We start from the raw sequence: 115,343 nt of genomic DNA on the forward strand, positions 1-115,343 counted from the left end.
TGGAAGGTTATCCTGCAACAAGAAGTATGTTAGTGATGGCGTTTTATCAAATGTTCTATAAACTAGAACAATTTAATGTGCCTTATGGTGCGACTGTGAGCGGTTTAACAGATAGTAATTTACTACAATTGAGAGAGACTGAGCCCCAAAGAGTTAAACTTAAATGGTCTGATAATATATTGAATGATGTTCAAAAGGTTCAAGCATTACCATTTAATTTACAGATAGCTATTGATGCTAACGAAAGTTTAACGGATAATGAACGAGATAAATTGCAGATTTTAAGTGAATCGGACATTCTTTATTTGGAGGAACCATTCGCAACGTTGGACCAATTAATGGCATATGACACTAATACGATTCCCACTGTAGCGATTGATGAAAAAGCGACATCGAAAGCAAATATAATAGATGCATTACATCGATATAATGTCGAGGTTATCATTGTCAAACCGTTTAGGTTAGGTGGTATTGATCGCGTAATCGAATTAATTGATGTTATTAAACAATATGGTGGTAAAGTGGTTATAGGTGGCATGTATGAATATGGATTAAGTCGCTATTTTACAGCGATGGTTGCTCAATGGGCAGATTTTCCAAGTGATATTACACCAGCTGGATATTACTTTGAGCAAGATGTGGTTGCAAATTCAGGCATATTAAAAGGAGGTTCTATTCAATTTGAACCTCCAACAGTACTGACATCAAGACTTAAACGTATATATTAATCTTTAGTTGACTTATTCTTCTTTAACGGAACTGGATCGAATCCGCCTTTATGCAGTGGATGGCATTTCAGTATGCGTTTGATTCCTAGCCATGTACCTTTAAATGGACCATAAACAACGATTGCTTCGCGTGTGTATTCAGAACAAGTAGGATAGAATCTACACGTTGCTGGTGTCAAGGGTGAAATATAATGTTGATAAATATAAATGAGTCCAAGGAAAATTTTTTTCATATAATTAGCCTCCAACTAAAATCATAGCATTGTTAGTTTAACATAGAAAGAGGAAGAGTGATGAGCGTGAAGTTTAAAGATAAAGAAAATGATAATGTATATTTAACGTATAAAGACGATTCAGATATTCCTGACGGTGAACACGTTCTAATCATTCCGAACTATCAAGGGAAATTATTATTCACACAACATAAAGTAAGAGGTATTGAATTTCCGGGAGGCAAGGTTGAACCTGGGGAAACCAGTTTAGTTGCTGCAAAAAGGGAATTGTTTGAAGAAACTGGTGGTGTTGGAGAAACATTTCATTATATTGCCCAATATTATGTAGAAAGAACTTGCGGTAAAAGATTTACTAAAGATGTGTTTATGGTCACCGTAGATGTCTTAGAGCAACAGTTAAATTATTATGAAACGCATGGCCCTTTATGCTTTAATGATGTTTCAGAAGTACCGAGCAACAAAAAGAGCTATTTATTGAAAGATGCAGCAATTTTACAATGCTTAGAAAGAGTGATGGAAATTGGCTTTTATAAATCATAAGCGCATGCCAGTCGAGAGTTTAGATCATATATTTGAAGAGGTTACGTACTTGGTTGATAATTTAAAGGTTCGTGGACTGATGATGCGACCAACACGTACTGTGAAACGCATAGTTATATATTTGCGCGGAGGTAAAGGACAGGTAGGGATGGTCCGTACAGGACGTTTGATGCAATTTTCTGATGCGCACACTTTAGTATTTGGTCCTTATTATCGTGGCAATAATGGTAGTGAAGGTAAAGATGAATTTTATGGCGGTGATTTGGATGATGTATGCGTTGCTGTTCGAATACTACATGACATGTATCCTGATGCACCAATACATATGGTTGGTTTTTCTAGGGGTGGCTTACAAGGTTTATTAACTTTCCAAGCATTGCCAGTTTCAAGCTTTATCATTTGGGGTGGCGTGTCGAATATACATTTAATGTATGAAGAACGTGTTGATTTAAGAGGAATGTTACGCAGAATGATTGGTCACCCAAAGAAAGATTATGCTGCTTATGCTAAGCGAGATGCATTGACATCAATAAACTCAGAGTGTCCGCCCATCTTCATTGTGCATGGTGGCAAGGATAAACAAGTAGGTATACATCAAGCATATCATTTAGAATGTAAATTGTCTGAAAGAAACGTGACATTTCGTACATTTTATCAAATGGATGAAGGTCATGTACCAAGACCGCCTGCAATTAAACATGCATTAAACGCTGTTAAGCAGTGGATGACGGATGTTGAAAATAATTGTATTCAGCAACACTACATTTAATATAATCGTCTTCTAAAATGAGTTGGAATATAATAGCCTGAATGTTTAAAAATATATTTATTTTTGTTAATTTATATAAAAAAAGACCGTGTGTTAGGCACACGGTCTTTTTTGGTATTATTTAAATCCACCATTTTTTGCTAGGTCAGATACTTCTTCACCAAACTTTTCAAAATTACGTTTGAAGCGGTCGATTAAATCTTGAGCTTGCGCTTTGTACTCATCTGATTTGCTCCAAGCGTTAATTGGGTTTAATAATGTTTGAGGTACATCTTCGACATGAATTGGAATATTTAATCCGAACATATCATCTTTAATGTATTCAGCATCTTTAAGTTTACCTGTAATGGCTTGGTTTACCATTTGTCTAGTGTAGTTTAAGCTGATTCTTCTACCAACACCATATTTACCACCAGTCCAACCAGTGTTTACGAGATAGACATCAACATCATGTTTATCGATTAGGTCTCCGAGTAAATCTGCATATACCTTTGCATTTAATGGCAAGAAAGGTGAGCCGAAGCATGTTGAGAATGATGGTTCAGGTTCTGTAACGCCACGTTCAGTACCTGCTAATTTAGCAGTGAACCCACTTAAGAAATGATACATTGCTTGATCTTTAGATAATTTGGAAATTGGAGGTAATACACCAAATGCATCTGCAGTTAAGAATATAATTGTATTAGGATGTGCAGCTTTTGATGGTGTTACAATGTTATCAATATGATTGATAGGGTATGCAGCACGTGTATTCTCTGTGTATTTATTATCATCGAAATCTACATCACCGTCTTCATCAACGACAACGTTTTCTAAAATTGTTCCATACTGGATAGCGTCGTAAATTTGTGGTTCCTTTTTATATGAAAGGTTAATTGCTTTTGCATAACAACCACCTTCAATATTGAAGATTCCGTTGTCATTCCATCCGTGCTCATCATCACCAATTAATTTACGTGTAGGATCTGCGGATAACGTTGTTTTACCTGTTCCTGAAAGACCGAAGAATAGTGCAACATCGCCTTTTTCGCCGACGTTAGCAGAGCAATGCATACTCATAATATTATCTTTCGGCAACAGGTAATTCATTACAGAGAAAATACCTTTTTTCATTTCACCTGCATATTCAGTACCACCGATTAAAATAACTTTGTGTTTAAATGAAGTAATGATAAATGTTTCAGAATTTGTACCATCTACTTCTGGATTAGCTTTAAAATGTGGCGCTGACACGATTGTGAAATTAGCTTTAATTTCTTGTGCTTCTTCTTTAGATTTTGGACGTATAAACATGTTTTGGGCGAATAAATTATGCCAAGCAAGTTCATTGATTACTGTTAACTTTAACTGTGATTCTTCGTCACTACCTGCATAACCATTAAAGACATAAAGTTCGTCCTTTTGATCTAGGTATTCAAGAACTTTGTCATATAATTTTAAAAATGTTTCCTCTTCGATAGGTTGGTTGATATTACCCCAATCGATAGAATCTCTATAAGATGGTTCTGTCACGATGAATTTGTCTTTAGGTGAACGTCCAGTATATTTACCAGTCTTTGCATTAATTGCTCCAAGTTCTGTTAATTCACCCTCACCATTATTTAAAATCTTGTTATACAATTGTGTTGTAGAAAGTTGGAATAATGATGACGTTTTGCCCAAAATGTTTTCGATTTTATTAGTGTATGTGTATGTATCTACAGCCATACTCAATCCCTCCAAAGTTATTTGTATTGTAAGCCTTTACAATTAAAAAGTATAACACATATGATTTATTAGTACACATCATTTTAAAGGGAATTTAAAATTTATATTAATAAATGTTAAATTGACATTATTACTTAACTTCGGTACTATAGTGATTAACGGATTCTCTTATCCTGAGAGGCGGAGGGACATGGACCCAATGAAGCCCAGCAACCTCTTCTTAATACGAAGAAAGGTGCCAAACCGTTTGCAGACAAATACCGTCTGAACGATAAGAGCGAATGGACGTATTAGGGCCTTCTCTCTATTTAATATAGTGAAAGGGCCCTTTTTTAATGAGCTCACAGTATAGAGAATATTCGTAATTTAAAACTAAAGGAGCAAATTATGACTTACAATAGAAGATTATTCACATCAGAATCTGTAACAGAAGGACATCCAGATAAAATTGCCGACCAAGTTTCAGATGCGATTTTAGATGAAATATTAAAGGATGACCCAAATGCACGTGTAGCTTGTGAAACGACAGTTACGACTGGTATGGCGTTAATTTCAGGTGAAATATCAACAACTACTTATGTTGATATTCCTAAGGTAGTAAGAGAGACAATTAAAGAGATTGGCTATACGCGTGCTAAATTTGGTTATGATAGTCAAACAATGGCAGTATTAACAGCGATAGACGAACAATCACCTGACATCGCTCAAGGTGTGGATACCGCATTAGAATATCGCGATGATTTATCTGAGGCTGAAATAGAGGCGACAGGTGCCGGAGACCAAGGCTTAATGTTTGGCTATGCAACAAATGAAACAGATACTTATATGCCGTTGCCAATTTTCTTATCTCATCAATTATCTAAACGTTTATCAGACGTAAGGAAGGATGGCATATTAGACTATCTTCGCCCAGATGGTAAAGTGCAAGTAACTGTTGAATATGATGAACATGATAAACCAAGCCGTATTGACACAATTGTAGTTTCTACGCAACATGCTGAAGATATTGAATTAGAACAAATTCAAAATGATATTAAAGAGCACGTTATTTATCCAACAGTTCAAAAAGATTTACTAGATGAACAAACAAAATTCTACATCAATCCTACTGGTCGATTTGTAATTGGTGGACCTCAAGGAGATGCGGGCTTAACAGGTCGTAAGATTATTGTAGATACGTATGGCGGATATGCACGCCATGGTGGTGGATGCTTTAGTGGTAAGGATCCTACAAAAGTTGACCGTTCAGCAGCATATGCAGCACGTTATGTAGCTAAGAACATTGTTGCAGCAGGATTATCTGATAAATGTGAAGTGCAACTTGCTTACGCAATTGGTGTTGCAGAGCCAGTTTCTATATCAATCGATACATTTGGTACAGGCAAAGTGAATGAAAGTGTGTTAGTTGAAGCGGTTAGAACTCACTTTGATTTAAGACCGGCAGGAATTATAAAAATGTTAGATTTAAAACATCCTATTTATAAACAAACTGCAGCATATGGTCATTTTGGTCGTACGGATGTGTTGTTACCATGGGAGAAACTTGATAAAGTCAACTTATTGAAAGATTCTGTACAAGCATAATAAATTGCCTTAAGTGTAGAGTTTACACTCGAATAAACAGATGATTTCCATTATAATAAAGTTACTGACACATAAAGGAGCGTTATTGTTATGAACTCATTGGGACCTTTAGAAATTGGTTTAATCGTGGCAATTATCGTAGCAATTATTTGTTTGATTTTATTTATTGCTGCTTTAAACAGTAAGAAGAAAGCACAGAAAAAGATTGAAGAACAATATCAATCTAAAGAACAAAAGTTAAAAGAAGCACACGAAGAAGAATTAGAAAAAGAAAGAATCGAAAATAAAAAGACTGTTACAAAACAAAAAGAAGAATATGATGCGACAGTCAATACTAAAGATAGAGAAATTGATGCACTGAAACTTTTCTCAAAAAATCATAGTGAGTATGTAACAGATATGAGATTGATTGGTATTCGGGAACGCTTAGTAAATGAAAAGCGAATTAGACCTGAAGATATGCATATTATGGCTAATATCTTTTTACCACGAAATGAATTTAGCGATGTGCAACATATCAGTCATTTAGTATTAACACGTACAGGGTTATATATAATCGATTCCCAATTGTTAAAAGGTCATGTCTATAATGGCATCAGTGCAAATCAATTCAAAGATCAACCAATGATTGAGCAAGTTTTCGATACATTAGATCTTGATAAGCAAAAGGCTCAAACATTAGTATTAGATCAAAATGATGATATGAAATCATTGAATTTTGTAAATTATACTGAGCATATTAATGATATTGAAAAGTTAGCAGGCGATATTCAAACAGAATTGAACTTGAAATTCACACCGACGACTATCTTGTACTTTAATCCGAAGAATGAAGGTGCTGTTACAATCACAAACTATGCACAAAGTTCAAATTCTAAAGTGCTTGTTGGTCCAGAACAATTGGATGAATTCTTTAATAAGTTTGTCTTCCATGGTCGTATTCAATACACTGTCGAAGATTTACAACGCATTATGGATGAAATCGAATCTTTTAATTAATATCTTTGCTAAAGTAACGTAATCAATTTTCTGAAATGAATAGAGTGGTTGGGACTTAAATCATCCATTCTCAAATAAAAGAGAGCTAATCCATTGTTGATTAGCTCTTTTTTTTTATATTTAAATTTGGTTCGTAATATATGTAGATAACAAAAAATAATAAATTCCGTGTAATTAATTGTAGCGTAGATAAATTTAATTTGAAGTTTTTGATTTAAAAATACATCATCATGTGGAGTATCTGGCGAGAGGCCTAAGTGAAAAATGCTAGGCAAAGACCAATGGTGAGATGACATGCTAGGAAAAAGAACTGAGAAAACTATGATAAATTAAAGTTTGGAAGTAGTAAATATGTGCAATACATATTAGTGATTAACGTAATAAATAGCTAATTTATTTGGTTATGAAGCTTTTTGATTTATATGACTTACGAAATTGTATATCATGTAAGATAAGTAAAGTAAAAAAGGGGATATGAACATTGGAAAATATTACGTTTTACAATGGCAATGAAATGCCGATACTTGGATTAGGTACATTTAGAGTAGATAATAGCGATCAATGTAAAGAAGCAGTAAAACATGCTATAGAGAGTGGATATCGCCATATTGATACAGCTATGATTTATGAAAATGAAGAAAAAGTTGGCGAAGGTATTGCTGAAGCGTTAGAATCTACTGGTATTGACCGAAGCGAACTATTTATTACTTCGAAGTTATGGTTAGCAGATTATGGTAGAGACAATGTTGCAGATGCTTATGCAACGAGTTTAAAAAAATTAGGATTAGACTATTTAGATTTGTATCTTATGCATTGGCCAGGTACTGATGAAGCGTTAATGATTGATACATGGCAAGGTATGGAAGATTTATATAAAGATAATAAAGTTAAAAATATCGGTGTTAGTAACTTTGAACCAAGTCATTTGGATGCACTATTAGCTCAAGTTTCAATTAAACCAGTGATTAATCAAGTTGAATTTCACCCATACTTACTGCAACAAAAATTAAGAAACTATCTAGAAGTTCAAAATATCCATGCTGAGTCATGGTCACCATTAATGAATGCACAAATCTTAGAAGATGAGACAGTGCAACAAGTTGCTACAGAAATTGGTAAAACACCAGCTCAAGTAGTTATTAGATGGAATATAGACCATGGTGTCGTTGTTATACCAAAATCTGTAACGCCATCTAGAATTGAAGAAAACTTAAATGTCTTTGACTTTAAATTGACTACAGAGCAAATTGAAAAATTAGACCAGTTAAATGAAGATAAACGTATTGGACCAAATCCATTAGAATTTACTGGCGAATAAACCATTTAAATTTAGAAATATTAATATTAAAAAGAACCTAGTAAATGCGTTTTTATAACAATTCATTTACTGGGTTCTTTATTTTGTCAATTAATATTGCTGATTACATTTATAAAATAATATACCCGATGAAACAGGCGGCGAATGAAACAACATATTGGAGTAAGGAATATCCAATAAAATGCCACAGATTTTGTTTATCTACTAACATCTTTACAAGTTCAGAAGATAAAGTAGAAAAAGTGGTTAATCCGCCTAGGACACCAATAATTAGCAATGGATGTATCCAAGATGTATGTATAGTCATTCCCATAATAAAGCCGATAAAGAAACTACCTATAATATTAACGAATGGCGTAGCAATTGGAAATGGGGAAGTGAATTTAGTAGCACAATAATTTGTAATAAAGCCTCTAATGACTGCTCCGATACCGCCACCTAACATTACAAATAAAATATTGATCATGCTATCTTCCCTCCAATTCGCACACCGATATAACAAACTATAATCCCAATGATATAACTCGTAATCGCATAAATAACTAATAATAAATAGTACTGGTGCGCTAACATAGATACTAATTCAAATTGGAAAGTAGAAAAGGTGGTAAAGGCTCCAATAAAGCCAGTAGTAATACCTTTTTTTAAATGTGCGTTATTGGCGAAATATTTTAGTGCTAAACTACCTAACAATCCCATTAAAAAAGAACCCATGATATTAGCTATGAAAGTACCGGTGGGAAAGCCACTATCAGGATTCATAAAAGAAAACCAATATCTTAAAAGTGCTCCAATTGAGCCACCAATAAAAATAAATAGATATTGCATCATTTATACGCTTCCTCTCAATAAAATAAAATACTACAAAAGTATTTTACCTTTTGTAGCATAATTTAGAAAATAATACCAAATGTTGAAAGCGAAGAAAGGATATGAATGATAATTACGATGAGTAATACAAACGGTAATATTTTACTCGCTTTTCTAATCCAATCTGATTTGTCTTGAGAATGTTTAATCGATTTATCTGCAAAAATAATAGAAATTATTAAAATAACAGCATTTATAATACTACAAACAAAAATTAGTTTAATTATAGAATTAAAGTGCATATTTAGAAGAGGATTTCTAGTATTAAAATAAAAACTGATAATAATCAATAAACTAGATAAATAAAAATAAAGTTTTGAACGTGCCATATTTACCTCCTAGTGCAATTCATCTAATAATGATACCATATTTTTACATAAAATTAACTAAATTTACAATTAAAAGAAAAAGCAAGATTTTTATTATGATGAAAATCTTACTATTGAGGCAAATTTACTACTGTAATTTGTAAAATTCTACTCTAAAAATTTTGACAATTTAAGCAAAAAATTAGAATTTCATGTTAAATGGTGGTATAAATGAGTTGAATGGTTAATAACCGTTATAAAAATAATTCTTTATAGAATTATTTATTTTAGTCAGGAGGAATTTTTAATGGCAAAATTAAATGTTGAAGTGTTTGCAGATGGTGCAGATATTGAAGAAATGAAAGCTGCTTATAAAAATAAACAAGTTGATGGTTTTACAACTAACCCTAGCTTAATGGCTAAGGCTGGCGTAACAGACTATAAAGCATTTGCTGAAGAAGCTGTACGTGAAATTCCAGATGCCTCTATTTCATTTGAAGTATTTGCAGATGACTTAGAAACTATGGAAAAAGAAGCTGAAATTTTAAAACAATATGGTGAAAACGTATTTGTTAAAATTCCAGTTGTAAACACAAAAGGTGAATCAACAATTTCTCTAATTAAAAAATTATCAGCAGACAATGTTCGTTTAAATGTAACTGCTGTTTATACTTTAGATCAAGTTAAAGAAATTACTGAAGCTGTTACTGAAGGTGTACCAACATATGTTTCAGTATTTGCTGGCCGTATTGCTGATACAGGTGTAGATCCATTACCATTAATGAAAGAATCAGCAGAAATTACGCATAGTAAAGATGGCGTTAAATTATTATGGGCAAGCTGTCGTGAAGTAATTAATGTTATTCAAGCTGATGAAGTTGGTGCTGATATTATTACTTGTCCAGCTGATGTAGTTAAAAAAGTTAACACAAACTTAGGTAGAGATATCGACGAATTATCTGTTGACACAGTTAAAGGCTTTGCAAAAGATATCCAATCTTCAGGTTTATCAATTTTATAATCAATATCCCCTATAAACTCAATGTTTATAGGGTTTTTTGTTCTTTTAAAAAATAAAAAGAGCAGAAAAAGGGCAGATGAGTCCGAATATATGACTAGCTTTGATACTTTGTAATAATATAGTGACCCCTTATAACATGATGCAATGTTATAAGGGTTCTTAATTGTAAAAATACATGCCATAAAATTAATTGATTTATTAGGTCGATTCATTAGCTATTGTGTGAATATTTATAAAAAATTCAAATTTATACTATGCAAGTTTATGAATTAATATATAATTAATCATTGTAGTTTTAATTTTTAAAACATTGTAGCTATTAGCGCGTGACATGCTAAAGGAGTATAAAAAATGAAAGTAAATATTTTTAAACAAAAAGTAAAAAAGCAATTGTGGTTTTTAAATAAGAAAGAGAAGCGAATATTAGATGAAGTATTACAAGCGAAGATAGACAGTGATGAATCTGGTGAATTAAATCGGCCAATCGCATTTTCAAATCAATTTTTAAAATCTTATATATTTAAGGAAAAGGTAACTTCAACGACACAATTATTTGTGATGTTAATTGGTATATTAGTTACATATATAGTGTTACTAGGTCTGTTTTTATTTGGCTTTTTAGCAAGTTTGTCTTCTGTTCAATACTTTATTAAACCAGAAGTACAGCTATCCACTGCAGTCGTTCTATTAACACTAGTAGGGTCAATACTATTAATCATTCTTTGTTTGTATGCAATAAAGCAAGTGACTGCTTACTTTACGAAGAAACTGCTTGAATATAAACATAATAAAGATTTATAAGAGTAATTAATATGAATGGTGGGAAAGTGAAATACTTTCTTGCCATTTTTTGTATACAAAAGTATATGGAATTGTAACTTCTATATATTTAGTATTTTCAAAATAAATGACTGTACCATATTGTAATGACTTTAATCCGGTTATAGCCATTGCATTGATATAGTATTGGATTGCTGAACGTTTCGTAGTTAAAGGGAATAAAATTGTTTCACTATTTATGTATAAAGGTAAGAATTTTCTAATGTTCAGAGTCTGTTTTGCTTTTTTAGTTTGCAAGGGGATGGATAATTGTTGTGTTTCGAAAAAGTAACGCAGTGTTTTGTCCATTGTAGCGGGATAGAGGAAATGGTGTGTTGAAAAGTGGCAGAGTGTAAGTATTTGTGCTGATATATATGTTTTAAAATACAATAATTTTATATTCATTTTCATGTTTTGATAACCTCTTTATTTGGTATAGTAAGATAAATATTTTATTTTGATACTTTTTTGATAGTTCTTTAATGTTGAAATAGAACAATTTAAAAATTTTGCTAATTCTTTTTGTTTGTATCCTGCTAATTTGAGCTTTAACCAATATTGTTCTTTACGGGACAAAGTGGTAAGAAAATGGTTGTAGCAAGTAAGTTGTTCTAGTGAACTTTCATGTATTTGACTATCGAGCGTAATCGTATTAAAGTCGATGGGTTCAGTTTTTTTAATTGAGCGGAATAGATCGATGAGGTAAAAGTTCAAGCGGGTAAATAGAAATGTTTTTAACGACATTTGTTGGTTGGGATTGTATTCTTGGATTAACTCCCACATGCGTATAAATAACAATTGTGCAAATTCATCATAATTGTACTTTATATGGTACTTATTTAACAATGTAGCTATAATATAATTATACTCTGTTAGTTTTGATTCAATCATTCAATTTTTACTCCAAAGTTATATATATAACAATTATTTCCGGATGGACATATTTTATAAATGAAAATAAAAATTTTCATTTGCTAAATATTAATAATAGGTGTTAAATAGTAGTCGTAGATAGTTAAATTTTAAGTTTAATGACACAAAAGCGTATTCAACTTAAAAATACTGCATTTTAAAGTATAATGTTAACTTCGGACTATATTCAGGAGGTTTATATGGATTACGCACATTTAAATTTAGAGCATTTTTTTGCTAAGCATAATGATTTAGATAGGATAAAAGATAAATCCGATTTTGTAATGATAAATAATGTTTCTAAAGAAATGAAATATCGAGATGGTGAGATTGAGGGAACAATTGATCTTAACCGATATTTTTATAAAAATAGATCACAAGCGATGAGTTTTATTATTATGGAATATAAAAGTCAAGAGTAATGAAATTAAAATTTCATTACTTTTTTTATGAATATGTAACAACCAATGTATAAAATTGTCTGTTCAACTATTTAGTGTTAAAATCTATTATCGGATAGCCTTAACTTATTTGTTTTTTGCACGATGATAGGGCTAAAATTTCAATTATTACCTATGAGGTGTGAACATGACGAAGCATAAAAAAGGGTCTTTGTTATCAATAATAGGATTATTGGTAGTTTTAGGCGTGGCTGCAGTCATTGTTTTTTCAATGATTTCAGATCAAATATTCTTTAAATCAGTTAATAAACAAGAAAGTGTTGAAAATCTAAAAGTGACTTTAGATAAAGCAGCTAAAAAGCAAATTGATAATTATACAAGTCAACAAGTGTCAAGCAAAGATAATAAGACTTGGAGAGATGCGTCTTCAACTGAAATAAAAGATGCCATGGATAGTAATAAATTTATAGATAGCGATACACAAAAATATCAATTTTTAGAATTAGATCGTTATCAAGGAATAGATAAAAACAGAATTAAACGTATGTTGTTTGATAATCCAACGCTATTAAAACATACGGATGCATTTATTAATGCAGCGAAAGAGAAACATGTAAATGAAGTATATTTGATTTCGCATGCACTTTTAGAAACAGGATCTGCTAAAAGTGAATTAGCAAGTGGCGTAGAAATTGATGGCAAGAAATATTATAACTTCTTTGGTGTCGGGGCATTGGATGAGGATCCGATTAAAACGGGTTCAGAATATGCTAAAAAACACGGTTGGGATACACCTGAAAAAGCGATTAGTGGTGGTGCCGACTTCATTCATAGTCATTTCTTATCTAACAAAGATCAAAATACTTTATATAGCATGAGATGGAATCCGAAAAATCCTGGTGAACATCAATATGCCACGGATATAAAATGGGCCGAAAGTAATGCTAGTATTATGGCCAATTTCTACAAAGATATGAAAACTGAAGGTAAATACTTTAAATATTTTGTTTATAAAGATGATGAAAAGCATAGAAAATAAGTGAATATATCATTATTAATGTATTATTAAAAGAGCCCTTAACTGATTGTAGTTATTCAGTTAAGGGCTTTTTTATATGTACGATTAAAAATTTGTAAAAGTATTATGGCGAGACTCCTGAGGGAACAGGACGAGTTGAAGACTATAGGCTGAGGCTGTCCCCTAGGAAAGCGAGCCGATAAAACGAGTTATTACAAAATAAATATCACAGTAAAAGTTTAAAAGTAAGTAGTCATTAAACTTAAAGATTTCTGTTTTAACACAAACACCTTAAATATAAAACAAAATGTATGATGAATAATTTTAAAGTAACAGTATGAAATTTGAGAAGTATTATGGCGAGACTCCTGAGGGAACAGGACGAGCTGAAGACTACAAGCTGAAGTTGTCCCCTAGGAAAGCGAGCCAACAATACAAAATGAAATTTAGTAAATATTAGCGTTTCTTTACAACTATAAAAAGCTATGAACAGTCTATCGGCATAGACATTTTCATAGCTAATCTGAATTTATTATTTTTGTTAACTTCAATCATTTGAATAGGGCGAATTAATTTTACTTAGCTTTGTTTTTTTGACTTAATAATATGAACATCATTAATGAAGAAACAAACACTTTTAACATAAACTTCATAAGTTCACTTCCTTTTTATATGCGTAACTTGCTTTTTTAGTTAGTGCCATCATCATAAGCGAAAAATTATTTTTTATCAAAATAATTGTGCTTCTTTAAAAAATCTTGTGCTACAATTGCTGGTTCTTTACCTTCACCGTCAGCTTCATAATTTAATTTTTGCATTTCTTTTGTGTTGATTTTGTTGTCTAATTTATTGATTGAGCGTTTAATTTCTGGATGCTTAGATAAAAGTTTATTAGGTGCAACTGCACTAGCATCGTATGGAGGGAAGAAATTTTTATCATCCCTTAGTACGACTAAATCATAAGCTGCAATTCTGCCATCAGTGGTATAACCCAGTGCAACATCTAATTTTTTGTTTTTGAGTGCATCATAGACCAAACCGATTTGCATCGGTTTTAAATTGTTAAATCCAAATCCATAGTGAACTTTAAATGGTTCGTAACCATCACCACCACGTTTTATCCACGTTGTATCCGTGCCCACCTTAACTTGATTTTTTACTTTTTCTAGATCTGATACTTTATGTAGATGATATTTTTGTGCTGTCTCTTTGGTAACCATAAAAGCGAATGTATTTTCAAAACCATAAGAATTAAAGAACGTTTGATCGAATTTTTTGTCGAAACCGTTTTGCGTAATGTGCATTGCTTTTTTAGAATCTGTAATAGGTTTTTGTTTTAAGACGCCAGTTAAATCAGTTCCAGTATAGCGTGTGCTTGATATATCTGCATCACCCTTTAGCAAAGCGTTATGTTGAATTGTTGCTGAACCTAAATTGTTAATAATTGAACCTTGAATTTTGCCTTTCGTATCGTGTTCGATTAAGTCTTTTAGCATATATGCCATAATTTGTGACTCACTCGTGGCAAGAGCTGATATTTTTACAGACTTGTTCGTTTGGCTACCACCTAAACCTGGTAAGTCGCAACCGGATACAAAAATAAGGCTACCTATACATAATAATAGAATATGCTTGATGAAATTCATGACTTTCCCCTTTAAATTTGAAATATCAAAAAATATAATTGTTATTATTTTAAGATTAACATATTTAATATAAAAGGGTAACTTAGCTTTTGAAGTATTAGTAATACATTAAAATGTTATTAGATCCGGTAGATTGTTATAATATATATAATTAATTGAATAGGTGGAGGGTAACTATGAGAATTGCAATAATAGGAATGGGAACTGCGGGTGTCACAGTACTAAAAGAATTGTCTAAATCAAGACGCTTTCAAGATATGCAAATTGATGCATATGATAATCCTATAAATATGGGGCAAGGTGTACCATTTCAAAATGATAGTGATCAATTACTTATCAACTTACCTGCCGAACAGATGTCGTTGAATTTAGATAATAAGCGTGAATTCTTTGATTGGTGTCAGGCGCAATCAAAATTTAAGTTTTCAAATCCTGAATATTTACCGAGATTTGTGTTTGGTCATTATATGAAGGCTTTTGTGGATAAAATTAATAATGCCAATGCTAATGTAACTCTCATAAAGGAAGAAGTTGCTGAAGTGTTCATTGAATCAAATATCGGTGAGACGGATGTGTTATATCATGTCTGTACATCAAATGATATGGAGCATTGCAAGACCTATGACATTGTCTTTTTAACGGTCGGAACATTATCATATCATGATCCATATCAATTAAAAGGAAAACCAGGTTATATTCACACACCATACCCAACTTACCATACATTAGACAATGTGAAAGATACTGATAATATCGCTATCATAGGAACTGGTTTAGCGAGTTTAGATGTTATTCGTTATGTTACCGAACATCACATCAATTTACCAATTACTGTAGCCAGTCGTAAAGGTGAATTACCAAGTGTTAGAGGTGAGATGCCAGAAATCACATTCCAATATTTAACCCCTAAAAAATTTAATGAACTAAAAGCAGAAAATTTTGGGAATGTACCATTGGATGATGCGATGGCACTATTTTTAAAAGAATGTGCCATTTATGAAATACCAGTGGAAACTTTGGTGCATCGAAAAGTTGGTAATCCTGTCGAAGATTTGAAATATGATCTAGAACATGCAGAAGACTTAGGTAAGTTTCAAAGTATACTTGAGTTAATAAAGGAAAATTTAAATTGGATTTGGAACAGTTTCAATAGGAATGATCAAAAGCGCTTCTTAGAACAATATCAACCCATATTGAAAGCAAATTCCAATCCAATGCCACCTAGAACAGCTAAATTATTGATTGAGCATATAGAAAATGAACAAATAAGAATTTATGATGGTTTAGAAAATATTGAATATAACAACCATCAGTTTAAATTGACATATGCAAATCATGGTGATGATTACTTTGATATAGTGATTAATGCCACAGGTTCTAAGACGCAACTTAAAGACCTTGATAGTGATGATCAACTTGTTATTAATTTAGAAAATAGGCAGGTCATACAAGCGCACCCATTAGGTGGTATTCAAATTGTAGCAGAAACCAACCAAGTCATAAGCCCTAGATATGGTACGTTACAAAATATGTTTGCATTAGGACAGCTTACTAATGGTATCAATCAATCTAGAAATGGTGTGACTATGATTGTAAGACAAGCGACTGGTATTATTCATAGATTGTTGGAAAATTAAATGCAAAGTACGTTATTACTATGTCATGTATTTTGATTTTAATGAATAAATATAAAAAGTATAATAATTTTTTTATAATTGCAAATGATGATGAAGTTGATTTGACGGGCTTTTTAATAGTTATAAAATGACGAAATTCAAAAAAATAAAGCCGACTTAAGTAATAAGAATTGTTATTTTTGAATTATTGTAGTATTATGTTCTTGTAACTTAATTAAAGTTGCTTGACTCAAACAGCAATTTACAATTTCATATATTCTTTCGGGGCAGGGTGAAATTCCCAACCGGCAGTAAATTAAGCCTGCGACCTGCATTTGTTTTCAAATGTGGCTGATCTAGTGAAAATCTAGAGCCGACAGTATAGTCTGGATGGGAGAAAGAATAACGTATAACTAATAAAAGGCACTAATGTAGTGTTTTATTTAGCATTCACTTATTTCTATTTTTGGATAAGTGTATTTAAATCTAAGTTTATAATGTTATAACGCATATATCCCACACCTGAAATGTACGATTTCAGGTGTTTTTTATTTTTTAGAGGTGATTAGCTTGAGTCAATATTTAAATTACGCAATTGAATTAGCGAAGATGGTAGATGGACAAACAGGATTAAATCCACCTGTCGGTTCTGTTGTAGTAAATGATGGACGCATCGTAGGTTTAGGTGCACATCTGAAGAAAGGCGATAAACACGCCGAAGTACAAGCCTTAGATATGGCACAAGATGCTGCAGAAGGTGGGACGATTTATATCTCACTAGAACCATGTACACACTATGGTTCGACGCCACCATGTGTTAATAAAATTATTGAGCATGGTTTGAAGAAAGTGGTGTATGCAGTGAAAGATACGACACTACCTTCAAATGGTGATGTAATTTTGAAAGAGGCAGGCATCGAAGTAGAATATAGACCTAATGAAGATGCTGCACTGCTATATAGAGATTTCTTTGAAGCTAAAAGGAAAGGTTTACCACAAGTTACTGTTAAAGTATCCTGCAGTTTAGATGGTAAACAAGCGACAGACTTTGGAGAAAGTAAATGGATTACAAATAAAGCAGTAAAGCAAGATGTCTTTAAATTACGTCATCAACATGACGCAGTAATAACAGGTAGAGGAACTTTAGAAGCGGATAATCCACAATACACAACACGTATTGAAAATGGTAAAGATCCTATTCGAGTCATTTTATCAAAAACTGGTGAGATAGATATGTCACTAGATATATTTAAAGATCCATCTACAGCAATTTGGATTTATACAGAAAATAAACAATTAGAAAGTAAACACGAGCAAATAACAGTTACGCAATTAGAACATTGCTCAATTGAAAATATATTAAAAGATTTGTATACAAGAGGTGTCGGTCGATTACTCGTTGAAGCAGGTCCGACCTTAACTACTACATTCTTACAAACAGAATTTATCAATGAACTTATCATATATTATGCCCCGAAATTAATAGGTGGTTCAGGTCACAATCAATTCTTCCACACAGAGCAAGTGGTTGATTTAGCTGATGTACCACAATTTGAAATTGTGAATTCCAATTTGCTTGAGCAAAATATTAAATTAGAATTGCGAAAGAAGTGAAATCAGTATGTTTACAGGTATCGTTGAAGAAGTAGGTACAATAAATAAAATATCGACACAACAATCTGTGGTTAATTTAACAATCGGCTGTAAAACGATATTGGCAGATATGCATATCGGCGATTCTATTAGTGTGAACGGCGCATGTTTAACAGTCGTTGGATTTGATGATCATTCATTTTCTGTACAAGTAATAAAAGGTACTGAAAATAAAACGTATTTAAATCAGTTAAACCAAGCACAAGAAGTTAATTTGGAAAGAGCTATGAGCGGACAAGGTCGTTTTGGTGGACATTTCGTGCTTGGTCACGTCGATGAAGTAGCAAAGATTACAAGAATACAAGCTTCAGATAATTCAAAAATAGTAACAATCAAACCCAATAACTCAAATTTAATTAAGCAAATGGTGCAACAAGGGTCTATTACGGTAGACGGTGTAAGTTTAACGATTTTTAAATTAAAGGATACGGAATTTGATATTCATCTTATTCCAGAAACTAGAAAATCGACGATACTGAATGATAAACGTGTTGGTGATCCAGTCCACATTGAAACAGATATGTTATTCAAATATGTTGAAAGAATAATGGAATCAACTGATTCAGGATTAACGTCTGACAAACTTAAAGCGTTTGGATTTTAGGAGGGCTATATATGAAATTAGATAAAATAGAGGATGCGCTACAAGCTTTAAAAGAAGGTAAAAGTGTAATAGTAGTAGATGATGAAAATAGAGAAAATGAAGGCGATCTTGTAGCAGTAACTGAATGGATGGATGATAATACGGTTAATTTTATGGCTACTTTTGGTAGAGGCTTAATATGTGCTCCCATAAGTAAACAAATAGCTGATAAATTGGAATTAGCACCAATGGTTAATCATAATTCAGATATTTATGGTACTCAATTTACCGTTAGTGTGGATCATGTTAATACAACGACGGGCATCAGTGCAGACGAAAGAATGATGACTGCAAGAGCTTTAATCGCAGAGAATGCTCAAGCAAATGACTTTAATAAACCGGGACATTTGTTCCCTTTAATTGCACAGGATAATGGTGTATTAGCAAGAAGAGGCCATACAGAAGCTTCTGTTGATTTAGCCAAATTAACAGGTGCCAAACCAGCGGCATTGATTTGTGAAATTATGAATGATGACGGGACTATGGCTAAGGGTGATGAACTTGAAGCATTTAAAGAAACGCATCAGTTGGTTATGATTTCTATTGAAGATTTAGAGCGTTATCGTAAAAATAATAATGATACTTCAATCGAAGCTAAGGCAAAAGTGAAAATGCCAACACAATTTGGCAACTTTGATATGTATGGCTTTACAACGAATCACAGTGATGAAGAACTTGTAGCAATTGTCAGTGGAGATATTAGAAAAACAGAAAATGTTCGTATTCACTCATCATGTGTCACAGGTGATATATTCCATAGCCAAAGATGTGATTGTGGTGAACAACTTGAGGCATCAATGAAATATATAAGTGAACACGGCGGTGTAATCTTGTATTTACCACAAGAAGGAAGAGGTATTGGATTAATTAATAAATTAAAAGCGTATGAATTAATTGAGCAAGGTTATGATACAGTAACAGCTAATATTGCTCTAGGTTTTGAAGAAGATTTAAGAGATTATGCCGATGCTGCACAAATTTTAAAATACTTTGGTATTGAGCAAGTCAATTTATTGAGCAATAACCCTAAGAAATTTGAAAGTTTACAAAACTATGGTGTTCAGATTGCACAAAGAATTGAGCTTGTTGTACCAACAAACAAATATAATCAAGATTATATGGATACAAAAAAAGTAAAAATGGGTCATTTAATATAGGAGGAAATTTGATATGAATTTTGAAGGTAAATTAATAGGTTCTGATTTAAAGGTAGCAGTAGTTGTAAGTAGGTTTAATGATTTTATTACAAATCGTTTGTTAGATGGTGCGAAAGATACACTCGTACGTCATGAAGTGGCAGCAGAGAATATTGATGTTGCTTATGTGCCAGGTGCATTTGAAATTCCGTTAGTTGCTAAAAAATTAGCACAAAAAAATGAATATGATGCAATTATTACTTTAGGTTGTGTTATTCGTGGTGCGACGACACATTACGATTATGTTTGTAATGAAGTGGCGAAGGGTGTTTCTAAAGCAAATGATGTATCGGATACACCAGTTATATTTGGTATTTTAACTACTGAAAATATTGAACAAGCAGTTGAACGTGCGGGTACAAAAGCAGGTAATAAAGGTTCAGAAGCTGCAGTTAGTGCAATTGAAATGGCAAACTTATTAAAATCTATTAATTAAGTTATAGCTTTTAATAAATGTCATTGTTCAATTGACTGTCAATTCAACTTTAAGGAAATAAAAAACAGTAATCTAGGCTATGACTTAGATTACTGTTTTTTTATTTTAATGGTTTAGACATTGTGAAGTACTTTCATAATGCATCATCCAAGTTTATTTATTGTAGTTACAAAATCACTTTAATACTGTGTTATTTTGAAGTGAACTTTTTGAAAAGTGCAATAGTTGCACCTAAAGCTGTTACACTTGCTGCAACAATACCAGCCTTTTTAAGCACTTCAGGTTTTGTAAATTCTTTGAACATTAAATTAAGGTTTTGTGGTCTTTCCGCTAAGCGTCTCATGAAATAACCAAACCAATCATCACCAAATGGTACATAAATACAGAAATTATAGCCATCTTTAGCGATTTCTTCAGCTAATTCAGTTCTAAATCCATATAACATTTGGAATTCATATCGATGTTTAGGTATATTATTATCCTTAATAAATTGTAAGATGTGAGTGATGACACGATCATCGTGCGTAGCAATTGATGTAACATTCTTAGCCGTCAATAATCTTTTCTTGATTAGACGTATGTAGTTTTCATCAATTTCCTCCTTGGTTTGGTAAGCAATATTATCAGCTTCTTTATAAGCCCCTTTAACCATTCTTAATCTAAGTTCTGGATATTTATCTACCAAAGCATCTGCTTTATATAAATATGCTTGAATAACAGTACCTACATTTTTAAATTCACCTTTTAAACGATCTAGCACTTGCGTGATATCGAATAAACTATCATACTTCTCAGTATCAATATTAATATGCATATTATTGAATTCATTGGCTTTCAATAATATTTCACGTAAATTACGATAAGCTAAATCAATATCAAATTCTGAACCTAATTGGCTCAGTTTAATAGACATATGGCCATTTAAATTATGATTATTAATCGCATACATCACTTCTAAGATTTGATCTTTTGCTTGTATCGCTTCGCCTTCGGTGTCCACAAATTCACCTAGGCAATCAACAGTAACTGTAATTCCTTTATCGTTTAAACGTTCAATTGTGTCTAACAAAGCAGGGATTGTGTTTCCTGCTACAACTTTATTCGCTCCTAACATGGGACCGATTTCTTTAGCTGCATTATTTAATAAAGTATTGTTAGATAGTCCTATAAAAAAATTTTTCACAATTGGCATATTAATTCCTCCCATTCTGCTAATAGCTTACCTTTCTATAATAGTGTAGCATGAATCAATTGTTAAAGAAATCGTTTACAATAAAATATATTACACTTTATATTTCATAGTACACTCATGTAATTGGTATAGAAGTGTTTTTATATATATAATGGCACAAAAATTAAATCATTCACGACAAACTACATGTTTAAAATGGAAATATCGTATACGATTTTGATACAATAAATGTAATGAATTAAATTTTTATATAGAAGGGGAAGTAGTAATTATGTGGAAATGGGAAACAGAAAATGAAGCTAAAGGCGTCATTGTGATCGCTCACAATATGCTAGAACATACAGGACGCTATGCATATGTTATTACCATGCTTCGCCGTAATGGATACCATGTGATTATGGGCGATTTACCAGGTCAAGGCCAAACTTCTCGTTCTAATAAAGGTCAAATTGAAAATTTTGACGTTTACCATGAGCATATACTTGAATGGATAAGAATCGCAAATGAATATAAGATTCCTACATATGTATTAGGTGTTGGATTAGGCGGCTTAATTATGTTGAATCTACTTGAAAAGGTCGACGTACCTATTGAAGGACTTATGTTAATTTCACCATTATTAGAATTTAAAAAAGGCAATAAAACACGTAAAGATAAAGTGATTTCAAACGTAGGGAAAATGGCCAAGGATAAACGCTTTAAAGTAGGTATAAAGGTTGAGGATTTAACACGTAATGAAGAGGTCATTGAAGAAACGATGAATGATCAATTGATGTTGCAAAAAGTTACATATAATTGGTACAAACAAATTACAGACATTATGAAAGAAACAGTGACACATTTAAAGGATATAGAATCTATACCTTTATTATTGATGTATGGTGATGCAGATAAGGTGGCAGATATCACTGCAATGAAACTAGTTAAAGATAAGGTCACAACCAATGAACTGTATTTTAAAGAATGGAAAGGTTTGTATCACGAGGTACACAATGAACCTGAACGTGATGAGGTAATGCGCTATATCTTAGCTTTCTTAAATAATAGTTCAAGTAATAATGGATTTGTAATTGATGATGAAAATGAACCTTCATAATGTGTCATGAATTAGTTATTTAGTTGAAAATTTATGATTGCTAGTTGGATTTTGAGTTGAAAGGTTATACGCCATATCTCAAGTTTTTGGTTTGGTTGATAATTTTCCCGCTCAAAATTAAAAAATACAAGTTGCTGTTGAGATACTCCGTTTAAAGTAGACACTGAAAAGTGAAGCCTTTGAAGGGAGTATTTTTATAATCTGCAATTCATTTAAAATGTAATACTTCTGAACTGTATGAATATATCAATAAAATATTGTGATTATTTTCACAAAAAATATTGCAAAAACTAAAATTGTTTGGTATATTTAATTTGTGAAAAAAATCACATAACAAACATAAATTAAATAAACTTTTGAATAGTATTTGAGGGAGGCAGTTTTAATATGGAAATGATTAAAGGAAACAAAGTTGTATTAGTTGGTGATGGAGCAGTTGGTTCTAGTTATGCATTTGCAATGGTTGCCCAAGGTATTGCTGATGAACTTGTTATTATAGATTTAGCGGAAGAGAAAGTGAAAGGTGATGTATTAGACTTAAATCACGGAGCACCTTATGGCGATTCCCCAGTTAATGTTAAAGCAGGACGATATAGTGATTGTAGCGATGCAGATTTAGTTGTTATAACAGCTGGTGCAGCACAAAAACCTGGTGAAACTAGACTAGATTTAGTTGAAAAAAATACTAAAATATTTAAATCTATCGTAAGTGAAATTATGGATTCTGGATTTGACGGTATATTTTTAATCGCAAGTAATCCAGTTGATGTATTAACTTATGTTACTCATAAAGTTTCTGGCTTACCTAAAGAACGTGTTATTGGTTCAGGAACAATCCTTGATACTGCACGTTTCAAATATGAATTAGCACAAGAATTTGGCGTATCTCCAAGTAGTGTTGAAGGTTCAATTATTGGAGAACATGGTGATTCAGAATTAGCTGTTTGGTCACAAACACGCATTGCAGGACAACCTTTATATAATATGTTAAAAGATGATCCTAGCAAACAACATAGAATTGATGAAATTTTCGTTAATACGCGTGATGCTGCTTATGATATTATCAAAGCTAAAGGTGCGACATACTACGGTATTGCAATGGGCTTATTACACATCACAAAAGCAATTTTGAAAAATCAAAATGTAGTTTTAACAGTATCTAGCTATTTAGAAGGTGAGTATGGACAAGACGATGTTTATATGGGTGTTCCTACATTAGTAAATAGAAATGGAGCAGTAAAAATATTTGAAACACCATTAAATGATGAAGAAATTAAATTATTTGAGCATTCTTCAAAAGTTTTGAAAGAAATGCAAAATAAAATCACGGATATAATTGCATAATTCATTGTTTATATTTAAACTGTAAATAAGATTAATTTTGTTTTAAAATCAAATATTTATAAAGAGTAGATTTACCACTCTTGGGGAATGTGATTTTACAAGTTAATCTAACATATATCATTTACTATGATTGGGGGAGTACTCTATGGGAAAGACACTTGCCGATAATGTTGATGGTGTATTGAGATTAGAATTAGTATTGCAAGACATCAATGATATCTTTAGCAAAGTTCAGAAGCAGTACAAAATGTCTAAAGAAGAAATCTTAATACTTCTTACTTTATGGAAAGAAGGATCAATGACTTTAAAGGAAATGGATGGTTTCGTTCAAATTAAATCATACAAACGTACAAGAACGTATAATGATTTAGTTGAAAAAGAGTGGATCTTAAAAGAAAGACCACAAAATGATGAACGTACAGTTATTATTCATTTCAATGAGAAATTGAAAGATCAAAGGGAAGATCTTTTGTCATTCTTTAAAGAAGAAATTGATTCAAAGTCATCAAGCATGCAAAACAGTCTTAAATCTATTTTAAATTTATAGGGAATGTTAAAGTAGGATGAATTATAACTTTTACTGTAACATTAAATGCGTGAAATAATTATATTTGCGTAAATAGAGATTGGGACATGAACTCCCAATCTCAAAGGTAAAGAGCTGATCTGTAATGGATTGGCTCTTTTTTTTAACTTTTACACTATAACACAATACACAAGACGGATTGTAGTTCAATGTGCGACCAATTATATAAAAGCAAAAAACGTTAATTTCTATATGTTCTAAATAGAAATTAACGTTTTTGTTAAAGCTGAGCGCTGTGTATGTGTACATGCTACCATATGAAATTCACAGTGTATCGATATATGACATTAATAAAGTCACTAACTTGACTGCTATAATTTTGATTAAGAAATTAAATTTATTTGCTTTAAATTTGTTATACGCCTTATTGTTTGAAGTGTTCGGTATTTATCTTTTTTCTATTGCGCATATAAAAGGTGGATTATTTTGTTGATTAATAAATTGATATTGTAATACATGGGCTTGTTCTTGGTCGATTTGTGTTAAATAGTCAAATAATGCATCCTTTTCGATTTTCCCTTCAGGATGTCCATGATAAATCACTAATATAATGATACCTTCTTTGGATAATATTTGAAAAATATCCTCAATAGCTGCAATCGTCGTTTGTGGTTTGGTAACAACTGATTTATCTCCTTTAGGTAGGTAGCCTAAATTGAAGATTGCTGCATCGATATGACCATAATCAGTAGGTGGTATATATGTTTGCACATGCTCATGGCCGTCTTGAATCAATGTTACATTATCAAGGTGTTTCGTACGTTCAAAGGTATTCTGAATTGCTGTTTTTTGTATATCAAATCCATAAACTTTACCATCAGGTACTTGCTCAGCTAAAAATAATGTATCATGACCATTACCACATGTAGCATCAATCACAATGCTTTCTGAATTAACATGACTGGTAATTAATGATTTGGCAAATGGTAAAATGCGTTCTACCTTCATGATTTTACAGTACTTTCAAAGTATTTACCTTGATAAGAATTTCTTCTTGCTAATTCATTATCAATTTCATTTAGTACTTCCCATTTATTGACACTCCACATAGGACCTACCATTAAATCTATCGGTCCATCTCCTGTAATTCTATGAACGATCATTTCTTGTGGGATGATTTCTAATTGGTCACATACCAAGTTTGTATATTCTTCTTGAGACATGAATTCTAACATACCCTTATCGTATTGTTTGACCATCGGTGTACCTTTTAACAAATGTAATAAATGTATTTTAATACCTTGAACGTCCATTTTTGCAACTTCTCGAGCTGTTTCCATCATCATATTGTAATCTTCGCCTGGTAAACCATTAATGATGTGTGTGCAAATGTTAATATTATGCTTTCTCAATTTTGCAACACCATCATGATACGTTTGCATATCATGAGCTCTGTTTATTAAATCAGATGTTTCTTGGTGTACGGTTTGTAATCCGAGTTCCACCCATAAATAAGTACGTTCGTTTAATTCTGCTAAATATTCAACCACGTCATCTGGTAAACAATCTGGACGTGTTGCTATAGATAAACCAACGACACCAGGTTCCTTTAATACTGCTTCGTATTTTTCGCGTAATACTTCAACAGGGGCATGTGTGTTTGTAAAAGCTTGGAAATAAGCTATATATTGACCTTCGTGCCATTTTTCATGCATGCGATCTTTAATTTGTTGGAATTGTACTTCTACTGGGTCTGCGCGATTCCCAGCAAAGTCACCACTACCTGCAGCTGAACAAAATGTGCAGCCACCATGTGCAACAGTGCCATCTCTATTAGGACAGTCGAATCCGCCATCGATTGCTACTTTAAATATTTTTTGTCCAAATTTATTTTTTAAGTGGTAATTCCATGTATGATATCTTTTGTTTTCAAATGCGTAAGGGAAAAATTGACCCATGAGACATTTTCCTTTCTAAATTCATTCTAGTTAAAGATTTTAACATATTTTAATGCTATAGTGTTTAGAGTGAAATGAGAAAATTTGAAAGAAAGGAGCCTTTTAAATGAAAATGCCTAAATCTGTTTGGTGGTTGGTAATTGGTATGGCATTGAATATAACTGGCTCAAGTTTCTTGTGGCCGTTAAATACAATATATATGAATGATGTTTTGCACAAAAGTTTAACAATGGCAGGATTAGTGTTAATGATTAATTCTATAGGTATGGTTGTGGGTAATTTACTAGGTGGTACATTATTTGATAAATTAGGCGGCTACCGCACGATTATATTAGGAACTATCATTTGCTTGATGAGTACGACGCTATTGAATTGTTTCCATGGTTGGCCTTGGTATGCAGTTTGGTTAGTTGCTTTAGGTTTTGGCGGTGGAATGATTGTGCCAGCAATTTATGCTATGGCTGGTGCTGTATGGCCCAATGGTGGTAGACAGACATTTAATGCAATTTATTTAGCTCAAAATTTAGGTGTTGCGATTGGTGCTGCATCAGGTGGATTTGTTGCTGAGTTGAGCTTCAACTATATATTTATTGCGAATTTACTGATGTATGTGTTATTTGCAATTGTAGCAATAACACAATTCAATATTAAAATAGATGTCAAAGTTAAATCACCAGAAGCATTAAAGTTATTTTCTAAGTCTTATAGATTGTACTTTAAAGCGTTGATTGCATTATGTGTCTTATTCGCTATTTGTTGGATTGCTTATATTCAATGGGAGAGTACAATTGCTTCCTTCACACAATCTTTAAATATTACGATGGGTCAATATAGTTTGTTGTGGACAGTAAATGGTATTTTGATATTAGTGGCACAACCTCTGATTTATCCATTTATTCGGCTGATGAAAGGTAATTTAAAGAGACAAATGTTTGTAGGTGTCTGTATTTTTATAGTTTCATTTTTTGTAACAAGCTTTGCAGAACAATTTTCAGTATTTATGATAGGAATGATAATTTTAACATTTGGAGAAATGTTTGTGTGGCCTGCAGTTCCAACGATTGCAAACAAATTGGCTCCAGAGGGTAAACAAGGTTCGTTTCAAGGTTATGTAAATTCAGCATCTACAATAGGAAAAGCGATTGGACCATTGTTAGGTGGCATGATTGTAGATATTTATGATATTCAAAAAATGTTTCTAATTATGATGTGCTTATTATTCATCGCTATAATTTGTATATTTATCTTAAGTCACTATTTGAATAAGATAAATGCTTCATAACTTAAAAGTTTAGTAATTACAATGAACAATGAATCAAGCGAATAAAGCTTTAAATACATTTTACTACTTGAAATAAAGTGTTATTTAAAATATTATTAGTAATGTATAGGAGTAGTAACTTAAATACTTATCATCAGAGAGCTAGGGGATGGTGAAACCTAGTGTTAAGTGTTAAGTGAACTTACCAGAACGTAAAGTGAATTGATAACATCTCAAACTATTAATTGAAACGAGTGCACAAGATTTGTGAAGCAGGGTGGTACCGCGGCTGATTTAATTTGTCGTCCCTTTGAATTAAATAATAGTTAGGGATGTTTTTTTATTGAATAGGAGGAAAAGTAGTGAATTACAATCATAATAAAATCGAAAAAAAATGGCAGGATTTTTGGGAAGAACATAAAACATTTAAAGCAAGTGATAATCTTGGACAAAAGAAATTCTATGCATTAGATATGTTCCCGTATCCATCAGGTGCAGGTTTGCATGTTGGACACCCAGAAGGATATACTGCTACAGATATTGTTTCTCGTTATAAACGAATGCAAGGCTACAATGTTTTACATCCGATGGGGTGGGATGCATTTGGGTTGCCTGCAGAACAATATGCATTGGATACAGGCAATGATCCTAGAGAATTTACTAAGCAAAATATAGCAACTTTCAAGCGTCAAATTAAAGAACTTGGTTTTAGTTATGATTGGGACAGAGAAGTAAACACAACGGATCCTCAATATTATAAATGGACGCAATGGATTTTTATTCAATTATATAATAAAGGGCTAGCATACGTAGATGAAGTAGCGGTTAACTGGTGTCCAGCATTGGGAACTGTATTATCGAATGAAGAGGTAATTGATGGGGTATCTGAACGAGGAGGACACCCAGTTTATAGAAGACCAATGAAACAATGGGTCTTAAAAATAACTGAATATGCTGATCGTCTACTAGAAGATTTAGATGATTTAGATTGGCCAGAATCATTAAAAGATATGCAAAGAAATTGGATTGGAAGATCTGAAGGTGCAAGTATTAACTTTGATGTTGAAAATAGTAATGCCCAAATCGAAGTATTTACCACACGTCCAGATACAACTTATGGTACAACATTCTTAGTGCTTAGTCCTGAACATGAGTTGGTTGACGAAATTACTACCGATGATAAAAAGGAAGCTATTAAGCAATACCAAGAAGAAGCGGCGAAAAAATCTGATTTAGAACGTACTGGTTTATCAAAAGAAAAATCAGGCGTCTTTACAGGGGCATATGCAATTAATCCTTTATCAGGTGAGAAGGCTCAAATTTGGATTGCAGATTATGTACTTTCAACTTATGGGACAGGTGCGGTTATGGCTGTACCAAGTGGTGACCAACGTGACTATGAATTTGCTAAAGCATTTGATTTACCGATTGTTGAAGTCATCGAAGGTGGCGATTTAACTAAAGAAGCTTATACTGGTGATGGACCACATATTAATTCAGGTGAGTTAAATGGTCTTTATAACGAAGCTGCCATTAAAAAAGCGATAGAGTTATTAGAAGAAAAAGGTGTTGGAACTAAAAAAGTCAATTACAAACTAAGAGATTGGTTGTTCAGTAGACAAAGATACTGGGGTGAACCAATTCCAGTTATTCATTGGGAAGATGGTTCAATGACTACTGTTCCTGAAGAAGAATTACCATTATTGTTACCAGAAACAGATGAAATCAAACCATCAGGAACAGGGGAGTCGCCATTAGCGAATATTGATGAGTTTGTAAACGTTGTTGATGAAGAGACAGGAATGAAGGGACGTCGCGAGACAAATACAATGCCACAATGGGCTGGTAGCTGTTGGTATTATTTGAGATATATTGATCCAGATAATGAAAAAATGCTTGCTGATCCTGAAAAGCTTAAGCACTGGCTGCCTGTTGATTTATATATTGGTGGAGTAGAACATGCAGTATTGCACTTATTATATGCAAGATTTTGGCATAAAGTATTGTTTGATTTAGGCGTTGTTCCAACAAAAGAGCCATTCCAAAAATTATACAACCAAGGTATGATTTTAGGTGAAGGTAACGAAAAAATGAGTAAGTCAAAAGGTAATGTAATTAATCCTGATGATATTGTACAATCACATGGTGCAGATACATTACGCCTATATGAAATGTTTATGGGACCACTAGATGCTGCAATTGCTTGGAGTGAAAATGGACTCGACGGTTCACGTAGATTCTTAGATCGTATTTGGAGACTCTTGGTAACAGAAGATGATACGCTAACTGACAAAGTAGTAGCTCAAAATAATAAATCATTAGACAAAACTTATCACCAAACTGTGAAAAAGGTAACCGAAGACTTTGATACATTGAACTTCAATACCGCAATAAGTCAGTTAATGGTATTTATTAATGATTGTTACAAAGCTAATGAAATCTATAAACCTTATATTGAAGGTTTCATAAAAATGTTAGCTCCAATTGCACCACATATTTCTGAAGAGCTTTGGGCGAAACTTGGACATGAGGAAACAATCACTTATCAACCATGGCCATCATTTGATGAAGCGATGTTAGTTGATGATGAAGTAGAGATTGTGATTCAAGTTAATGGTAAGGTGAGAGCTAAGCTTAAAATTGCCAAAGATGCTACAAAAGAAGAAATGGAACAACTTGCGTTAGAGAATGACGTAGTTAAATCAGAAATTGAAGGTAAAGACATCAAGAAAGTGATAGCAGTACCACAAAAGTTAGTGAATATAGTAGCGAAATAATTTTAGGAGGGTTCAACATGGAAACAATTACAGTTGATGAATTAAAGGAAAAGGTACTCAGTTCAGAACCAGTAAAAATAATTGATGTTAGAACTGATGAAGAAACAGCAATGGGTATTATTCCTGGTGCTGAAACAATTCCTATGAATGATATTCCTGACAATGTAAATCATTTTAACAGTGATGAAACATATTATATTATTTGTAAAGTTGGGGGTCGTAGTGCACAAGTTGTACATTATCTTGAACAACAGGGTGTCAATGCCGTTAACGTTGAAGGCGGCATGGATGCTTGGGGAGACGAAGGCCTTGAAAATAATAGTATTTAAATAAATATATTAAAAAAAGCACGTACATGAGTGAGTAATTTTAATACTCAAAGTACGTGCTTTTTTATATGATTTAGAAACTCAATGAGGCTTATAGGTTTATGAATTAGTAGTGATTTTTGTAATTTAACTACAATTTATATGATGTTAATCTATTGTTGTGGAAAATGAACCTGCATTTAAACCAGCTACATGTCCGGTAACTAATGCACTTGTAATATTGTAACCACCGGTATAACCATGTATATCAAGTACTTCTCCGCATAAAAATAATCCTGGGACTAACTTAGACATCATCGTTTTAGGTTGTATTTCCTTTAAACTCACGCCGCCGCCAGTTACAAATGCTTTATCAATGGGTAATGTTCCGTTAACTTTAAAGGTAAAGCCTTTAAATAATGCTACAAGCGTATTTATTTGCGTATTAGAAATATGATGTGCGGTTAAGTCTTCGTCAATTTCTGCGCAGTCAATCATAAATTGCAAATATCTTTCTTCTATTAAACCATGTAAACTATTTTTCACATATTTATCTGGTGCCGCATTCAATAATCCTCTAATTTCTTGTTCTAAAGCATCAGTTGTTAGTTGTGGGAAGGCATCGATTTGCATGTCTATGTCTTGTTTCTTTTGATTTTTTTGTTCTTTATAGACAAATTGGCTACATCTTAACGCAGCAGGGCCACTTATACCGAAATGGGTGAAAATCATATCCATTTGATGTGTAATTCTCTTCTTGCCATTTTTTTTAAGAACTGACACGCCAACATCTTTCAAACTTAATCCTTTTAATCTTTTATCTTTAATAAATGGCTCGGCAGAGGTGATTGGGACTTCAGTAGGGAATAGTTCGGTAATTGTATGGCCTAATGAAGTCGCAAATTTGTATCCGTCACCAGTTGAACCAGTTTGTGGGACGCTTGTACCGCCTGTAGCAATTATTAATGATTTACTTTGATATTCCTTTTGATTATTCAAAGTCACTTTAAATGAATCTGTTGAAGTATATTCCACTTTTTCAACTGTGGATTCCTCTTTCACCTCAACTTTGTTTTGGTGTAATGTTGTAACAAGTGTATCTACAACGTCTTGTGCTTTATTAGACACAGGAAACATCCTGCCGTGATCTTCTTCCTTTAGTTTGACACCGCGTGATTCGAAAAAAGCTATAATTGATTCATTATCAAAAATTGAAAAGGGACTATATAGAAACTTTCCGTTTCCAGGAATATTCTTGATAATTTCATCATAAGGTAAGCGGTTAGTCACATTACAACGTCCTCCGCCAGATATTTTTAATTTTCTACCTAAACCTTTTTTCTTTTCAAGCAGTAAAACACGTTCTCCATCAGCACTTGCAGCAGCTGCAGCCATTAGACCACTAGGTCCGCCACCTATAATGATTATTTGATACATTTTATTGCCTCCCTTTACTATATAGTGTTATTTTATATGAAGAAATATTATTTTACGATTAACACTTTAAACACATGTTTCCCACACGTTATATAACAACATTATATTTTAAAGGATAGATATTAAAAGGGCAAAGCTTTATTATTTAAATGGTTTAATAGGTTTTACATCATTTTAAAGATGATTAAATACATATAAGTTATTTGATTTATGCTTAACTTTAAGATTCATCATGCTTTCATTATATTTACTTTTGAAAAATAATTGTTAAAACGTTATGATAAAGTTTACGAGTGTAAAAATTAAATTTGAGATAGGAAGATCTGAATGAGTGAAAGTAAAGAATTAGTGCGGGGGACCTTCTTGATTACATTAAGTATTTTAATAACAAAAATACTGGGTGTAGTTTATATTATCCCGTTTTACGCAATTATAGGTGGCGAAGAAAAATTAGCACCTTTTAACTATGCGTATACTCCATATAATATTGCAATTGCAGTTGCAACTGCCGGCGTACCATTAGCGGCTTCGAAGTATGTCGCAAAATATAATGCGCTAGGTGCATATAAAGTCAGTCAGAAATTATACAAATCTAGTTTTATGGTAATGTCTATAACCGGTGTAATTGGTTTCTTATTACTTTATCTATTAGCACCAAGCATAGCGACGATTACATTAGCAAATGAATCAGGTGGCAAAGGTGCATGGACAGTTGCTGATATTACTTGGATTATTAGAATTATAAGTATGGTTGTAATCTTTATCCCGTTACTAGCTACGTGGCGAGGCGTCTTCCAAGGTTATAAATCTATGGGGCCAACAGCTGTATCGGAAGTGCTTGAACAAGTAGCTCGAATATTATTTATTTTAATAGGAAGTTATTTAGTATTAAATGTATTTAATGGATCAATTCTATCTGCGAATGCTGTTGCGACGTTTGCGGCGGCAGTAGGTGCAATAGCTGGTATCTTTACGCTTTGGTATTATTGGAGAAAAAGAAAACCACACATTTCAAAAATGGTAGCTAGTGATACAACAGGTATAAATGTTTCTTATGGTCGTATGTATAAAGAGATTATCTCTTATAGTATTCCGTTTGTAATTGTAAGTTTGAACTTCCCACTATTTAACTTAGTGGACCAATTTACGCATAATGCGGCATTGGGAGTAGCTGGTGTTCCAAACCAACTACACGACTATTTCTTCACAATATTAAACATGACAACGAATAAAATTGTAATGATACCAACATCATTAGCTTCTGGCTTTGCAGTAAGCTTAATTCCATTTATAACGAAGACTTATGCTGCAGGAGAAATTAATGAAATGCACCGTCAAATTAGAACATCGTTAGGTGTATTAATGTATATTACTGTTCCAGCTGCACTTGGAATCATGGCTTTGGCAGCTCCTTTATATACAGTGTTTTATAAATATAATGTCGATGGTAGTCACATGCTATTCTATTATGCGCCGGTAGCAATATTGATTTCTTTATTAGGTGTTACTGCATCAATGTTACAAGGTATAGATAAACAGAAATTAACTGTATTCATTATCTTAGCAGCAGTTGTTATCAAAGTTATTTTGAATACACCGCTAATTGTAGCTTTCCATTCAGCAGGTGCAATACTTAGTACAGCAATTGCATTATTATTTGCTGTATCATGTAATTTTGTTATTTTGAAAAAATATGCGAAATTCAACTTTAGTGAAACATGGCTACATTTTTCTAAAATATTCTTATATGGCTTAATTATGATGGTTGCTGTGGAAATTACATCATATATCTTACAGCTCTTTATTTCACAAGAACATAAAATCGGTGCATTAATTATTGTTATCATAAGTGTAGTTGTAGGTATGTTGATTTATGCTAGCTTCACTATGAAGAATAGATTGGCAGATGAATTCTTAGGTGATATTCCAAATAAAATTAGAAGGAAACTAGGCATTGCATCATGAGAATAGATAAATTTTTAAGTCATATGGGTGTTGGCACTAGAACAGAAGTAAAGCAATTATTAAAAAAAGGTGCTATTTCAGTTAATAATGAAGTTGAAAAATCACCGAAGACACAAATTCAGCCTAGTGAAGACCAAGTTAAGCTAAATGGTGAGCGTATTCAATATGTAGATAAAGTCTATTTATTACTGAATAAACCTAAAGGTTATATTTCAGCGGCCGTAGATGATCACCATAAAACAGTGATAGACTTAATAGATGATTATAAGTATCTTGACTTGTTTCCTGTAGGTAGATTGGATAAAGACACGGAAGGGTTATTGTTGATTACCAATGACGGTGATTTCAATCATCAATTGATGAGCCCAACCAAACATGTTTCTAAAACATATGAAGTGATTTCTCAAAAAACAATTACAAAAAATGATATAAAATTGTTTAAAACGGGTATTGAATTGAATGAAGGATTGACAAAGCCTGCTGAATTAAAGGTAGGCGAACAAGAGAAACAGTCTTTCGTAACAATTTATGAAGGTAAGTACCATCAAGTCAAACGTATGTTTCATGCAATTGACAATGAAGTGATTGAATTAAAGCGAATTAAAATCGGTGACTTAGCACTTGATGATGATTTAATTCAAGGGACTTATCGTCATTTAACTGAGCAAGATTTTAAACAATTAGGATTAAAATAAAAGAGGTGTTTTTCATGTCAAAATTACTACGTGCATTAATCGGAGTTGGAGGCGCTGCAGCTGCAGTGGTACTATCTAAAAAGGAAAACAGAGATAAATTAAAAAATGAATATAGTAAATATAAATCCAACCCAGAATCTTACAAGCAAAATGCTAAAGATATCGCTACACAAATCAGCTCAAAAGCAGGAGAAACTTTTAATGAAGTGAAGCAAGATCCGAAAGGCTATGCTCAAAAGGTTAAACAAGATCCAAAAGGATTTGTTAATAGTCAAAAGGAACACTTCAAAGGTACAGCAGATAGCAATAAAGAAATTGAAGAAGCACGCTTTGCTGACGAAGGTGCAGCGGATCCTTCAAATAACTTACGTGTAGTTACTGAAGAAGAATTAAAAAATAATGGCAATAAAAAATCATAAGTAATAGTGTATACGAAAGTAGAGTAAAGAAGCTTTGAAATAGTATTTGGTACTCTATCATATGTATTAATAATGAGTGGTACGGTGTTTTGACTTTAAAACACCGTACCACTCATTTTTTTTATTTTTGGATTACAGTGACGAGGATTATAAGTAAAATACCAAGGTTTACTAAAGAAATAGTCAGTACGCGTGTGTCTGTTTAAGCAGTTATTGTTTTTATATATGATAAGAATATGGAGCACTGTTAATGCTCGTATACTGTGGAATGAGTTGAGCAACATTCTCAATATCCATAATATGACCAAGCGCCACATAAACCAATAATCTGATGCTAACGGTTATGCTTGAAACAATAAAGCTCATGTTGTTTAGTATTTTGTTGTGTTAAATCCAACTGAAGTGGATGATTCTTTAATAAGTATATATTACAGTTTGTATATAGTGAGGATGGTTAATAACCCTTTGGTTGATTATTTATATGTATACTATTTCTAATATAGATCATTTGTTAGTTTTTGATACAGAATGGATAAAGCATAACATTTCAGTAGTTTTACTGTTTTAGGTGAAATATAACAGATAAAATTTTGAAATAATATTGTCATCTCACTGTAGTTTATCCGTTACTTCATGTAAAATATAAAATATATTAGTTTGAAGAAGGAAGTTGATCACGAATGTGGAGAGAAAAAGTACAAGAATACGAAAATCAAATCATCGAAGATTTAAAGGGATTATTAGCTATTGAAAGTGTAAGAGATGACAGTAAATCCTCTACAGAGAACCCTGTAGGCCCAGGACCACGTCAGGCACTTGATTATATGTATAAAATTGCAGAACGAGATGGTTTTGGTACACATGATGTAGATCATATTGCAGGAAGAATTGAAGTTGGATCAGGCGAAGATGTATTTGGTATTTTATGTCATGTTGATGTTGTACCAGCTGGTGAAGGTTGGGATACAAATCCATTTGACCCTGTAGTGACAGAAGATAAAGTGATTGCTAGAGGAACGTTAGATGACAAAGGTCCTACAATTGCTGCTTACTATGCTGTAAAAATACTTAATGACATGAAAGTCAATTGGAAAAAAAGAATACATATCATAATAGGGACAGATGAAGAATCTGATTGGAAATGTACTGATCGTTACTTCAAAACTGAAGAAATGCCAGCGTTAGGTTTCGCTCCAGATGCGGAATTCCCAGCAATACATGGAGAAAAAGGGATAAGTACATTCGATGTGATACAAAATGAACAAGCAGAGGAACAAGACGAACCAGAATACGAATTACGTTCATTTACATCAGGTCAAAGATACAACATGGTTCCTGATGAAGCAGAAGCACATATTAATGTGAAAGAAAATATGACAGATGTGATTCAAAACTTTGAACAATTCCTTGTAGATAATCAATTAGAAGGCGAGAGTTCGGTTGATAGCGGTGTTTTAGTACTGAATGTACAGGGTAAAGCAGTACACGGTATGGATCCATCTATAGGTATTAATGCAGGGTTATATTTATTAAACTTCTTATCTCAACTCGATTTAGATAAATCAGCTGCTAATTTTGTAGATTTTAGTGAAAAGTATTTATTCAACTCACATTTCGGTGAAAAAATGGGAATGAAATATCATACTGAAATCATGGGTGATGTTACTACTAATATTGGGGTAATAGAATATAATAATACTAAAGGTGGGAAATTTGGTATTAATTTAAGATATCCTGAAGGGTTCGAATTTGATGAAGCGATGTCTAGGTTTACAAAAGAAATAGCGGAATTAGGCTTTTCTATCGAATTAGGTAAAAACCAAACACCTCATTATGTAGAAAAAGACGATCCATTCGTTCAAACATTAGTACAAGCATATAGAAACCAAACAGGTGATGAGTCTGAACCATATACTATTGGTGGTGGCACATACGCACGTAACCTTGATAAAGGTGTAGCATTTGGTGCGATGTTTGATGACTCTGAAGATTTAATGCATCAGAAAAACGAATATATTACAAAAAAACAATTATTTAATGCGACAAGTATTTATTTAGAATCATTGTATGCATTATGTGTGGAGGAATAACTATGACAAAAGTATTAATCAATGAAAAGCTTGTAGATGAACAAGAGGCAAATGTTCCGTATAACGACAGAGGTTATGTTTTTGGCGATGGTATTTATGAATATGTAAGAATTTATGATAACCATATTTTCACAGCACGCCCACACTTTGAAAGATTGTTAAGAAGTGCAAAAGAAATAGGCTTAGACTTAAAATATTCAGTTGAAGGATTAATTGAACTTGTTCAAGAATTAATCAATGCGAATGGCATAGTAAATGGTGGCGTTTATATTCAGGTTACTCGTGGTGCTGCGCCTCGTGACCATGCCTTCCCAACACCTTCAGTAGAAGCTAATGTAATGGCATTTACAAAGAATTATGGCCGTCCTTATAAAGAATTAGAGGAAGGTATCAATGCAGTGACTACCGAAGATATTCGTTGGTTAAGATGTGACATTAAGAGTTTAAACTTATTAGGAAATGTCTTAGCTAAAGAATTGGCAGTGAAGTACAATGCTAAAGAGGCAATTCAACATAGAGGAGACATTGTTACTGAAGGTTCTTCAAGTAATGTTTATGCGATAAAGGATGGAGAAATATACACACATCCAGTGAATAACTACATCTTAAATGGAATCACGCGTAAAGTGATAAAGCATATTGCAGAAGAACAAAATATTCCATTTAACGAAGAAACGTTTACATTAGACTTCTTAAAAAATGCTGATGAAGTCATTGTTTCTAGTACTTCAATCGAAGTAATGCCAGTAGTGAAACTAAATGGTGAATCTGTAGGTGATGGAAAAGTTGGTGCAATCACTAAAAAATTACAAGAAGGTTTCACACGCTATATAGATACAGTTAGTGGAGAATTTCAAGAAAATGGACAAAAAATATAACATAATTTAACGCCAAATTATGTTATAATGCTAACTGAGCCGAATTAAAATTCTATACGATTTATAGAAGTAAAAAGTCACTTTTTGTTTCTCATTTTTGGTTGAAATACATAGCCAAACAATATAAAATCTTTTATGAGACTTGAAATTTGAAAGTAGAAAATTTCATAAAAAAGATGGAGAAATTTAAAATTAAGTACTCTGTACCATGTTAATTTATGGTATGCTATACGGGTTGCTATAAATTAACATGATCAGTATGTACGAATTATAAAGTAAAAAGGAACTTGAACCAAAAGGGACAAGTGTGTCGATTCTTACGAAAACACATTAAAATTGGTTGAAGTTTATAATTTTGTGAATGAAATTATTATATGTGGCTCTTGAAATTTGTTTTTCTAGAGCCATTTTCTAATTGAAAGTGAGGTGAACGTGTTGGAGCAGTTTTATCAATTAGGATGGACGCTTGATTCAGCAGGTGGTGCATCTGGGGAAGCTTATATGGCCGAACAAGATGGACAGAAGTTATTTTTGAAAAGAAATTCAAATCCTTTTATAGCGGCATTATCTGCTGAAGGTATCGTACCAAAACTAGTGTGGACAAAACGTATCGAAACAGGTGAAGTTGTAACCGCACAACATTGGAAAAACGGTAGAGAACTTACTTTCGATGAAATGCATGAGGAACGTGTAGCGCAATTAATGAAAAAAATACACAATTCTAAAACATTACTAAATATGTTAAAACGTATGGAAATGGAGCCCATTACACCAGATATTATGTTGAATAAAATTAATGCCTCCTTATCTCGAGAAGTGCTAACACACCATGTTGTTAGAAAAGCGTTAACTTATTTAGAAGATCATTTACCTAGTTTAGATCCACGTTTCTTTACTGTTGTTCATGGTGATGTAAACCATAATAATTGGTTGTTATCTGATCATGATGAACTTTATCTAGTTGATTGGGAAGATGCGATGATAGCTGATCCTGCAATTGATTTAGGTATGCTGCTTTACAATTACGTTCCAGAAAGTAAATGGCCTCAATGGTTAGATGTTTATGGAGTGAAAGATTCATTAGATCTACAAAAACGTATGAAGTGGTATACAGCTATTCAAGCCATTGGAATGATACAGTGGTATGAAGAACAAAAACGTTATAAAGATATGAATATGTGGTTGAAATTCTTGAACGAAATGATGAATAACAATGCATTTATTTAAGGAGTTATCAATATGAGAATGCGTCATAAACCATGGGCAGAAGATTATCTTAAATCACATTCAGATATCGTTGATATAGACGGTAGTCGAGCTGGGCATATCCGAGAATGGTTTAATAATGACCAGCCAATCTACATTGAGGTAGGTTCTGGCATGGGACAATTTATTACAACACTCGCAGCTCAAAATCCAGAAATAAATTTTGTTTCGATGGAACGTGAGAAAAATGTGATGGTAAAAGTTTTGGATAAAGTACTAGAACAAAATTTATCAAATATAAAGTTAATTTGTAATGATGCCGTTGAATTAAATGAGTATTTTGTTGATGGTGAAGTTGATAGACTTTATCTAAATTTCTCTGATCCATGGCCAAAGAATCGACATGCCAAGCGAAGATTGACATACCATACCTATTTAGCACTATATAAACAAATCTTAAAGAAAGATGGCGAACTTCACTTTAAGACAGACAATAGAGGTTTATTTGCTTATAGTTTAGAAAGTATGTCGCAATTTGGTATGTATTTTACAAAGATTAATCTAAATCTCCATGAAGAAGATGTAGAAGGTAATATAGAAACTGAATATGAGCGAAAGTTTTCTGAAAAAGGATCGAGAATTTATCGTATGGAAGCTAAGTTTCACTCATAATATGTAAATTGGTAGGGCGCATATGCTCTATCAATTTTTTTATGTCGAAATTTAGGGTATACGATTAGAAACAATCATGATTGTATTAAACGAGGGTATTGTATTAGTATAAGGAGTGTTCAAGTTAATACATATCGATGGTTAGGAGGAAGTCTTTATGAGAATTGGCAAATTTAACGTACGTTATGTGAATGGAGGCATTACCAATATTGACGGTGGTGCAATGTTTGGCGTCGTGCCGAAAGCATTGTGGACAAAAAAATACGAGGTGAATGAGAAGAATCAAATTCCTTTACCTACACACCCTATTTTAATTCAAACTGAGGATAAAAACATCTTAATCGATACAGGTATCGGTGTAGGAAAGCTAACTGAAAAAGAACGTAGGAACTTTGGTGCTGAATATGAAAGTGATATAGATAGCGACTTAAAAGCACTGCATTTAACTAGAGCTGACATAGATATACTTATCTTAACTCATTTACACTTTGATCATGCCTCAGGGTTAACTGATAATGAAGGGAATGCTAGCTTTCCAAATGCTATCCATGTCTTTCAACAAGATGAGTGGCATGAGTTCCAAAGTCCTAATATAAGAAGTAAATCAACATATTGGCCAAAAAATAATGGTACATTTCAGAGAAATTTAATTCTTTTTGAAAAAGAATATGAAGTGTATCCAGGTATTACAGTTAGCCATACTGGTGGACATAGTTATGGCCACTCTATCATTACGATTGAAAGTGAAGGGGAAAAAGCGGTACATATGGGCGATATTTTTCCAACAACAGCCCATAAAAATCCATTATGGGTTACCGCTTATGATGATTATCCAATGGATTCAATCAGAGCGAAGGAGCGATTGATACCAAAATTTATCTATGAAGGGTATTGGTTCTTGTTCTATCATGACAATAATTATTTCGCAGTAAAATATGATAAAGATAGACCAAATGAGATACAAAGTTATCTGTCACGAAATTAAAAAATAGCTAAAGTAAGAGCGTTAAATCTAGATATAAAACACCATGTTCACATGTTGATGATCAACAGTTTCCCATTTTACAAAGTGTTTATACAATTGATTTAATATACCCACTAATCAAGTGTGGATATGCTCTTGCTTTAGCCTTTATTTTGTACATTCAATAATATCAATAATTTCTCCAGTCGAAGCATCTGCAAAGAAATCATAGTAAGTGATGTTGCCATTATGTTGTGTAGTAATACCACCTTGATATACAACTAATACTTTATCGCCATGATTATAATGAATGGTTTCATTTAATATGTATGAACCTACGACATTCATAAAATATGTTCTTACTTCCTTAATGACCTTTTCAGGATTAAGGTGTTGTTGATTTTTGCGACTATTAAATGCAAAACTTACTCCGACAATGGATGCAAGTAAAATAAATATTATGATGAATAAGTTTTTTTTATTCAACATGACAGAATCTACCCCCATTAAAGTCATATTAATAGTGTACCATATTGAAGATGATATAATAAATGTTAAGGAGTGAACGAAATTGAATATTGATCAACAAACAACAATAAGCAGAATTAAAACATTAACAGAATTGCATGGCGCACCAGGATTTGAGGATAACGTGAAAGATTATCTAATTTCTGCGATGGAACCTTATGTAGACGAATTTGTCTATAATCGTATGGGAGGGTTCTATGGTGTTAAACGCTCGAAAGTAGCAAACCCTAAACGTGTGATGGTAGCCGCACATATGGATGAAATTGGATTTATGATTACAAATATTTCAAAGCAAGGTATGATTCAGTTCACAAATTTAGGTGGTGTAGCTACTGATATTTGGCAAGGCCAACGTTTGAAAATAAAAACACGCAATAATGAAGAAATAACAGGTGTAGTTGCAAATATTCCTAAACATTTTAGAACCGGAAGTGAAGGGGCACCTAAAATTGAAGATTTAATGTTAGATATAGGTTGTGAAGATGATGCATCTGTTATAGCAAGAGGTGTTCAAATAGGGGACACTATTGTTCCTGATACACCACTTACACAGTTGTCTGATTATCGTTTTGCTAGCAAAGCATGGGATAATAGATATGGTTGTTTAATTGGGTTAGAATTATTAGAATTATTAAAAGATGAAACATTAGATTTTGATTTGTATGTTGGTGCAAATGTTCAAGAGGAAGTAGGTTTGCGCGGCGCACGTGCAGCTGCAGAATTAATTGATCCTGACGTAGCATTTGTAGTCGATTGTTCTCCTGCAAATGATATGAAAGGCAAGCAAAATTTGTCTGGAGAATTAGGTGGCGGCACATTAATTCGCATTAAAGACGGTACAATGTTATTGAAACCTAGCTTTAGAGACTATCTATTGGAAATCGCAAATGATCAAAAAATTAACCATCAATACTATATTTCACCTGGTGGAACAGATGGTGGTGAAATTCACAAAGCGAGAATAGGTATACCAACTGCTGTAATTGGAGTTTGTGCACGTTATATTCATAGTACAGACTCAGTGTTTGATATCAGAGATTACTTTGCCGCTAGACATTTGCTGTACGAAGCAACGAAACGACTTGATGATGACCAAATTCAAACTTTACAATATAAATAACTAGGAGAGATACTATGAAAACATTAGAAAATGAAACACAATTTAAAGAACTTAAGCAACAACAAACAGTATTTTTATTTACTGCAGACTGGTGTCCAGACTGTAAAGTTATTGAACCAGATTTACCACAACTAGAAGACAAATATCAAGAGTATAATTTTGTATCAGTGGATAGAGATAAATATTTAGATATTTGTATTGAACATGGTATTATGGGCATTCCAAGTTTCTTAGTTTATCGAGATGGCGAGCAAATTGGTAGCTATATTGGAAAAGAAAGAAAATCAATCGAACAAATCGATAGTTTTTTAGCGTCATTAAATTAAAAATTGAGTTAAAAAACCATAAACAGAATTTGAAAAATATATACCCTTAGAACGTACTTTTTTTCTGTTCCTAAGGGTATATTTATTGTAAACTGTAATAAGGCACGTAAATAGGAGTGTTAATTATGAATGTCTTTCAAATGAGAGATAAACTCAAAGAGCGATTAAACCATTTAGATGTAAAATTTAGTTTCAATCGCGATGAAGAAACGCTACGAATTTCTAGAACTGATAATAACCAAGGTGTTACAGTCAAACTTTCTACAATAGTAGCAAAGTATAAACAACAACAGGAAAATGTAGTAGATGAAATTGTCTACTATGTCGAAGAAGCAATTGAACAAATGAAAGAAAAGCAAGTAACTGATATAGAAAATATTCAAATTATGCCAGTACTTAGATCTCCAAGCTTTGATAAAAAAGATAAAAATGGTAATGCATTTGTGATTGAACCGCATACTGCAGAAACTAATATTTATTATGCTGTAGATTTAGGGAAATCTTATCGGTTAATTGATGAAAAGATGTTACAACAATTAAATCTTACAAAGCAACAATTAAAAGAAATGGCTTTATTTAATATACGTAAACTTGAAAATAAATATAAAACAGATGAAGTGAAAGGTAATATTTTTTATTTCGTAAATTCCAATGATGGATATGATGCGAGTAGAATTTTAAATACAAGTTTTCTAAATGATTTACAAAGTCAATGTGAAGGTGAAATGTTAGTAGCGGCACCACATCAAGATGTCTTGATTATTGCAGATATTCGTAATAAGACAGGATACGATGTAATGGCACATTTAACGATGGAGTTCTTCACTAAAGGATTAGTTCCTATCACTTCACTATCCTTTGGTTATGATCAAGGACATTTTGAACCTATATTTATCTTAGGTAAAAATAATAAACAAAAACGAGATCCTAATGTCATCCAAAGATTAGAAGCAACTAGAAAGCAATATGAAAATAAAGATAAGAAATAATTAAGGAGTTAAAAATCATGAATTTATTTTACAATAATGAAGCAGTCGGCGATGTCGCATTTTTACAAATTGAAGTTACTGAAGGGCCATTCGATTACGTAACAAAAGGTGATGTTGTAGAAATTAGAAATAACGATCAAGTTGTTGGATACAACATTTTTAATATTTCAAAAAAATCTCAAATAAGCGGAAACGGTCATATCAAGTTGACTGAAGCATTGGTTGCTGAGTTACAAACTGCAATTACAGATGCTGGCTTTGACTATAAATTAAATGCAGATTTTTCTCCTAAGTTTGTTGTAGGTTATGTAGAAACGAAAGAAAAACATCCAGACGCTGATAAATTAAGTGTACTAAAAGTGGATGTTGTTACAGAGCAATTACAAATTGTTTGTGGTGCACCGAATGTTGAAGCGGGACAGAAAGTTGTAGTTGCCAAAGTAGGTGCAGTTATGCCTAGCGGTATGGTAATTAAAGATGCAGAATTAAGAGGTGTAGCTTCAAGTGGTATGATTTGTTCAATGAAAGAATTAAATTTACCAAACGCACCTCAAGAAAAAGGAATAATGGTATTGTCTGATGACTACACAGTTGGTCAAGCATTTTTTGAAGAATAAGGAGGTAATGTATGAATGAGCTGGTTCGACAAGTTATTTGGAGAAGATAATGGTTCTAATGATGATTATCTCAATAAAAGAAGCCAACGACGTCAAAAAGCTAAGCAACAAGAAAAGCGTGAATCATTACTTCCACAAAACAATGACGTTTATGAAAGACCAAAGGGAAAATTTCGCTTTCCAGTAGACGGATTAGAGAGTGAACAAGCACACAAGGAACAAGTTGATTCCGAAGATAAACTTCATGAGACACAACAGAAGGACAGAACTCGAGGCGAAGATCAAGGCGAGCGTGTCAGTGTCAATCATCCACATCGAAGACGAAGAACTATGCACGAAAGTGCAAAAGCGCATACTACAAATGATGAAGTTAATTCTAACGTAGCGCACCAACATAGTAGTTACGAAGAAACGTCAAGAGAAAAGAAACAACATCATGGTAAAAGGATGCGAATTCAAACAGATGTTTTAAGAGCGAATACACATTCAAAGGCAAATCACCAAGCGCCTAAATATCATCAAAGTGAATTTAAAGCCAGTGAAGTGCCATCTGCAATCTTTGGAACTAAAAAACCGCGTCCTTTGCAAAATGGTGTGATTCCACCGACATCTAACGATACAGATGAAAGTGATAGCAAGATTGATAAGGTAAATACGGAGCAAAGTACACAGCACCGTAGTACAACATCATCCACATCAAAAGATACGCAACAAACAGTTTTTTATAATGATCAATATATAGATTCTAATGTATCTGATACTAAAAGTAATATTGAAAATAATGGTGAACATAAGTCAACTAATCAAGCGAATAAGTCACAAGAACAGTCTAAAGGACCAAAAAACAATACCATTAATATTGAAAACATTTATGCTTCTCAAATCGTTGAAGAGATACGTAAAGAACGTGAGAGAAAATTATTACAAAAATGTCAATTTAAAAAAGCATTACAACAAAAGAGACAACAAAATAATGATAATCATGAAGATAGTATTCAAAATGCAATTAATGAGATGTATGCAAAACAAGCTAAACATCATTTAGGTGAAAGTTCACTTGATGATTTGAATAGTTATGATGAATCTCAAAAAAATGGTGATTCAAGTTCAGAAGAGACGGGTTATAGTTCAGCTGAGTCAGATATTCAAAACGCTGAAAATCACTCAAATAATGAGTCTACAAGCTTGTTTAACTATGAAGAAATTGATTTGGATAATATTAGTGATGTACATACAGCTAACCAACCATATCAACAAATCGATGAAGTTACTGAAGATGATTTGAATAATACAGAAAATCATGATTCATATTTAACAAACAAAGATGATGAAGTAACAGAATCTATACAAGCTGCTGATCTGGAAGAGGATGATAGTGAGCAAAATTCTGGTATTGAGCATGCAACTAACCAAGACATTGCTACTTCGGCTTATAATGACTTAGATCAGAGCAAGCATCAAGCATTAGAAGATGAAATAGTTGATGCGCAATATCGTGAACTTGTAAATGAAAACGATAAAAACAGTGATGATAGTGATGAAATAGAGCATAATCAAGAATTAGCGACCCATGATCATGATGAACAATCTACAATGAATTCAGTTGTCGATGATACTGACTATGAACAAAATGCTCAATCATATCAAACATCAGAAGCAACTTCTGTAGCTTATAGTGAATTAGATTCATCTTCTACAAGTGAAGCAGCTGATGCTGATATAACTACTACAAGTGAATTGGATTCATCTAAGCATTTATCGCAACTTGATAGTCAAAGTGTTGCAAACCAAAATGCAGAATTATCTGAAACTACAAGTGAGTCGAACGGCCACAATAATGAAGTGAAATCGTCAGAAACAATTGACAATGTATCTGATAATCCTAGCAAGGTAGTAGATGATACTGAAGATGATTCTAAATCAAATGCAGCTGATGCTAATACACAACAAGAAAATGTTGGCACACAGCAAGCAGTATCGCATGTGGAACAAACGGATGACAATATCAAACAAAATAAACAAACATCAAATCAATCACAGCACAATGCACCACTCAGAAAAGGTGGTAAACCATTTAATGTTGTTATGACACCATCTGATAAAAAACGCATGATGGATGCGAAAAAATCAAGACAAAACTTGTCTACATCACGTATGAATCAACAGCAAAATGAGCAAACAGTAGAAACACAAATTACTACTGATAACGTATTAGAAACAAGCGAAGCCAATACACAATTTGAGACAGTTTCAAATTCAACCAGTGAAAATAATCAACACCAAGATATTAACTTGAACCAAAGCGATTCTACAGTATCAGAACCTACATTAGAACCTGAATCAGCTGAATCGTTAAGCGTTGAAAATCAAACACGAGACCATTCAATAGCTGAACAAACGGATGATAAATTGGAAACATCAGTCGATAATGAGGTGTTATCAGAATCTAATCAAGTGAATCAAGGAAATACTGAAATACCACCGTTACAACCAGAGTTCAATAAACATCCACAGGAAAGTGCTTCTAACACAGAACACCAAGATGATAATAATGAGAAACCAGTTATCAGAAGGGGACCAAATATTAAGTTACCGAGTCCTGTATTATTAGAGGAGCCAGAAGAACATGAAATAGATAATTCCTGGATTGAAGAAAAGAAGCAAGAATTGAATGAGGCTTTTTATTACTTTAATGTTCCAGCGGAAGTACAAAATGTTACAGAAGGTCCTAGTGTTACTCGTTTTGAATTGTCTGTTGAAAAAGGTGTGAAGGTTTCAAGAATTACTGCTCTACAAGATGATATCAAAATGGCATTAGCAGCTAAGGACATTAGAATTGAGGCACCAATTCCTGGAACGAGTCTTGTAGGTATAGAAGTACCAAACCAATCATCTACAAAAGTGAATTTGCGCTCAATTATAGATACACCGAAATTCAAAAATTCGGAATCAAAACTTACAGTTGCGATGGGTTATAGAATCAATAATGAACCATTATTGATGGACATTGCTAAGACGCCACATGCATTAATTGCAGGTGCAACAGGTTCAGGAAAATCAGTGTGTATTAATAGTATTTTAATGTCACTTTTATATAAAAATCATCCTGAAGAACTTAGATTGTTACTTATTGATCCGAAAATGGTAGAATTAGCACCATATAATGATTTACCTCATTTAGTTTCACCAGTTATAACAGATGTGAAGGCAGCAACACAAAGTCTAAAATGGGCTGTTGAGGAAATGGAACGTAGATATAAAGTATTTGCCAAATACCATGTGCGTAACATTACTGCCTTTAACAAAAAAGCAGCTTATGAAGATAGAATGCCGAAAATTGTTATTGTCATTGATGAGTTAGCAGATTTAATGATGATGGCCCCACAAGATGTAGAGCAATCAATTGCTAGAATTGCTCAAAAAGCACGTGCATGTGGAATTCATATGCTTGTAGCTACACAGCGACCATCTGTTAATGTAATTACTGGTTTAATTAAAGCTAATATACCAACTAGAATTGCATTTATGGTATCATCAAGCGTAGATTCTCGAACTATATTAGATAGTGGTGGCGCCGAAAGATTATTGGGTTACGGAGATATGCTTTATTTAGGTAGCGGTATGAATAAACCGATACGTGTTCAAGGCACATTCGTATCAGATGAAGAAATTGATGATGTCGTTGACTTTATCAAACAACAACGTGAACCTGAATATTTATTTGAAGAGAAAGAATTATTGAAGAAGACAGAAGCCCAACCACAAGATGATTTGTTCAATGATGTTTGTCGCTTTATGTTACAAGAAGGACATATTTCAACATCACTTATTCAACGACATTTCCAAATAGGTTATAATCGGGCAGCACGAATTATAGATCAGTTAGAACAATTAGGCTATGTTTCAGGAGCTAATGGTTCTAAACCAAGAGATGTATATATAACAGAAGCTGATTTAAACAACGATTAATTGAGAGAAAAATAAAAATTAATAAAAGAGGAGTGTTACAATGACACATTATCATTTTGTCGGCATCAAAGGTGCCGGTATGAGTTCATTAGCACAAATAATGCATGATCTTGGAAATGAAGTACAAGGCTCAGATATAAAAAATTATGTATTTACAGAAGTTGCATTAAAAAATAATGGCATAGAAATCTTACCTTTTGATGCAAAAAATATTAAAGAAGATATGATTGTCGTTCAAGGTAATGCATTTCCAGATACACATGAAGAAGTGGTAAGAGCACATGAATTGAAATTAGATGTAATTCGTTATCATGACTTTTTAGGTCATGTTATTAGCCAATATACGTCTGTTGCAGTAACAGGTGCTCATGGTAAAACATCAACTACAGGTTTACTATCACATGTAATGAATGGTGATAAGAAGACGTCATTCTTAATTGGTGATGGTACTGGTCTAGGTATTCCAGAAAGTGATTACTTTGCATTTGAAGCTTGTGAATACCGTAGACATTTCTTAAGCTATCATCCGGATTATGCCATCATGACAAACATTGATTTTGATCATCCTGACTATTTCAAAGATATCCATGATGTAATTGATGCTTTCCAAGAAATGGCACGTAATGTTAAAAAAGGTATTATCGCTTGGGGCGGAGATGAACATTTACGTGACATCAAAGCAGATGTACCAGTGTATTATTATGGCTTCTCAAAAGATGATAATGTTTATGCGGATAATGTTCAAATTAGTCCAAAAGGAACGCAATTTGATGTTTATGTAGAAAATAAATACTATGATACATTCTTGTCTCCACAATTTGGGGATCATAACATTCTAAATGCATTAGCAGTTATCACGATTAGCTATTTAGAAAATCTAAATGTAGCTAATATTAAAGAAGCACTTGAAACATTTGGTGGTGTGAAACGACGCTTTAATGAGACTAAAGTTGGGAATCAAGTTCTTGTTGATGATTATGCACACCATCCACGTGAAATCAGTGCAACGATTGAAACTGCTAGAAAAAAATATCCTGATAAAGAAGTTATTGCTGTGTTCCAACCACATACCTTCAGTAGAACTAAAGCATTTTTAGATGAATTTGCTGAATGTTTAAATACAGCAGATCATACATTTTTATGTGAAATTTTTGGTTCAATCAGAGAAAATAGTGGTAATTTAACTATACAAGATCTGATTGATAGAATTGATGGTGCAAAACTTATCGATGAAGAATCAGTGAATGCATTGGAACAATATAATAATGCAGTTATTTTATTCATGGGCGCTGGTGATATTCAAAAAATTCAACGCGCATACATGGAAAATGTTGGTGTAACTACCTCATTTTAATATGTTTATGTTAAAATGAGATGGGTAGTTATATTAAGTAACAACATATGTTTATTAGGAGGCGTTTTTAATGGAATGGATTTTACCTATAGCTGGAATTATCGCTGCGATCGCATTTCTTATACTAGTAATTGGTATCGTAGTTGTATTACTTTCAGTCAAGAAAAACTTAGATCATGTTGCTAAAACACTAGATGGTGTTGAAGGACAAATTCAAGGTATTACACGTGAGTCAACGGATTTACTTCACAAAGCAAACCGCTTAACTGAAGACATCCAAGGCAAATCAGATCGTTTGAACTCAGTGGTTGATGCCGTTAAAGGAATTGGTGACTCAGTACAAACTTTAAACGGTTCTGTAGACCGAGTTACAAACTCTATTACGCACAATATTTCTCAAAATGAAGATAAAATTTCTCAAGTTGTTCAATGGTCAAATGTAGCAATGGAAGTTGCTGATAAATGGCAAAACAGAAGAAATCGTAGAAATAGTGCAAGTTATAAAACAAGTGGAGTAGCAGACGATGCGAACTTCTCAAACGAAGGTAACCATAGCTATACTACACGAGTTGATAATAAATAATTCATATACTTAAACAAACAAATGCACTTAAATGAGGATTTAAACTTATTTAAGTGCATTTGTTATAGGGGGCTATCATTTATGAAGTATTACAATCGAGATAACTATGAAAGAAATTTAGAAAGTTACGAAGTGCCTGAATATTTTTCAAAAGGCAGTAGAAATGTCTTTGTCTATGGATTTATTGTAGGGGCAGTAATCGGCTCAGCTATAGGTCTAGTGACGTTAAGTAAACCACGTAATGACAAATATTCCGATAAACAATCTAAAGAAGACCAATTTAAATCTAGTATAATTAACCAAACAGAAGCAGATCAACGTGCTGCAGAGGAACAAGTAGCAGACATTCAAGCGTCGATTAATAACCAAGAAAGTGTATCAGCAGCCGAATTAGCGGCACAAAAGGATGCTATTAAAGAAGAAGTAGCAGAACATCATTTAGCAGATACTTCTCCAAATGCACAACAATCTCAACAAGATGTGAGTGCAACACAGAAGTCATCTGACGAAGAAAGCAATGTAGCAGAGTTAGAAACTAAACATATCGATGCTTCTAAGGAACCGAGCCAAAGTGAGGTTGCAGCCCAACAAGAAGCGATTAAAGATGAGACACAGAGTACGTCGGAAAATCATGCTTCAGCTTCATCACAATCTGAAACGAGTTCCGATCATAATGGCGCAAAAATTGCTGCAGCTACAGGTGGTACAGTTGCTGCAGCTGGAATCGCAAAAGCGGCAGCTGATAAAAATGATAAAATTGACAACGATGAGGAAACAGCTAATAGAACAGATGAATTAGTATCTGAAGACAAAAAATCAACATCCACTGAAGCACAAGAAACACCAAATTTAGTTACAGAAAGTAAATCTGAAACAACTCAATCAAATGGTACGACGAAAGCTAGTGCCGTTGCGGTTGGTACAGTAACTGCGGCAGGTTTAGCTTCAGCTGCTAAATCAAAACAAACTTTGATACAAAATGACACAAATGTTGCAGATAACACTGCTAATCTATTAACACCAGAAGGTATCAAAGGTAATAACAAAACGGAAGTTCCTAACTTAGTTACAGAAAGCAATGTTGAGACTTCTGTTGAATCAACTGATAAGGTAGATAATACAGCTGATAAAGGTAATAAAGCTGCAACTGCTACTTCAGCATCAAAACCTCATGATGCCGAACGAAGAGTGGAACAAGTACATGAAACTGTATCATTCAAAGATGGTATCATTACGCATGACAAAGCTGGTCAAAGTGGTAATAAATCAACATCAACATCTACAGCATCAAATCAAAGTGAAGAACAAGTTGATTATAATGAGGGTATTATTTCTCACGGAAGTGCTAAAGAACAAACAGATGAAGACGCTAATAATTCGACATATACGAAAAATCGTCCTCAAGCAAAAAAAGCTGAAAAGGCAAAAAGTAAAATAGCGAAACGAACATTTAATGATTAAATGTTAAATCAAATTATTGAATAATATATTGATTATACTGAGTAATTACGTTGATTATAGACAAGTTTTAACAGCATTAGATACGAAATTTTTAAAGTAATGACTCGCTTAGTATACTATTTTCTAGGCTGCTGATTCCCTGATTACAGACGGGAGTCAGCAGCTTTTTTTTAATAAAAATTAAAACGCATAAGAAATATACCGAAATTAACTACAGTGATAGGCAAGGACAAAATGGATTTTTATGTGATGACTTGTTGAATTGTAGAAGCGAATAATGAATTGTTCACATTACGGCTATGATTACAAATACGTTAATACATATCTGCTTTAAAACTGTATCGCGTTAAAGGTTTCAAAATAAATATTAACATTTTGTTATTAAATTAATAAATTTGATGAAAAGTGTAAAATATAACTAGTAACTGACTGAAAATTCAGTTATCATTAATGTTATTCACTTAAAAGTGAAAATTTTTTAAATAGTGACTTGAACTTATTGGTACTTATTGTTAGAATTACGTTTAACAAATATTTTATCGCTTTAAAGCAGAATAAAATATGCAGTTTAAAATTTTCATAGAGGTGACTTAAATGACAGATAAATTACAAGAATACAGAGACGAAATTGTTGAAATTAACGATGAAATTTTAAAGCTTTTATCTAAAAGAGGGAAATTGGCACAACAAATCGGTGAGGAGAAACGTAAACAAGGTACAATGGTTTATGATCCACAACGTGAAAAAGAAATGATTAATGTACTTTTAGATAAAAATGAAGGTCCATTTAACGATAATGTGATTAAGCAATTATTTAAAGAAATTTTTAAAGCCTCTACTGATTTACAAAAATCTGAAAATGAAAAACATTTATATGTTTCAAGAAAATTAAAACCAGAAGATACAATCGTCCAATTTGATAATGGTGGAATTATTGGAGATGGTAATAAATCATTTGTATTTGGTCCATGTTCTGTTGAATCACAAGAACAAGTCGATGCAGTAGCTGCAGAATTACAAGCGAGAGGCGAAAAATTCATCAGAGGTGGGGCATTTAAACCTCGTACTTCACCATATGATTTCCAAGGATTAGGTGTTGAAGGTTTAAAAATACTTAAAAATACAAAAGATAAATACGGCTTAAATGTAGTCAGTGAAATTGTAAATCCTGCAGATTTTGAAGTTGCCGATGAATACTTAGATGTATTCCAAATTGGTGCACGTAACATGCAAAACTTCGAACTTTTAAAAGAAGCAGGTCGCTCTAATAAACCAGTATTATTAAAACGTGGATTATCAGCAACAATTGAAGAATTTATTTATGCTGCTGAATACATTGCGTCACAAGGTAATAATAATATTATTTTATGCGAACGTGGTATCCGTACTTACGAAAAAGCAACTAGAAACACTTTAGATATTTCAGCGGTACCAATTTTGAAACAAGGTACACACTTACCAGTTATGGTCGATGTGACACACAGTACAGGTAGAAAAGATATCATGCTACCGACAGCTAAAGCAGGTTTAGCTGTGGGCGCAGATGGCATTATGGCTGAAGTTCATCCAGATCCAGCAGTAGCATTAAGTGATAGTGGTCAACAAATGGACTTGAACGAATTTGATAAATTCTACAATGAGCTTAAGCCATTAGCAGACATGTATAACAGTAAGCAATTAAAATAATCACCATGCAAAATATACATTAGATAATAATGTTATTTGTGTAATTAACGATACAGATTAAAATATCCCTATGTTGTTTCTAGTTTGAAACACATAGGGATATTTTCGTTAATTTAATTCTTAAATGTATTATTCTTAACAAGTATAAGGATATAAATGACTTGTTTAGTAGACTACTGCAGTTATGGCGAGTTATTACACTGTATAAAAATAAAATGTAATTATATATAATGACATAATTATGACATTCAAAACAAAATGATTTTCTATTTATAAAAAATGTGGTAAACTTTGAAAAGTTGTGAAAACAGAGTATAATAACAAATAAATCGCTTACAAGGAGGAAATTATGACAGTTACAATATATGATGTTGCAAGAGAAGCACGCGTTTCAATGGCAACCGTGTCACGTGTCGTTAACGGAAACCAAAATGTTAAACCTGAAACGAGAGACAAAGTGAACGAAGTTATAAAAAAATTAAATTATAGACCAAATGCAGTAGCACGTGGATTAGCGAGTAAACGTACTACAACAGTAGGCGTAATTATACCAGATATTTCTAATGTTTATTATTCTCAATTGGCAAGAGGATTAGAAGATATAGCGACAATGTATAAATATCATTCTATTATCTCAAATTCTGATAATGATCCAGTTAAGGAAAAGGAAATTTTTAACAATTTATTAAGTAAACAAGTAGATGGAATTATATTCCTAGGTGGTACAATCTCTGAGGAAATCAAAGATTTAATTAATAAATCTTCAGTTCCAGTAGTTGTATCGGGTACAAATGGTAAAGATGATGGCATTGCTTCTGTAAACATTGATTTTAAAGCAGCAGCCAAGGAAATTACTAGCCAGTTAATTACCAATGGTGCTAAGTCATTTGCTTTTGTTGGTGGAGATTATTCTAAGAAAGCACAAGAAGATGTGTTAGCAGGACTACAAGAAGTCTTATCTCAACATCAATTACAATTAGACAACGACTTAATCTTTAATGGTAATGAGACATACAAAGATGGTGTTCGTGCATTTGAATCATTAAAATCAGCTAAACCAGATGCGATTTTATCTATTAGTGATGAGCAAGCTATTGGTTTAGTACACTCAGCACAAGATGTTGGTGTTAGTGTACCAGAATCACTACAAATAGTAAGCTTCAATAATACGAGATTAGTTGAAATGGTTAGACCACAGTTATCTAGTGTTATTCAACCGTTATATGATATCGGGGCAGTAGGTATGAGACTATTAACTAAGTATATGAATGAAGAAGAAATAGAAGAGCCTAATGTTATCTTGCCGCACAGAATTGAATATAGAGGTACAACTAAGTAATCATTTAATATTACGACGTTAGACCGTTTCTTATATAAATAACCCCTTATTTTCACTGAAGTAATCATGTTAGAAAATAGTGTAATCTATCTTCTAATCTGTTGATTACCTTTTACCAATGAAGATAAGGGGGTATTTTTTATGTGGCAATTGGATTTGATTAATCATTGGCTAGGGAAGTGAATGATTAAATAAACCAACTCCGTACTTGTTGCGCACGTTTCATATTAATTTCACTAATTTCATCTTTTCTTGGAATAACTTGAAAATCTTCGCATTCATCTTGCCACGTATTTGGTAAGGTTATGGGCGCGTAATGTTGCCATTTTTTTATCCACGCTTCAGGCAAATTTCCTGTTAATGGACTTTCTCCTAAAAGAGCTAGAAATACATGTGTCCAAGCTCTTGGCACAACTTTCCAAATATTATAACCACCACCGCCAAACATAATAACCTTTCCATTGGTATATGTATCAGCTAATGATTTAATAATATAAGGAATTTGGTATAGTGCATCTAAGGTACAATGCATATGTGTCAATGGATCCAAATAATGTATGTCCACACCATGTACACTAATAATAATATCTGGATTAAATGATGCGACAACGGGTTCTATTGTTGCTTTAAATGTCTCTATAAATGATTCATCCTCTGTGTAGGGTTCCAATGGCATATTGACAGTATATCCGAATCCTTCTTCATTCCCACGCTCTGTGTAATGTCCTGAACCAGGGAATAAGAATTTTCCAGTTTCATGAATAGAATAAATTAAAGCTTGGTCATTCGTGTAAAAGCTCCATTGTGTACCATCGCCATGATGTGCATCTGTATCAATACAAAGTACACGTTGATTATAATACTTCATTAAATACTTAATCGCTATAGCAACATCATTATAGATACAAAAGCCATTTGCTCTGCCAGGTAAACTATGATGTAATCCACCACCTAAATGACAGCCATTAGTTATTTGATTTGTCATAACTTGATCAACTAAATTTAATGCTCCACCTACAATTCTAGCGCTATGCTTATGCATCATGCGAAATTGTTGTGTATCATCACCATCAAGACCATATTTTTTAGCTTCACTATCACTTAGAATTCCGTGCGATGCATGTCGAATTGCTTGAATATAATCATAGCTATGAATAAGTGCGATTTCATCATCTGTAGCGATGCGTGGCTTGATAATATGAGAGGGTTTAAGGTAACCTAGCTCTGTTAATAACTCCGTCGTTAATTTAAGGCGCATTTGATTAAATGGATGGCTGTTACTAAAGCGATATTGCAATAAATCATTAGAATAGACATAGCCCGTAAGTTGTTGCTTATTATTCATAAATTTCTCCCCTTTAAAAGAAAAAGCGATTCATATATCTGATATCATCAAACGCTTGTAATTGATCAATTGAAATTCTTGAACCAATCCTAGCCATTAAACAATTAGCAGGGTGACTGGTAATCTCAGGATCATCTGTAGCAAAAATTTCTAGGCCCCCATATCCCATTAATTTTTGCATGAGTTTTTTATATTCATAAACGTCAAGTTTTGCATTTTTCAAATCCCAATGCCAATAATACTCAGTAGTTAATACAATATAATCTTCATATTCGTCACCAGCTAGGCTAATCTTAATCAATTCGCTACCTAAACGTAAATGTCGGTAAGGTAAACTGATTTCAATGGCACCGAGTTCAATGAGGTATTCTAAATTACCAGTTGACCATCTTTCTAGAGGATCAGGATAATGATATGTCACATAACCAACGATATGGTTGTCTAATCTCAAGACGAATATGCGACCTTCTGGTAACTCACTGATTTCCTTGACTGCCTCAAACTGTTCATCTGGTGAGCGGAAAGACTTCAAACCATTATCAAAGGTCATTTGATTTAGTTCACTGTGGGACACGGGACCTTCTATTACGAAATGGCCTTCATCTAAATTAAAATCTTTGTATTGATATGTTTTAATATGTTTCATTTTCTCACTCCAAACTACTTCATATGTTTAATATATCCCAATTCGTTTACTCATATTATATGTTAAAAAATAAAAAAATAACATAAAAATGTATTCGCTTACATCATATTATTTTGAAAATTCGGAAATTGTTCGATATAATATTTTTAAAGTAAACGATTTCATAAGGGGGATTTAAAATGAAAGTAGAAGTATATAAAGGGGATAACGGTAATTTTAACCTTCAGAATTATGAACAAACATATAATAACTTCGATTGGAAAGAAGTTGAAAAGGTATTTTCATGGTCAGAAACAGGTAAAGTTAATATGGCATATGAATGTATTGATAAACATGTGGATGAAGGAAAAGCGGATAAAATTGCATTAAATTATAAAGACGATAAGCGAAAAGAAAGCTATACGTTTAAAGAAATGCAGGAAAATAGTAATAAAGCAGCTAACGTATTAAAAGATAAAGCGCATGTAGAAAAAGGAGATCGTGTATTTATATTCATGCCTAGAACGCCAGAATTATATTTTGCGTTATTTGGTATTTTGAAAATTGGAGCAATCGTTGGACCATTGTTTGAAGCATTTATGGAAAAAGCAGTGTCTGATAGACTTGAAAACAGTGAAGCAAAAGTGATTGTTACTACTAATGCTTTATTACCAAGAATACCAAAAGATAAATTGCCTCATTTAGAAACAATCGTAGTTGTAGATGAAGAGGTTGATGCTGAACATGTTGATTTCAATAGTGAATTTGAAGCTGCAAGCGATACATTTGATATTGAATGGCTAACATTAGATGATGGCTTAATCTTACATTATACGTCAGGTTCAACAGGTCAACCCAAAGGTGTATTACATGCACAACGAGCAATGTTACAACACTATATTTCAGGTAAGTATGTATTAGATTTCCAAGAAGATGATATTTACTGGTGTACTGCCGATCCAGGATGGGTAACTGGTACATCATATGGTATCTTTAGTCCTTGGCTAAATGGAGTGACAAATTGTATTGCGGGTGGAAGATTTTCTCCTGAGGCTTGGTATGGGATGATTGAAGAATTTAAAGTGACGATTTGGTATACAGCACCGACAGCATTAAGAATGTTAATGAGTGCAGGTGATGATATTGTTAAGAAATATGACTTATCAAGCTTGAAGAGTATCTTATCAGTTGGAGAGCCTTTAAATCCTGAAGTAATCAAATGGGCAAAAGAAATTTATAATAAACGTGTGTTAGATACTTGGTGGATGACTGAGACAGGTGGACATATGATTGTTAACTATCCATCTATGGATTTAAAGTTAGGTTCCATGGGTAAACCACTGCCAGGCGTAGAAGCGGCAATTGTTGATGATCAAGGTAATGAGTTACCACCTAATCGTATGGGTAATTTAGCTATGAAAAAGGGATGGCCATCAATGATGGTATCAATTTGGAATAATCCTGAAAAATATGATTCTTACTTTATTGGCGATTGGTACGTTTCAGGTGATTCTGCATATCAAGATGAAGATGGGTATTTCTGGTTCCAAGGTCGAGTTGATGATGTCATTATGACTGCTGGAGAACGTGTTGGTCCATTTGAAGTGGAATCTAAATTAGTTGAACATGAAGCTGTTGCCGAAGCAGGTGTGATTGGAAAACCAGATCCAATAAGAGGTGAAATTATTAAAGCATTTGTCGCATTACGACCTGGATATGAACCGACAGATGAATTGAAGGAAGATATCCGTAAATTTGTTAAAGAAGGTTTGGCTGCGCATGCTGCACCTAGAGAAATTGACTTTAAGGATAAATTACCTAAAACGCGTTCAGGTAAAATAATGAGACGTGTATTAAAAGCCTGGGAGTTAGATTTACCAGAAGGTGATTTAAGTACAATGGAAGACTAAAGGCTAACCTGTAAAAAGAGTTTAATTATTAAATTTTTAAATACAATAAACGTGATGTGTGCTTTTGATAAGTAGTACATTGTTATCACAACTACGTTAGTCAAAAATCATCAATATACAACAATTGATTTTTCATATTTCTATATCAAAATGCATATTATTTTGTTATTACGACAAGAAAAATAATAATATAAATTAAACAAAAAGCGCCAATTTCTAACATAATTTTTAGAAATTGGTGTTTTTTTCATGTTAATCTTTGAATTTATTATAAATAGTTACTTTAAAATATAATCGTTAAACTTGATGAAATGAAGTGCTCTAAAATTAAGATATTACGAATTTAAGTTAAGATTATTAGTTCAATTAAAATATATTTCTACTGTGTTTCGGTTAGTTTTAAAAAAATATAAACATGCTATTTTATAATTTTATAGCGCACAAAATTGAAAGCGCTATCTATAATTGTCGACAATATTTCTTAAGTTGGTTAATATAAGTATATAAGGACTTAAATATACATCAGTTACTTTAATCAATGCACAAAAAGTGAAATTAATATTTAAAGGGGCGAATGAATTTGGCACATTTATCAGATTTAGAAATTGCTAATCAAGCAACATTACAACCTATAGGAGATATTGCTGATAAAGCAGGTATACCAAGCGATGCATTAGAACCATACGGTCACTATAAAGCGAAAATTGATATTAATAAAATTAGAAAGAATAAACAAAAAGGGAAGGTCGTATTGGTTACAGCAATGAGTCCAACACCTGCTGGGGAAGGGAAATCAACAGTTACAGTTGGATTAGCAGATGCATTTAACCAATTAAATAAAAATGTAATGGTTGCCTTAAGAGAGCCAGCTTTGGGGCCAACATTTGGTATTAAAGGTGGGGCTACTGGTGGTGGCTATGCTCAAGTATTACCTATGGAAGATATAAACTTACATTTTAATGGTGATTTCCATGCTATTACGACAGCTAACAATGCATTGTCAGCATTTATAGATAACCATTTACATCAAGGTAATGAATTAGGTATAGATCAGCGACGTATAGAATGGAAACGTGTACTTGATATGAATGATCGTGCTTTACGTAATGTTATTGTCGGATTAGGTGGCCCTACACAAGGTGTCCCACGTGAAGATGGTTTCAATATAACTGTAGCCTCTGAAATAATGGCTATCCTTTGTCTTGCTACTGATATCACAGATTTAAAGAATAAAATCAGTAAAATTACAATAGGATATACAAGAGAACGTCAGCCAGTAACAGTTGCAGATTTAAAGGTTGAAGGTGCACTTGCAATGATTTTAAAGGATGCGATTAAACCTAATCTCGTACAAACAATTGAAGGTACGCCAGCACTTGTCCATGGTGGTCCATTTGCTAATATTGCACATGGTTGTAACTCTATATTAGCTACAGAGACAGCACGTGACTTAGCAGATATCGTGGTGACTGAAGCTGGTTTTGGTTCAGATTTAGGAGCTGAAAAATTTATAGATATCAAAGCGCGTGAAGCAGGATTTGAACCAGAAGCAGTTGTTGTTGTAGCAACAATTCGTGCTATTAAGATGCATGGTGGCGTGGCGAAAGATAATTTAAAAGAAGAAAATATCGAAGCTTTACAACAAGGAATTGTGAACCTCGAAAGACATGTTAATAATGTTCGAAAATATGGTTTAGAACCAGTAGTTGCCTTGAATGCGTTTATACATGATACTGATCAAGAAATAGAATTTGTAAAAAATTGGGCACAGACAAATAATGTGAGATTGGCATTGACTGAAGTATGGGAAAAAGGTGGCAAAGGTGGTACAGATTTAGCGAAAGAAGTATTAGAAATCATTGATCAACCACAATCCTTTAAGCATTTATATGATTTAGAACAGCCATTAGAAGATAAAATAAAAACAATTGTTACAGAAATTTATGGCGGTGCGAAGGTTACATTTTCTGCAAAAGCAGAAAAGCAACTAAAACAATTCAAACAAAATGGTTGGGATCATTATCCAATTTGTATGGCGAAAACACAATATTCATTCTCTGATGATGCTACTCAACTAGGTGCGCCAGAAGGGTTTGAAATTACAATTCGTGAATTAGAAGCAAAAACAGGTGCTGGGTTTATTGTTGCGTTGACAGGTGCAATAATGACGATGCCAGGTTTACCAAAGCAACCTGCAGCACTGAATATGGATGTAACTGATGATGGACGTGCGGTAGGATTGCTCTAATAAAGATTAAAAGCGAGTCGTTCTTAATAGGCGACTCGCTTTATTTTGTTATGAGATGAGCTTTAATATCGAAATGTTCAGCTGCAGTAAATGTTTTTTTATCTATTTTACCTTCTACTAACATTCGCTTTAATACATAATGCTGTCTGTTTAGTCCAATTTGAATTTGTTGATCATTTTTTAAAGTGCCATCAATTTTGTATGGCGTATAGAAGTAAGGGCTTTGTAGCATACCAACTAAATAAGCTGCCTCAGCAACATTTAGGTTTGCAGAAGATTTACCAAAGACACTATACGAAGCAGAGGCTATTCCAGTAATATTGGCACCATGACTATCTCTACCAAATGGAACAATATTGAGATAAGTATAGAGAATTTCATCTTTGGTTAACACTTTTTCTGCACGCAATGCTAAGATTAATTCGTTTGCTTTACGACTGTATGTTTTTTCATTAGAGAGTACTTGATTTTTAACTAATTGTTGTGTGATGGTACTGCCACCTGTAGAATTGTCCATATTAAAGATATCTTGACCGATTGCCCGTAAAATTGCTTTCGGTAAAATGCCGTTATGCTTAAAATATAAACTATCCTCTGATGAGGTTAATGCTTTTATAATATTATGATTTACCTCATTGGGACCGACAATTAATGGATTTTGTGAATGACTATATTCATAAAGTATATGTTTACTATGATAATCGATATCTTCAGTTCCGTTAATCGTCAATAGTTCTGTACGTAATTTATTATCCGACATATGAATGGACTCTTGTGTTAAATGTTGGAAATAAAATACAAATATTGCCAACATAATAATAAAGGTACAAGTAAAAATACTAAACAGACCTATGAAAAAACGCTTTATTTTTTTGTAAATAGATTCAAAACGATTGAGTTGTGGTTGTGATGTAAGATAATGTTGACTCGTTTCATAGGTTTTGTATTTCATTTTGTACCTCCTTGTTATGCAATATTATAACATAATTTAACATATTGACTTTTAAAATAGAGTTAATTATAATTAGTATCAATTCGATATGGTTTTTGGATTTAGGACAAGTAGTATAAGGATACATCTTCAGAGAATTAGTGGTCGCTGCGAACTAATGTTGTACGTTATATGAATACACCTAATTAAGAATGTAATCCAAACGTTTAAGTTAATGAACGTATCATTAATAAAGTTGTTTGACTTAAGTATGGTGGTACCGTGCAATTGCGCCCTTACATTAATTTGTAAGGGCGTTTTTATTTTTATTTTTAACATGTACAAGTAGAAAACTATCTAAATTCTAAACCAATATCATAAATAAATAGGAGGTTGTTTAAATGGCAAATGCATTAATTGATGATTTAACTTGGAGAGGCTTAATCTATCAGCAAACAGATGAAAGTGGCATCGAAACGTTACTGAATAAGGAGCAAGTTACATTATATTGTGGAGCAGACCCAACGGCTGATAGTTTACACATCGGTCATTTACTACCTTTCTTAACATTACGCCGATTCCAAGAACATGGACACCGTCCACTTGTCCTTATTGGTGGCGGTACTGGTATGATTGGAGATCCATCTGGTAAATCTGAAGAAAGAACTTTACAAACAGAAGAACAAGTTGAATTAAATGTTGCAGGTATCAGCAAACAGATGCATAAAATATTTGAATTTGATACAGAGCAGGGAGCAAAATTAGTTAATAATAAAGATTGGCTCGGTCAAATCTCATTGATTGATTTCTTAAGAGATTATGGTAAACATGTGGGGGTTAACTACATGTTAGGTAAAGATTCAATTCAAACACGTTTAGAACATGGTATATCATATACTGAATTCACTTATACGATTTTGCAGGCCATTGATTTTGGTCATTTAAATCGAACTTATAACTGTAAAGTACAAGTTGGTGGATCTGATCAATGGGGAAATATTACTAGCGGAATAGAATTAATGCGTCGTATGTATGGCCAAACAGAAGCTTATGGTTTAACAATTCCATTAGTGGTAAAATCAGATGGTAAAAAATTCGGTAAGACAGAAGGCGGCGCAGTATGGTTAGACCCAGAGAAGACGAGCCCATATGAATTTTATCAATTCTGGATAAATACTACAGATGATGATGTTATCAAATTCTTGAAGTACTTCACATTCTTAACGCAAGAGGAAATTGAAAAATTAGAACAATCACTTGCAGAAGCACCTCATTTAAGAGAAGCTCAAAAAGCTTTAGCTGAAAATGTAACACGCTTTATTCATGGGCAAGATGCATTAAACGATGCAATTCGCATTTCACAAGCATTGTTCTCAGGTGATTTACAATCATTATCTGCAAAAGAATTAAAAGAAGGGTTTAAGGATGTACCACAGGTAACACTAAGCAACACTACAACAAATATTGTAGATGCGATAGTTGAAGCTGGTATTTCAAGCTCTAAACGTCAAGCACGTGAAGATGTTAATAATGGTGCAATCTATATTAATGGCATAAGACAGCAAGACACTGCGTATGAATTAACAGTAGCTGATAAAATAGAAAATGAATTTACAATTATTCGCCGTGGTAAAAAGAAATACTTTATGGTGAATTACCAATAATTTTTTAAACTTTAAAAGCGGTCAACCAATCGTCGATAGTATTGGTTGACCGCTTATTTGAATGGATAATTAATTTAATAACTGAATAATATTGAATGTGGTTAGTATTTATTCAAAAATACTTGATCCACTTTCACGATTGGATTCTGTATCATCTGAAGATTGAGTTGTTTGTGATTTTTGTTCTTTAAGTTTAACATCGATTGATTTTTCTTTACCGTCTCTTTCAATTGTTAATGTCACAGAATCGCCAGGTTTTTTATTTTGATATAAATAGGATCTGACATCGGTATCTTCTTTGACGGATTTATTATCAATAGCAGTGATAATATCTCCTTTTTTCAAACCATTGTCGTCATCAACTTTAGCGATATAGACACCTTCGGAACGTTTGGTGTTTAATTGTTCTTTGTATTGTTCCGGAATCTCGCTTAGGTTTAATAAGCCAATACCAATTGATGGGCGCTCTATTTTACCATTTTTAACTAATTCTTTGATCGTAACCTTAACTTCGTTACTAGGAATTGCAAAGCCAATACCTTCGACTTGTTCGTTAGCAATTTTCATCGAGTTGATACCGACTAAATTACCATTGATATCAACAAGTGCACCACCAGAGTTTCCAGGATTAATGGCAGCATCTGTTTGTAATACATTGACTTTGTTTGTGCCTGCTGATGTTTGTGTATCGATTGTACGCTCACTTGCAGAGATTATTCCAGAAGTGACTGAGTTTGCAAACTCTAAACCTAATGGATTCCCCATAGCAAATACACTATCTCCAGTTTTTACTTTTGAAGAATTAGCAAATTGAATCGCTTTTGTTCCCTTAACGTCATCAATTTTTAATACTGCTATATCTGTAAGTGCGTCTTTGCCGATTAATTTAGCGTCAACCTGCTTAGAGTTATGTAGTTGTACCTTGATATTGCTTGCGCCATCAATAACATGGTTATTAGTCACAATATAGGCAGAGCCATTACTTTTTTGATAGATTACACCAGAACCAACACCAGCTTCTTCTGATTTGGAAGACTTTCCTTTTAATAAATCATCAAGACTTTGAGCCTTTTGCATATTAATGACACCGACAATGGCGGGTGAAACGTCTGTTATCATTTGATTTACGGAATCATATTTGTCACTTTTACCATCTAAGGTATTTCCACCACGACTACTTGATGATTCTTGGACATTTGAACCGTCATCGTTTAATATTGTGCGGTCCATAAATTTACCTATCCCAAGAACAATGAGTGCACCTAAGACACCTGCGACAAGTGCCACGACAATGGTCTTAAACCAAGGGAATCTTGGTTTATTGTATGAACGTGGGTTCGATGCTTTATGATAAGAGCCGTTCGAATCTTGTTGCGTTTGTTTAAAAGTGTGTTCGCTTCTTGGGTTATTATCATTATTATTATCTGACATATGTTACCTCCAATCCATTCACATACTCTATTATGAAAGGTTTTGCAATGATTTGCTAGTAAATTCACTTCATACTTTAGACTGAATTACAAATTAGCTTGTACGTGTTTAAACTAAGTGATAAAATCAGTAGGTGATAAATAGCAAATAAAAAGTAGGTGGAGAAATGTATAAATTTATCAGTGGTCTCTTGAAATTAATTATTGTGAAATTAAGCAATAGTTTAGAAGTTCAAGGTCGTGAAAATATACCACAATTACATAGGTATGTCGTAACATGTACACATGAAAGTTATAACGAAGTCATTATGTTAGGCATGGCAATACATCCTAACCAAATCCATTACATGGCTAAAAAAGAGTTATTCAAGAATAAATGGTTTGGTAGATTTTTATCTTCATTAAATGCGTTTCCTGTAGATAGAGAAAACCCAGGACCGAGTACACTTAAAAAACCAATTAATTTATTAAAACAAAATAAAACAGTCGGTATATTTCCTACTGGCTCACGTAAAAAATATGCTGAAGGTGAACCATTAAAGCGTGGTGCAGTTACAATTGCGATGATGGCACAAGCACCTATCTTACCAGCAGCGTATATAGGTCCGAGTGAAATTAAAGGTTTGATTACTGGACAAGCGGTGATTAAGTTTGGTCAACCTATCGAAACAAAGCACTTACCAAAAGATATGAAACGTAATGAAAAATTAGACTATTTAACTACAGAATTAGAAAAAGCTACAAGACAATTACAGCAAGAGTTGGATGCATATGTAGCTAATAAATAAAAAATATTTTTATTAGCTAAAAAAATTGATAATAAAATCCGATAACTTAAAAATTTATGTTATTATATTACTGTACAATAACTATAAGTTGAACGTATATAAACACCATGTGGGCTAATTGTGCGCGTGGTGTTTATTTTTTTGAAATTTAAACTGAAATGGGGAATGAATATGTTTAGTTTCTTTCAACGCTTAGGTAGGTCATTGATGCTACCGGTAGCAGTATTACCTGCTGCTGCAATTATTGTGGGGATCGGTAATGCGCTTACTGCAATGGGACTGTTGCCAACAGTGGCGAAATTTTTCTCAAGCGCCGGTTCGACAATATTAGAGCAGTTAGGAATCTTGTTTGCAATAGGTGTTGCATTGGGAATGGCAAAGAAAAATGATGGTGCTGTCGCATTAGCTGCGGCTGTGGGCTTCTTCTTAACTACAGTTGTTTTGAGTCCTGAGAAATTGGCACCGTTATTAGGAGTAAAGCAATCTGCAGTTGATAGTGCATTTGAACAAATGAATAATCAAAACGTATTTATTGGATTGATTGTAGGTTTGATTGCTGCTTATACGTATAACAAATTTAGTAAAACAGAACTTCCAGCGGCTTTATCATTCTTTAGTGGTAAGCGTTTAGTTCCAATATTAACAGCATTCTTCAGTATTATACTAGCTGTGATAATGTTGTTCGTTTGGCCATTTATCTTCTCACTTATCGTAGCATTTGGAACATGGATTATTAACCTTGGACCATTTGGCGCATTCTTATATGGTTTCTTTAATAGATTATTAATCCCAACAGGATTACATCATGCATTGAATGCAGTATTTTGGTTTGACCTTGCAGGTATCAATGATATTGCCAAATTCCAAACAGGAGACGGTGCAGTACATGGTGTGACGGGTCGATACATGGCAGGTTTCTTCCCGGTAATGATGTTTGGTATTCCTGGTGCAGCGTTGGCAATGTATCATACAGCAGAATCAAAGCAAAAGAAACGTGTCTATGGTTTAATGTTAGCTGGATCTATTTCAGCATTCTTTGTAGGTGTAACAGAACCAATTGAATTTGCATTTATGTTTGTAGCGCCAATACTATTTGTCATTCATGCCTTTTTAACAGGTTTATCAATGTTTATTGCCGCTTTATTCCATTGGACTGCTGGATTTGCATTTAGTGCAGGTTTAATTGACTATGTGTTATCGTTAATTAATCCAGTGGCAAATCATCCATATATGTTAATTGTACAAGGCCTTGTATTCTTTGTATTGTATTATGTAATATTTAGATTTGCGATTAAGGTATTAAAATTAAATACACCTGGTAGAGGTGATAACTTATTGCCTGACCCTACATCAGACGAAGCAACAACAGGTGATGTTGAGCACAGCGATGACTCAAGTGAAACGAGTACTGTGACAACGAATAAGTATACTAAGATAGCAAGTGATATTCTGAGTGGTTTAGGTGGCAAAGAAAATATCATGACCTTAACCAATTGTGCTACTCGTTTACGTATGGAATTACATGATAATACTTTAGTCGATGAGACGAAAATTAAACATGCAGGTGCTGTAGGTGTGACTCAAAGTGGTAAACATAATACACAAGTCATCATCGGTACTCAAGTACAGCAAGTAGCTGATGAAATAGAATCACAATTAGAAAGTAAATAGTTATACAAAGTCTGACGTCAAATGAATGTTTATTTTGACGTCAGTTTTTTATTTTGAATTATTTAAAAAATTGATAATAATTAGTTAGAAGTTTAATCGTTCACTCATACGCATGCTTAATAGTTAATAGAATTATCCACATAGTCGACAAAATCAAAGCAAGATAGGTACTTTATGCTACATTAAAGTTGTTATAATTTTTATTTTTATAAGCTTTAATGAAAATGCACTCTGCTAAATTGCAAAGTATTCAAATTTCCATAAAAATTTGAATAAATTCAAGAAATACATTTGCGCTTTTTATATGTAAATAGTACGATATACTAGTATCAGAATTTTCTGATTAAAGGAGAGTAGGTAGGATGAAGTCGGTATTATTTGATGTAGATGGTGTATTTTTAAGTGAAGAAAGGTGTTTTGATGTATCAGCATTAACAGTTTATGAAATGTTGATGAGTAAAGATTACATAGGTTTAGATCCATCGGTACAATTTGAAGGATTAACTGATAGTCAAATCACTGAAATAAGAAATATTGTTTTTTACAATGATGAAATATTAACTAAATTAAAGTCGTTAGGACTTAACTCTAATTGGGATATGTTATTTATTGTTGTAGCGATTCATTTTATAAAATTGTGTCAGGGATTATCAAATGACCAGCTATCGGACGTATTAAACCCTAAACAATTTAATCAAAATACTTTGGCATTTGTCGGTGAACATATCTCAAATGTAACACTTGATTTTTCTGCACCTTTAGCATTTTTAGATGGTGTGAGTTCTGGAAAGGACAATATCTATAAATCATTAGTTACATATGCAAGTGAACATTTAAACACAACTGAAACGGAATTATTTGAATTGAAAAGTGCGTTTTGGACATTTGCACAAGAGATTTACCAAGAATGGTATTTAGGTTATAAATTATTTGAGGAAGTTGAAAAGAAACCAAAGCGTTCGAACTTTAAAAATGGCTATATATATGATGAAGTCGTATTAAGACCAGTTGCTGAAATTAAATCATTACTTGAAGATTTAAAAAATGCAGGCTATCATATTGCAATCGCAACAGGGAGACCACGAACTGAAACGATTGTTCCATTTGAAACACTTGGAATTAAAGCATTGTTTGAAGAACAACATATAGTTACAGCAAGTGAAGTGCTAATCGCTGAAGATCATTATCCAGATTTAAAGCCACTAGGAAAGCCTAATCCGTTTAGTTACTTAGCAACTTTAGAAGGTAATGAGTTAGACCGTTATAAACATTATGCTACAAATCAAGAGAATCGTGTAAATAAGGACGATGTATTTGTAGTAGGGGATTCCTTAGCGGATTTATTAAGTGCTAAAAAAATTGGTGCAACATTTATAGGACCACTGACTGGATTAAAAGGTCAAAATGCACGGGAAGAGTTAGAATCTTATGGTGCAGAATATATAGTTGATCATGTCGGAGAAATTAGAAATATTTTATTATAAATAATTACAATTACTAACAATGATTAACGATTAATATCTCATATTACATCCTTTATTGAAGGCGTTGCAATGCGTTCGATATAAAGGATGTTTTTTAATTTACAATTAATTTCACTTATTATAAGTGATGTATTGTTTAGAATTCATTTGGATAGACAATAAAGATTGAATAAAAAGCAGCCCTCAGAAAATCTGAGGGCTGTTAATCTAGTATTTATGAGCCAAATTTTTACAAAATATTATTTCTGTATGATTTGGTTTTTGACTTAAATATTATAATTCGTATCTTGTGGAATATCTAATTCAACGCTACGTACGTTATTGAAACCTTCAATTTGGAATAGGGCATCAATAACATCTTGGTTTACAGGGTGGTCAATAGATAATACCATTAATGCATTGCCACCTAAGTTTGTTCGACCAAGGTGCATCGATGCAATGTTAATATCAAACTCACCAAGAATTTGACCCGTACGCCCAACAATACCTGGTTTATCTGTATGATTGATAACAAGTTGGTGTTGTTCCGGTTTAAAGTCAACTGGATAATCATTAATTCGCACAATACGTGGGCCATAACCATTGAGTACAGTGGCACCAATTTTAATTTGTGTATCCTTATTGATTAAAGTTAACTCGATATAGTTACTGAAACCACGATGTTTGGTATTCTTTTCAATATTATATGAAACACCTTGTTCATTCAATAATACAAGCGCATTGATTAGGTTAACACGTTCACCTAAATCTTGACGTAAAACACCTGAAACAAGTGTACGTGTAATTAAGCTCGTATCATCAAGTGCTAAATCACCTTCGTATTTAATGTGCAATTCGCGAGGCGCTTTTTCTAATAATTGAATACCTACTTCACCTGTTAGTTTACTTAATTCTATATATGGTTTTAATTCTTCATTAATTTCATTGTAAGTCATTCTTGGCGCATTGATTGCATTCAATACATTACCATTTTCGAAAATATCGACAATTTCATTCGCTACTGAAACGGCAACTTTCTCTTGTGCTTCAACAGTTGAAGCACCTAAATGAGGTGTAACGACAACTTTATCATGTTTAACTAATGGTGATTCAGTTGCAGGCTCAGTTTCAAACACATCTAGTGCTGCTGCTTGAATTCTATCTTCGTTCAGTGCATTAAGTAATGCTTCTTCATCAATAATACCACCACGTGCCACATTAATAATTTGTAATGTTGGTTTGGCTTTAGCGAAGAATGCTTCTCCTACAATACCTTTAGTTTTAGGGGTAAGCGGTGTATGAACAGTTACGAAATCAGCTTGTTCAGCAATTTCGTCTACAGTAGCTCGAATAACATTGAGTTCTTTTGCTTTATCTTCAGAAAGATATGGATCAAAAGCTAAAATTTTCATGCCAAAACTTTGCGCACGTTTAGCAACACCTAAACCAATACGTCCAGCACCAACGACACCTAATACTTTATTGTATAATTCAGTACCGCGATATGTCTTACGATCCCATTTACCTTCTTTTAAAGACTTATGCGCTTGTGGAACATTTCTGGCCATTGATAAAATCATTGCCATAGAATGCTCTGTAGCAGAAATTGTATTACCATCTGGTGCATTAATAACGATAACACCATGCTTAGTAGCAGCATCGATATCAATATTATCGACACCAACACCAGCTCTTGCAATTACTTTTAGATTTGGCGCAGCAGCGATAACATCTGCAGTAACTTGCGTTTGGCTACGAACGATTAAACCTTCAAAGTCAGCTATTTTTTCAATTAACTCACTTTCGGAAAGTTCAGTATTTGTAACAACTTCAAAGTCTTTATGATCTGTTAAACTTTTTAAACCTTCAGGTGAAATAGGGTCAGATACTAAAATTTTATACATATGCTTTTACAACCTCCATATATTGAGTAATTGCTGTACCAATGTACGCTTCATTTCTAAATTCTGATACGATGATTTCAAGTGCAGAAACGACTTGTAAGATATCAAATGGTGAAATTTGACCCATATGGCCAATTCTTAAAATTTCACCTTTAAGATGGCCTTGTCCGCCAGCAATTGTTATAGAGAAGCGATTTTTAAGTTCATTTTTAATAAAGTTTAATTCATCTTTCGTCTTAGGCACAAATGCTGTAACAGTAGGTGACGCATAAGCATCTTCTACAAGTAAATCTAAATCTAATGCTTTAAGCGCTGCTCTTAATCCATCTCTAATAGCATAATGACGTGCGACAACTTGATCTAAACCTTCTTCTTCGATTAATTGAGCATATGCAGTTACACCTCTAAATAAAGCTACGTTAGGTGTGAACGGTGTTGAATTATCAGCTTGAGATTTTAAATATTTATTTAAATCTAAATAAAATCTAGGCGTAGTAACTTCTGCAAATCTTGCTTTGGCTCGATTGTTATAAGCTACAAATGCTAGACCAGGGGGTAACATGATTGCTTTTTGACTTCCTGAAATTAGGACATCAATTTGATCACGTTTTAAATCAACATCAACAGCGCCGATACAACTTACGCCATCTACAACGAAATAAATAGATTCATCAAAGTCTTTTAAGGCATGACCTAATTCATTTACTGGATGTAATACTGCAGTTGAAGTCTCACAATATTGACTGAATACAGCTGTAATATCTCTGTTTAAAGATTTTAAGAAGTCAATGAAATCTGGAACATTTACTGCTTTACCCCATTCAACTTCAAAAATATGTACGTTTTCATAATAAGTCTCTGCAATTTGTTTAAAGCGGTTACCAAAAGCACCAGATACAATAATTACGATATCGTCTTCTGGATTAGCTAAATTTAACATACTTGCTTCTAAAGAACTTGTACCACTTGATGTTAATATCATTACCTCATTTTCTGAACCAAAAACGGGTTTCAATGCTCGAAAAGCTTCTTCGGCAATTGTTTCAAAATCACTAGATCGATGGCCGACCATTGGTAATTGTGTTGCATGTAATATTTGGTCCGGTACAGGTGTTGGGCCGGGCGTTAATAACAAAGGATGATAGTATTTCATATTGTAATTCCCCCATTGAGTAAGATTTAATAAGTTTAGCAAATTTTCAGACAATATAAAAGTCTAAAAATTACAATTTTTTGAAAATTAACAAAATACAAAAGTAATGTAAGGGCATACATTGCTTTTGTATTCAATTTCTATATCGAAAATAAAAAAATTTAAATTATTTTATTTTAGGTTGTATTTTTACGTTAACGTTGCCGCGAATTGAATTCGAAATCATACAATTATTATCAGCAATTTTTAATAATTTATCTAATTTCTTTGCTAATTGTTCTTTTTGCGTAGATTTAACACTAATAATAGGGTAATGAGTTATTGTATCCATTTTAAATTTTGAATTTTCGAATAGGGCAGTCCCACTTGAAAATTGTTCGATTTCAATTGACTCAAAGCCTGCGCGTTCTAATACCGCAGCAAGTGAAATAATGTAACAAGATGCAGCAGCAGAAACTAGTAATTCGTCTGGATTTGTCCCTGTTCCGTTACCACCTAAGCCAGCAGGTATTGATATTTGTTCTGTTAATACATCTCCATTAAGATCACCAACAGACTCACGTCCACCTGACCAGTGAGTTGTGACGTTAAAATCATGCTTTACCATTATAATTGACCTCCAGTTTAAATGTGTTAATTTATAGTTTAGATTATAATATGAAATAAAGGAAGAGAGGCGCTTTACAATGACCGATCAAAAACCGAGAAGTTTGGATGACATTAAACTCATTGCGCATAGGGGATTATCGACGCAATACCCAGAAAATACGCGTATTGCATTTGAAGCAGCACTAGAATCAAATGAAGTGGATATATTAGAAATTGATATACATAAAACAATAGATGATCAATTAGTTGTGATTCATGATCCTTCCATCGATCGTACATCGAATGGTACGGCGAAAATAAAAAATAATACTTTAGAAGAATTACAACAATATGATTACGGTTTTTGGAAAGAAATCAAATATGCAAATCAAAAGTTGTTAGTATTAGATGATGTATTAGAACTTATTGCACGGTCATCCAAGGGGTTAATGATAGAAGTAAAGCAACCGCAACAATATCTTGATATTGAAAATATATTAATCAATAAATTGCAACAGTGGAATATAGACAGTAATAAAATATCGATACAGTCCTTTAATAAGAAGTTTATTAAAGCGCTCGCCGCTAAAGACGTGCCATATAAACTAGGGGTGTTGATTAATCGTAAGAAGCATTGGTACAAAAAGCCTCGATTTAAAAAGATTTCAGAATATGCTTCCTTTGTAAATGCACACCAATCTGTTGTGTCAAAACATTTTATCCATAAGGCGCATCGGTATGATTTAAATGTTTATGCATACACAGTAAATGATACCTATAAAGCTGAGAAACTTTTACGTTATCCACTTCAAGGTTTAGTTTCTGATAATCCTGAATTACTGTAAAATGAATTAAAGGTCTAAAACATATGATTATCGTAAGTGATAATCTAGTTTTAGACCTTTTTATAATTATTTGATATGTGATAAATCATTGTCGAAATGGTTGATCCAATTCTTTTTAAATAAGCCCATGATATAACAATCACTATATTCACCGCGTGTATAGAAGTGTTCTAATAATGTCCCTTCAATAGCAAAGTTTTGTGACTGATATATATGTACTGCTTTATCATTATTGATATCAACATATAAATATACCTTATGTAAATTTAATACTAAAAACGCGTAATCAATGGCCATTTTAAAGGCGCTTTTAGCATACCCCTTACCACTAAAGTCAGGATCAACAATAATTTGTATCTCACAATTACTATGAACAAAGTTGATTTCTACTAATTCAACAATACCTATGCGTGTATTATCGACTTCGATAATAAAACGTCTTTCTGATTCATCATGTAAATGTTTCTTGTACAATGATTGTAGTTCGCTTAAAGATTGGTAAGGTTCTTCAAACCAATATGACATAATAGAGTATTCATTATTTAAATGATGGACAAATTCTAAATCTGTTTCTTCTAATGCTCTAATAATCAAGCATATCACTCCTTTAATTATAGAATAAAGAAATGATTATAAAATGTAAAATGTTTAATAAAATAATTATATTATAGAATGTATGATTTGCAATGTGGTTGGTTGATTCTATAACAATATATTTAGTGAGAGAAGAAAGGGGAGCACAATGATTGATAAAAAAACCCAAGAACAAATGAATGCTCTTGGGTTTGCAAGATAAAAGAAATTATCTTGAGTAGTACTCAACGATAAGTTGTTCGTTGATTTCAGCAGGTAATTCACTACGTTCTGGAACGCGGATATATTTACCTTTTAAGTTGTCAGCATCAAATTCTAAGTAATCTGGTACAAAGTTATTGATTTCAACTGATTCAGCAATGATATCTAATTTTTGAGATTTTTCACGTACTGAAATTTCTTGACCTGGTTTTAATGTGTAAGATGGGATATCTACACGTTTACCGTCAACTTCAACGTGACCGTGGTTAACTAATTGACGTGCTTGACGACGAGTACGAGCTAAACCTAAAGCATATACAACTGCATCTAAACGAGCAGCTAATAATTGCATGAAGTTTTCACCGTGTACACCATGTTGTTTACCAGCAGTTTCGAATGTGTTACGGAATTGTCTTTCAGTCATTCCATATAAGTAACGTAATTTTTGTTTCTCACGTAATTGTAAACCATATTCTGATAATTTTTTACGTTGGTTAGGACCGTGTTGACCTGGTGCGTAAGGACGCTTTTCTAATTCTTTACCAGTACCACTTAATGAGATACCTAAACGACGAGATTTTTTCCAACTTGAACCTCTGAATCGAGCCATAATAAGACTCCTCCTTTTTCTTTTTTGTTGTTATGAAAAAACAAAAAAGAGTGTTGCATGCTTACTTGGATATATTGTTTTATGTGTCCTCGCCTTATAGCTACGGTTACACGGCACGCCCGCATCGGGAACAACATAGAGCCAACTAATATACAACTGCTATTTTCGTTTATTCACACAAAGTACATTTTAACACGCTATATCAATCTGTCAATAGTTAATCCTAGTTTAAACTAAATACTGAGCATGTTTGATTATGAAATTTGTTGTTCAATCACTTTGACAATCGCTTCTAATTCGGTTTGATCAGTTGTTGTAAATCGACCAATGATAGGTGCATCAATATCTAGTACACCAATCACTGTACCATCTTTGTGTATGGGTACTACCACTTCTGATTTACTGTTGGCATCACATGCAATATGACCAGGAAATGCATTAACATCTTCAACTAATTGTGATTTGTCTTCAGCAACTGCAGTGCCACATACGCCTTTGCCCACAGCAATATGGACACAAGCAGGATGACCTTGGAAAGGACCTAAGATGAGTTCACCATTTTCCATTAAATAGAAACCGACCCAGTTAATTTGGTCCAGATTATCATTTAACAATGCAGAGACATTACTGAGTATTGCAATGACATTTGATTCATCTTCAATTAAACTTGCAACTTGCTTTCTTAATAAACTATAATTTGTTTCTTTTACTTCGGTCATCTTTATTACCTCACTTTTTACTTTTCATTTAGTATAAAGACTGTTTTAATAGTAATCAATCAAATGATTTGGAAGGGTTTTATCAATCGGACTTATAAAATTTATAATATTGAGTTTGATTTGCTTATTAAAATAAAATAAATTCTTAACAATTCATCTATTTCTATTTTAATGAAGTGGGTAAGTACGTTATAATAGGTAGTGATAAAATAGGAGGAGAAGAACATATGGCGTTGTATATCATTTTAGCAATTATTGTTATAGTACTGATTATTATCGGTGTATTATTCTATATGCGTTCTAATAAAAGCCAAATGATTGAAAAGGCTGAAGAACGAAAGGCTGAGGTAGAAAAATTACCATACGATGAAAGTGTATCTCAGTTATCAAATTTAACATTAACAGGTGAAACAAAATCTACATATGATCGCCTAAACAAAACGTCAGAAGACAGCAAACAGCAATACTTGAAACCACTTGACGAAAAAATCCATAACGCAGAAGGTTTATTATATAAATTTAAATTTTCACAAGCTCAAACAGAAATAGATGAAGCGCATGAGTTAATGGATCAATACGAAGAGAATTATAAAAAAGTAACTGCTGATGTTGAACAAATTCAATCTGTACATAAACAAAACGACAAATTATATGAAGCATGCAAAGTGGATTATCGTGAGATGAAACGAGATGTTCTAGCAAACCGACACCAATTTGGAGAAGCAGCAGAACCGTTAGAACAAGAAATTGAATCATTTGTGCCTGAAATGGAACAGTATGAAGCTTTAAAGGAAGAAGGCAATTATAATCAAGCTCACGATCATATCAAATTATTAAATGAAGATATGAATTACTTGAAAAAGGACATGACTGAAATCCCTGACTTGATTAGGGAAGCTCAAAAAGAATTACCAGGTCAATTCCAAGATTTGAAATATGGCTGTAGAGACTTGAAAGTTGAAGGTTATGATCTTGATCACGTGAAGGTCGATAGTAATTTGCAAACTTTAAAAACGGAATTGAGTTTTGTTGAGCCTATGATTAGTCGTTTAGAACTGGATGACGCGAACGATAAGTTAAACAGTATTAATGATCGTTTAGACGAAATGTATGAATTGATTGAACATGAAGTGAAAGCGAAAAATGATGTAGAAGAAACAAAAGAAGTCATTACAGATAATTTATTTAGAGCAAAGGAAATGAATTATACATTACAAACTGAAATTGAATATGTACGTGAAAATTACTATATTAACGAAAGTGATGTTCAAAATGTACGACAGTTTGAAAATGAAATTCAGAATCTAATTTCTGTATATGATGAAATATTAAAGGAAATGTCAAAGACTGCTGTAAGATATAGTGAAGTTCAAGATAACTTGAAATACATTGAAGAACATGTTGAAGTTATTAATGACAAACAAGAAAAATTACAAAACCATCTTATTCAATTACGTGAAGATGAGGCTGAAGCCGAAGAAAATATCTTACGCGTCCAAAGTAAAAAAGAAGAAGTATATCGAAAGCTACTTGCATCTAATTTACCAAGTGTACCTGAAAGATTTATTATTATGAAAAATGAAATTGACTACGAAGTAAGAGAGGTCAATAAAAAGTTCAGTGTGCGTCCAATTCATGTGAAGCAGTTAAAGGATAAAGTAGCTAAAGTCGTATTACAAATGAATAAATTTGAAGACGAAGCTACAGATGTCTTGGTAAATGCAGTTTATGCAGAGAAATTAATCGAATATGGTAATCGTTACCGTAAAGATAATTCAGGCGTAGATAAGAGCTTGAATGAAGCAGAACGATTATTTAAAAATAATAGATATAAACGTTCAATTGAAATTTCAGAACAAGCTTTAGAAAGTGTTGAGCCTGGTGTTACAAAGCACATTGAGTCTCAAGTGACTGGTTAATTATTTTTAAATGTAGAACGGTAGATGAAAGACACGAAATGATTTTATTATTTCGTGTCTTTTCTTTTTTGGAAATACGAGTATAATGCTAAAAGGGTAAGTACATTTATAAATGTACTATTAAATATTAAGGAACTTTAAATCATTTAGGTAATGTTTAATTTGTAAGATAAATTATATTCTAGGTTATAAATATTACCAATTCCATGATAAGTAATAAATTAATTGAGGAGGATAACGTTGTGATATATCTTGATAATGCTGCTACGACCAAACCAAATCAAGATGTTTTAGATACATTTTTAAAGGTGAATCAATCGCTATATTTTAATCCTAATAGTCCACATCAGGCTGGTTTACAAGCAGAACAATTATTAAATCAAGCTAAGGCACAAATCAAATCATTGTTTAATTTAGATAATGAATTTGATATTATTTTTACAAGTGGCGCGACAGAATCAAATAATATTGCACTACAAGGTGTTGCACGTAAGAAAAAATTATTTGCAAATGAAATTATAACCTCGGTTTTGGAACATCCTTCAGTATTAGAAGTGGTCCGTGCTTTAGAAGAAGAAGGCTTTACGATTAAATATGTTGATGTTACTAAAGAAGGTCAAATAGACCTTAAACATTTACAGAGTTTAATGAATGATAAGGTAGGCTTAGTGACTTGTATGCATGTCAATAATATTATGGGACAAATACAACCAATTACAGAAATTGTAGATATTGTCAGTGCATATCCTAAAGCACATTTACATGTAGATGCAGTGCAAGCAGTCGGCAAAGTGCCGTTAATTTTTGATGGTGTGGATACTTTGAGTTTAAGTGGGCATAAGTTTAATGGTCTAAAAGGACAAGGTGTACTATTTGTTCGTAATAGACATGAAATCATACCTGTCATGCAAGGTGGAGGTCAGGAATATGGCTTGCGTAGTGGGACAGTTAATTTACCAGTCGATATTTCTATTGTTAAAGCCTTGAAATATGCTGTACAGCACACGCAATCATTAAATAGACAACTCAATCAATACAATGAACAGATCAAGGCTTATATACAGAACTTTCCCAATGTAATCATTAATTCACCAAGTGCAGCTGCACCACATATCATAAATATTGGGTTCCCAGGTGTTAAAGGTGAAGTATTAGTGAATGCCTTCTCAAAACACAATGTTATGTTATCAACAACAAGTGCATGTTCGTCTAAGAAATCAAGTTTAAATGAAGTACTATTGGCAATGGGTATACCAGCAATTCAAATCGAAGGAAGTATTCGAATATCATTAGGCGCTAATACGACAGACAATGATATTGAAACCTTTAAAGATAAATTTAAAGCAGTATATGAAGAAGTAAGGGAGTTGTTAAAATGATATATGATCATTTATTAGTAAGGTATGGCGAATTAACATTAAAAGGTGCAAATCGTAAGATGTTCGTCAATCAATTACGTTCAAATGTAAAGCGTTCATTAATGCCATTACAAGGGTATAAAGTGAAAGCTAATAGAGATAGAATGTATATCGAACTAGAAGAAGGTGCAGATATTAAAGAAATGAGTCAAAGGCTATCGAAAGTCTTTGGCATATATTCTATCAGTCCAGTCCTAAAAATAGACAAAACTATGGATGCTATTAAGGAGCAAGCAATTGAATTTGCTAAAGGATATAATGACGGTGACACTTTCAAGATTGACGTGAAACGTTCAGATAAACAATTTCCATATGATACTTATGAAATACAACGAGAAGTTGGTGGCGCTGTATTACAAGGGGCTGAACATGTATCTGTCAATGTTCGCAACCCAGACCATACGATAAAGGTAGAGGTACGCTTAGACGCAGTGTATATTTATGATGAAGTTATTCCAGGGGCGGGCGGCTTGCCTGTTGGCACTGGTGGAAAGACATTATTGATGTTATCTGGTGGTATTGATTCTCCGGTTGCAGGTATGGAAGTCATGCGCCGCGGTGTTACGATTGAAGCGATTCACTTTCATAGTCCGCCGTTTACAAGTGAGAAAGCAAAGGAAAAGGTTATTGAACTGACACGTATCTTATCTGCACATGTGGGTCCTATCAAATTGCATATTGTGCCATTCACCACATTACAGAAACAAGTAAATAAAGTGGTTCATGAACGTTATACAATGACGTCTACAAGACGAATGATGATGCGTGTTGCTGATAAATTAGTACATCAAATTGATGCTAATGCTATCGTAAATGGTGAGAATTTAGGGCAAGTCGCAAGTCAAACGTTAAAGAGTATGTATGCAATTAATCATGTCACTTCTACGCCTGTATTACGTCCATTGTTAACTTTGGATAAAGAAGAAATTGTTAAAAAGGCTAAAGCAATTGGCACTTATGACGTGTCAATTCAACCATTTGAAGATTGTTGCACGATTTTCACGCCAAAGAATCCTGTTACTGAACCTGATTTTGATAAAGTTGAAAAGTATGAAGATGGCTTTGATTTTGAACCACTTGTTCAAGAAGCGGTGGATGGTATTGAAACACTAACTATAACTAAAGATTATCAAAGTGATAAAGATACAGAAACACAAGCACTGGCAGACGATTTATTTTAATTCATGAAATATGTACGTCAAGCTTAGGTAGCTAAAGTGTAAACTGTTTTGAAATCATGAATATAAAGGGGTAATCAAATGTTAGAGTGGAATGTATCAATAGTAATTATAGTGATATTATTAGGATTTTTAGCAGCATTTATAGATGCTGTTGTGGGCGGTGGTGGACTGATTTCTATCCCTGCATTATTAGCAGTCGGAATGCAACCCTCAATGGCGTTGGGTACGAATAAATTAGCCAGTGCCTTTGGTTCGATGACGAGCGCATTTAGATTTTTGCGCTCTGGTAAAGTAGATTTAAAGATAGTTGCTAAACTGTTCCCGATTATTTTTGTCATGGCAATGATTGGGGCAAGTGTTGCTACATTTCTACCTGCTGAACTTTTAAAGCCGGTTGTAATTGTAGTGTTAACATTAGTGATGATATACACATTAGTGAAAAAGGACTGGGGCAGTGTACGAACATTTACGAAACTTAGTCTAGGTAAGGCCATTTTATTTGTTTCACTTATGTGTTTAATTGGTTTCTATGATGGTTTCCTCGGTGGAGGTACCGGTTCGTTTATGTTATTTGTTTTATTAATGTTTGGCTTTGATTTTTTAGGTGCAGCTGGTAATGCAAAAGTACTTAATTTTGCTTCGAACCTAGGTGCACTCATCTTGTTTATTTGTCTACATGAAGTTGATTATTTTTATGGTTTGATTATGGCAGTAAGCATGATTGCAGGGTCTTATGTTGGCGCACAATTTGCTATTAAAAAAGGTGTAGGCTATGTAAAAGGATTATTTATAGTTGTAACTGCCATTTTAATTATTAAAAATATTTATGATTATATTACACAAATGTCATAAGTTCTAATGATATCAATTCAATATAAATAGGGGATGGCCGCATCATTAACATGTATTGTTAATGATGCGGTCTTTGTTGTTAGTAGCACTGTTTATATGTATTAAATTATTTCAATTAACATAAAAAATCTTGTAAGATAGTTGGAGTTTGATGTTGCGTAAAATGAACGCATTAATCGTTATTCAATATGAGTTATTATATAATTGGGATAATGATAAAGTGACATTTATTTTGAAAAAATGAATGATTTGTATTATTTAAAGTAATTATAAACGATTTTAAATCAGGAAATTTTATTTCAAGACTATAAAAAGTTATAATGTAAAGGAAAGCACTTATTTATAGGAGGCGTACAAATGACGCAAATTACATTTAAACAAGAACCAATGACATTATCAGGCTCACAAGTAAACGAAGGAGATGTGGCTCCGGACTTTACAGTATTAGACAACGACTTAAATGCGGTGAATTTATCAACTTATGATGGCCAAAAGAAATTAATTAGTGTTGTGCCATCTATAGATACAGGTGTATGTGATCAACAAACACGTAAATTTAACGAAGAAGCAGCACAAGAAGAAGGTGTTGTATTAACGATTTCTGCTGATTTACCATTTGCACAAAAAAGATGGTGTGCAGCTAATGGTTTAGATAACGTAGTTACTTTAAGTGACCATAAAGATCTTTCATTTGGTAAAAATTATGGTGTAGTAATGGATGACTTACGTTTATTAGCACGTTCAGTATTCGTTTTAGATAAAGATAATAAAGTTGTTTATACTGAAATCGTTCCAGAAGGAACTGATTTCCCTGATTTCGAATCTGCATTAGCAGCATATAAAAACTTATAATTTAATAAATGTGTGATTGAAAAACTTTTAACTTAGTAACTGTAGTTTAACAATCAAACAGTATCATTGACATTATAAAGCATACTGTCCATAATTATTTGGTAATATGAGTTAGTTATTAACTTATTTCAAACGAATTATGGACAGTTTTTTTAGAAAGGACTATTAAATGGCACAAGAAGAAACAGTAACAATAATGGAAAAATTATTTAAAGCGCTTGACGAAAAGGCAAAATCATTAAATGAGGAAAATGGTCAAAGTTTTATTGAAAACTTAGGGCTAGCTATGGAAGATATATATAGAAATAATAGAGACCTTTTAGAACAGGCTACATTACAAGATCGTAGAAAGGCATTTCAATTTTCTTATCTAAGCTTACTACAACAAGAAGATATACAAGCGAACCACCAAATCACACCTGACTCTATTGGTTTGATTCTTGGATTTTTAGCACAACGTTTTTTAAAGAAAAATGAAGAAATGCACATCGCAGATATCGCAAGTGGAGCAGGTCATTTAAGTGCTTCAGTACATGAAGTGTTATCTGATCATTCATTAATGCATCATTTAGTTGAAGTAGATCCAGTATTATCAAGAGTGAGCGTTCACTTAGCTAATTTCTTAGAAATACCATTTGATGTTTACCCACAAGATGCAATTATGCCACTGCCTTTTGAAGATGCAGACGTCGTTATTGGGGATTTACCTATTGGTTATTATCCAGTTGATGATCGAAGCCAAGAAATGGCACTGGGCTTTAAAGAGGGGCATAGTTATTCTCATCATTTATTAATAGAACAAGCAGTAACTGCATTGAAACAATCAGGTTACGCTTTCTTAGTAGTACCGAGCAATATCTTTGAAGGTGATAATGTGAAACAGTTACAGAATTTCATTGCAACAGAAACAGAAATGCAAGCATTTTTAAATTTACCTGCAACATTGTTTAAAAATGAAAATGCACGTAAATCAATATTAGTGCTACAGAAGAAAGAAGCTCAAATCACGAAACCTGTAGAAGTATTGCTTGCCAATATACCTGACTTTAAAAACCCACAACAGTTCCAGGCATTTTTACAAGATTTGAATGCATGGATGGAGCAAAATCACCCTGAAAATTAAACTGTAATACTCTTGAATTCAACCTGTATTAATGATTAAATAGATATGGATATAAAAAACTTAATTAAAATTGGAGGCATTATGTTTATGTCAAAATTAGTTTTGGCCATTAACGCTGGTAGTTCATCATTGAAATTTCAACTTATTGAAATGCCGGACGAAAATCTTGTTACTAAAGGACTTATCGAAAGAATTGGTTTAAAGGACTCTATTTTTACTATTGAAGTCAATGGAGAAAAAATTACAGAAGTAAACGATATCGCGAATCATGAAGATGCCGTAAATATTATGTTAGAAAGCTTTAAAAAGCATGGTATTATCGACAGTATTTATGATATAGATGGTACAGGTCATCGTGTTGTACATGGTGGAGAGCTATTCCCTGAATCAGTATATGTTACTGATGAAGTAGAAAAGCAAATCGAATCATTAAGCGAATTGGCACCATTACACAACCCTGCAAACTTAATGGGAATTCGTGCTTTCCGTAAATTGTTACCAGAAATTCCACATGTTGCTGTATTTGATACTTCATTCCACCAAACTATGCCTGAAAAATCATTCCTTTATAGTTTGCCATATCAATATTATGAAGAATACGGCATTAGAAAATACGGTTTCCATGGTACGAGCCATAAATATGTATCTCAACGTGCAGCTGAAATACTAGGTAAACCATTAGAAGAATTGCGTATTATTTCTTGTCATATTGGGAACGGTGCATCAATTGCTGCTATCGATGGCGGGGAATCTGTAGATACATCAATGGGATTCACACCATTAGCAGGTGTAACTATGGGTACGCGTTCAGGTAATATCGACCCTGCTTTAATTCCATTTATTATGGAAAAAACAGGTAAGAGTGCTGAAGAAGTATTAAACACATTGAACAAAGAATCAGGATTACTTGGTATTTCTGGAACTTCTAGTGATTTGCGTGACATCATTGAAGAGTCTAAAGAAGGTAAAGAAAGAGCGCAACTTGCATTAGACGTATTTGCATCTCGAATTCATAAATATATTGGTTCATATGCGACACGTATGCATGGCGTAGATGTTATTGTCTTTACTGCAGGTGTCGGTGAAAATTCTGATCCAGTAAGAGCCAAAGTATTAGAAGGTTTGGAATTTATGGGAGTTTACTGGGACGCTAAGAAGAATGAAGGTATCCACGGTGAAGAAGGCTTTATCAACTATCCACATTCTCCAGTAAAAGTCATTGTAATTCCTACAAATGAAGAAGTTATGATTGCAAGAGATGTTGTTGAATTTGGTAACGTTAAATAATAGTTACCTAGAGAAAATTAATATGATAAACGCTTCATAACATATTAGTAGTCACTCTATATTGTCTATAGGGTGACTACTTTTTTGTGAAATTATAAATTTATCATAAATATTGAATTGTTAAAATTACACAATTAGTTTTATTTATCTTCTGGTTGAACTTCAAAAGCAATTAATTCAGTTTTTTGTGATTGATTAAAGTTATTATCTGTCACAAGTACTAGACTGTCATTGCCATTTGGTAATTGCTTGCCAAATGTCATACCTTCAATGTTGTCAATCTTACCAATGTCCTGTTCATTTAGGTTGGCAACTAGTTGTTTATGAACAGGTTTGATTTTTTTATCCTTAATTGAGTCCATATTTTTTATTTCAGTAGCATTTTTAGTGTCAAATTTATAAATACGTACATAATTATGGTATGCTCCGTCAGCTGATTGGACACTTGCACGTTCCAATGCTAAAAATTCATGATTATTAATCGCTAGCATTTCGGAAATGCCATTTTCTGCTGTCTTATTTGCACCAGGATTACCAGGTACAGCATCGAGAGGGTATGCATATTCTGATATTAACTCACCATTACGATTATATTGAGTAATTCGTGAAAACGATCCAGAACGTGTAGTTGATATTTGTCCGTCTTGTAGCAGTGAACCTTCCATTGAAGTCCAAATTGACTGCCCGTCTGTTGAAAATGTGCTGCCTTCTAGCGCAAGGTTATTTCTAAAGCCATGTTTATTATCTTTATCCATTTTTATATTGTTTGTAATAGGTATGTCAGCAAGAAACTGACCGGTTGAATCAGCTTCTCTTATAAAGGGGTTTAAGCCTAAGGAACGGTCACCCTCACTCGTATATAATATGTTTTGTGTTATTGGATCTATTCTAACTGATTCTATGTCTGCCACTGCCTGATTCTCTTGGTGTTGGTATTTATTTTTATTTGGATAGCTTGAACCATCAGGTTGTTTAAATGTATGTACATTAGTGAATTTTGTGTGCTTAAAGCCATGTTGATTATAATTAATTTTTGCTTCGTAAAATCTTGCCGGACTCTTTTCTGAACGGTCATCACTTGCTAGATACCAATTGTTGTTTTTAGCATCGTACGAGATACCTGATAAACCACCAACAGTTGTGCCTTTGTATGATTGATTGTGAGGTATGGTTGTTGTATCTATCCATTTCAAATGTTCAACTGAATGGTTTTGTTGAGATTGAGCATCTATGTATGTAGGGGAGTTTAGAGTTGTAATTGAGATCATACCAATTGTAATACTAGAAATGATTAATTTGTTTAAATTGCGCATGCGCTTCATCCTTTCATTTTTAAGTTAAATCTATCATAAAGTAGATTTATGAAGTGAACATGAAGATAATTTATCAATTGGATTAATATGATAATTTTCATATTAATGCAACTTCAGGTTTGAGAAATTTACAGTGTAGGTGACGTGAAATTTTTAGTTTGAATGTTAGCTTTTGAAATTAGTAGGGTGATTTAAGTTATATCTTTAATGAATAAAAAATCGACAACTTCTATGTGATATCAATAGAAATTGTCGATTTTCATTTGTCTAAGTAATTATAACTTAGGCATTTATCTAGAAAATATTTGAGATTATATTACTGCGCGTCTAATGACCAACAAAGTAATATACAATCAATATTAACGAGCTTGGTATTGTGATCTGAATTCATCAGTTGCTACTTGTGGTTGGAAGTCCTCTGGGATTTCTTCAGTTCTAACGACTAATACATCACAAGGTGAATGGCGAACAATTGCTTCAGATACAGATCCTACGATAAAACGTTCAACAGCATTGAGTCCTGATGTACCACACATAATTAAATCTGCATCTACATCAGCAGCTAATTTTTTAGGAATAATAGCTTTAGGTGAACCAAATTCTAAGCGTGTTTCCACATTTGCGACACCTGCGTTTGTAGCGACTTCCTTATAGCCGTTGAGAAGATCTTCGGAAAAGTTCTTAGATTTCTCAGTGAACTGTGCATCATATACTTCATATGATGAGTAAGTTCTAGAATCAATTACATTTACGACTGTTAGTTTCGCGTCGTTACGTTTTGCAACATCTACAGCTTTGTTAAATGCCCATTCAGCTTCATGTGATCCATCTACAGCAATTAAAATATTTTTATAAGTTAGCATCACAATTACCTCCTTAATTCTTCTTGGTTATAGTATACCACCATTTACAGAATATTAACACAATTTAAATGTTGTAAAACTTCCCTAAACTATGATTGCGCTTTCATAAGATACGCGTTACTATAAATTTGGAGGTGGATGTAATGATTATTGGTATTCCAAAAGAAATAAAAAATAATGAAAACAGGGTGAGTCTTTCACCAAGTGGTGTTCACGCTTTAGTTGAACAAGGACATACTGTAATAGTTGAACAATCTGCAGGTTTGGGGTCATATTTTGAAGATGTTGACTATACAGAAGCAGGGGCTAAAATTGTTAAGGAACCATCCGAAGTATGGGACGTAGATATGGTGATGAAAGTTAAAGAACCATTGGAAGAAGAATTCCAATTCTTTAAAGAGGGGCTAATTTTATTCACTTATTTACATTTGGCAAACGAAGAAAAATTAACAAGAGCGTTATTAGACAATAAAGTGGTAGGTATTGCGTATGAAACTGTGCAATTACCTGATCGCTCATTGCCACTATTGACACCAATGAGTGAAGTAGCGGGACGTATGTCAGCTCAAATTGGTGCAGAGTTCTTACAAAAATATAAAGGCGGTATGGGTATCTTATTAGGTGGCGTACCGGGTGTATCTAAAGGCCGTGTATCTATTATTGGTGGTGGACAAGCCGGAACAAATGCAGCTAAAATTGCATTAGGACTTGGTGCAGATGTTACAATTTTAGATGTAAATCCAAAACGTTTACAAGAAATTGATGATTTGTTTGATGGTAGAGTGCATACTATCATGTCAAATCCTTTAAATATAGAGAATTGTGTTAAAGATAGTGATTTAGTTATCGGAGCAGTATTAATACCAGGTGCAAAAGCACCAAACTTGGTAACTGAAGAAATGGTTAAAGGTATGAGAGACGGGGCTGTAATTGTTGACATTGCCATTGACCAAGGTGGTATTTTTGAAACTACGGATCATATTACTACACATGATGCGCCAACATATAAAAAACATGGTGTTGTCCATTATGCTGTGGCAAATATGCCAGGTGCAGTTCCAAGAACATCAACGATTGCATTAAATAATGCTACATTACCATATGCACAACAGCTTGCTGGTAAAGGTTATTTAAAGGCTCTACAAGATAACCCAGCATTGGCATTAGGTTTAAATACTATTAATGGACAGTTGACAAACAAAGGCGTGGCAGAGGCATTTGATATGTCATACAGTGCAATTGATGCAGCCTTAAAATAAGCTTTATAATAAATTGACATGGATTGATAATAAATAAACAGATCATCACTTAGAGGTTATATACAATCGTTAGTGATGACCTGTTTTTTTGTTGTTATGAGTTATTTTAAGACGTTTTGCAAATAGTTTATAGGATACCCTTAAACTATTTTAGTACCATGTACTTCTTGGAAGGGGAAAGCGTCGAGTAAAGATTGAACATTATCTTTCGTTACGCCTCCTCCAGGCATAATTTCAATTTTTCCGCCAGAATTGACGACTAATTTTCCTAAATGATTTAAATTATCGAAAATATTAGTTCCAGCAGGACCGCCATGAGTTAATAAACGTGTGAATCCTAAATCGATTAATTGGTGTAATGCTTTGATTTGACCTCGTTGGTGAATCTCATCGAAAGCCATATGACAAACTGATTGAACCGGTGCGGCAAGTTGCTTTAAAGTCTTCATTTGCCATTCATTAAGTGTGTAATCTTCTGTTAGACATCCAAATACAAAATAATCGACATTGAGTGACTTTAATGCTTTGATATCACGCTGCATAATTTCAATATCATATAGACTATAGACGAAATTACCACCACGTGGTCTAATCATCACTGCCAGTTCAACATGATTGAGATGGCAAATTTCAGCCGCAATTTCTATCATACCATAGCTTGGTGTTGTACCACCCACTGCTAAATTATCGCATAATTCAATACGGTTAGCGCCATTTGCAATAGCTTCTTCAACTTGTTGAATCGTTTCTACTACAGCTTCTTTAATCATTTTTCATATCCTGTTAAAATTTCATAACCGTCTTCTGTAACTAAGATATCATCTTCAATACGTACTCCTGCAACACCAGGTACATATACACCAGGCTCCACAGTGACTACCATACCAGCCTCGAATTGATTGTTGTTTGAACTAGATACATCTTGATATTCATGCTCCTCTAAGCCTAAACCATGTCCAAGTCTGTGAGGGAAATATTCGCCATAACCCGCTTCGCTTATAATATTTCTAGCAATTGCATCAACATCTTTAATCGTGACACCAGGTTTAATTGCGGCGATTGCTTCTAGTTCAGCCTTTAATACCACATCATAGATAGCTTGCGCTTCTTTACTTGGAGTTCCAAATTGGACTGTTCGTGTCATATCACTGCAATAATTATCATAAATGACACCTAAATCAAATAACACAAATTCATCCTGTTGAAGCTTACGATTTCCAGGTGTACCGTGTGGTGACGCTGCATGATCGCCGAATAGGACCATCGTATCGAAACTCATTTCATTTACACCATAACGCTTAATTTCATTTTCAATATGATTGACAACTTCACGCTCTGTAACACCTTCTGATAAGTATGCTACGCCAATTTCAATACACTTATCTGCAAGTTCACATGCTTTTTTAATTTTTGTGATTTCACTGTCATTTTTAACGTTGCGTAGTGCTTTGATTGTTTGATCAATATCACCAAATTGATTGACATTAAATGCATTAATTAATTCACGTTGACGGTGTACTGTTAAGTGATGTGCTTCGATTAGCAATTTATTATACGTTGCATGATGTTTATCTAAAGCATTTTCAGTATCTAAATAACCAATGATTTCACCTTCGAAAGGAGAGTTCTTTACTTCGTCAACTTCTAGTTGTGGGCAAAATAAAATTTGTTCACCATTATTCTTAATTAATAATGCTAATAAACGCTCATGAGGATCACTTAAATAGCCTGTAAAATAAAAAATATTCAATGGTGTGGTAATCCATGCTGCATCAGCTTGCTGTTGCTGTAATTCGGTTGTAATTTGTTCTAATTTCATAAATTAAATCATCCTCCTGTATTCATGCTCACTACAATTTTATGTTAGTTTCTTGTGGAATTCAAAACTTTAATGTTTTTTTCAGGAAAATCTACATTATATAGTGAGCATTTAGGTTAGACTTGTGTTATAAAAATACGTTCACGTGGTATAGTAATTTCAAATAGACAATTGGGAGGATTTAACTAATATGAAATTATCTTTTCATGGACAATCAACAATATATTTTGAAGCTAATGGTAAGAAGGTAATCGTTGACCCATTTATTACAGGAAACGAGCTTTCAGATTTAGATCCTAGTACGTTAGAGGTTGATTATATTATTTTAACGCATGGTCATGGTGATCATTTTGGTGACACTGTTGAACTAGCCAATAGAAATCATGCTACTGTTATTGGATCTGCTGAACTAGCTGATTATATTACTACAAATAAAAATGTGGAAAATGTCAGACCGATGAATATTGGTGGTAAAGCTGAATTTGAATTTGGTAGCGTGAAATTTGTACAAGCATTTCATAGTTCAAGTCTAACTGATGATAATGGAATACCAGTTTATTTAGGTATGCCAATGGGCGTAGTATTAGAAATTGAAGGTAAGACGATTTATCACACAGGTGATACAGGTCTATTTAGTGATATGAAATTAATTGCGGATCGTCATCCAGTAGATATTTGCTTCGTACCCATCGGTGATAATTTCACTATGGGTATCGACGATGCAAGTTATGCAATAAATGAATTTATTAAACCGAAAGTGACGGTTCCAATTCACTATAATACATTTGATTTAATCAAACAGGATCCAAACGAGTTTAAAGCAGCAGTCTCAGTTGGTGAAGTACAAATATTAGAACCTGGTGAAGCTGTAAAATTTTAATTAATTAATAAGTTATGGAGAAATCGTATATATACGATTTCTCCATAACTTATTTTTTGTGTCTAAAGAAAATAGAATATTATTCCTAAACGTTACTTAAACAATAATTTATGGTTAGTGGATTTTTTAAGTAATGGATATTATGTTTCGTTAAAGGGGTTGTATGTAAAGAGTTACCGTAACTGTGCTAACGTTGCAGAGAAGATTATTTATAATATGAGGTATGATCAACAAAAATAAAAAGCCTGAAGAACTTTGTAGAACTTCAGACTTTTTAATATTACTTTACAATGAGTACAGGGATGTTCGCTCGTTTAGCAACTTTATGGCTTACGCTACCCAAGACGAATTTTTTCTTATCTTCGGCTTTTCGGTTACTTAAGACGACGATTTCGTATTTACCGCTATTTGCGTGTTTGACTAATTCTTCCTTGGCATTACCACGTACAATAATTTCATCATAGTTTATGCCATAATCATCTAGGGCATTACGTGTACTTTCTAAACCTTCACTACGTTTTTCAACAAGTTTATCTAGATGTACACCAGATTTGATTGAAGTTTGTGCGTCTTGTTCGCTAATTGCATTTAAAATCGTTACAATAGTACCTTCGCCTGATAATTTTGAAACTTGTTCTAAAGCTTTTTCATTTTTAAGTGTTGTATCTACACCGAGTAAAATATTTTTGAACATTCGTTCATCCCTCCTTAAATAGTATTTTAATAAAAGACTAATCATAATTGCAATTAAATTATAATAATTTACATATAAATATGGCAAAATAGAATTTTAATGCCAACTTTACTCCAAAGGAGACTAAAATTTATTATAAATCACTATATTTTGAATTGTTACATCGCATTTTTATATATAAAAAGTTATAATATCAGAGAAACGGTTCAAAAATAAATGAGGTTATTCACATGACAAAACATGAACAAATATTATCTTATATTGAATCACTCGCTATCGGGCAGAAAATTTCTGTTCGTAAAATAGCAAAGGACTTAAATGTTTCGGAGGGGACTGCTTACCGTGCAATCAAAGACGCAGGACAACTAGGGCTGGTTGCAACGATTGATAGAGTAGGTACTGTACGTATTGAAAAGAAATCAAGAGAGCAAATCGAACAATTGACCTTTGGTGAAATAGTAAAGATAATTGATGGACAAGTATTAGGCGGGCGTAATGGATTAATAAAAACATTGTCAAAATTTGCAATCGGCGCGATGGAGATAGAGGATGTAATTAAGTACTTAAGTGCACATACCTTGCTTATTGTAGGTAATAGAAAGGATGTCCAGTTAGCAGCATTGGAAAGAGGAAGTGCCGTGTTGATAACTGGTGGATTTAGCACTTCGAATGAGATTATTAAATATGCTGACGAACATGATTTACCGATTATTTCTTCGAATTATGATACTTACTTAGTAGCAAATATTATCAATAGAGCTATGTATAACCAAATGATTCGTAAGGAAATTTTGGTCGTTGAAGATATTGTAAAGTCCGTACAAGGTGATACAGTTATATTTGATCATATGACTTTGGCTGATTATAAAGATAAAGCTAAGAAAACTGGTCATACTCGTTTTCCAGTGATTGATGAAGATTGGCGTTTAGTTGGTATCGTAACCAGTAAGGAAATTATTAAGATGGATGAACAAGATACGATTGCTAATTATATGACTAAATCACCAATCAATGTTCAATTGTCGACCACAGTTGCTAATTGTGCGCATATGATGATTTGGGAAGGTATCGAATTATTGCCTGTAACAACGGTAAGTAAAAAGTTGATAGGGGTTATTACGAGAAAAGATGTATTAACTGCAATGCAATTATTGAGCAGACAACCTCAAGTAGGGGAAACAATTAACGACCAAATTGCTAAGCACATTACCATTGGTGGAGAAGGCATACAAGTTCAGATAACACCTTTATTAACGAACCAATTTGGTACATTAAGTAAAGCTGTTTTTGTTGCAATTATTGAAGAAACAATTAGATATGAAATTCGAAAACTAAAAAAACTAGAAGTGATGATTGAGAGTTTGAATATTATATATATTAAAACAGTACAAATCGAATCAGAATTAACGGTACAATATGACATGTTAGATGTTGGTAGAAACTTCGCGAAGTTAGAAGTTAAGATGTCGAATGAAGGACAACAAGTTGCTAAAGCGATGATTATTTGCCAAATGATAGATTAATGCAGAAAAAATCCATTTTAGAAAAGGAAGAGAGAGAAATGACAACAGAATTTAATGAAATAATGAATAAAATACAAGAAAGTGACACTGTAATTATTCATAGACACGTTAGACCAGACCCTGATGCATACGGTTCGCAATTAGGTTTACAGTCTTACTTGAAGTTAAAGTTTCCAGAGAAAAATATTTATGCTGTTGGAGAAGCTGAACCATCATTAGACTTTATTGGTACGTTTGATACGTTAACAAATGAAGATTACCAAGGAGCATTAGTCATTGTTTGTGACACTGCAAATGCGCCACGTATTAGTGATACACGATTTGATTTAGGTCAGTACCTTATTAAAATTGATCACCATCCCGCAGTGGATCAATACGGTGACTTAAATTATGTTAATGATCAAGCATCTTCTACAAGTGAAATTATATTTGATTTTATAAATCATTTTAACGATATATCATTGATAGATGCCGCAACAGCTAGATTGCTATATTTAGGTATCGTAGGAGATACAGGACGTTTCTTATTTAATAATACAACGTCGCATACGCTAGAAGTAGCTAGTCACTTATTACAGTTTCCGTTTAGTCATAATGAAGAACTGAATAAATTAGGTGAAAAGGATCCAGCCTTATTGCCATTCCAAGGCTATGTTTTACAAAATTTCGATTTAAATGATAAAGGTTTTTGTAAGGTCATCATTACAAAAGAGGTACTAAAGCAATTTGATATTGCACCAAATGAAGCATCATTATTTGTCAATGCGATTGCTGACATTAAAGGCTTGAAAATTTGGGTGTTTGGTGTGGATGAAGGCTCTGAAATCAGATGTCGCATTCGCTCTAAAGGTATTGTAATCAATGATATTGCTAGCGACTTTGGAGGCGGTGGTCATCCAAATGCTTCTGGTGTATCAGTTGCTGATTGGGATCGATTTAATGAATTAGCCGACGCATTAAATAATAAATTATAACAGTTTAGGAGGTATTTGCTGATGGTTGCCCATTTAAATATTCACACAACTTACGACTTATTAAATTCTAGTTTGAGAATTAATGATGTGGTTACTAAAGCCGTTAAAGAGGGGTATTCTGCTTTAGCGATAACAGATACAAATGTATTATATGGTTTACCGCAATTTTATGATGCTTGTATTGCAGCAAATATCAAACCTATTTTTGGTATGACGATATATTTAACTGATGGTTTAACTTCATTAGAAACCGTTGTACTTGCGAAGAATGAACAAGGCCTGCAGAACCTTTACATGCTTTCTTCAGCCATTAAAATGAAAGATAAAGAAGAAACGCCAGTTGAATGGTTAAAGAAATATGCAGCGGATTTTATTATTATTTTAAAAAAAGTAGATGAAGCACATCAAAATATTGTGGAAACGCTAGTTGAATTTGAAAATGTTTATGTGAACCAAGAGAGCATAACAACATTTGAATTGCCAATTGTATGGGCGCAATCTTCGCGATATTTAAATAGAGAAGACAATGAAACTATAGCTGCGTTATCAGCAATCAAAAATAATACTAAAATTGATTTAGTTCATGCTGCGCCAGATTATAATGAACATTTATTCAATAATGAAGAAGTTTCATCATTAGAAATTGATAAGGATGTATGGCATCGAACACAAAAAATTGCAACACTTTGCACTGCAGAATTACAATATCATCAATCACTATTACCAAAATTCGCTACGCCGAATGGACAAAGTTCTAAAGCTTATTTATGGTCTATGCTATCAAGTCAATTAGATAAACTGACACTAAACGATAAGCAATCTGTTGAGTATCAACAAAGATTAAAGCATGAATATGATGTTATCACTGGTATGGGATTTGAAGATTATTTCTTAATCGTAAGTGATTTAATACACTTTGCTAAAGCGAATGATATCTTTGTAGGGCCTGGGCGTGGTTCTGCAGCAGGGTCATTAGTCAGTTATTTATTAAATATAACAACGATAGATCCAATTCAATATAACTTGCTATTTGAACGTTTTTTAAATCCTGAACGTGTGACAATGCCTGATATCGATATAGACTTTGAAGATACAAAAAGAGATGAAGTGATTCAATATGTACAAGATAAATATGGTCCACACCATGTGGCGGGTATCGTTACATTTGGACATTTATTAGCAAGAGCTGTGGCAAGAGATGTTGGTAGAATCATGGGCTTTGATGAAATAACATTAAATGAAATTTCTAAACTTATACCTCATAAACTTGGAATTACTTTGGATCAAGCATATGAAATACCTGAATTTAAAGCATTTGTACATAGAAATCATAGACATGAGCGTTGGTTTGACTTAAGTAAAAAGTTAGAAGGGCTTCCTCGACATACATCAACACATGCGGCGGGAATTATAATAAATGATCATCCCTTATATGAGTATGTACCACTTACTAATGGTGATAATGGTTTATTAACACAATGGACGATGACGGAAGCAGAGCGTATAGGCTTATTGAAAATAGATTTCCTCGGCTTGCGTAATTTATCTATCATTCATCAAATTGTGAATCAAGTGAAAAAAGACAAAAATATTACAATCAATATAGAAGATATCCCTTTTGATGATCCAAAGGTCTTTGAATTATTATCGCGAGGAGATACAACAGGTATATTCCAACTTGAGTCAGATGGTATACGTAATGTTTTGAAAAAATTACAACCAGAACATTTTGAAGATATTGTTGCAGTTACTTCACTTTATAGACCAGGTCCTATGGAAGAAATTCCAACTTATATATCTAGAAGACATAACCCAGAAAAGGTTATATATCTGCATAAAGATTTAGCTCCAATCTTACAAAAGACCTTTGGAGTTATTATCTATCAAGAACAAATCATGCAAATCGCTAGTACTTTTGCAAACTTTAATTATGGTGAAGCGGACATTTTAAGGCGTGCGATGAGTAAGAAAAATCGTGCAGTATTAGAAAAAGAACGTAAGCATTTCGTAGATGGTGCGCTGCAAAATGGCTATGATGAAAGTTTAAGTAAACAAATTTTTGATTTAATACTGAAATTTGCTGATTATGGTTTTGCACGTGCGCATGCGGTGAGTTACTCAAAAATTGCTTATATCATGAGTTATCTAAAAGTACATCATCCGAACTATTTCTATGCAAATATCTTAAGTAATACGATTGGGAGTGAAAAGAAAACAGCCCAAATTATCGATGAAGCCAAACAGCAAAATATTAATATACTAAGTCCAAATATCAATTATAGTCATTGGTTCTATAAAGCAACAACAAAAGGTATTTATTTATCTATTGGCGCGATTAAAGGCGTGGGATATCAAAGTGTGAAATTGATTGTCGATGAACGCCATGCTAATGGACAATTTAAAGATTTTTTTGATTTTGCAAGAAGAATTCCAAAGCGAATCAAGACAAGAAAGTTATTCGAAGCATTAATATTAGTTGGTGCTTTTGATGATTTAGGTAAAAATAGGGCGACGCTACTTCAATCAATTGATCAAGTTTTAGATGATGTATCTAATGTTGAACAAGATGGATTTATATTTGACGTGTTAACACCTAAAGCCTCCTATGCAGAAACAGAGGAACTCGAAGATCAAGTATTAAGTGATTATGAAAAGGAATACTTAGGATTTTACGTTTCCACCCACCCTGTTGAAAAGGCGTTTGAACAAAAACAATATTTAGGTATTTTTAAATTAAATAATGCTAGAGACAATCAGCCGATTTTTATACAAATTGATAGTAGTCGTAGAATACGTACTAAAAAGGGTCAAAATATGGCCTTTGTAGTCCTCAATGATGGCATCAATACGCTAGATGGTGTGATGTTTCCAGATACCTTTAAAAGGTTTGAAACCGACATAGCTGATGGTGCAACCTATGTAGTAAGAGGTAAATTCGAACAACGTAATAATAAACGCCAGTTAATTATTCAACATATTGAAAGTATTGAGCATTTTGAATCAGAGAAATTAAACCATGCACAACAAATAGTCATCAGGAATGTAAATGACCTTACGGATATTCAACAAATATTGTCTCAGACTGAACATAATCAGATACCGGTAAATTATTATGATGAATCGACAAAACAATTAAAAACAATTGGACATATTTCTATTGAAAACAACCAAATTGCACTGTTGTTGAAAAAGCTATCACCATGGGATATAAGAATAATTTAACTTTATTCACCCTTTAAACTATGGTATAGTTGACTGATGGTTGAGTAATATTGACCATCAGTTTTAATTTTTAAAAAATTAAAAAATCAAACGATTAAATAATAAATATCTATATGTTTTTATTACAATCAATAACCCGCCAAATTTTTTACGATTTGGTAACGATATCATTTGTAATTTGCGTTATAGTGTAATAAAAATATATATGACGAATCATTATATTAAATGAATGTAAAGGGGTAGATTCACGTGACATTAAGAGACGAAGCTTTACAAATGCATAGAGAAAATCAAGGTAAATTAGAAGTAGCACCTAAAGTTAAAGTTACAAATAAAGAAGAGTTGAGTTTAGCGTATTCACCAGGTGTAGCTGAACCATGTAAGGAAATACATGAGGACCCTCGTAAAGTATTTGAATATACTATGAAAGGAAATACTGTAGCAGTAGTAACTGACGGTACGGCTGTATTAGGTTTAGGTAACATTGGTGCAGAAGCAAGTATTCCAGTTATGGAAGGTAAAGCTGTACTATTCAAGAGCTTTTCAGGAATTGACGGTGTACCAATTGCTTTAAATACTACGGATACAGACGAAATAGTGAATACAGTGAAACTTTTAGAACCAAACTACGGCGGTATTAACTTAGAAGATATTTCAGCGCCACGTTGCTTTGAGATAGAAGAACGCCTTAAAAAAGAAACTAAAATCCCGGTATTCCACGATGATCAACATGGTACAGCTATCGTTACTGTCGCTGGTATGATTAACGCATTAAGAATAGTTGATAAAGATCTATCTGACATTAAAGTTGTATTAAATGGTGCAGGCGCAGCAGGCATTGCAATCGTTAAACTATTATATTCTTATGGCGTACGAGATATGATTATGTGCGATTCTAAAGGTGCGATCTATGAAGGTCGAGACTATGGTATGAATGATACTAAGGCTTATGTTGCTAAATGGACTAACAGAGATAAAAAAGATGGTAGCTTAAACGACATCATTCAAGATGCAGATGTATTTATTGGTGTTTCTGTGGCCGATTTATTAACAAAAGAAATGGTAGAATCTATGGCAGATGATCCAATTATCTTCGCAATGGCAAATCCTAATCCTGAGATTAAACCGGATATTGCTAAAGCAGCAGGTGCAAAAGTGATTGGAACAGGTCGTTCTGACTATCCAAACCAAATTAACAATGTATTAGCGTTCCCAGGTATTTTTAGAGGTGCTTTAGATGTAGAAGCAACACATATTAACGAAGAAATGAAACAAGCAGCCGTAGAAGCGATTGCTAATTTAATTGAGCCTGATGAATTGAATGCAGATTATTGTATTCCAGGACCGTTTGATAAACGCGTTGCACCGTCTGTTGCAAGAGAAGTTGCAAAAGCAGCAATGGAATCAGGTGTCGCAAGAGTTGATGTTGATCCTGAATCAATTTATGATAAGACAATGAAATTAACAGATTTAGATAAATAATAATCATAATTGCTTATTTCAAACGTATTAAATGGTTATATATGGGAAAGTAGCAATGGTTATGTGGAGGTTTACCAATGTTTAAAGATTTTTTCAATAGAAGTAGTAAAAAGAAAAAGTATGTAACTGTATCTGATTCAAAACAAAGTGACGTACCAGCAGGTATAATGACGAAATGTCCTAAATGTAAGAAAATCATGTATACTAAAGAATTGTCTGAAAATCTTAATGTTTGCTTTAACTGTGATCATCATATTGCATTGACAGCATATGAGCGAATTGAAGCAATTGCGGATGAAGGTACATTTGTAGAGTTTGATAAAGGCATGACCTCTGCAAACCCATTAGACTTTCCAAGCTACGAAGAAAAAATTCAAAAAGACCAACAAAAAACTGAACTCAATGAAGCTGTAGTAACTGGAACAGCTAAACTTGATGGTGTTGCTTATGGCGTTGCTGTTATGGATGCTCGCTTTAGAATGGGTAGCATGGGGTCAGTTGTTGGTGAAAAGATATGTAGAATTATTGAATATTGTACCGATAATCGACTTCCATTTATTTTATTTTCAGCAAGTGGTGGAGCCAGAATGCAGGAAGGTATTATCTCATTAATGCAAATGGGTAAGACTAGTGTGTCATTGAAACGACATGCCGATGCAGGTTTATTATATATTTCATATTTAACAAACCCAACTACTGGTGGTGTTTCTGCGAGCTTTGCATCTGTAGGTGATATTAATATCAGCGAACCTAAAGCATTGATTGGTTTTGCAGGCCGCCGTGTAATAGAACAAACAATAAATGAGAAGCTACCTGATGATTTCCAAACTGCTGAGTTCTTATTAGAACATGGGCAGTTAGACAAGGTTGTACATAGAAAAGAAATGAGACAAACATTGTCTAGTATTTTGAAACTGCATCAAGAGGTGAAAAAGAATGCTTGATTTTGAAAAGCCACTTTTTGAAATAAAAAATAAAATTGAATCATTAAAAGAATCACAAGAAAAAAACGATGTAGATTTGCAAGAGGAAATCGAAATGCTTGAAGCATCACTTGAACGTGAGACAGAGAAGGTCTATACAAATTTAAAACCTTGGGATCGAGTTCAATTAGCACGTCTACAAGAAAGACCGACAACACTGGATTATATTCCTTATATATTTGATTCATTTATAGAATTGCATGGGGATAGAAATTTCCGTGATGATCCAGCGATGATAGGTGGAATCGGTTATATCAACGATCAGCCTGTTACTGTTATTGGTCAACAACGAGGTAAAGATACTAAGGACAATATTTATAGAAACTTTGGGATGGCTCATCCAGAAGGTTATCGTAAAGCCTTGAGATTAATGAAACAAGCTGAAAAATTTAATCGCCCAATCTTTACTTTTATTGATACTAAGGGTGCTTATCCAGGAAAAGCTGCAGAAGAACGAGGACAAAGTGAGTCTATTGCTAGAAACTTAGTCGAAATGGCAGCACTTTCTGTACCTGTTATATCAATTGTTATCGGTGAAGGCGGAAGTGGTGGCGCACTCGGTTTAGGAATTTCAAATCGTGTGTTAATGCTTGAAAATAGTACATATTCAGTTATATCACCAGAAGGAGCATCTGCATTATTGTGGAAAGATAGTAATTTAGCAAAAATTGCTGCGGAAACAATGAAAATCACAGCTGATGATTTACATGAATTAAATATTGCAGACGAGGTCGTTAAAGAACCAATCGGTGGAGCGCATCAAGATGTAAAAGCTCAAGCATTGAATATTAAGGCTGCATTTGAAAAGCACCTTACTGAATTGACGGAATTGGATGAACAAGCACTTATAGAAGATCGATATCAGAAGTTTAGAAATATTGGTTCTTTTACTGAGTAAATACGACACAATGGGCTCGATGATTTGTTTAATCACAGATAATTTTGCCGAAAGTAATAAACAGAAATTTGGGACATAAAATTTAGAAAAATAGCATTCAGGTGATTGGATTCAATTTATCTGAATGCTTCTTTTTATTCCCTATTTCGTATTGTTGGCTCACCAAAATATTACGTATTGCATTATAATGCCATATTAAAATGATGTAAAAATGAGCAAATCAATTAATGAATTACTTATTAATTTTAAATATGCTGAATAATGTTCAATACTTATTATGATTGGCATTATTAAACTTAGATAACTGTTTAAAATACAGTACAAAAAGGTAGATACATATTAGGATTAAAAATTTGATAATAGTGAAAAATGAGCAAACGCTTTCTATAATGATTTCATTCTATACCTCGATTAAAAACGTTTACATTAGTCATAATGCCTTATTTTAATGGCACGTACCACAAATTTATGGTATTTTTAGAGTAAGAAATTCAAGTTAGAAAGGTATGTCGTCATGAAAAAAATTGCAGTGTTGACAAGTGGTGGAGATTCACCAGGTATGAATGCAGCGGTTAGAGCTGTCGTTCGTAAAGCGATTTACAATAACATTGAAGTTTATGGTGTTTACCAAGGTTACCAAGGGTTGTTGAACGATGAAATCGAGAAATTGGAACTTGGTTCAGTAGGTGATACAATCCAACGTGGTGGTACATTCTTGTATTCAGCAAGATGTCCTGAATTCAAAGAACCTGAAGTACGTAAAAAAGGTATAGAAAATTTACGTAAACGAGGTATTGAAGGGCTTGTAGTTATCGGCGGTGACGGAAGTTACAGAGGTGCTCAACGTATCAGTGAAGAATGCCAAGAAATTCAAACAATTGGTGTGCCTGGAACAATTGATAATGATATTAATGGTTCAGACTTTACAATTGGTTTTGATACTGCGCTAAACACTATTATCGAATGTGTTGATAAGATTCGTGACACAGCATCAAGTCACGCACGTACTTTCATCATAGAAGTCATGGGGCGAGACTGTGGAGATTTAGCTTTATGGGCTGGTTTATCTGTTGGTGCAGAAACAATTATAGTACCAGAAGTAGAAACTGACATCAAAGATGTTGCAGAAAAAATTGACCACGGTATTAAACGTGGTAAAAAACATTCAATCGTAATGGTAGCAGAAGGCTGTATGTCTGGTGAAGCTTGTGCGAAAGAATTAACGAAATATATTAACGTCGATGCACGTGTATCTGTACTAGGACATATTCAACGTGGTGGAAGCCCAAGTGGTGCTGACAGAGTGTTAGCTTCACGTATGGGAGGGTATGCAGTTGACTTATTATTACAAGGTAAATCTGCAGTCGGTGTAGGTATCCGTAATAATGTGTTAGTTGACACACCATTTGATGAAATATTCAAATCGAATGATCATGAATTTGATTATGAAACATTTGAATTAACAAATGAATTATCTATTTAAAAATACTGGGAGGCATTAATAATGAGAAAGACTAAAATTGTTTGTACTATAGGGCCAGCATCTGAATCAGAAGAAATGTTGGAGAAATTAATTAAAGCAGGAATGAACGTTGCACGCTTAAACTTTTCACATGGTGATCATGATGAGCATAAAGCACGTATTGATACAATCCGCAAAGTATCTAAAAAATTAGGTAAAACAGTAGCTATTTTATTAGATACTAAAGGCCCAGAAATTCGTACGCACAACATGAAAGATGGCGTGATTGAACTTGTAAAAGGTTCAGAAGTTATCGTAAGCATGACAGAAGTAGAAGGTACGCCTGAAAAATTCTCAGTAACTTATGACAACCTAATCAATGATGTTGAAGAAGGTTCATATATTTTATTAGATGATGGTTTAATCGAATTACAAGTTAAGAAAATTGACAAAGCAAATGGCGAAGTTCTATGTGACGTATTAAATACTGGAGAACTAAAAAATAAAAAAGGTGTTAACTTACCAGGTGTTAAAGTAAGTTTACCAGGTATCACAGATAAAGATGCAGATGACATTAACTTCGGTATCCGTGTTGGTGTTGACTTTATCGCTGCAAGTTTCGTTCGTCGACCAAGCGATGTGTTAGATATCCGTAAATTATTAGAAGCACAAAATAATACAAATATTAGTATTATTCCTAAAATCGAAAACCAAGAAGGTATTGATAATATTCAAGAAATCTTGGAAGTTGCAGACGGATTAATGGTTGCTCGTGGTGACATGGGTGTTGAAATTCCACCAGAATCAGTACCAATGGTTCAAAAAGATTTAATTAGACAATGTAATAAATTAGGTAAGCCTGTTATTACCGCAACTCAAATGTTAGATTCAATGCAACGTAATCCACGTGCGACACGTGCCGAAGCAAGTGACGTTGCCAATGCTATTTATGACGGTACAGACGCAGTTATGTTATCTGGTGAAACTGCTGCAGGACAATATCCAGAAGAAGCTGTTAAAACAATGAGAAACATTGCGGTTTCAGCTGAAGCAGCTCAAGATTATAAGAAATTATTATCTGACCGTACAAAATTAGTAGAGACTTCACTAGTTAATGCAATTGGTGTATCTGTTGCACATACTGCATTAAACTTAAGCGTTAAAGCAATTGTAGCTGCAACTGAAAGTGGTTCAACTGCACGCACAATTTCTAAATACCGTCCAAAATCAGATATTATTGCTGTTACGCCAAATGCAGAAACTGCACGCCAATGTGCTTTAGTATGGGGTATTCACCCAGTTGTTAAAGAAGGTCGTAAGACAACTGATGCACTATTAAACAATGCTGTTGCTACTGCTGTAGAAACAGAACGTGTTAAAAATGGTGATTTAATTATTATCACTGCGGGTGTACCTACAGGTGAACAAGGTACAACAAACATGATGAAATTACATCTAGTTGGTGACGAAATTGCTAAAGGACAAGGTGTTGGTAGAAATTCAGTAGTTGGTCATACATTAGTTGTTAATAATGCAAGTGAATTAGAAGGTAAAGACCTGTCAGATTCAATCATTGTAACTTCTTCTGTAGATGAAACATTGGTTCCTTATATTGAGAAAGCAATTGGTTTAATTACTGAAGAGAATGGTATTACTTCTCCAAGTGCTATCATCGGTTTAGAGAAAGGTATACCAACAGTAGTAGGCGTTGAAAATGCTACATCTGAAATTCAAAATGACGTATTAGTTACTGTAGATGCAAATCACGGTAAGATTTTTGAAGGATACGCTAACGTACTATAATTTCTGATTGACATAAATTAATAATTAGCGTCTGGGACATGAACACCCAGCATTAAGCCCATCATAGATTTTGATCTTTGATGGGCTTGTTATTTATATTAATATTCTGTATTGTTACTGCTCGCTCACCTAGGGGCTGGATCTAGATCGAACTAAGATCTCGACACGCATCCAACAATCTCAGATGTCTTGCAAGCCATATGCAGTTCTTACTTGTGAATACTACAAAAATAAGACGCTACCGTATGATTTAATAAACTTCATTAAACCAAATTAGCGAGTTACCTTATGTATAAAAATTATGATAGGTAGCAATTAACTATACCAGTGCAAACTGCAATGCTTATCCCTAAAAATGGTATCGCACAAATTGTTTTATTTTCTAGTGTAGTTATGTTTTGTATATGTGATAAGTATAATGACTCAATACAAATTGAAATTTTCCCAATATAAACAAAAAAATTGTTAAATAAAAAGAGAGCCATTCCATCACGGAATAGCTCTCTTTTATTGAGTTTGAGACAAAAACCTTCAAACTACTAAGTTAAATAACAATAATAACAAAGTTGCCCGCTAAATTTTTAAATACTCTAGAATCAATGCTTTAATGGCTATCTATGTATTTATGCAACTCGTAAATGGTTGTTATTGAGATTTTTCTACTTTTTTATATCTAAGATACATTAAACATAGAATAATGAACCAAATAGGTGTTAAGAACACCGCGATTCTAGTATCAGCATTTACAAATAATAGACAAAATACTAATACAAAGAATACTAATATCGCGTAGCCCATGTATTTACCACCAGGTAATTTGAAAGTGGCCTTTTTATGTGCTTCAGGATTACGACGATGATAATTAATATATGCCACAATGATTAATGCCCATACAACGATGAACAATACAGTTGATACCGTAGTGATGTATGTGAACACTAATGTAGCATTTGGAATAATATAATTTAGTAATGCTGCAATTAATAATAGTGCACATGATGCGAAAATCGCAATATGTGGAACACCGTTTTTATTAGTACTACTTAAAATAGGTGGCGCTTGATCTTTCTTTGAAAGTCCGAATAACATACGACTGTTTGAAAAGATACCACTATTACATGAAGATGCTGCAGCTGTTAATACTACAAAGTTAATAATACCAGCAGCAAATGGAATACCTATTAATGCAAACAATCTCACGAAAGGACTTTCTTCAGGATTAATTTGTGCCCAAGGAATGATAGACATAATTACTGCTAAAGCACCAACGTAGAATACTAATATACGTAAAGGTACACTGTTGATTGCTTTTGGTAAGGTAGTCTTAGGATCCTTTGTTTCCCCAGCGGTAACCCCTATAAGTTCGATTCCGACAAATGAGAAAAGTGCCATTTGGAATGACATAACAAAACCACTCATGCCTTTAGGGAAGATACCATTGTTGTATAGATTAGTTAGAGAAGCATGACCAAATTGTGTCTTATAAGCCATGATTATCATGATAGCACCAACAACAATTAACGCGATAATTGTAATAATTTTTATAATCGCAAACCAAAATTCTAATTCACCGAATAATTTGGCACTTAATAAATTTAAAGACATTAACACTAGTACGCAAAACAAAGCGCTTAACCAGTTTGGAACATTTGGGAACCAGAAACTGACGTATTTTGCTACGGCTGTTACCTCGGCCATACCTGTTATTATCCAACAAAGCCAATAAGTCCAACCTGTAACGAATCCGGCAAATGAACCTATGTATTCGTTAGTAACGTCGGCAAACGATTTGAAATTCGTATTTGCTACTAAAATTTCACCTAAACCTCTCATAAACATAAATAACATAAAACCAATGATGATATATGTTAGTAATATTGAAGGTCCGGTTAATGCAATAGTTTGCCCAGCTCCAAGGAATAGTCCAGTTCCTATTGCTCCCCCAATTGCAATAAGCTGAATGTGACGATTACTTAGTTCTCTTTGTAATTGATTTTTCCCCATATTAATAACTCCTTTATTTAGCTAACTATTATTATCCTATGCTATTAAAAATAAAACAACTATTTTTATAAACATTAAATGAAGCAGAAGTTTAAAAATACATTAATAATTTGTTATTAACCATGATAACGAATTAAAAAGTTATAAAAATTGATGTGTGTCAACTTACATATTAAAATGGATATATAACCATTTATAGGTTTTAGCAATTATAGGCATATAAATAAATGAATATTTCTTATGTTATGGAATTGAAGATGTTTTAAATCAATCCTAAGTTGTTCACAAAAATGACAGGATTGGATATAATGATTTGTGAAAGCCATTTCATAATGAAATAGAAAAGGGGAAATTTATATATGGCAGAGTTACAAAAAGGTTTAGAAGGGGTAATTGCAGCTGAGACTAAAGTGAGTTCTATTATTGATAGCCAACTTACATATGCTGGCTATGATATTGATGACTTAGCTCAAAATGCTGAATTTGAAGAAGTAATTTATTTATTATGGCATTATCGATTACCTAATAAAGAAGAATTACAAGAACTTAAAGATAAACTCTATGAGTATATGACTTTAAATCCGAGAGTTTATAATCATTTTAAAGAATATGCAACTGGCAATGTACACCCAATGACTGCTTTAAGAACTTCAGTATCATATATTGCACACTTCGATTCACATGCTGAAGACGAAGATGAGTCTCAAACAATGGAAAGAGCCGTACGTATACAAGCTAAAATCGCTTCGTTAGTAACAGCTTATGCTCGTGTGAGACAAGATAAAGAAATTGTTAAACCAAATAAAGATTTAAACTATGCTGGAAACTTCCTATATATGTTACGAGGGGAATTGCCAACTGATATTGAAATTGAAGCGTTTAATAAAGCGCTCGTATTACATGCTGACCATGAGTTAAATGCGTCAACATTTACTGCTAGATGTGCAGTATCTTCATTATCAGATATGTATTCAGGTATTGTTGCCGCTGTTGGCTCGTTAAAAGGCCCATTACATGGTGGTGCAAATGAGCGTGTAATGAGCATGTTATCTGAAGTGAAATCAATTGATGAGGTTGATGAGTACATAGATAACAAGATTAAAAATAAAGAAAAGGTAATGGGCTTTGGTCACCGTGTATATAAAGATGGAGATCCTAGAGCGAAATACCTGAAAGAAATGAGTAGAAAGATTACTTCAGAAACAGGACAAAGTCAATTGTTTGATATTTCAGTTAAAATTGCTGACAAAATGAAAAAAGAAAAAGGATTAATCGCTAATGTCGATTTCTTCAGTGCTACTGTTTATCATAGTATGAACATCGAACATGATTTATTCACACCTATTTTTGCGGTAAGTAGAACATCTGGTTGGATTGCACACATCCTAGAACAGTACAGAGATAATAGAATTATGCGTCCTAGAGCATCTTATATTGGTGAAACAAATAGAACTTATGAACCAATTGAAAATAGATAAATTCATAGTAATTAAGTAATTTGTTTTACTATTTATTTGCAACATTGGTTGTAATTTAGTTAGCATAGGATTCAATCACTAAATAATTAAAATTAACGGAGGTTTTACACATGGCAGGAGAAAAAGTAATTAAAACAAACGAAGGTTTAACAGTACCAAATAATCCAATTATTCCATTCATTATCGGTGACGGTATCGGACCAGATATCTGGAAAGCTGCAAGTCGTGTTATCGACGCTGCTGTTGAAAAGGCTTATAACGGTGAAAAGAAAATTGAATGGAAAGAAGTATTGGCAGGACAAAAGGCATATGATGAAACAGGCGAATGGTTGCCTCAAGAAACTTTAGATACAATCAGTGAATATCTAATAGCAATTAAAGGTCCTTTAACTACACCAATTGGTGGAGGTATTCGTTCATTAAATGTTGCTTTAAGACAAGAATTAGACTTGTTTACATGTTTACGTCCGGTACGTTGGTTCCAAGGAGTACCTTCTCCTGTTAAACGTCCTGAAGATACAGATATGGTAATCTTCCGTGAAAATACTGAAGATATTTATGCTGGTATTGAATTTAAAGAAGGTACACCAGAAGCGAAGAAATTAATCGATTTCTTACAAGACGAAATGGGTGCTAAAAATATTAGATTCCCTGAAACATCAGGTATTGGTGTGAAACCAGTTTCTAAAGAAGGTACAGAACGTTTAGTACGTGCTGCGATTCAATATGCATTAGATAATAACCGTAAATCAGTAACATTAGTGCATAAAGGTAATATCATGAAGTTTACTGAAGGTGCATTTAAACAATGGGGTTACGATTTAGCGCAAAATGAATTTGGTGATAAAGTGTTCACTTGGCAACAATATGACAAAATTGTTGAAGAAGAAGGTAAAGATAAAGCGAACGCTGCTCAAGAACAAGCTGAAAAAGATGGCAAAATTATCATCAAAGATTCAATTGCTGATATTTTCTTACAACAAATTCTTACACGTCCAGCAGATCACGACGTAGTAGCTACAATGAACTTGAATGGTGACTATGTATCAGATGCATTAGCAGCACAAGTTGGTGGTATTGGTATCGCACCTGGTGCAAATATTAACTATGAAACAGGACATGCAATCTTTGAAGCTACACATGGTACTGCTCCAAAGTATGCAGATTTAAATAAAGTAAACCCTTCTTCAGAAATCTTAAGTGCTACATTAATGTTAGAACACTTAGGTTGGCAAGAAGCTGCAGATAAGATTACTGCATCAATCGAAAAAACAATCGCTTCTAAAGTAGTTACTTATGACTTTGCTCGTTTAATGGATGGGGCTAAAGAGGTTTCTACTTCAGAATTTGGTGACGAATTAATTAAAAACTTATAATTTAAATAATGAGATTGGAGTATAATTAACTCTGTCTAAATGTAAAACGTCAATTTCTATTGTGAGATAGAAGTTGGCGTTTTTTTGAATATGGTTAGTTATTCCGTAGACTACAGCACATTATATTAACCCTTGTCTTGTTGAAGTGTACACTATGCTATTAGTTTGAAGGTAAAGTAACGTACCTATATAAATTTTTTAACTGATATATCATACCTTGAGCATTATAGTAGTCTAATTGTAATAACTATTTGAAACTATACGCTGGATAAGTGGTTATAGATGGTGCTATTTGAAAAGTGGGTACATTTATCTGGAATAAAATAATCAATTTTTAATGTTAAGGTTTTATGAAGATGATTTTAAGGAATAATAAAAGACAATAATCAAAAATAGCATAACAGAGAGTTTATATTATAATTATCTGAACTTTATACTAGCTTAATAATTTGCTAATATTAGCTCAATGTAAAGATTATGTAAATATCGTTAGAACTATGTTATTTTTATTTAAAATTAAGTTATAATCAACTTGTAAACATAAATTTGGAGGTACATTATGTCACAAAAAGTACTTGTAGTAGATGATGAACAATCTATTGTAACCTTGTTAAAATATAATTTAGAACAAGCAGGATACATAGTAGATGTTGCTTATGATGGTGAAGAAGCATTGGAAAAAGTTAACACTACAAACCCAGAGTTAGTCGTATTAGATGTCATGCTTCCAAAAAAAGATGGTATTGAAGTATGTAAAACAATAAGATCAGATAAAAATCTTGTGCCAATACTTATGTTAACGGCGAAAGATGATGAATTTGATAGAGTGTTAGGACTAGAACTTGGTGCAGATGATTATATGACAAAGCCATTCTCACCAAGAGAAGTAGTAGCGCGTGTAAAAGCTATTTTAAGACGCTCTGCAATGATTAACGAAGCGAAGACAGTAGAAAATGATGAATCTGACATTATCATTGGTTCTATTCGAATTAGACCGGAGTACTTTGAGGTATATAGAGATGACGTATTATTAGAATTAACCCCTAAAGAGTTTGAGCTATTATTGTATTTAATCGAAAGACAAGGACGTGTTATCACACGTGAACATATGCTGAACTCAGTTTGGAATTATGAATTTGCGGGTGATTCTCGAATTGTGGACGTACATATTAGTCATTTAAGAGATAAGTTAGAAGAAAATCCAAAGCAGCCTAAACTAATAAAAACAGTTCGTGGTTTAGGTTATAAATTGGAAAGACCTAAGGTATAATGTTGAAATTCCATCAGCGACTCTTATTTCTATTGTGTACGATTGTGATTCTAAGCTTTTTAGCTTTGGGTGCAATTATTTCACATGTTGTTTATAATACGGTTTCAAATAGCCAAAATGGAGATTTGGAACATCAAGCTCAACACTTATTAAGTTTGTACAACCAAGAAAAGAAATCTGAAATAGTTAATATTGCGAAAAATGAAAAATTAACTGTCGAAATAAAAGATGAAGATGGTGTACTTTTCACTACACAAAAAGGATTGAAGATTAATAAAGAAATCTTTAATGAAGCGAATCCATCCACTTTGATTTACGATAAAGTGGATAATGATCGTCGATTTACGTTCCATACGGATATTAAAGATAAACAGATTTATATTAGTGGTATTAATAATTATATTTTAGATTTGCAAATTAAGATTTGGAAATACATTGGTTTGATTGGCTTATTCGTATTAGTTATTATGTTTGCTGTTGTAAGAAGTATTAATCGTACATATATTAGGCCGATTAATGAAGTGACTTATGCAACCAATTTATTAGCTGAAGGCTATTATCATGTGCGTGTTCCAGAAAGTAATGTAAAAGAAACACGAGAGTTGTTTGTCACAACGAATGAATTGGCTCGTAAGTTACAACTGTTAAATCATAAGCAAAAATTACAGTCAAACAGATTGAAAACTACAGTGGAAAATATTCCAAGTTCAATTTTGATGATTGATAAATACGGTGAAATTGTCGTAGCTAACCGCGCTTATTATGAGGTGTTCACACCGGATGAAGCAGTAGAACATAAAAGTTATGGCGATTTTATTGATGGTAAAATTCAAAGCTTAATTACTGAGGCGTTTAGAGTTGAAAAGCCAGTATATGATCAAGTAGAACTAACTTTAAATCAAGTACATCAAAAATATTTTGATACTGCTTGTGTGCCGATATTATCGAAATCAAAAAAGCATCTCTATGGCATGGTGCTAGTACTACATGATATTACAAATCTGAAAAAATTAGAAAACTTACGCCGTGAATTTGTCGCAAATGTCTCTCATGAACTAAAGACACCAATTACATCAATTAAAGGATTTGCAGAAACTTTATTAGATGGCGCGATGAATGATAAACAAACATTAACTGATTTCTTAAATATTATTTCTAAAGAATCAGATCGTATCGAAACTTTAGTGTTTGATTTACTCGAGTTGTCACATGTAGAACAGCAGACAGAAATTGAAACAGAACCAGTTAGTCTTTCTGAAATTGCACAATCAACGATTCAAAATATGCAAACCATAGCAGAAGATAAAAATATATCCATTATTGATGAAATTGAACCAGATATCGTAATAGATGCTAACAAAGACAAGGTTTCTCAAGTGGCTATTAATCTTCTGTCTAATGCAATAAGTTATTCTTTAGATTCAAGTCAAGTCATTGTTAAAGTGTATAAAGACATGAATAAACGCATCTTAGAAGTGCAAGATTTTGGCATGGGAATAAGTGAGGAAGATCAGAAGCATATTTTTGAAAGGTTTTATAGAGTTGATAAAGCGAGAAGTAGAGATTCAGGTGGAACTGGCTTAGGTTTATCTATCACTAAACATATTATGGAAGCACACAATGGTAGAATTAATGTGTTTAGTAAGTTAAACGAAGGTTCTACGTTTAGAGTGACCTTTTTTGAAACAAATCAAGACCAATGATGACTGTATAATATCATCATTATTAAATAATTTGATTATAGCGCAGAAGTGATAACAACCACTGTCGCATGTATTTTAGGACTAATCTCATAAAAGATTAGTCCTTTTTATTATGATTATTAAATGGCGCATTTTGTTATGTTAAATTGCTGCGAATCAATACGGTTTAAGTCTGTATTTGTGATAAAATAGTAGGTAAATATGTGTTGGAGGTTAATATATTGAATAAACTAGTCTTAATAGATGGTAATAGTCTTAGCTTTAGGGCATTTTATGCGTTACCACTTTTACAAAATAAGGCAGGTATACACACCAATGCCGTATATGGTTTTGCGATGTTACTTGAGAAAATAATTAAAGAAGAACAACCTACACATTTCTTAGTGGCATTTGATGCTGGCAAGACGACATTTAGACATGAAACTTATGGAGAATACAAAGGCGGTCGTCAAAAGACCCCACCAGAATTAAGTGAGCAGTTTCCATATGTTCGACAGCTATTAGATGCTTATCAAATTAAGCGTTATGAGCTTGATAATTACGAAGCTGACGACATTATAGGAACTTTGAGTAAAGAGGCTGACCAATCAGGTTTTCAAACAATCATTGTTACTGGTGACCGAGATTTAACACAACTGGCAACGGATAATGTTACAATTTATTATACGAAAAAAGGCGTGACAGATGTAGATCACTATACACCAGAGTTTATTGCCGAAAAATATGACGGTTTAGTTCCAAACCAAATCATAGACATGAAAGGTTTAATGGGAGATACATCAGATAATATTCCTGGCGTTGCTGGCGTAGGTGAAAAAACAGCAATCAAGTTACTTAAGCAATTCTCTACTGTTGAGAATGTTTATGAACATATTGATAAAGTATCAGGTAAGAAATTAAAAGAAAAGCTAGAGAATAGTAAAGATGATGCAATTATGAGTAAGGCATTGGCTACGATTAATTGTGAGAGTCCTATAGAAGTGAAGGTTAGTGATACAAAGCTACCTGATGAATTAGATGAAACAGCCAAAGTAGAATTGTTCAAGAAATTAGAGTTTAAACAATTACTAGAACAAATTGATGTGGATAGCGATAATAGTAATGTCGAAGAAAAGGAAATTTCAGTAGTAGATCATTTTGATCAAATAGATTTTGCTACATTAGAGGAAGCGAATATTCATTTTGAACTTGATGGTACAAACTATTTGAAAGATGATATTTTGAAATTTGGATTTTATGATGGTTCACATCATGTAGTAATTGATGCAAATGACATAGATAAACATAAAGATCTCGTTCAATGGTTAGAAAATGGTCAAACTGCAAAAGTGGTTTATGATGCTAAAAAATCGTATATCACAGCGCATCGTTTAAATATCGATTTGAAAAATATTACATTTGACACAATGTTGGCAAGTTACATCATTGATCCATCGAGAACGATAGACGATGTGAATTCTGTCGTAACTCATTATGGTCAACACTATGTAAAAGAGAGTGTTGCTATTTATGGTAAAGGTAAGAAACGTTCGATACCAGAAGATGATGTGCTTAATCATTACATCGCTACCATTACTGAAGCAATTAACCAATCATATCCATTAATGCTTGAACAACTGACTGAGTATAATCAAGCAGAATTACTATTTGATTTAGAGTTACCATTGGCAGAAATTTTAAGTCAAATGGAAGAAATTGGTATTTATACCGATGTAAATGATTTACAAACGATGGAAAGCGAAATTCAAAGTAAATTAGATGAATTAATTCAAAATATTTATGATGCGGCAGGAGAATCATTTAATATCAATTCACCTAAGCAGTTAGGCGTAGTATTATTTGAAAATCTACATTTACCAGTTATTAAAAAAACAAAAACGGGTTATTCTACGGCTGTTGATGTATTGGAACAATTGAAGGGCGAACATCCTATCATCGAGTATATTTTAGAATATAGACAATTGGCTAAATTACAATCAACTTATGTTGAAGGATTACAGAAAGTAATTAGTAAAGATCAGCGCATTCATACAAGATTTAATCAAACCCTAGCTCAAACAGGTAGATTATCTTCAATTGATCCGAATTTACAAAATATTCCTGTACGCCTAGAAGAAGGTAGGAAAATTAGAAAAGCATTTAAATCTACAGATGAAAATAACGTTATATTTTCTGCGGATTATTCGCAAATTGAATTGCGTGTTTTAGCACATATCACACAAGATGAAAGTATGATGCAAGCATTCATCAATGATGAAGATATTCATACTGCAACAGCAATGAAAGTATTTAATGTGGAACCTAATGAGGTTGATGCTATGATGCGTCGACAGGCGAAAGCTGTAAACTTTGGTATAGTATATGGCATTAGTGATTATGGCTTAAGTCAAAGTTTAGGAATTACTAGAAAGCAAGCAAAGCAATTTATTGATGATTATTTAGATAGCTTTCCAGGCGTGAAACAATATATGGAAGATATTGTTAAAGATTGTAAAGCGAATGGTTATGTGGAAACACTATTGCATAGACGTCGTTATATTCCAGATATTACGAGCCGTAACTTTAATTTAAGAAGTTTCGCTGAACGTACAGCAATGAATACACCAATTCAAGGTAGTGCTGCTGATATTATTAAATTAGCGATGGTGAATTTTGCGAAAGCAATTGAAGATACAGATTTTCATGCGAAGTTATTATTGCAAGTACACGATGAATTAATCTTTGAAATTCCTGAAAATGAAGTATCAAAATTTGAGAAATTTATAGAAGATATTATGGATAATGCATTAGATTTAGATGTGCCATTGAAAGTAGAATCTAGTTATGGCAAGACGTGGTATGATGCAAAATAGAAAGTTGGTACAATAATGCCGGAATTACCAGAAGTTGAACACGTAAAAAGAGGAATTGAACCATTTGTTGTCGATCAGAAAATTGTAGGTGTACACTTTTCAAATAAAGTAAAAGAAGGTAAGGCAGCAAATAAAGAAACGATTATCAAAGGAATGGAATTAGATACGTTCCAAATGTTCACTCAACAATTTATAATTGAGAAGGTAGAACGCAGAAGTAAATATATTGTTTTCTATCTTAAAAAACAGCATGAGCATCGTATTTTAATCAGTCATTTAGGTATGGCTGGTGGATTCTTTGTTGTAGACAAAATAGAAGATATTACAAACACGAATTATAGAAAGCATTGGCATGTTGTGTTTAAATTAGCAAATGGCAAGTTGCTTGTGTATTCAGATATACGACGATTTGGAGAAATTAGAAATGTGGCCTCATTTGATGCCTATCCTTCATTTTTAGAAATAGCGCCTGAGCCATTTGAAGATGGTGCGTTAAGTCATTATTTGTCATGGTTTGATAAGAAACTGTATCAAAATAAACCAATTAAACAGATGATACTAGACCATAGAGTCATTTCAGGTTGTGGAAATATTTATGCTTGTGAAGCGTTATTTAGGGCTGGTATACATCCTGCTAGGTTATCAAAAGATTTAAAACATCAAGAGCGAGAAATGGTGTTTTATTATGTTCGAGAAGTCCTAGAAGTGGGTATAAAAAATGGAGGCACAAGCATATCAGATTACCTACATGCAGATGGTAGTAAAGGTACGATGCAACTACATTTAAATGTATATAAACAAAAGCAATGTAAAGTATGTGGTACTGATATAGAAACACAAGTTATCGCAACGAGAAACAGTCATTTTTGTCCGACATGCCAAAAGTAAAGGAAGAGTGAGTATTATGCCAAAAGTCATAGGATTAACTGGTGGTATTGCTACAGGTAAATCAACTGTATCTGAATTATTAACTATACATGGTTTTAA

General features: G+C 33.2%; 99 protein-coding genes, 2 riboswitches and 1 other annotated feature (2 of these 102 only partly in view). Of the genes, 70 read left to right on the top strand and 29 right to left on the bottom strand.

Annotation, left to right across the window (positions count from 1 at the left end):
* Positions 1-728, top strand: partial view of an o-succinylbenzoate synthase gene (gene menC / locus SH09_RS04115; RefSeq protein WP_042738355.1) — the 3' portion only. 277 nt of this gene lie to the left of the window's left edge; the window shows 728 of its 1,005 coding nt (coding positions 278-1,005); its start codon lies beyond the left edge, outside the window; the stop codon is at positions 726-728.
* Here the strand turns inward: menC and yidD are convergent.
* Positions 725-961: a membrane protein insertion efficiency factor YidD gene (gene yidD / locus SH09_RS04120; protein WP_042738356.1), complete on the bottom strand. Its 237-nt coding sequence runs from the start codon at positions 959-961 to the stop codon at positions 725-727. The genes menC and yidD overlap by 4 nt on opposite strands.
* A 60-nt stretch (positions 962-1,021) precedes the next feature.
* Here yidD and ytkD point away from each other — a divergent pair, with 60 nt between their 5' ends.
* Together ytkD and SH09_RS04130 are read left to right on the top strand one after the other, a co-directional pair.
* Positions 1,022-1,501, top strand: a complete 480-nt coding sequence (gene ytkD, locus SH09_RS04125; protein ID WP_042738357.1) for an RNA deprotection pyrophosphohydrolase — start codon at positions 1,022-1,024, stop codon at positions 1,499-1,501.
* Positions 1,482-2,270: an alpha/beta hydrolase family protein gene (locus SH09_RS04130; RefSeq protein WP_186823862.1), complete on the top strand. Its 789-nt coding sequence runs from the start codon at positions 1,482-1,484 to the stop codon at positions 2,268-2,270. Before ytkD ends, SH09_RS04130 begins: the two co-directional genes overlap by 20 nt.
* Positions 2,271-2,387: 117 nt before the next feature.
* On the opposite strand, the gene pckA is transcribed toward SH09_RS04130, so the two are convergent.
* Positions 2,388-3,977 (bottom strand): phosphoenolpyruvate carboxykinase (ATP), encoded by a 1,590-nt coding sequence (gene pckA / locus SH09_RS04135; protein ID WP_042738358.1) that lies wholly within the window; start codon positions 3,975-3,977, stop codon positions 2,388-2,390.
* 165 nt (positions 3,978-4,142) lie between these two features.
* Positions 4,143-4,255: riboswitch (SAM riboswitch) on the top strand.
* Between the two features lie 109 nt (positions 4,256-4,364).
* Here pckA and metK point away from each other — a divergent pair.
* From metK to SH09_RS04150, 3 genes are all read left to right on the top strand, one after another.
* Positions 4,365-5,561 carry a methionine adenosyltransferase gene (metK, locus tag SH09_RS04140; protein WP_042738359.1) on the top strand — a complete coding sequence of 399 codons (1,197 nt, stop codon included), beginning with the start codon at positions 4,365-4,367 and terminating at the stop codon, positions 5,559-5,561.
* A gap of 90 nt (positions 5,562-5,651) precedes the next feature.
* Positions 5,652-6,560, top strand: a complete 909-nt coding sequence (locus SH09_RS04145; protein ID WP_042738360.1) for an NERD domain-containing protein — start codon at positions 5,652-5,654, stop codon at positions 6,558-6,560.
* 481 nt (positions 6,561-7,041) lie between these two features.
* Positions 7,042-7,878, top strand: a complete 837-nt coding sequence (locus SH09_RS04150) for an aldo/keto reductase (protein WP_042738361.1) — start codon at positions 7,042-7,044, stop codon at positions 7,876-7,878.
* A gap of 109 nt (positions 7,879-7,987) precedes the next feature.
* On the opposite strand, the gene SH09_RS04155 is transcribed toward SH09_RS04150, so the two are convergent.
* The 3 genes from SH09_RS04155 to SH09_RS04165 form a co-directional block, all read right to left on the bottom strand.
* Positions 7,988-8,344 (bottom strand): fluoride efflux transporter FluC, encoded by a 357-nt coding sequence (locus SH09_RS04155; RefSeq protein WP_042738362.1) that lies wholly within the window; start codon positions 8,342-8,344, stop codon positions 7,988-7,990.
* A complete protein-coding gene (gene crcB / locus SH09_RS04160) occupies positions 8,341-8,706 on the bottom strand; it encodes a fluoride efflux transporter CrcB (RefSeq protein ID WP_042739017.1) in 366 nt (121 codons plus the stop codon). Before crcB ends, SH09_RS04155 begins: the two co-directional genes overlap by 4 nt.
* Before the next feature lie 65 nt (positions 8,707-8,771).
* Complete coding sequence (locus SH09_RS04165) at positions 8,772-9,077, bottom strand: hypothetical protein (RefSeq protein ID WP_042738363.1); 306 nt, start codon at positions 9,075-9,077, stop codon at positions 8,772-8,774.
* A 286-nt stretch (positions 9,078-9,363) separates the two neighbouring features.
* On the opposite strand from SH09_RS04165, the gene SH09_RS04170 reads away from it, so the two are divergent.
* The gene (locus SH09_RS04170; protein WP_042738364.1) at positions 9,364-10,077 is read left to right on the top strand and encodes a transaldolase; all 714 of its coding nucleotides are present in this window, start codon (positions 9,364-9,366) and stop codon (positions 10,075-10,077) included.
* Positions 10,078-10,428: 351 nt separating this feature from the next.
* Positions 10,429-10,878, top strand: a complete 450-nt coding sequence (locus SH09_RS04175; RefSeq protein WP_042738365.1) for a hypothetical protein — start codon at positions 10,429-10,431, stop codon at positions 10,876-10,878.
* 6 nt (positions 10,879-10,884) lie between these two features.
* On the opposite strand, the gene SH09_RS04180 is transcribed toward SH09_RS04175, so the two are convergent.
* Complete coding sequence (locus tag SH09_RS04180) at positions 10,885-11,307, bottom strand: competence protein ComK (protein WP_042738366.1); 423 nt, start codon at positions 11,305-11,307, stop codon at positions 10,885-10,887.
* A 15-nt stretch (positions 11,308-11,322) separates the two neighbouring features.
* Positions 11,323-11,787, bottom strand: coding sequence for a sigma-70 family RNA polymerase sigma factor (locus tag SH09_RS04185; protein WP_042738367.1), 465 nt, complete (start codon positions 11,785-11,787; stop codon positions 11,323-11,325).
* Between the two features lie 221 nt (positions 11,788-12,008).
* Here SH09_RS04185 and SH09_RS04190 point away from each other — a divergent pair, with 221 nt between their 5' ends.
* Together SH09_RS04190 and sagB are read left to right on the top strand one after the other, a co-directional pair.
* On the top strand, positions 12,009-12,230 hold the full coding sequence (locus SH09_RS04190) for a hypothetical protein (RefSeq protein ID WP_042738368.1): 222 nt from the start codon (positions 12,009-12,011) through the stop codon (positions 12,228-12,230).
* A 166-nt stretch (positions 12,231-12,396) separates the two neighbouring features.
* Positions 12,397-13,248 (top strand): peptidoglycan release complex glucosaminidase SagB, encoded by an 852-nt coding sequence (gene sagB, locus SH09_RS04195; RefSeq protein WP_042738369.1) that lies wholly within the window; start codon positions 12,397-12,399, stop codon positions 13,246-13,248.
* Positions 13,249-13,946: 698 nt separating this feature from the next.
* Here sagB and SH09_RS04200 read toward each other — a convergent pair.
* A complete protein-coding gene (locus tag SH09_RS04200) occupies positions 13,947-14,873 on the bottom strand; it encodes an osmoprotectant ABC transporter substrate-binding protein (protein WP_042738370.1) in 927 nt (308 codons plus the stop codon).
* 176 nt (positions 14,874-15,049) lie between these two features.
* On the opposite strand from SH09_RS04200, the gene SH09_RS04205 reads away from it, so the two are divergent.
* The 5 genes from SH09_RS04205 to ribH all read left to right on the top strand — a co-directional run bounded on the left by SH09_RS04205 (position 15,050) and on the right by ribH (position 20,417).
* The gene (locus SH09_RS04205) at positions 15,050-16,510 is read left to right on the top strand and encodes an FAD/NAD(P)-binding protein (RefSeq protein WP_042738371.1); all 1,461 of its coding nucleotides are present in this window, start codon (positions 15,050-15,052) and stop codon (positions 16,508-16,510) included.
* A gap of 253 nt (positions 16,511-16,763) precedes the next feature.
* Positions 16,764-16,895: riboswitch (FMN riboswitch) on the top strand.
* Positions 16,896-17,059: 164 nt separating this feature from the next.
* Entirely contained in the window at positions 17,060-18,103 is a 1,044-nt protein-coding gene (gene ribD / locus SH09_RS04210) for a bifunctional diaminohydroxyphosphoribosylaminopyrimidine deaminase/5-amino-6-(5-phosphoribosylamino)uracil reductase RibD (protein ID WP_042738372.1), read from the top strand.
* Positions 18,104-18,110: 7 nt separating this feature from the next.
* Entirely contained in the window at positions 18,111-18,746 is a 636-nt protein-coding gene (gene ribE, locus SH09_RS04215; protein ID WP_042738373.1) for a riboflavin synthase, read from the top strand.
* Positions 18,747-18,757: 11 nt separating this feature from the next.
* The gene (ribB, locus tag SH09_RS04220; RefSeq protein ID WP_042738374.1) at positions 18,758-19,942 is read left to right on the top strand and encodes a 3,4-dihydroxy-2-butanone-4-phosphate synthase; all 1,185 of its coding nucleotides are present in this window, start codon (positions 18,758-18,760) and stop codon (positions 19,940-19,942) included.
* 13 nt (positions 19,943-19,955) lie between these two features.
* On the top strand, positions 19,956-20,417 hold the full coding sequence (gene ribH / locus SH09_RS04225; RefSeq protein WP_042738375.1) for a 6,7-dimethyl-8-ribityllumazine synthase: 462 nt from the start codon (positions 19,956-19,958) through the stop codon (positions 20,415-20,417).
* Between the two features lie 190 nt (positions 20,418-20,607).
* On the opposite strand, the gene SH09_RS04230 is transcribed toward ribH, so the two are convergent.
* On the bottom strand, positions 20,608-21,609 hold the full coding sequence (locus SH09_RS04230) for a proline dehydrogenase family protein (RefSeq protein WP_042738376.1): 1,002 nt from the start codon (positions 21,607-21,609) through the stop codon (positions 20,608-20,610).
* Positions 21,610-21,880: 271 nt separating this feature from the next.
* On the opposite strand from SH09_RS04230, the gene SH09_RS04235 reads away from it, so the two are divergent.
* The 3 genes from SH09_RS04235 to SH09_RS04245 all read left to right on the top strand — a co-directional run bounded on the left by SH09_RS04235 (position 21,881) and on the right by SH09_RS04245 (position 24,596).
* Positions 21,881-22,705 (top strand): alpha/beta fold hydrolase, encoded by an 825-nt coding sequence (locus SH09_RS04235; protein ID WP_042738377.1) that lies wholly within the window; start codon positions 21,881-21,883, stop codon positions 22,703-22,705.
* 387 nt (positions 22,706-23,092) lie between these two features.
* Complete coding sequence (locus SH09_RS04240; protein ID WP_042738378.1) at positions 23,093-24,049, top strand: L-lactate dehydrogenase; 957 nt, start codon at positions 23,093-23,095, stop codon at positions 24,047-24,049.
* A gap of 145 nt (positions 24,050-24,194) precedes the next feature.
* Complete coding sequence (locus SH09_RS04245) at positions 24,195-24,596, top strand: transcriptional regulator, SarA/Rot family (protein WP_042738379.1); 402 nt, start codon at positions 24,195-24,197, stop codon at positions 24,594-24,596.
* Between the two features lie 426 nt (positions 24,597-25,022).
* Here SH09_RS04245 and SH09_RS04250 read toward each other — a convergent pair whose 3' ends face one another.
* Together SH09_RS04250 and SH09_RS04255 are read right to left on the bottom strand one after the other, a co-directional pair.
* Entirely contained in the window at positions 25,023-25,583 is a 561-nt protein-coding gene (locus SH09_RS04250) for a tRNA (mnm(5)s(2)U34)-methyltransferase (RefSeq protein WP_042738380.1), read from the bottom strand.
* On the bottom strand, positions 25,580-26,533 hold the full coding sequence (locus SH09_RS04255; RefSeq protein ID WP_042738381.1) for a TIGR01212 family radical SAM protein: 954 nt from the start codon (positions 26,531-26,533) through the stop codon (positions 25,580-25,582). The genes SH09_RS04250 and SH09_RS04255 overlap by 4 nt, the downstream gene beginning before the upstream one ends.
* 106 nt (positions 26,534-26,639) lie before the next feature.
* On the opposite strand from SH09_RS04255, the gene SH09_RS04260 reads away from it, so the two are divergent.
* The 3 genes from SH09_RS04260 (at position 26,640) to SH09_RS04270 (ending at position 30,900) form a co-directional block, all read left to right on the top strand.
* Positions 26,640-27,815 carry an MDR family MFS transporter gene (locus tag SH09_RS04260; RefSeq protein ID WP_042738382.1) on the top strand — a complete coding sequence of 392 codons (1,176 nt, stop codon included), beginning with the start codon at positions 26,640-26,642 and terminating at the stop codon, positions 27,813-27,815.
* Between the two features lie 92 nt (positions 27,816-27,907).
* Positions 27,908-28,107, top strand: a binding site (T-box leader).
* Positions 28,108-28,156: 49 nt separating this feature from the next.
* Positions 28,157-30,571, top strand: a complete 2,415-nt coding sequence (gene leuS / locus SH09_RS04265; protein WP_042738383.1) for a leucine--tRNA ligase — start codon at positions 28,157-28,159, stop codon at positions 30,569-30,571.
* 17 nt (positions 30,572-30,588) lie between these two features.
* Positions 30,589-30,900, top strand: a complete 312-nt coding sequence (locus tag SH09_RS04270) for a rhodanese-like domain-containing protein (RefSeq protein ID WP_042738384.1) — start codon at positions 30,589-30,591, stop codon at positions 30,898-30,900.
* A 147-nt stretch (positions 30,901-31,047) separates the two neighbouring features.
* On the opposite strand, the gene SH09_RS04275 is transcribed toward SH09_RS04270, so the two are convergent.
* Complete coding sequence (locus tag SH09_RS04275; RefSeq protein WP_042738385.1) at positions 31,048-32,316, bottom strand: BaiN/RdsA family NAD(P)/FAD-dependent oxidoreductase; 1,269 nt, start codon at positions 32,314-32,316, stop codon at positions 31,048-31,050.
* 327 nt (positions 32,317-32,643) lie between these two features.
* Here SH09_RS04275 and SH09_RS04280 point away from each other — a divergent pair, with 327 nt between their 5' ends.
* The 8 genes from SH09_RS04280 to SH09_RS04315 all read left to right on the top strand — a co-directional run bounded on the left by SH09_RS04280 (position 32,644) and on the right by SH09_RS04315 (position 41,226).
* Positions 32,644-34,281: a putative polysaccharide biosynthesis protein gene (locus SH09_RS04280; protein ID WP_042738386.1), complete on the top strand. Its 1,638-nt coding sequence runs from the start codon at positions 32,644-32,646 to the stop codon at positions 34,279-34,281.
* A complete protein-coding gene (locus SH09_RS04285; protein ID WP_042738387.1) occupies positions 34,278-34,976 on the top strand; it encodes a pseudouridine synthase in 699 nt (232 codons plus the stop codon). The genes SH09_RS04280 and SH09_RS04285 overlap by 4 nt, the downstream gene beginning before the upstream one ends.
* Positions 34,977-34,990: 14 nt before the next feature.
* Entirely contained in the window at positions 34,991-35,395 is a 405-nt protein-coding gene (locus SH09_RS04290) for a YtxH domain-containing protein (protein ID WP_042738388.1), read from the top strand.
* Between the two features lie 680 nt (positions 35,396-36,075).
* Positions 36,076-37,485 carry a dipeptidase PepV gene (gene pepV / locus SH09_RS04295; RefSeq protein WP_042738389.1) on the top strand — a complete coding sequence of 470 codons (1,410 nt, stop codon included), beginning with the start codon at positions 36,076-36,078 and terminating at the stop codon, positions 37,483-37,485.
* A 2-nt stretch (positions 37,486-37,487) separates the two neighbouring features.
* Positions 37,488-38,363: a D-amino-acid transaminase gene (gene dat / locus SH09_RS04300; RefSeq protein ID WP_042738390.1), complete on the top strand. Its 876-nt coding sequence runs from the start codon at positions 37,488-37,490 to the stop codon at positions 38,361-38,363.
* Positions 38,364-38,798: 435 nt separating this feature from the next.
* Positions 38,799-39,590 (top strand): phosphotransferase family protein, encoded by a 792-nt coding sequence (locus SH09_RS04305; protein ID WP_042738391.1) that lies wholly within the window; start codon positions 38,799-38,801, stop codon positions 39,588-39,590.
* A gap of 12 nt (positions 39,591-39,602) precedes the next feature.
* A complete protein-coding gene (trmB, locus tag SH09_RS04310; RefSeq protein WP_042738392.1) occupies positions 39,603-40,241 on the top strand; it encodes a tRNA (guanosine(46)-N7)-methyltransferase TrmB in 639 nt (212 codons plus the stop codon).
* A 157-nt stretch (positions 40,242-40,398) separates the two neighbouring features.
* Positions 40,399-41,226, top strand: coding sequence for a YtnP family quorum-quenching lactonase (locus SH09_RS04315; RefSeq protein WP_042738393.1), 828 nt, complete (start codon positions 40,399-40,401; stop codon positions 41,224-41,226).
* 147 nt (positions 41,227-41,373) lie between these two features.
* On the opposite strand, the gene SH09_RS04320 is transcribed toward SH09_RS04315, so the two are convergent.
* A complete protein-coding gene (locus tag SH09_RS04320) occupies positions 41,374-41,694 on the bottom strand; it encodes a PepSY domain-containing protein (RefSeq protein ID WP_042738394.1) in 321 nt (106 codons plus the stop codon).
* An 82-nt stretch (positions 41,695-41,776) separates the two neighbouring features.
* Here SH09_RS04320 and SH09_RS04325 point away from each other — a divergent pair, with 82 nt between their 5' ends.
* From SH09_RS04325 to ccpA, 10 genes are all read left to right on the top strand, one after another.
* Complete coding sequence (locus SH09_RS04325; protein ID WP_042738395.1) at positions 41,777-42,853, top strand: M42 family metallopeptidase; 1,077 nt, start codon at positions 41,777-41,779, stop codon at positions 42,851-42,853.
* Between the two features lie 14 nt (positions 42,854-42,867).
* Positions 42,868-43,179, top strand: a complete 312-nt coding sequence (locus tag SH09_RS04330) for a thioredoxin family protein (RefSeq protein WP_042738396.1) — start codon at positions 42,868-42,870, stop codon at positions 43,177-43,179.
* 125 nt (positions 43,180-43,304) lie between these two features.
* Positions 43,305-44,168, top strand: coding sequence for a DUF1444 domain-containing protein (locus tag SH09_RS04335; protein ID WP_042738397.1), 864 nt, complete (start codon positions 43,305-43,307; stop codon positions 44,166-44,168).
* 17 nt (positions 44,169-44,185) lie between these two features.
* The gene (gene ytpR, locus SH09_RS04340) at positions 44,186-44,785 is read left to right on the top strand and encodes a YtpR family tRNA-binding protein (RefSeq protein WP_042738398.1); all 600 of its coding nucleotides are present in this window, start codon (positions 44,186-44,188) and stop codon (positions 44,783-44,785) included.
* A 15-nt stretch (positions 44,786-44,800) separates the two neighbouring features.
* Positions 44,801-48,754 (top strand): DNA translocase FtsK, encoded by a 3,954-nt coding sequence (locus SH09_RS04345; RefSeq protein ID WP_042738399.1) that lies wholly within the window; start codon positions 44,801-44,803, stop codon positions 48,752-48,754.
* A gap of 40 nt (positions 48,755-48,794) precedes the next feature.
* A complete protein-coding gene (murC, locus tag SH09_RS04350; protein WP_042738400.1) occupies positions 48,795-50,108 on the top strand; it encodes a UDP-N-acetylmuramate--L-alanine ligase in 1,314 nt (437 codons plus the stop codon).
* A gap of 70 nt (positions 50,109-50,178) precedes the next feature.
* Positions 50,179-50,691 (top strand): DUF948 domain-containing protein, encoded by a 513-nt coding sequence (locus SH09_RS04355; RefSeq protein WP_042738401.1) that lies wholly within the window; start codon positions 50,179-50,181, stop codon positions 50,689-50,691.
* An 81-nt stretch (positions 50,692-50,772) separates the two neighbouring features.
* A complete protein-coding gene (locus tag SH09_RS04360) occupies positions 50,773-52,152 on the top strand; it encodes a hypothetical protein (RefSeq protein WP_042738402.1) in 1,380 nt (459 codons plus the stop codon).
* Between the two features lie 594 nt (positions 52,153-52,746).
* Complete coding sequence (locus tag SH09_RS04365; protein WP_042738403.1) at positions 52,747-53,838, top strand: bifunctional 3-deoxy-7-phosphoheptulonate synthase/chorismate mutase; 1,092 nt, start codon at positions 52,747-52,749, stop codon at positions 53,836-53,838.
* A 349-nt stretch (positions 53,839-54,187) separates the two neighbouring features.
* Positions 54,188-55,177: a catabolite control protein A gene (gene ccpA, locus SH09_RS04370; protein WP_042738404.1), complete on the top strand. Its 990-nt coding sequence runs from the start codon at positions 54,188-54,190 to the stop codon at positions 55,175-55,177.
* A 187-nt stretch (positions 55,178-55,364) separates the two neighbouring features.
* On the opposite strand, the gene SH09_RS04375 is transcribed toward ccpA, so the two are convergent.
* Positions 55,365-56,522 carry an acetoin utilization protein AcuC gene (locus tag SH09_RS04375; protein WP_042738405.1) on the bottom strand — a complete coding sequence of 386 codons (1,158 nt, stop codon included), beginning with the start codon at positions 56,520-56,522 and terminating at the stop codon, positions 55,365-55,367.
* A gap of 13 nt (positions 56,523-56,535) precedes the next feature.
* Positions 56,536-57,168: a GNAT family N-acetyltransferase gene (locus SH09_RS04380; RefSeq protein WP_042738406.1), complete on the bottom strand. Its 633-nt coding sequence runs from the start codon at positions 57,166-57,168 to the stop codon at positions 56,536-56,538.
* A 179-nt stretch (positions 57,169-57,347) separates the two neighbouring features.
* On the opposite strand from SH09_RS04380, the gene acsA reads away from it, so the two are divergent.
* Complete coding sequence (gene acsA, locus SH09_RS04385) at positions 57,348-59,057, top strand: acetate--CoA ligase (RefSeq protein ID WP_042738407.1); 1,710 nt, start codon at positions 57,348-57,350, stop codon at positions 59,055-59,057.
* A gap of 580 nt (positions 59,058-59,637) precedes the next feature.
* On the top strand, positions 59,638-61,305 hold the full coding sequence (locus SH09_RS04390; protein WP_042738408.1) for a formate--tetrahydrofolate ligase: 1,668 nt from the start codon (positions 59,638-59,640) through the stop codon (positions 61,303-61,305).
* A 40-nt stretch (positions 61,306-61,345) separates the two neighbouring features.
* Here the strand turns inward: SH09_RS04390 and SH09_RS04395 are convergent, their stop codons facing one another.
* A complete protein-coding gene (locus tag SH09_RS04395) occupies positions 61,346-62,257 on the bottom strand; it encodes a transglycosylase domain-containing protein (RefSeq protein ID WP_042738409.1) in 912 nt (303 codons plus the stop codon).
* A gap of 380 nt (positions 62,258-62,637) precedes the next feature.
* On the opposite strand from SH09_RS04395, the gene tyrS reads away from it, so the two are divergent.
* Positions 62,638-63,900, top strand: a complete 1,263-nt coding sequence (tyrS, locus tag SH09_RS04400; RefSeq protein ID WP_042738410.1) for a tyrosine--tRNA ligase — start codon at positions 62,638-62,640, stop codon at positions 63,898-63,900.
* Between the two features lie 108 nt (positions 63,901-64,008).
* Here the strand turns inward: tyrS and SH09_RS04405 are convergent, their stop codons facing one another.
* Complete coding sequence (locus tag SH09_RS04405; protein WP_042738411.1) at positions 64,009-65,331, bottom strand: S1C family serine protease; 1,323 nt, start codon at positions 65,329-65,331, stop codon at positions 64,009-64,011.
* Between the two features lie 166 nt (positions 65,332-65,497).
* On the opposite strand from SH09_RS04405, the gene SH09_RS04410 reads away from it, so the two are divergent.
* The 3 genes from SH09_RS04410 (at position 65,498) to SH09_RS04420 (ending at position 69,273) form a co-directional block, all read left to right on the top strand.
* The gene (locus SH09_RS04410; RefSeq protein WP_042738412.1) at positions 65,498-66,118 is read left to right on the top strand and encodes a lysophospholipid acyltransferase family protein; all 621 of its coding nucleotides are present in this window, start codon (positions 65,498-65,500) and stop codon (positions 66,116-66,118) included.
* Between the two features lie 171 nt (positions 66,119-66,289).
* Complete coding sequence (gene nagE / locus SH09_RS04415) at positions 66,290-67,789, top strand: N-acetylglucosamine-specific PTS transporter subunit IIBC (RefSeq protein WP_042738413.1); 1,500 nt, start codon at positions 66,290-66,292, stop codon at positions 67,787-67,789.
* Between the two features lie 362 nt (positions 67,790-68,151).
* Positions 68,152-69,273: an HAD family hydrolase gene (locus SH09_RS04420; RefSeq protein WP_042738414.1), complete on the top strand. Its 1,122-nt coding sequence runs from the start codon at positions 68,152-68,154 to the stop codon at positions 69,271-69,273.
* 266 nt (positions 69,274-69,539) lie between these two features.
* On the opposite strand, the gene serA is transcribed toward SH09_RS04420, so the two are convergent.
* The 3 genes from serA to SH09_RS04435 form a co-directional block, all read right to left on the bottom strand.
* Entirely contained in the window at positions 69,540-71,156 is a 1,617-nt protein-coding gene (gene serA, locus SH09_RS04425) for a phosphoglycerate dehydrogenase (RefSeq protein ID WP_042738415.1), read from the bottom strand.
* Positions 71,149-72,309, bottom strand: a complete 1,161-nt coding sequence (locus SH09_RS04430) for a pyridoxal-phosphate-dependent aminotransferase family protein (RefSeq protein ID WP_042738416.1) — start codon at positions 72,307-72,309, stop codon at positions 71,149-71,151. Before SH09_RS04430 ends, serA begins: the two co-directional genes overlap by 8 nt.
* A gap of 166 nt (positions 72,310-72,475) precedes the next feature.
* Positions 72,476-72,916 carry an SACOL1771 family peroxiredoxin gene (locus SH09_RS04435; RefSeq protein ID WP_042738417.1) on the bottom strand — a complete coding sequence of 147 codons (441 nt, stop codon included), beginning with the start codon at positions 72,914-72,916 and terminating at the stop codon, positions 72,476-72,478.
* 79 nt (positions 72,917-72,995) lie between these two features.
* Between SH09_RS04435 and SH09_RS04440 the strand changes: the two genes are divergently transcribed.
* Positions 72,996-73,742: a glycerophosphodiester phosphodiesterase gene (locus SH09_RS04440; RefSeq protein WP_042738418.1), complete on the top strand. Its 747-nt coding sequence runs from the start codon at positions 72,996-72,998 to the stop codon at positions 73,740-73,742.
* 66 nt (positions 73,743-73,808) lie between these two features.
* Here SH09_RS04440 and SH09_RS04445 read toward each other — a convergent pair whose 3' ends face one another.
* From SH09_RS04445 to SH09_RS04455, 3 genes are all read right to left on the bottom strand, one after another.
* Positions 73,809-74,336, bottom strand: coding sequence for a GNAT family N-acetyltransferase (locus tag SH09_RS04445; protein ID WP_042738419.1), 528 nt, complete (start codon positions 74,334-74,336; stop codon positions 73,809-73,811).
* A 208-nt stretch (positions 74,337-74,544) separates the two neighbouring features.
* On the bottom strand, positions 74,545-75,147 hold the full coding sequence (gene rpsD, locus SH09_RS04450) for a 30S ribosomal protein S4 (protein WP_042738420.1): 603 nt from the start codon (positions 75,145-75,147) through the stop codon (positions 74,545-74,547).
* 254 nt (positions 75,148-75,401) lie between these two features.
* Positions 75,402-75,866, bottom strand: a complete 465-nt coding sequence (locus SH09_RS04455) for a GAF domain-containing protein (protein ID WP_042738421.1) — start codon at positions 75,864-75,866, stop codon at positions 75,402-75,404.
* A 227-nt stretch (positions 75,867-76,093) separates the two neighbouring features.
* On the opposite strand from SH09_RS04455, the gene ezrA reads away from it, so the two are divergent.
* From ezrA to SH09_RS04490, 7 genes are all read left to right on the top strand, one after another.
* Positions 76,094-77,785, top strand: a complete 1,692-nt coding sequence (gene ezrA, locus SH09_RS04460; RefSeq protein WP_042738422.1) for a septation ring formation regulator EzrA — start codon at positions 76,094-76,096, stop codon at positions 77,783-77,785.
* A 242-nt stretch (positions 77,786-78,027) separates the two neighbouring features.
* Positions 78,028-79,164 carry a cysteine desulfurase family protein gene (locus SH09_RS04465; RefSeq protein WP_042738423.1) on the top strand — a complete coding sequence of 379 codons (1,137 nt, stop codon included), beginning with the start codon at positions 78,028-78,030 and terminating at the stop codon, positions 79,162-79,164.
* Positions 79,161-80,384, top strand: a complete 1,224-nt coding sequence (gene thiI, locus SH09_RS04470) for a tRNA uracil 4-sulfurtransferase ThiI (protein WP_042738424.1) — start codon at positions 79,161-79,163, stop codon at positions 80,382-80,384. Before SH09_RS04465 ends, thiI begins: the two co-directional genes overlap by 4 nt.
* A 78-nt stretch (positions 80,385-80,462) precedes the next feature.
* Positions 80,463-81,236 carry a sulfite exporter TauE/SafE family protein gene (locus tag SH09_RS04475; RefSeq protein WP_042738425.1) on the top strand — a complete coding sequence of 258 codons (774 nt, stop codon included), beginning with the start codon at positions 80,463-80,465 and terminating at the stop codon, positions 81,234-81,236.
* A gap of 357 nt (positions 81,237-81,593) precedes the next feature.
* A complete protein-coding gene (gene tpx / locus SH09_RS04480; RefSeq protein ID WP_042738426.1) occupies positions 81,594-82,088 on the top strand; it encodes a thiol peroxidase in 495 nt (164 codons plus the stop codon).
* Positions 82,089-82,257: 169 nt separating this feature from the next.
* The gene (locus tag SH09_RS04485; RefSeq protein ID WP_042738427.1) at positions 82,258-83,211 is read left to right on the top strand and encodes a class I SAM-dependent methyltransferase; all 954 of its coding nucleotides are present in this window, start codon (positions 82,258-82,260) and stop codon (positions 83,209-83,211) included.
* 87 nt (positions 83,212-83,298) lie between these two features.
* Complete coding sequence (locus SH09_RS04490) at positions 83,299-84,498, top strand: acetate kinase (protein ID WP_042738428.1); 1,200 nt, start codon at positions 83,299-83,301, stop codon at positions 84,496-84,498.
* A 140-nt stretch (positions 84,499-84,638) separates the two neighbouring features.
* Here SH09_RS04490 and SH09_RS04495 read toward each other — a convergent pair whose 3' ends face one another.
* Positions 84,639-85,811, bottom strand: coding sequence for an esterase-like activity of phytase family protein (locus SH09_RS04495; RefSeq protein ID WP_042738429.1), 1,173 nt, complete (start codon positions 85,809-85,811; stop codon positions 84,639-84,641).
* 359 nt (positions 85,812-86,170) lie between these two features.
* Positions 86,171-86,674: a universal stress protein gene (locus SH09_RS04500; RefSeq protein WP_042738430.1), complete on the bottom strand. Its 504-nt coding sequence runs from the start codon at positions 86,672-86,674 to the stop codon at positions 86,171-86,173.
* 143 nt (positions 86,675-86,817) lie between these two features.
* Between SH09_RS04500 and ald the strand changes: the two genes are divergently transcribed.
* Positions 86,818-87,933 (top strand): alanine dehydrogenase, encoded by a 1,116-nt coding sequence (ald, locus tag SH09_RS04505; RefSeq protein WP_042738431.1) that lies wholly within the window; start codon positions 86,818-86,820, stop codon positions 87,931-87,933.
* A 140-nt stretch (positions 87,934-88,073) separates the two neighbouring features.
* Here ald and SH09_RS04510 read toward each other — a convergent pair whose 3' ends face one another.
* Positions 88,074-88,703, bottom strand: a complete 630-nt coding sequence (locus tag SH09_RS04510) for a copper homeostasis protein CutC (RefSeq protein ID WP_042738432.1) — start codon at positions 88,701-88,703, stop codon at positions 88,074-88,076.
* Complete coding sequence (locus SH09_RS04515) at positions 88,700-89,752, bottom strand: M24 family metallopeptidase (protein ID WP_042738433.1); 1,053 nt, start codon at positions 89,750-89,752, stop codon at positions 88,700-88,702. The genes SH09_RS04510 and SH09_RS04515 overlap by 4 nt, the downstream gene beginning before the upstream one ends.
* Positions 89,753-89,942: 190 nt before the next feature.
* Between SH09_RS04515 and SH09_RS04520 the strand changes: the two genes are divergently transcribed.
* Positions 89,943-90,632 carry a metal-dependent hydrolase gene (locus tag SH09_RS04520; protein ID WP_042738434.1) on the top strand — a complete coding sequence of 230 codons (690 nt, stop codon included), beginning with the start codon at positions 89,943-89,945 and terminating at the stop codon, positions 90,630-90,632.
* A gap of 280 nt (positions 90,633-90,912) precedes the next feature.
* Here SH09_RS04520 and SH09_RS04525 read toward each other — a convergent pair whose 3' ends face one another.
* Complete coding sequence (locus SH09_RS04525; RefSeq protein ID WP_042738435.1) at positions 90,913-91,326, bottom strand: universal stress protein; 414 nt, start codon at positions 91,324-91,326, stop codon at positions 90,913-90,915.
* A gap of 230 nt (positions 91,327-91,556) precedes the next feature.
* Here SH09_RS04525 and SH09_RS04530 point away from each other — a divergent pair, with 230 nt between their 5' ends.
* The 8 genes from SH09_RS04530 (at position 91,557) to pyk (ending at position 103,673) form a co-directional block, all read left to right on the top strand.
* Complete coding sequence (locus SH09_RS04530; protein WP_042738436.1) at positions 91,557-92,849, top strand: DRTGG domain-containing protein; 1,293 nt, start codon at positions 91,557-91,559, stop codon at positions 92,847-92,849.
* A gap of 38 nt (positions 92,850-92,887) precedes the next feature.
* Complete coding sequence (locus tag SH09_RS04535; RefSeq protein ID WP_042738437.1) at positions 92,888-93,823, top strand: DHH family phosphoesterase; 936 nt, start codon at positions 92,888-92,890, stop codon at positions 93,821-93,823.
* Positions 93,824-93,844: 21 nt separating this feature from the next.
* A complete protein-coding gene (locus SH09_RS04540; RefSeq protein WP_042738438.1) occupies positions 93,845-97,045 on the top strand; it encodes a DNA polymerase III subunit alpha in 3,201 nt (1,066 codons plus the stop codon).
* A gap of 249 nt (positions 97,046-97,294) precedes the next feature.
* The gene (gene ystJ, locus SH09_RS04545) at positions 97,295-98,527 is read left to right on the top strand and encodes an NAD(P)-dependent malic enzyme (protein ID WP_042738439.1); all 1,233 of its coding nucleotides are present in this window, start codon (positions 97,295-97,297) and stop codon (positions 98,525-98,527) included.
* 77 nt (positions 98,528-98,604) lie between these two features.
* Positions 98,605-99,471 carry an acetyl-CoA carboxylase, carboxyltransferase subunit beta gene (gene accD / locus SH09_RS04550; protein ID WP_042738440.1) on the top strand — a complete coding sequence of 289 codons (867 nt, stop codon included), beginning with the start codon at positions 98,605-98,607 and terminating at the stop codon, positions 99,469-99,471.
* Positions 99,464-100,408 (top strand): acetyl-CoA carboxylase carboxyltransferase subunit alpha, encoded by a 945-nt coding sequence (locus SH09_RS04555; RefSeq protein WP_042738441.1) that lies wholly within the window; start codon positions 99,464-99,466, stop codon positions 100,406-100,408. Before accD ends, SH09_RS04555 begins: the two co-directional genes overlap by 8 nt.
* Before the next feature lie 514 nt (positions 100,409-100,922).
* On the top strand, positions 100,923-101,891 hold the full coding sequence (gene pfkA / locus SH09_RS04560) for a 6-phosphofructokinase (RefSeq protein ID WP_042738442.1): 969 nt from the start codon (positions 100,923-100,925) through the stop codon (positions 101,889-101,891).
* A 21-nt stretch (positions 101,892-101,912) separates the two neighbouring features.
* On the top strand, positions 101,913-103,673 hold the full coding sequence (gene pyk, locus SH09_RS04565) for a pyruvate kinase (RefSeq protein ID WP_042738443.1): 1,761 nt from the start codon (positions 101,913-101,915) through the stop codon (positions 103,671-103,673).
* Positions 103,674-104,318: 645 nt separating this feature from the next.
* Here the strand turns inward: pyk and SH09_RS04570 are convergent.
* Positions 104,319-105,677: an amino acid permease gene (locus SH09_RS04570; RefSeq protein ID WP_042738444.1), complete on the bottom strand. Its 1,359-nt coding sequence runs from the start codon at positions 105,675-105,677 to the stop codon at positions 104,319-104,321.
* A gap of 359 nt (positions 105,678-106,036) precedes the next feature.
* Between SH09_RS04570 and SH09_RS04575 the strand changes: the two genes are divergently transcribed.
* The 7 genes from SH09_RS04575 to coaE all read left to right on the top strand — a co-directional run.
* On the top strand, positions 106,037-107,155 hold the full coding sequence (locus SH09_RS04575) for a citrate synthase (RefSeq protein ID WP_042738445.1): 1,119 nt from the start codon (positions 106,037-106,039) through the stop codon (positions 107,153-107,155).
* A 110-nt stretch (positions 107,156-107,265) separates the two neighbouring features.
* Positions 107,266-108,531: an NADP-dependent isocitrate dehydrogenase gene (icd, locus tag SH09_RS04580; RefSeq protein ID WP_042738446.1), complete on the top strand. Its 1,266-nt coding sequence runs from the start codon at positions 107,266-107,268 to the stop codon at positions 108,529-108,531.
* Positions 108,532-109,090: 559 nt separating this feature from the next.
* Positions 109,091-109,801 (top strand): response regulator transcription factor, encoded by a 711-nt coding sequence (locus SH09_RS04585; RefSeq protein ID WP_042738447.1) that lies wholly within the window; start codon positions 109,091-109,093, stop codon positions 109,799-109,801.
* On the top strand, positions 109,801-111,504 hold the full coding sequence (pnpS, locus tag SH09_RS04590) for a two-component system histidine kinase PnpS (protein WP_042738448.1): 1,704 nt from the start codon (positions 109,801-109,803) through the stop codon (positions 111,502-111,504). The genes SH09_RS04585 and pnpS overlap by 1 nt, the downstream gene beginning before the upstream one ends.
* A gap of 221 nt (positions 111,505-111,725) precedes the next feature.
* Positions 111,726-114,356, top strand: coding sequence for a DNA polymerase I (gene polA / locus SH09_RS04595; RefSeq protein ID WP_042738449.1), 2,631 nt, complete (start codon positions 111,726-111,728; stop codon positions 114,354-114,356).
* 15 nt (positions 114,357-114,371) lie between these two features.
* Positions 114,372-115,244, top strand: a complete 873-nt coding sequence (mutM, locus tag SH09_RS04600) for a bifunctional DNA-formamidopyrimidine glycosylase/DNA-(apurinic or apyrimidinic site) lyase (RefSeq protein ID WP_042738450.1) — start codon at positions 114,372-114,374, stop codon at positions 115,242-115,244.
* A 16-nt stretch (positions 115,245-115,260) separates the two neighbouring features.
* A protein-coding gene (gene coaE / locus SH09_RS04605) for a dephospho-CoA kinase (RefSeq protein WP_042738451.1) crosses the window boundary here: on the top strand, positions 115,261-115,343 show its start. Its footprint extends 538 nt past the window's final position; 83 of the gene's 621 nt are visible here — the first part of the coding sequence; the start codon lies at positions 115,261-115,263; the stop codon falls past the right edge of the window.

Source organism: Staphylococcus gallinarum (genome assembly GCF_000875895.1).
Classification (GTDB): Bacteria; Bacillota; Bacilli; order Staphylococcales; family Staphylococcaceae; genus Staphylococcus; species Staphylococcus gallinarum.

What these genes read in the sequence shown, in the direction of transcription:
- SH09_RS04170 (WP_042738364.1), top strand. Translation starts at nt 9,364, where the DNA reads ATGGCAAAATTAAATGTTGAAGTGTTTGCAGATGGTGCAGATATTGAA.
- ribB (WP_042738374.1), top strand. Translation starts at nt 18,758, where the DNA reads ATGAAATTAGATAAAATAGAGGATGCGCTACAAGCTTTAAAAGAAGGT.
- ccpA (WP_042738404.1), top strand. Translation starts at nt 54,188, where the DNA reads ATGACAGTTACAATATATGATGTTGCAAGAGAAGCACGCGTTTCAATG.
- SH09_RS04575 (WP_042738445.1), top strand. Translation starts at nt 106,037, where the DNA reads ATGGCAGAGTTACAAAAAGGTTTAGAAGGGGTAATTGCAGCTGAGACT.
- pfkA (WP_042738442.1), top strand. Translation starts at nt 100,923, where the DNA reads ATGAAAAAAATTGCAGTGTTGACAAGTGGTGGAGATTCACCAGGTATG.
- sagB (WP_042738369.1), top strand. Translation starts at nt 12,397, where the DNA reads ATGACGAAGCATAAAAAAGGGTCTTTGTTATCAATAATAGGATTATTG.
- SH09_RS04475 (WP_042738425.1), top strand. Translation starts at nt 80,463, where the DNA reads ATGTTAGAGTGGAATGTATCAATAGTAATTATAGTGATATTATTAGGA.
- SH09_RS04255 (WP_042738381.1), bottom strand. Translation starts at nt 26,533, where the DNA reads ATGGGTCAATTTTTCCCTTACGCATTTGAAAACAAAAGATATCATACA.
- SH09_RS04430 (WP_042738416.1), bottom strand. Translation starts at nt 72,309, where the DNA reads ATGAAATACTATCATCCTTTGTTATTAACGCCCGGCCCAACACCTGTA.
- SH09_RS04395 (WP_042738409.1), bottom strand. Translation starts at nt 62,257, where the DNA reads ATGAAATACAAAACCTATGAAACGAGTCAACATTATCTTACATCACAA.
- SH09_RS04205 (WP_042738371.1), top strand. Translation starts at nt 15,050, where the DNA reads ATGAGAATTGCAATAATAGGAATGGGAACTGCGGGTGTCACAGTACTA.
- SH09_RS04495 (WP_042738429.1), bottom strand. Translation starts at nt 85,811, where the DNA reads ATGCGCAATTTAAACAAATTAATCATTTCTAGTATTACAATTGGTATG.
- yidD (WP_042738356.1), bottom strand. Translation starts at nt 961, where the DNA reads ATGAAAAAAATTTTCCTTGGACTCATTTATATTTATCAACATTATATT.
- ald (WP_042738431.1), top strand. Translation starts at nt 86,818, where the DNA reads ATGATTATTGGTATTCCAAAAGAAATAAAAAATAATGAAAACAGGGTG.
- SH09_RS04535 (WP_042738437.1), top strand. Translation starts at nt 92,888, where the DNA reads ATGACAACAGAATTTAATGAAATAATGAATAAAATACAAGAAAGTGAC.
- SH09_RS04555 (WP_042738441.1), top strand. Translation starts at nt 99,464, where the DNA reads ATGCTTGATTTTGAAAAGCCACTTTTTGAAATAAAAAATAAAATTGAA.
- pckA (WP_042738358.1), bottom strand. Translation starts at nt 3,977, where the DNA reads ATGGCTGTAGATACATACACATACACTAATAAAATCGAAAACATTTTG.
- SH09_RS04365 (WP_042738403.1), top strand. Translation starts at nt 52,747, where the DNA reads ATGACAGATAAATTACAAGAATACAGAGACGAAATTGTTGAAATTAAC.
- SH09_RS04250 (WP_042738380.1), bottom strand. Translation starts at nt 25,583, where the DNA reads ATGAAGGTAGAACGCATTTTACCATTTGCCAAATCATTAATTACCAGT.
- SH09_RS04455 (WP_042738421.1), bottom strand. Translation starts at nt 75,866, where the DNA reads ATGACCGAAGTAAAAGAAACAAATTATAGTTTATTAAGAAAGCAAGTT.
- mutM (WP_042738450.1), top strand. Translation starts at nt 114,372, where the DNA reads ATGCCGGAATTACCAGAAGTTGAACACGTAAAAAGAGGAATTGAACCA.
- acsA (WP_042738407.1), top strand. Translation starts at nt 57,348, where the DNA reads ATGAAAGTAGAAGTATATAAAGGGGATAACGGTAATTTTAACCTTCAG.
- SH09_RS04515 (WP_042738433.1), bottom strand. Translation starts at nt 89,752, where the DNA reads ATGAAATTAGAACAAATTACAACCGAATTACAGCAACAGCAAGCTGAT.
- rpsD (WP_042738420.1), bottom strand. Translation starts at nt 75,147, where the DNA reads ATGGCTCGATTCAGAGGTTCAAGTTGGAAAAAATCTCGTCGTTTAGGT.
- murC (WP_042738400.1), top strand. Translation starts at nt 48,795, where the DNA reads ATGACACATTATCATTTTGTCGGCATCAAAGGTGCCGGTATGAGTTCA.
- pnpS (WP_042738448.1), top strand. Translation starts at nt 109,801, where the DNA reads ATGTTGAAATTCCATCAGCGACTCTTATTTCTATTGTGTACGATTGTG.
- SH09_RS04570 (WP_042738444.1), bottom strand. Translation starts at nt 105,677, where the DNA reads ATGGGGAAAAATCAATTACAAAGAGAACTAAGTAATCGTCACATTCAG.
- pepV (WP_042738389.1), top strand. Translation starts at nt 36,076, where the DNA reads ATGTGGAGAGAAAAAGTACAAGAATACGAAAATCAAATCATCGAAGAT.
- SH09_RS04380 (WP_042738406.1), bottom strand. Translation starts at nt 57,168, where the DNA reads ATGAAACATATTAAAACATATCAATACAAAGATTTTAATTTAGATGAA.
- SH09_RS04335 (WP_042738397.1), top strand. Translation starts at nt 43,305, where the DNA reads ATGAATGTCTTTCAAATGAGAGATAAACTCAAAGAGCGATTAAACCAT.
- metK (WP_042738359.1), top strand. Translation starts at nt 4,365, where the DNA reads ATGACTTACAATAGAAGATTATTCACATCAGAATCTGTAACAGAAGGA.
- nagE (WP_042738413.1), top strand. Translation starts at nt 66,290, where the DNA reads ATGTTTAGTTTCTTTCAACGCTTAGGTAGGTCATTGATGCTACCGGTA.
- SH09_RS04420 (WP_042738414.1), top strand. Translation starts at nt 68,152, where the DNA reads ATGAAGTCGGTATTATTTGATGTAGATGGTGTATTTTTAAGTGAAGAA.
- tpx (WP_042738426.1), top strand. Translation starts at nt 81,594, where the DNA reads ATGACGCAAATTACATTTAAACAAGAACCAATGACATTATCAGGCTCA.
- SH09_RS04375 (WP_042738405.1), bottom strand. Translation starts at nt 56,522, where the DNA reads ATGAATAATAAGCAACAACTTACGGGCTATGTCTATTCTAATGATTTA.
- ribH (WP_042738375.1), top strand. Translation starts at nt 19,956, where the DNA reads ATGAATTTTGAAGGTAAATTAATAGGTTCTGATTTAAAGGTAGCAGTA.
- dat (WP_042738390.1), top strand. Translation starts at nt 37,488, where the DNA reads ATGACAAAAGTATTAATCAATGAAAAGCTTGTAGATGAACAAGAGGCA.
- SH09_RS04190 (WP_042738368.1), top strand. Translation starts at nt 12,009, where the DNA reads ATGGATTACGCACATTTAAATTTAGAGCATTTTTTTGCTAAGCATAAT.
- trmB (WP_042738392.1), top strand. Translation starts at nt 39,603, where the DNA reads ATGAGAATGCGTCATAAACCATGGGCAGAAGATTATCTTAAATCACAT.
- SH09_RS04520 (WP_042738434.1), top strand. Translation starts at nt 89,943, where the DNA reads ATGAAATTATCTTTTCATGGACAATCAACAATATATTTTGAAGCTAAT.
- ytkD (WP_042738357.1), top strand. Translation starts at nt 1,022, where the DNA reads ATGAGCGTGAAGTTTAAAGATAAAGAAAATGATAATGTATATTTAACG.
- SH09_RS04485 (WP_042738427.1), top strand. Translation starts at nt 82,258, where the DNA reads ATGGCACAAGAAGAAACAGTAACAATAATGGAAAAATTATTTAAAGCG.
- SH09_RS04330 (WP_042738396.1), top strand. Translation starts at nt 42,868, where the DNA reads ATGAAAACATTAGAAAATGAAACACAATTTAAAGAACTTAAGCAACAA.
- icd (WP_042738446.1), top strand. Translation starts at nt 107,266, where the DNA reads ATGGCAGGAGAAAAAGTAATTAAAACAAACGAAGGTTTAACAGTACCA.
- SH09_RS04510 (WP_042738432.1), bottom strand. Translation starts at nt 88,703, where the DNA reads ATGATTAAAGAAGCTGTAGTAGAAACGATTCAACAAGTTGAAGAAGCT.
- SH09_RS04320 (WP_042738394.1), bottom strand. Translation starts at nt 41,694, where the DNA reads ATGTTGAATAAAAAAAACTTATTCATCATAATATTTATTTTACTTGCA.
- SH09_RS04540 (WP_042738438.1), top strand. Translation starts at nt 93,845, where the DNA reads ATGGTTGCCCATTTAAATATTCACACAACTTACGACTTATTAAATTCT.
- SH09_RS04245 (WP_042738379.1), top strand. Translation starts at nt 24,195, where the DNA reads ATGGGAAAGACACTTGCCGATAATGTTGATGGTGTATTGAGATTAGAA.
- SH09_RS04490 (WP_042738428.1), top strand. Translation starts at nt 83,299, where the DNA reads ATGTCAAAATTAGTTTTGGCCATTAACGCTGGTAGTTCATCATTGAAA.
- SH09_RS04175 (WP_042738365.1), top strand. Translation starts at nt 10,429, where the DNA reads ATGAAAGTAAATATTTTTAAACAAAAAGTAAAAAAGCAATTGTGGTTT.
- ezrA (WP_042738422.1), top strand. Translation starts at nt 76,094, where the DNA reads ATGGCGTTGTATATCATTTTAGCAATTATTGTTATAGTACTGATTATT.
- SH09_RS04440 (WP_042738418.1), top strand. Translation starts at nt 72,996, where the DNA reads ATGACCGATCAAAAACCGAGAAGTTTGGATGACATTAAACTCATTGCG.
- crcB (WP_042739017.1), bottom strand. Translation starts at nt 8,706, where the DNA reads ATGCAATATCTATTTATTTTTATTGGTGGCTCAATTGGAGCACTTTTA.
- SH09_RS04270 (WP_042738384.1), top strand. Translation starts at nt 30,589, where the DNA reads ATGGAAACAATTACAGTTGATGAATTAAAGGAAAAGGTACTCAGTTCA.
- SH09_RS04235 (WP_042738377.1), top strand. Translation starts at nt 21,881, where the DNA reads ATGTGGAAATGGGAAACAGAAAATGAAGCTAAAGGCGTCATTGTGATC.
- SH09_RS04360 (WP_042738402.1), top strand. Translation starts at nt 50,773, where the DNA reads ATGAAGTATTACAATCGAGATAACTATGAAAGAAATTTAGAAAGTTAC.
- SH09_RS04280 (WP_042738386.1), top strand. Translation starts at nt 32,644, where the DNA reads ATGAGTGAAAGTAAAGAATTAGTGCGGGGGACCTTCTTGATTACATTA.
- SH09_RS04145 (WP_042738360.1), top strand. Translation starts at nt 5,652, where the DNA reads ATGAACTCATTGGGACCTTTAGAAATTGGTTTAATCGTGGCAATTATC.
- SH09_RS04410 (WP_042738412.1), top strand. Translation starts at nt 65,498, where the DNA reads ATGTATAAATTTATCAGTGGTCTCTTGAAATTAATTATTGTGAAATTA.
- SH09_RS04275 (WP_042738385.1), bottom strand. Translation starts at nt 32,316, where the DNA reads ATGTATCAAATAATCATTATAGGTGGCGGACCTAGTGGTCTAATGGCT.
- SH09_RS04405 (WP_042738411.1), bottom strand. Translation starts at nt 65,331, where the DNA reads ATGTCAGATAATAATAATGATAATAACCCAAGAAGCGAACACACTTTT.
- SH09_RS04435 (WP_042738417.1), bottom strand. Translation starts at nt 72,916, where the DNA reads ATGGTAAAGCATGATTTTAACGTCACAACTCACTGGTCAGGTGGACGT.
- accD (WP_042738440.1), top strand. Translation starts at nt 98,605, where the DNA reads ATGTTTAAAGATTTTTTCAATAGAAGTAGTAAAAAGAAAAAGTATGTA.
- SH09_RS04355 (WP_042738401.1), top strand. Translation starts at nt 50,179, where the DNA reads ATGGAATGGATTTTACCTATAGCTGGAATTATCGCTGCGATCGCATTT.
- ribE (WP_042738373.1), top strand. Translation starts at nt 18,111, where the DNA reads ATGTTTACAGGTATCGTTGAAGAAGTAGGTACAATAAATAAAATATCG.
- serA (WP_042738415.1), bottom strand. Translation starts at nt 71,156, where the DNA reads ATGTATAAAATTTTAGTATCTGACCCTATTTCACCTGAAGGTTTAAAA.
- SH09_RS04315 (WP_042738393.1), top strand. Translation starts at nt 40,399, where the DNA reads ATGAGAATTGGCAAATTTAACGTACGTTATGTGAATGGAGGCATTACC.
- thiI (WP_042738424.1), top strand. Translation starts at nt 79,161, where the DNA reads ATGATATATGATCATTTATTAGTAAGGTATGGCGAATTAACATTAAAA.
- SH09_RS04525 (WP_042738435.1), bottom strand. Translation starts at nt 91,326, where the DNA reads ATGTTCAAAAATATTTTACTCGGTGTAGATACAACACTTAAAAATGAA.
- SH09_RS04200 (WP_042738370.1), bottom strand. Translation starts at nt 14,873, where the DNA reads ATGAATTTCATCAAGCATATTCTATTATTATGTATAGGTAGCCTTATT.
- SH09_RS04285 (WP_042738387.1), top strand. Translation starts at nt 34,278, where the DNA reads ATGAGAATAGATAAATTTTTAAGTCATATGGGTGTTGGCACTAGAACA.
- SH09_RS04240 (WP_042738378.1), top strand. Translation starts at nt 23,093, where the DNA reads ATGGAAATGATTAAAGGAAACAAAGTTGTATTAGTTGGTGATGGAGCA.
- SH09_RS04290 (WP_042738388.1), top strand. Translation starts at nt 34,991, where the DNA reads ATGTCAAAATTACTACGTGCATTAATCGGAGTTGGAGGCGCTGCAGCT.
- pyk (WP_042738443.1), top strand. Translation starts at nt 101,913, where the DNA reads ATGAGAAAGACTAAAATTGTTTGTACTATAGGGCCAGCATCTGAATCA.
- SH09_RS04185 (WP_042738367.1), bottom strand. Translation starts at nt 11,787, where the DNA reads ATGATTGAATCAAAACTAACAGAGTATAATTATATTATAGCTACATTG.
- SH09_RS04500 (WP_042738430.1), bottom strand. Translation starts at nt 86,674, where the DNA reads ATGCTAACTTATAAAAATATTTTAATTGCTGTAGATGGATCACATGAA.
- SH09_RS04230 (WP_042738376.1), bottom strand. Translation starts at nt 21,609, where the DNA reads ATGCCAATTGTGAAAAATTTTTTTATAGGACTATCTAACAATACTTTA.
- ytpR (WP_042738398.1), top strand. Translation starts at nt 44,186, where the DNA reads ATGAATTTATTTTACAATAATGAAGCAGTCGGCGATGTCGCATTTTTA.
- SH09_RS04165 (WP_042738363.1), bottom strand. Translation starts at nt 9,077, where the DNA reads ATGGCACGTTCAAAACTTTATTTTTATTTATCTAGTTTATTGATTATT.
- SH09_RS04155 (WP_042738362.1), bottom strand. Translation starts at nt 8,344, where the DNA reads ATGATCAATATTTTATTTGTAATGTTAGGTGGCGGTATCGGAGCAGTC.
- SH09_RS04530 (WP_042738436.1), top strand. Translation starts at nt 91,557, where the DNA reads ATGACAAAACATGAACAAATATTATCTTATATTGAATCACTCGCTATC.
- SH09_RS04345 (WP_042738399.1), top strand. Translation starts at nt 44,801, where the DNA reads ATGAGCTGGTTCGACAAGTTATTTGGAGAAGATAATGGTTCTAATGAT.
- SH09_RS04585 (WP_042738447.1), top strand. Translation starts at nt 109,091, where the DNA reads ATGTCACAAAAAGTACTTGTAGTAGATGATGAACAATCTATTGTAACC.
- SH09_RS04260 (WP_042738382.1), top strand. Translation starts at nt 26,640, where the DNA reads ATGAAAATGCCTAAATCTGTTTGGTGGTTGGTAATTGGTATGGCATTG.
- SH09_RS04180 (WP_042738366.1), bottom strand. Translation starts at nt 11,307, where the DNA reads ATGAAAATGAATATAAAATTATTGTATTTTAAAACATATATATCAGCA.
- tyrS (WP_042738410.1), top strand. Translation starts at nt 62,638, where the DNA reads ATGGCAAATGCATTAATTGATGATTTAACTTGGAGAGGCTTAATCTAT.